This is a genomic window from Ruegeria sp. CG3 (genome assembly GCF_056537205.1).
Window position 1 is genome coordinate 229,191 of sequence record NZ_JBQFRC010000004.1, and the last position, 114,169, is coordinate 343,359.

At 62.3% G+C, this 114,169-nt stretch carries 99 protein-coding genes and 1 pseudogene (2 of these 100 only partly in view); 55 read left to right on the plus strand and 45 right to left on the minus strand.

Annotation, left to right across the window (positions count from 1 at the left end):
* The 3 genes in view from ACR0NB_RS16665 to ACR0NB_RS16675 are tightly spaced (at most 4 nt apart) and all read left to right on the plus strand, a layout consistent with a single transcriptional unit that may run on beyond the window.
* Positions 1-1,279 carry the 3' portion of a nitric oxide reductase activation protein NorD gene (locus ACR0NB_RS16665; protein ID WP_480776294.1) on the plus strand. It extends 644 nt beyond the left edge of the window, so 1,279 of the gene's 1,923 nt are visible here — the last part of the coding sequence; its start codon lies off the left edge, out of view; it ends in the stop codon at positions 1,277-1,279.
* Positions 1,276-1,824, plus strand: coding sequence for a cytochrome c oxidase subunit 3 (locus ACR0NB_RS16670; RefSeq protein WP_480776295.1), 549 nt, complete (start codon positions 1,276-1,278; stop codon positions 1,822-1,824). Before ACR0NB_RS16665 ends, ACR0NB_RS16670 begins: the two co-directional genes overlap by 4 nt.
* Before the next feature lie 4 nt (positions 1,825-1,828).
* Positions 1,829-2,104: a cytochrome C oxidase subunit IV family protein gene (locus ACR0NB_RS16675; protein ID WP_480776296.1), complete on the plus strand. Its 276-nt coding sequence runs from the start codon at positions 1,829-1,831 to the stop codon at positions 2,102-2,104.
* Positions 2,105-2,162: 58 nt separating this feature from the next.
* Here the strand turns inward: ACR0NB_RS16675 and hemA are convergent, their stop codons facing one another.
* On the minus strand, positions 2,163-3,386 hold the full coding sequence (hemA, locus tag ACR0NB_RS16680) for a 5-aminolevulinate synthase (RefSeq protein WP_170582622.1): 1,224 nt from the start codon (positions 3,384-3,386) through the stop codon (positions 2,163-2,165).
* A 179-nt stretch (positions 3,387-3,565) separates the two neighbouring features.
* On the opposite strand from hemA, the gene ACR0NB_RS16685 reads away from it, so the two are divergent.
* Entirely contained in the window at positions 3,566-4,267 is a 702-nt protein-coding gene (locus ACR0NB_RS16685; protein ID WP_093963736.1) for a Crp/Fnr family transcriptional regulator, read from the plus strand.
* A gap of 10 nt (positions 4,268-4,277) precedes the next feature.
* Here the strand turns inward: ACR0NB_RS16685 and ACR0NB_RS16690 are convergent, their stop codons facing one another.
* The 6 genes from ACR0NB_RS16690 to ACR0NB_RS16715 all read right to left on the minus strand — a co-directional run bounded on the left by ACR0NB_RS16690 (position 4,278) and on the right by ACR0NB_RS16715 (position 10,313).
* Positions 4,278-5,273 carry an ABC transporter ATP-binding protein gene (locus ACR0NB_RS16690; RefSeq protein ID WP_170457586.1) on the minus strand — a complete coding sequence of 332 codons (996 nt, stop codon included), beginning with the start codon at positions 5,271-5,273 and terminating at the stop codon, positions 4,278-4,280.
* A gap of 1 nt (position 5,274) precedes the next feature.
* Positions 5,275-6,303: a Gfo/Idh/MocA family protein gene (locus tag ACR0NB_RS16695; RefSeq protein WP_480776297.1), complete on the minus strand. Its 1,029-nt coding sequence runs from the start codon at positions 6,301-6,303 to the stop codon at positions 5,275-5,277.
* Entirely contained in the window at positions 6,300-7,139 is an 840-nt protein-coding gene (locus tag ACR0NB_RS16700) for a carbohydrate ABC transporter permease (RefSeq protein WP_170341791.1), read from the minus strand. The genes ACR0NB_RS16695 and ACR0NB_RS16700 overlap by 4 nt, the downstream gene beginning before the upstream one ends.
* A 14-nt stretch (positions 7,140-7,153) precedes the next feature.
* A complete protein-coding gene (locus ACR0NB_RS16705) occupies positions 7,154-8,068 on the minus strand; it encodes a carbohydrate ABC transporter permease (protein ID WP_093963180.1) in 915 nt (304 codons plus the stop codon).
* Positions 8,069-8,136: 68 nt separating this feature from the next.
* A complete protein-coding gene (locus ACR0NB_RS16710; protein WP_480776298.1) occupies positions 8,137-9,387 on the minus strand; it encodes an ABC transporter substrate-binding protein in 1,251 nt (416 codons plus the stop codon).
* A 32-nt stretch (positions 9,388-9,419) separates the two neighbouring features.
* On the minus strand, positions 9,420-10,313 hold the full coding sequence (locus tag ACR0NB_RS16715; protein WP_480776299.1) for an N-acetylmuramic acid 6-phosphate etherase: 894 nt from the start codon (positions 10,311-10,313) through the stop codon (positions 9,420-9,422).
* A gap of 157 nt (positions 10,314-10,470) precedes the next feature.
* Between ACR0NB_RS16715 and ACR0NB_RS16720 the strand changes: the two genes are divergently transcribed.
* The 7 genes from ACR0NB_RS16720 (at position 10,471) to ACR0NB_RS16750 (ending at position 18,217) form a co-directional block, all read left to right on the plus strand.
* Positions 10,471-11,358, plus strand: a complete 888-nt coding sequence (locus ACR0NB_RS16720) for a glucosamine kinase nucleotide-binding domain-containing protein (RefSeq protein WP_480776300.1) — start codon at positions 10,471-10,473, stop codon at positions 11,356-11,358.
* Complete coding sequence (locus ACR0NB_RS16725) at positions 11,355-12,122, plus strand: GntR family transcriptional regulator (protein WP_170341182.1); 768 nt, start codon at positions 11,355-11,357, stop codon at positions 12,120-12,122. Before ACR0NB_RS16720 ends, ACR0NB_RS16725 begins: the two co-directional genes overlap by 4 nt.
* Positions 12,123-12,130: 8 nt before the next feature.
* Positions 12,131-13,162, plus strand: coding sequence for an SIS domain-containing protein (locus ACR0NB_RS16730; protein WP_480776301.1), 1,032 nt, complete (start codon positions 12,131-12,133; stop codon positions 13,160-13,162).
* Entirely contained in the window at positions 13,159-14,310 is a 1,152-nt protein-coding gene (gene nagA / locus ACR0NB_RS16735; RefSeq protein ID WP_480776302.1) for an N-acetylglucosamine-6-phosphate deacetylase, read from the plus strand. Before ACR0NB_RS16730 ends, nagA begins: the two co-directional genes overlap by 4 nt.
* A gap of 152 nt (positions 14,311-14,462) precedes the next feature.
* Entirely contained in the window at positions 14,463-15,380 is a 918-nt protein-coding gene (locus ACR0NB_RS16740; protein WP_480776303.1) for a dihydrodipicolinate synthase family protein, read from the plus strand.
* Between the two features lie 3 nt (positions 15,381-15,383).
* On the plus strand, positions 15,384-16,880 hold the full coding sequence (locus tag ACR0NB_RS16745; RefSeq protein WP_480776304.1) for an aldehyde dehydrogenase: 1,497 nt from the start codon (positions 15,384-15,386) through the stop codon (positions 16,878-16,880).
* Complete coding sequence (locus ACR0NB_RS16750; protein WP_480776305.1) at positions 16,877-18,217, plus strand: NAD(P)/FAD-dependent oxidoreductase; 1,341 nt, start codon at positions 16,877-16,879, stop codon at positions 18,215-18,217. Before ACR0NB_RS16745 ends, ACR0NB_RS16750 begins: the two co-directional genes overlap by 4 nt.
* Positions 18,218-18,259: 42 nt before the next feature.
* Here the strand turns inward: ACR0NB_RS16750 and ACR0NB_RS16755 are convergent, their stop codons facing one another.
* Positions 18,260-19,810 carry a trimethylamine methyltransferase family protein gene (locus ACR0NB_RS16755; protein WP_480776306.1) on the minus strand — a complete coding sequence of 517 codons (1,551 nt, stop codon included), beginning with the start codon at positions 19,808-19,810 and terminating at the stop codon, positions 18,260-18,262.
* A gap of 161 nt (positions 19,811-19,971) precedes the next feature.
* Between ACR0NB_RS16755 and ACR0NB_RS16760 the strand changes: the two genes are divergently transcribed.
* Both ACR0NB_RS16760 and ACR0NB_RS16765 read left to right on the plus strand, forming a co-directional pair.
* Entirely contained in the window at positions 19,972-21,597 is a 1,626-nt protein-coding gene (locus ACR0NB_RS16760) for a GMC family oxidoreductase (RefSeq protein ID WP_480776307.1), read from the plus strand.
* A gap of 40 nt (positions 21,598-21,637) precedes the next feature.
* A complete protein-coding gene (locus tag ACR0NB_RS16765) occupies positions 21,638-22,603 on the plus strand; it encodes a cation efflux transmembrane domain-containing protein (protein WP_480776308.1) in 966 nt (321 codons plus the stop codon).
* Here ACR0NB_RS16765 and ACR0NB_RS16770 read toward each other — a convergent pair.
* The 5 genes and pseudogenes from ACR0NB_RS16770 to ACR0NB_RS16790 all read right to left on the minus strand — a co-directional run bounded on the left by ACR0NB_RS16770 (position 22,597) and on the right by ACR0NB_RS16790 (position 27,608).
* Positions 22,597-23,262 (minus strand): D-lyxose/D-mannose family sugar isomerase, encoded by a 666-nt coding sequence (locus tag ACR0NB_RS16770; protein ID WP_480776309.1) that lies wholly within the window; start codon positions 23,260-23,262, stop codon positions 22,597-22,599. The genes ACR0NB_RS16765 and ACR0NB_RS16770 overlap by 7 nt on opposite strands.
* 18 nt (positions 23,263-23,280) lie before the next feature.
* Positions 23,281-24,207, minus strand: a complete 927-nt coding sequence (locus ACR0NB_RS16775; RefSeq protein WP_480776310.1) for a carbohydrate kinase family protein — start codon at positions 24,205-24,207, stop codon at positions 23,281-23,283.
* Between the two features lie 39 nt (positions 24,208-24,246).
* The gene (locus ACR0NB_RS16780; protein WP_480776377.1) at positions 24,247-25,290 is read right to left on the minus strand and encodes a glucokinase; all 1,044 of its coding nucleotides are present in this window, start codon (positions 25,288-25,290) and stop codon (positions 24,247-24,249) included.
* Positions 25,276-26,574, minus strand: a pseudogene (locus ACR0NB_RS16785) (GH1 family beta-glucosidase); the annotation flags it as partial. The pseudogene ACR0NB_RS16785 and the gene ACR0NB_RS16780, both read right to left, overlap by 15 nt.
* Before the next feature lie 2 nt (positions 26,575-26,576).
* Positions 26,577-27,608 carry a LacI family DNA-binding transcriptional regulator gene (locus tag ACR0NB_RS16790; protein ID WP_093963166.1) on the minus strand — a complete coding sequence of 344 codons (1,032 nt, stop codon included), beginning with the start codon at positions 27,606-27,608 and terminating at the stop codon, positions 26,577-26,579.
* A gap of 231 nt (positions 27,609-27,839) precedes the next feature.
* Here ACR0NB_RS16790 and ACR0NB_RS16795 point away from each other — a divergent pair, with 231 nt between their 5' ends.
* The 9 genes from ACR0NB_RS16795 (at position 27,840) to ACR0NB_RS16835 (ending at position 38,988) form a co-directional block, all read left to right on the plus strand.
* The gene (locus tag ACR0NB_RS16795) at positions 27,840-29,108 is read left to right on the plus strand and encodes an ABC transporter substrate-binding protein (RefSeq protein ID WP_480776311.1); all 1,269 of its coding nucleotides are present in this window, start codon (positions 27,840-27,842) and stop codon (positions 29,106-29,108) included.
* Positions 29,109-29,171: 63 nt separating this feature from the next.
* Positions 29,172-30,179: a carbohydrate ABC transporter permease gene (locus tag ACR0NB_RS16800; protein WP_170359279.1), complete on the plus strand. Its 1,008-nt coding sequence runs from the start codon at positions 29,172-29,174 to the stop codon at positions 30,177-30,179.
* Positions 30,180-30,189: 10 nt separating this feature from the next.
* Positions 30,190-31,338 (plus strand): carbohydrate ABC transporter permease, encoded by a 1,149-nt coding sequence (locus tag ACR0NB_RS16805; protein ID WP_480776312.1) that lies wholly within the window; start codon positions 30,190-30,192, stop codon positions 31,336-31,338.
* Positions 31,339-31,347: 9 nt separating this feature from the next.
* Positions 31,348-33,003, plus strand: a complete 1,656-nt coding sequence (locus ACR0NB_RS16810) for an alpha-glucosidase (protein WP_480776313.1) — start codon at positions 31,348-31,350, stop codon at positions 33,001-33,003.
* Between the two features lie 3 nt (positions 33,004-33,006).
* Positions 33,007-34,089: an ABC transporter ATP-binding protein gene (locus ACR0NB_RS16815; protein ID WP_480776314.1), complete on the plus strand. Its 1,083-nt coding sequence runs from the start codon at positions 33,007-33,009 to the stop codon at positions 34,087-34,089.
* Between the two features lie 351 nt (positions 34,090-34,440).
* The gene (locus ACR0NB_RS16820) at positions 34,441-35,565 is read left to right on the plus strand and encodes an extracellular solute-binding protein (protein ID WP_170341827.1); all 1,125 of its coding nucleotides are present in this window, start codon (positions 34,441-34,443) and stop codon (positions 35,563-35,565) included.
* Positions 35,566-35,689: 124 nt separating this feature from the next.
* Positions 35,690-36,802, plus strand: coding sequence for an ABC transporter ATP-binding protein (locus ACR0NB_RS16825; RefSeq protein ID WP_170341232.1), 1,113 nt, complete (start codon positions 35,690-35,692; stop codon positions 36,800-36,802).
* Between the two features lie 12 nt (positions 36,803-36,814).
* On the plus strand, positions 36,815-37,735 hold the full coding sequence (locus tag ACR0NB_RS16830) for an ABC transporter permease (RefSeq protein ID WP_170341829.1): 921 nt from the start codon (positions 36,815-36,817) through the stop codon (positions 37,733-37,735).
* Entirely contained in the window at positions 37,732-38,988 is a 1,257-nt protein-coding gene (locus ACR0NB_RS16835; protein WP_480776315.1) for an ABC transporter permease, read from the plus strand. Before ACR0NB_RS16830 ends, ACR0NB_RS16835 begins: the two co-directional genes overlap by 4 nt.
* Before the next feature lie 42 nt (positions 38,989-39,030).
* Here ACR0NB_RS16835 and ACR0NB_RS16840 read toward each other — a convergent pair whose 3' ends face one another.
* From ACR0NB_RS16840 to ACR0NB_RS16885, 10 genes are all read right to left on the minus strand, one after another.
* On the minus strand, positions 39,031-40,950 hold the full coding sequence (locus ACR0NB_RS16840; RefSeq protein ID WP_480776316.1) for a beta-galactosidase: 1,920 nt from the start codon (positions 40,948-40,950) through the stop codon (positions 39,031-39,033).
* Positions 40,947-41,807: an SMP-30/gluconolactonase/LRE family protein gene (locus tag ACR0NB_RS16845; RefSeq protein WP_480776317.1), complete on the minus strand. Its 861-nt coding sequence runs from the start codon at positions 41,805-41,807 to the stop codon at positions 40,947-40,949. Before ACR0NB_RS16845 ends, ACR0NB_RS16840 begins: the two co-directional genes overlap by 4 nt.
* Positions 41,804-42,409, minus strand: coding sequence for a 2-dehydro-3-deoxy-6-phosphogalactonate aldolase (locus tag ACR0NB_RS16850; protein ID WP_170367394.1), 606 nt, complete (start codon positions 42,407-42,409; stop codon positions 41,804-41,806). Before ACR0NB_RS16850 ends, ACR0NB_RS16845 begins: the two co-directional genes overlap by 4 nt.
* Complete coding sequence (locus ACR0NB_RS16855) at positions 42,406-43,299, minus strand: 2-dehydro-3-deoxygalactonokinase (RefSeq protein ID WP_480776318.1); 894 nt, start codon at positions 43,297-43,299, stop codon at positions 42,406-42,408. The genes ACR0NB_RS16850 and ACR0NB_RS16855 overlap by 4 nt, the downstream gene beginning before the upstream one ends.
* Positions 43,300-43,303: 4 nt before the next feature.
* Positions 43,304-44,071, minus strand: coding sequence for an SDR family NAD(P)-dependent oxidoreductase (locus ACR0NB_RS16860; protein ID WP_480776319.1), 768 nt, complete (start codon positions 44,069-44,071; stop codon positions 43,304-43,306).
* Complete coding sequence (locus ACR0NB_RS16865) at positions 44,071-45,777, minus strand: IlvD/Edd family dehydratase (RefSeq protein WP_480776320.1); 1,707 nt, start codon at positions 45,775-45,777, stop codon at positions 44,071-44,073. Before ACR0NB_RS16865 ends, ACR0NB_RS16860 begins: the two co-directional genes overlap by 1 nt.
* A gap of 55 nt (positions 45,778-45,832) precedes the next feature.
* Positions 45,833-47,173: an alpha-glucosidase/alpha-galactosidase gene (gene melA, locus ACR0NB_RS16870; RefSeq protein ID WP_170341846.1), complete on the minus strand. Its 1,341-nt coding sequence runs from the start codon at positions 47,171-47,173 to the stop codon at positions 45,833-45,835.
* Positions 47,174-47,195: 22 nt separating this feature from the next.
* Complete coding sequence (locus ACR0NB_RS16875; RefSeq protein ID WP_093963150.1) at positions 47,196-48,044, minus strand: carbohydrate ABC transporter permease; 849 nt, start codon at positions 48,042-48,044, stop codon at positions 47,196-47,198.
* A gap of 1 nt (position 48,045) precedes the next feature.
* Positions 48,046-48,969: a carbohydrate ABC transporter permease gene (locus ACR0NB_RS16880; protein ID WP_093963149.1), complete on the minus strand. Its 924-nt coding sequence runs from the start codon at positions 48,967-48,969 to the stop codon at positions 48,046-48,048.
* Positions 48,970-49,060: 91 nt separating this feature from the next.
* Positions 49,061-50,320 (minus strand): ABC transporter substrate-binding protein, encoded by a 1,260-nt coding sequence (locus ACR0NB_RS16885; RefSeq protein ID WP_093963148.1) that lies wholly within the window; start codon positions 50,318-50,320, stop codon positions 49,061-49,063.
* 142 nt (positions 50,321-50,462) lie between these two features.
* On the opposite strand from ACR0NB_RS16885, the gene ACR0NB_RS16890 reads away from it, so the two are divergent.
* The 6 genes from ACR0NB_RS16890 to ACR0NB_RS16915 all read left to right on the plus strand — a co-directional run bounded on the left by ACR0NB_RS16890 (position 50,463) and on the right by ACR0NB_RS16915 (position 56,635).
* Positions 50,463-51,257, plus strand: a complete 795-nt coding sequence (locus ACR0NB_RS16890) for an IclR family transcriptional regulator (protein ID WP_480776321.1) — start codon at positions 50,463-50,465, stop codon at positions 51,255-51,257.
* On the plus strand, positions 51,254-52,312 hold the full coding sequence (locus ACR0NB_RS16895; protein ID WP_480776322.1) for an ABC transporter ATP-binding protein: 1,059 nt from the start codon (positions 51,254-51,256) through the stop codon (positions 52,310-52,312). Before ACR0NB_RS16890 ends, ACR0NB_RS16895 begins: the two co-directional genes overlap by 4 nt.
* 170 nt (positions 52,313-52,482) lie before the next feature.
* The gene (locus ACR0NB_RS16900; RefSeq protein ID WP_480776323.1) at positions 52,483-53,442 is read left to right on the plus strand and encodes a dihydrodipicolinate synthase family protein; all 960 of its coding nucleotides are present in this window, start codon (positions 52,483-52,485) and stop codon (positions 53,440-53,442) included.
* On the plus strand, positions 53,433-54,368 hold the full coding sequence (locus ACR0NB_RS16905; RefSeq protein WP_480776324.1) for a 4-hydroxyproline epimerase: 936 nt from the start codon (positions 53,433-53,435) through the stop codon (positions 54,366-54,368). Before ACR0NB_RS16900 ends, ACR0NB_RS16905 begins: the two co-directional genes overlap by 10 nt.
* The gene (locus ACR0NB_RS16910) at positions 54,365-55,603 is read left to right on the plus strand and encodes an NAD(P)/FAD-dependent oxidoreductase (protein ID WP_480776325.1); all 1,239 of its coding nucleotides are present in this window, start codon (positions 54,365-54,367) and stop codon (positions 55,601-55,603) included. Before ACR0NB_RS16905 ends, ACR0NB_RS16910 begins: the two co-directional genes overlap by 4 nt.
* Positions 55,604-55,609: 6 nt before the next feature.
* Entirely contained in the window at positions 55,610-56,635 is a 1,026-nt protein-coding gene (locus ACR0NB_RS16915) for a trans-3-hydroxy-L-proline dehydratase (protein ID WP_480776326.1), read from the plus strand.
* Here ACR0NB_RS16915 and ACR0NB_RS16920 read toward each other — a convergent pair.
* A complete protein-coding gene (locus ACR0NB_RS16920; RefSeq protein ID WP_480776327.1) occupies positions 56,632-57,648 on the minus strand; it encodes an Ldh family oxidoreductase in 1,017 nt (338 codons plus the stop codon). The genes ACR0NB_RS16915 and ACR0NB_RS16920 overlap by 4 nt on opposite strands.
* A 132-nt stretch (positions 57,649-57,780) precedes the next feature.
* On the opposite strand from ACR0NB_RS16920, the gene ACR0NB_RS16925 reads away from it, so the two are divergent.
* The 4 genes from ACR0NB_RS16925 to ACR0NB_RS16940 all read left to right on the plus strand — a co-directional run bounded on the left by ACR0NB_RS16925 (position 57,781) and on the right by ACR0NB_RS16940 (position 60,970).
* Positions 57,781-58,470: a GntR family transcriptional regulator gene (locus ACR0NB_RS16925; protein ID WP_170367384.1), complete on the plus strand. Its 690-nt coding sequence runs from the start codon at positions 57,781-57,783 to the stop codon at positions 58,468-58,470.
* A gap of 66 nt (positions 58,471-58,536) precedes the next feature.
* Entirely contained in the window at positions 58,537-59,106 is a 570-nt protein-coding gene (locus ACR0NB_RS16930; RefSeq protein ID WP_170582656.1) for an RNA polymerase sigma factor, read from the plus strand.
* The gene (locus ACR0NB_RS16935) at positions 59,103-59,834 is read left to right on the plus strand and encodes a hypothetical protein (protein WP_480776328.1); all 732 of its coding nucleotides are present in this window, start codon (positions 59,103-59,105) and stop codon (positions 59,832-59,834) included. Before ACR0NB_RS16930 ends, ACR0NB_RS16935 begins: the two co-directional genes overlap by 4 nt.
* 56 nt (positions 59,835-59,890) lie before the next feature.
* Positions 59,891-60,970: a helix-turn-helix domain-containing protein gene (locus ACR0NB_RS16940; RefSeq protein WP_170441069.1), complete on the plus strand. Its 1,080-nt coding sequence runs from the start codon at positions 59,891-59,893 to the stop codon at positions 60,968-60,970.
* Here ACR0NB_RS16940 and ACR0NB_RS16945 read toward each other — a convergent pair.
* A complete protein-coding gene (locus tag ACR0NB_RS16945) occupies positions 60,943-61,833 on the minus strand; it encodes a LysR substrate-binding domain-containing protein (protein WP_480776329.1) in 891 nt (296 codons plus the stop codon). The genes ACR0NB_RS16940 and ACR0NB_RS16945 overlap by 28 nt on opposite strands.
* Before the next feature lie 106 nt (positions 61,834-61,939).
* Here ACR0NB_RS16945 and ACR0NB_RS16950 point away from each other — a divergent pair, with 106 nt between their 5' ends.
* Positions 61,940-62,818, plus strand: coding sequence for a phytanoyl-CoA dioxygenase family protein (locus ACR0NB_RS16950; RefSeq protein WP_170391647.1), 879 nt, complete (start codon positions 61,940-61,942; stop codon positions 62,816-62,818).
* A gap of 37 nt (positions 62,819-62,855) precedes the next feature.
* On the opposite strand, the gene ACR0NB_RS16955 is transcribed toward ACR0NB_RS16950, so the two are convergent.
* Complete coding sequence (locus ACR0NB_RS16955; protein WP_170367380.1) at positions 62,856-64,160, minus strand: UDP-glucose dehydrogenase family protein; 1,305 nt, start codon at positions 64,158-64,160, stop codon at positions 62,856-62,858.
* Between the two features lie 161 nt (positions 64,161-64,321).
* Between ACR0NB_RS16955 and gmd the strand changes: the two genes are divergently transcribed.
* Together gmd and fcl are read left to right on the plus strand one after the other, a co-directional pair.
* Positions 64,322-65,446 (plus strand): GDP-mannose 4,6-dehydratase, encoded by a 1,125-nt coding sequence (gene gmd / locus ACR0NB_RS16960; RefSeq protein WP_170365953.1) that lies wholly within the window; start codon positions 64,322-64,324, stop codon positions 65,444-65,446.
* 10 nt (positions 65,447-65,456) lie between these two features.
* On the plus strand, positions 65,457-66,434 hold the full coding sequence (gene fcl, locus ACR0NB_RS16965; RefSeq protein WP_480776330.1) for a GDP-L-fucose synthase: 978 nt from the start codon (positions 65,457-65,459) through the stop codon (positions 66,432-66,434).
* 33 nt (positions 66,435-66,467) lie between these two features.
* Here the strand turns inward: fcl and ACR0NB_RS16970 are convergent, their stop codons facing one another.
* From ACR0NB_RS16970 to ACR0NB_RS17005, 8 genes are all read right to left on the minus strand, one after another.
* Positions 66,468-67,544, minus strand: coding sequence for a DUF2793 domain-containing protein (locus tag ACR0NB_RS16970; protein ID WP_480776331.1), 1,077 nt, complete (start codon positions 67,542-67,544; stop codon positions 66,468-66,470).
* Positions 67,545-67,799: 255 nt separating this feature from the next.
* Entirely contained in the window at positions 67,800-69,236 is a 1,437-nt protein-coding gene (locus ACR0NB_RS16975) for a mannose-1-phosphate guanylyltransferase/mannose-6-phosphate isomerase (RefSeq protein ID WP_170461520.1), read from the minus strand.
* A gap of 72 nt (positions 69,237-69,308) precedes the next feature.
* Complete coding sequence (galU, locus tag ACR0NB_RS16980; protein ID WP_093963131.1) at positions 69,309-70,202, minus strand: UTP--glucose-1-phosphate uridylyltransferase GalU; 894 nt, start codon at positions 70,200-70,202, stop codon at positions 69,309-69,311.
* Positions 70,203-70,420: 218 nt separating this feature from the next.
* Positions 70,421-72,226: an ABC transporter ATP-binding protein gene (locus ACR0NB_RS16985; RefSeq protein WP_480776332.1), complete on the minus strand. Its 1,806-nt coding sequence runs from the start codon at positions 72,224-72,226 to the stop codon at positions 70,421-70,423.
* Between the two features lies 1 nt (position 72,227).
* Entirely contained in the window at positions 72,228-73,157 is a 930-nt protein-coding gene (locus ACR0NB_RS16990) for an ABC transporter permease subunit (protein WP_170341315.1), read from the minus strand.
* 12 nt (positions 73,158-73,169) lie between these two features.
* Positions 73,170-74,093 carry an oligopeptide ABC transporter permease OppB gene (gene oppB, locus ACR0NB_RS16995; RefSeq protein ID WP_093963128.1) on the minus strand — a complete coding sequence of 308 codons (924 nt, stop codon included), beginning with the start codon at positions 74,091-74,093 and terminating at the stop codon, positions 73,170-73,172.
* 68 nt (positions 74,094-74,161) lie between these two features.
* On the minus strand, positions 74,162-75,790 hold the full coding sequence (locus ACR0NB_RS17000) for a peptide ABC transporter substrate-binding protein (RefSeq protein ID WP_093963729.1): 1,629 nt from the start codon (positions 75,788-75,790) through the stop codon (positions 74,162-74,164).
* Positions 75,791-76,208: 418 nt separating this feature from the next.
* A complete protein-coding gene (locus ACR0NB_RS17005) occupies positions 76,209-77,444 on the minus strand; it encodes a lytic murein transglycosylase (protein ID WP_480776333.1) in 1,236 nt (411 codons plus the stop codon).
* A gap of 139 nt (positions 77,445-77,583) precedes the next feature.
* On the opposite strand from ACR0NB_RS17005, the gene ACR0NB_RS17010 reads away from it, so the two are divergent.
* Genes ACR0NB_RS17010 through ACR0NB_RS17025 form a run of 4 tightly spaced genes read left to right on the plus strand, consistent with a single transcriptional unit; the run spans position 77,584 to position 81,581 of the window.
* A complete protein-coding gene (locus tag ACR0NB_RS17010) occupies positions 77,584-78,546 on the plus strand; it encodes a cytochrome ubiquinol oxidase subunit II (protein WP_480776334.1) in 963 nt (320 codons plus the stop codon).
* A complete protein-coding gene (locus tag ACR0NB_RS17015) occupies positions 78,543-80,633 on the plus strand; it encodes a cbb3-type cytochrome c oxidase subunit I (protein ID WP_480776335.1) in 2,091 nt (696 codons plus the stop codon). Before ACR0NB_RS17010 ends, ACR0NB_RS17015 begins: the two co-directional genes overlap by 4 nt.
* Positions 80,630-81,262: a cytochrome c oxidase subunit 3 gene (locus ACR0NB_RS17020; protein WP_093963125.1), complete on the plus strand. Its 633-nt coding sequence runs from the start codon at positions 80,630-80,632 to the stop codon at positions 81,260-81,262. Before ACR0NB_RS17015 ends, ACR0NB_RS17020 begins: the two co-directional genes overlap by 4 nt.
* Positions 81,255-81,581 carry a cytochrome o ubiquinol oxidase subunit IV gene (locus ACR0NB_RS17025; protein WP_244952445.1) on the plus strand — a complete coding sequence of 109 codons (327 nt, stop codon included), beginning with the start codon at positions 81,255-81,257 and terminating at the stop codon, positions 81,579-81,581. Before ACR0NB_RS17020 ends, ACR0NB_RS17025 begins: the two co-directional genes overlap by 8 nt.
* Positions 81,582-81,588: 7 nt before the next feature.
* On the opposite strand, the gene ACR0NB_RS17030 is transcribed toward ACR0NB_RS17025, so the two are convergent.
* Complete coding sequence (locus tag ACR0NB_RS17030) at positions 81,589-81,951, minus strand: fluoride efflux transporter FluC (protein ID WP_170341325.1); 363 nt, start codon at positions 81,949-81,951, stop codon at positions 81,589-81,591.
* A complete protein-coding gene (locus tag ACR0NB_RS17035) occupies positions 81,948-82,319 on the minus strand; it encodes a fluoride efflux transporter FluC (protein ID WP_244952444.1) in 372 nt (123 codons plus the stop codon). The genes ACR0NB_RS17030 and ACR0NB_RS17035 overlap by 4 nt, the downstream gene beginning before the upstream one ends.
* A 224-nt stretch (positions 82,320-82,543) precedes the next feature.
* On the opposite strand from ACR0NB_RS17035, the gene ACR0NB_RS17040 reads away from it, so the two are divergent.
* Genes ACR0NB_RS17040 through ACR0NB_RS17055 form a run of 4 tightly spaced genes read left to right on the plus strand, consistent with a single transcriptional unit; the run spans position 82,544 to position 88,422 of the window.
* Positions 82,544-84,289, plus strand: coding sequence for a thiamine pyrophosphate-dependent enzyme (locus ACR0NB_RS17040; RefSeq protein WP_480776336.1), 1,746 nt, complete (start codon positions 82,544-82,546; stop codon positions 84,287-84,289).
* 24 nt (positions 84,290-84,313) lie between these two features.
* Entirely contained in the window at positions 84,314-85,894 is a 1,581-nt protein-coding gene (locus ACR0NB_RS17045; RefSeq protein ID WP_480776337.1) for an FMN-binding glutamate synthase family protein, read from the plus strand.
* Between the two features lie 54 nt (positions 85,895-85,948).
* Positions 85,949-86,494 (plus strand): RNA polymerase sigma factor, encoded by a 546-nt coding sequence (locus ACR0NB_RS17050; RefSeq protein WP_170365935.1) that lies wholly within the window; start codon positions 85,949-85,951, stop codon positions 86,492-86,494.
* Entirely contained in the window at positions 86,491-88,422 is a 1,932-nt protein-coding gene (locus tag ACR0NB_RS17055) for a vWA domain-containing protein (protein ID WP_480776338.1), read from the plus strand. Before ACR0NB_RS17050 ends, ACR0NB_RS17055 begins: the two co-directional genes overlap by 4 nt.
* Positions 88,423-88,439: 17 nt before the next feature.
* Here the strand turns inward: ACR0NB_RS17055 and ACR0NB_RS17060 are convergent, their stop codons facing one another.
* The 4 genes from ACR0NB_RS17060 to ACR0NB_RS17075 are packed head-to-tail and all read right to left on the minus strand — an operon-like array spanning position 88,440 to position 92,356.
* The gene (locus tag ACR0NB_RS17060) at positions 88,440-89,096 is read right to left on the minus strand and encodes an ABC-type transport auxiliary lipoprotein family protein (RefSeq protein ID WP_170365932.1); all 657 of its coding nucleotides are present in this window, start codon (positions 89,094-89,096) and stop codon (positions 88,440-88,442) included.
* Positions 89,093-90,409 carry an MlaD family protein gene (locus ACR0NB_RS17065; RefSeq protein WP_170407496.1) on the minus strand — a complete coding sequence of 439 codons (1,317 nt, stop codon included), beginning with the start codon at positions 90,407-90,409 and terminating at the stop codon, positions 89,093-89,095. The genes ACR0NB_RS17060 and ACR0NB_RS17065 overlap by 4 nt, the downstream gene beginning before the upstream one ends.
* Before the next feature lie 5 nt (positions 90,410-90,414).
* Complete coding sequence (locus ACR0NB_RS17070; RefSeq protein ID WP_170341340.1) at positions 90,415-91,230, minus strand: ABC transporter ATP-binding protein; 816 nt, start codon at positions 91,228-91,230, stop codon at positions 90,415-90,417.
* Between the two features lies 1 nt (position 91,231).
* Positions 91,232-92,356 (minus strand): ABC transporter permease, encoded by a 1,125-nt coding sequence (locus ACR0NB_RS17075; RefSeq protein WP_170588778.1) that lies wholly within the window; start codon positions 92,354-92,356, stop codon positions 91,232-91,234.
* Positions 92,357-92,553: 197 nt separating this feature from the next.
* Between ACR0NB_RS17075 and ACR0NB_RS17080 the strand changes: the two genes are divergently transcribed.
* The 12 genes from ACR0NB_RS17080 to ACR0NB_RS17135 all read left to right on the plus strand — a co-directional run bounded on the left by ACR0NB_RS17080 (position 92,554) and on the right by ACR0NB_RS17135 (position 107,778).
* Positions 92,554-94,089 (plus strand): sulfatase-like hydrolase/transferase, encoded by a 1,536-nt coding sequence (locus ACR0NB_RS17080; RefSeq protein WP_480776339.1) that lies wholly within the window; start codon positions 92,554-92,556, stop codon positions 94,087-94,089.
* 220 nt (positions 94,090-94,309) lie between these two features.
* Complete coding sequence (gene aspT, locus ACR0NB_RS17085; RefSeq protein ID WP_480776340.1) at positions 94,310-95,995, plus strand: aspartate-alanine antiporter; 1,686 nt, start codon at positions 94,310-94,312, stop codon at positions 95,993-95,995.
* A gap of 19 nt (positions 95,996-96,014) precedes the next feature.
* Positions 96,015-97,631, plus strand: a complete 1,617-nt coding sequence (locus tag ACR0NB_RS17090; protein WP_480776341.1) for a bifunctional aspartate transaminase/aspartate 4-decarboxylase — start codon at positions 96,015-96,017, stop codon at positions 97,629-97,631.
* Positions 97,632-97,747: 116 nt separating this feature from the next.
* The gene (gene bioB / locus ACR0NB_RS17095) at positions 97,748-98,728 is read left to right on the plus strand and encodes a biotin synthase BioB (protein WP_480776342.1); all 981 of its coding nucleotides are present in this window, start codon (positions 97,748-97,750) and stop codon (positions 98,726-98,728) included.
* The gene (locus tag ACR0NB_RS17100) at positions 98,725-99,855 is read left to right on the plus strand and encodes an 8-amino-7-oxononanoate synthase (RefSeq protein WP_480776343.1); all 1,131 of its coding nucleotides are present in this window, start codon (positions 98,725-98,727) and stop codon (positions 99,853-99,855) included. Before bioB ends, ACR0NB_RS17100 begins: the two co-directional genes overlap by 4 nt.
* Positions 99,852-100,472 (plus strand): dethiobiotin synthase, encoded by a 621-nt coding sequence (gene bioD, locus ACR0NB_RS17105; protein ID WP_480776344.1) that lies wholly within the window; start codon positions 99,852-99,854, stop codon positions 100,470-100,472. Before ACR0NB_RS17100 ends, bioD begins: the two co-directional genes overlap by 4 nt.
* Complete coding sequence (gene bioA / locus ACR0NB_RS17110) at positions 100,469-101,755, plus strand: adenosylmethionine--8-amino-7-oxononanoate transaminase (protein WP_480776345.1); 1,287 nt, start codon at positions 100,469-100,471, stop codon at positions 101,753-101,755. The genes bioD and bioA overlap by 4 nt, the downstream gene beginning before the upstream one ends.
* Positions 101,752-102,369 (plus strand): pimeloyl-ACP methyl esterase BioG family protein, encoded by a 618-nt coding sequence (locus tag ACR0NB_RS17115; RefSeq protein ID WP_480776346.1) that lies wholly within the window; start codon positions 101,752-101,754, stop codon positions 102,367-102,369. Before bioA ends, ACR0NB_RS17115 begins: the two co-directional genes overlap by 4 nt.
* Complete coding sequence (locus tag ACR0NB_RS17120; protein WP_480776347.1) at positions 102,366-103,124, plus strand: methyltransferase domain-containing protein; 759 nt, start codon at positions 102,366-102,368, stop codon at positions 103,122-103,124. The genes ACR0NB_RS17115 and ACR0NB_RS17120 overlap by 4 nt, the downstream gene beginning before the upstream one ends.
* Positions 103,125-103,231: 107 nt before the next feature.
* Complete coding sequence (locus tag ACR0NB_RS17125; protein ID WP_480776378.1) at positions 103,232-105,097, plus strand: PAS-domain containing protein; 1,866 nt, start codon at positions 103,232-103,234, stop codon at positions 105,095-105,097.
* Positions 105,097-105,798: a response regulator transcription factor gene (locus tag ACR0NB_RS17130; RefSeq protein ID WP_170341365.1), complete on the plus strand. Its 702-nt coding sequence runs from the start codon at positions 105,097-105,099 to the stop codon at positions 105,796-105,798. The genes ACR0NB_RS17125 and ACR0NB_RS17130 overlap by 1 nt, the downstream gene beginning before the upstream one ends.
* A gap of 213 nt (positions 105,799-106,011) precedes the next feature.
* Complete coding sequence (locus ACR0NB_RS17135) at positions 106,012-107,778, plus strand: ABC transporter ATP-binding protein (RefSeq protein ID WP_480776348.1); 1,767 nt, start codon at positions 106,012-106,014, stop codon at positions 107,776-107,778.
* Here the strand turns inward: ACR0NB_RS17135 and ACR0NB_RS17140 are convergent, their stop codons facing one another.
* The 5 genes from ACR0NB_RS17140 to ACR0NB_RS17160 all read right to left on the minus strand — a co-directional run.
* On the minus strand, positions 107,779-109,089 hold the full coding sequence (locus tag ACR0NB_RS17140; protein ID WP_480776349.1) for an HlyD family type I secretion periplasmic adaptor subunit: 1,311 nt from the start codon (positions 109,087-109,089) through the stop codon (positions 107,779-107,781).
* Positions 109,073-111,220 (minus strand): type I secretion system permease/ATPase, encoded by a 2,148-nt coding sequence (locus tag ACR0NB_RS17145; RefSeq protein ID WP_480776350.1) that lies wholly within the window; start codon positions 111,218-111,220, stop codon positions 109,073-109,075. Before ACR0NB_RS17145 ends, ACR0NB_RS17140 begins: the two co-directional genes overlap by 17 nt.
* A 2-nt stretch (positions 111,221-111,222) precedes the next feature.
* Positions 111,223-112,560, minus strand: coding sequence for a TolC family protein (locus ACR0NB_RS17150; protein WP_480776351.1), 1,338 nt, complete (start codon positions 112,558-112,560; stop codon positions 111,223-111,225).
* Positions 112,547-113,371 (minus strand): SapC family protein, encoded by an 825-nt coding sequence (locus ACR0NB_RS17155; protein ID WP_480776352.1) that lies wholly within the window; start codon positions 113,369-113,371, stop codon positions 112,547-112,549. Before ACR0NB_RS17155 ends, ACR0NB_RS17150 begins: the two co-directional genes overlap by 14 nt.
* A 63-nt stretch (positions 113,372-113,434) precedes the next feature.
* Positions 113,435-114,169, minus strand: the final stretch of a protein-coding gene (locus tag ACR0NB_RS17160) for an Ig-like domain-containing protein (RefSeq protein ID WP_480776353.1). The gene runs 3,090 nt beyond the window's last position; the window shows 735 of its 3,825 coding nt (coding positions 3,091-3,825); its start codon lies off the right edge, out of view; its stop codon occupies positions 113,435-113,437.

Here is a 114,169-nt window from a genome sequence, read left to right on the forward strand (position 1 = left end):
CGCCCCGCGCGGGTACCAGCCGTTCCGCCCGGTGCCCCTGTGGCCCGAACTGCGCGCGGTCGCCTTTTCCGAACACACCGAGGTCGAAAGCCGCGACACCGACGGCCCACCCGAGGAATCGGGGGAAAAGACCCACCGCGCCCGCCGCCGCAAATCCGACCAGGCCGAGCGGCAGGACAGTCTGATCCTGCACAAGTTCGAGGCGATCCTCAGCTGGGCCGAATTCCTGAACCTCAACCGCCGGATCGACGATGACGACCCGGACAACGCGAAAAAGGCCGCCGACGATCAGGACGAAATCGGGCTGGGCCAGATATCGAAGGCGCCGCCGACGCGGCTGAAGCTGCATCTCGATCTCGCGCCCGAAGACGTGAACCGCGAGCGCCTTTCGGGGCGTGTGCTGTACCCGGAATGGGATGTGCGCACGGGGCAGTATCTGCCCGATCACGTCAACGTTCTGACTTCGGATGCCGAGATTCGCGAGGATGCCGCCGATTTCGGCAAGGACCCGGCCACCGCCCGCCGCATCCGCGCCGTCAAACGCCAGTTCGAGGCCCTGCGCCCGGGCCGCGTGATGACCCGCGGCCATCTGGACGGCGACCAGCTGGATATCGAGGCCGCCGTGCGCAGCGCCGTGGACCGCCGCGCCAATGGCGAGGGCAACGAGCGCATCTGGATGCAATCCCGTCCCGAGGCGCGCGACCTGGCGGTGTCGATCCTGCTGGATGTCAGCCGATCGACCGAAAGCGCGGTCGCGGGGCGTGCGGTGATCGATATCGAACGCGAGGCACTGGCGGCGCTGGCCTGGGGTCTGAACGCCTGCGGCGACGATTTTGCCATCCACGCCTTCAGTTCGCTGAAACGCCAGCGGGTCTATGTGCAGCGCTGCAAAAAGTTCAATGAGCCCATGACCGCCACCGTGGAGCAGCGCATCGCGTCGCTGCGGCCGGGCCATTACACGCGGCTGGGGGCGGCGATCCGTCATGCCTCGGCCGATCTGGCGGCGCAGGCGCGCAAACGCCGGCTGCTGCTGGTGATCACCGACGGCAAGCCCAACGATCTGGACCACTACGAGGGCCGCCACGGCATCGAAGACACCTGCATGGCCGTGCGCGAGGCGCGCCGGGCGGGGCAGTCGGTCTTTGGCGTCACCATCGACAAGACCGGCAAAAGCTGGTTCCCGCGCATGTTCGGGCAAGGCGGGTTCGCGGTGATCCCCGACCCCAACCGCCTGACCATGGCCCTGCCGCAGATCTATCGCCAACTGGTCGGCGCATGAGTGATGCTTCGCTGATCGACGAGCTGCCCGGCGAATTGCTGATGTGGGTTCTGATCGTCTCGGAACTGCTGGTGTTCGGGGCCGGGCTGATCGCCTTCATGTGTGTCCGCCTGACCGATCCGTCGGGCTTTGCCGAGGCGCAATCACATCTCTACCGCACCGGGGCCGCGCTCAATACGGGGGTTCTGGTCACCTCGGGTTTTCTGGCGGCGCGGGCCCTGCGCTGGCGACAGGCAGCGCGCCGCGGCGCCGCGCGGCTGTCCCTGATCGGCGCGGCCCTGCTGGGCGTGATTTTCCTGATCATCAAGGGCGCGGAATATGCCGGCAAGGCCGCGCAAGGCATCAACTACGAGACCCACCCGTTTTTCCTGTTCTACTACCTTCTCACCGGGTTCCATGCCGCGCATGTGCTGGCCGGGGTCGCCATTCTGCTGCTGGTCGCCTGGCGCGACGATCCCCGCAATATCGAGGCGGGGGGCCAGTTCTGGCACATGGTTGATCTGGTCTGGGTCCTGCTGTTTCCGGTGATCTACCTGCTGGGGTGACGCAATGCCGAGTTTTTCTTTTGCCCGATACACCCATGCGGATCGTCTGACCCACGCCTGGGCCAGCCTGATCGCGCTCAGCCTGGCCTCGGCCCTGCTGACCCTCGTGCCCATTGAGCCCCGGCTGGTCGGGGGCGGCATCCTGCTGCTGGCCCTGTTCAAGGCCCGCATCATCCTGGCGCGGTATCTCGATCTTGAACGCAGCCCGGCCTGGCTGCGGGGCTTCACGCTGGTGCTGAGAACCTTTGCGGTACTGATCTTCGCGCTCTACCTGGTCTGAGGCAAAAAGAACCGCCGCGCACAGGGGCACGGCGGCTTGCCAGTTCAGGGACAGAAATCTATTGCGCGGCCATCGGCATCCGGGCGATCTGGCACCGTTGCCACAGCGCCGAGAGCGCGCCGACCAGATGGTCGATATCGGCATCGGTGTGCACGGGTGAGGGCGTGATGCGCAGCCGCTCGGTTCCTTTGGGCACGGTGGGATAGTTGATCGGCTGGATGTAGATGCCGAACTCTTCCAGCAGCGTGTCCGAGATGAACTTGCACTTGACCGGGTCGCCCACCATCACCGGGATGATGTGGCTGGGGTTGGGCAGATGCGGGATGCCCTCGGTGTCGAGCCGGGCGCGCACCTGGGCCACGCGCGCCTTCTGCAGGTCGCGTTCCGCATTCGATTGTTTCAGATGCCGGATCGAGGCCGCCGCCCCGGCGGCGATCGCCGGGGGCAGGGCGGTGGTGAAGATGAAGCCGCTGGCAAAGCTGCGCACGAAGTCGCACAGCGCGGCCGACGCGGCGATATAGCCGCCCACCACGCCGAAGGCCTTGCCCAGCGTGCCCTCGATCACGGTCAGACGGTGCATCAGACCCTCGCGCTCGGCGATGCCGCCGCCGCGGGGACCATAGAGGCCGACGGCATGGACCTCGTCCAGATAGGTCATGGCGCCGAATTCATCGGCCAGGTCGCAGATTTCCTTGATCGGAGCGATGTCGCCGTCCATCGAATAGACCGATTCAAAGGCGATCATCTTGGGCGCCTCGGGGTCGGCGGCGGCCAGCTTGGCGCGCAAGTCGTCCAGATCGTTGTGCTTCCAGATCACCTTCTGCGCCCGCGAATGGCGGATGCCCTCGATCATCGAGGCATGGTTCAGCGCGTCCGAGAACACGATCAGGCCGGGGATCTTTGCCGCCAGCGTCCCCAGCGCCGCCCAGTTCGAGACGTAGCCGGAGGTGAACAGCAGCGCCGCCTCTTTCCCGTGCAGGTCGGCCAGTTCGTGTTCCAACAGGACGTGGTCATGGGTGGTGCCGGAAATGTTGCGGGTGCCGCCCGCACCGGCGCCGCAGCGGTCCAGCGCATCATGCATTGCCGCCAGAACCGACGGGTGCTGGCCCATGCCCAGATAGTCGTTCGAACACCAGATCCGCACGTCCCGTGCCGCCGCGCCATCGGTCTGGCGGGCATTGGGGAAGGCACCGCATTTGCGCTGCAGGTCGATGAAGACACGATAGTTGCCCTCGGCCTTCAGGTCGCTGAGGCTCTGGCTGAAAAAACGCTCGTAATCCATGTCTCGATCTCCCCGGAAAACTGGCTGTTGGCGGGCAGACTATGGGTGCGCGCACGCCGGGAACATGACAATAGTCAAGCGACGCCGGGAAAAGGGTGGTGCGCGGCGCGCGGGTTTGGCATAGGCTGGCGCAGGGATGGATGGGCCGGGTTTTCGGCCGGACAAAAGGGGATGCCTTCGTGGCGCATGAAGCACAAAAAGCCATTGCGCGGCAGTCGCTGCTGCTCAAAAGCCTGCCGGATCAGCATGTCGAAACCCTGCTGAGCCACGCGATCTGGCGCCAGTATGACCGTGGCGAAACGATCTTTGTGCAGGAAGAAAGCGCCCAGGCCGTGCATGTCGTCCTGGCCGGATGGGTCAAGCTGTTCCGCATGTCGCCCACCGGGGCCGAGGCCGTGGTCAGCGTCTTTACCCGCGGCGAAAGCTTTGGTGAGGCGGTGGCCTTGCGCAATGTGCCCTATCCGGTTTCGGCCGAGGCTGTCTCGGCCTGCGAGATCATGCACATTCCCAGCCCGGTGCTGATTTCCTTGATGAAGACCGACCCCGAGATCGGGATCTCGATCCTGGCTTCGACCTTCACACATTTGCATTCGCTGGTGTCCCAGCTGGAACAGCTCAAGGCCCAGACCGGGGCGCAGCGGGTGGCCGAGTTCCTGTTGAACCTGTGTGACTGCGACGAAGGCGCCTGCGAAGTCGAACTGCCCTATGACAAGATGCTGATCGCGGGGCGTCTGGGCATGAAGCCCGAAAGCCTGAGCCGTGCGTTTTCGCGGCTCAAGGCGGTTGGGGTGAAGATCAACCGCAACCATGCCGAAATCTCGGACATTCCGCAGCTGCGAGACTATGCCGACAGCGACCCGGCCGACAACTGGGGGCGCTGAACGCGCCCGGTCAAAGCCGCAACCCGTCCTCTCCGAACGTCAGTGCATTGGCCGGATCATAGTCGATGCCGACCTGCGTCCCCGGGGACACCTGATGCTGACCAAAGGCCCGAACGGTAAAGGGCTTGTCGGTCCCGATGTCGACCAACACGTTGGTATCTGCGCCAAGGTTTTCCACGTGAACGACTGTGCCCGAAAGCGGACCCGACTGCCCAAGGCGAGCGTATTCAGGGCGAATGCCGATGAGTTGCCGCCCAGATCCACCGATCCGATCGGCGGGCACGAAATTCATCGCCGGAGACCCGATGAACTCGGCCACGAACCGGTTGGCGGGGTTGTTGTACAGCTCCATCGGGCTGCCGATCTGTTCGACCCGGCCGTCCCGCAACACGACGATCTTGTCCGCCAAAGTCATCGCCTCGGTCTGGTCGTGGGTCACGTAGATCATGCTGGCGTCGATCTGGCGGTGCAGGTTTGCGATTTCGACCCGGGTGTTCAGGCGCAGCGCGGCATCCAGGTTCGACAGCGGTTCATCGAACAGGAACAGTTTGGGGTTGCGCACGATCGCGCGGCCGATCGCGACGCGCTGGCGCTGACCGCCGGACAACTCGGCCGGGCGACGTTCTAGATAGGGATCCAGTGACAACATGCGGCTGGCTTCGGTGATGCGGCGCGCGATTTCGTCCTTGGGATGCCCGGCCTGCTTCAAGCCTAGTTCCATGTTCCCCCGAACAGTCAGATGCGGATACAGCGCATAAGACTGGAACACCATCGCGATGCCGCGCTTGGCGGGTGGGACCTCGTTGACGGTCTGGCCATCGATTTCGACCGTTCCCGAGGTCGCCTCTTCAAGCCCCGCTATCACGCGCAGCAGGGTGGACTTGCCGCAACCCGAGGGGCCCACAAAGACCACGAATTCGTTCTCCTCGACGGTCAGGTCGATGTTTTTCAGCACGTTCACCTGTCCGAAGGACTTGCACACATTGGTCAGTTTCAGGGCGGTCACGTCACGTCTCCTTCAGGTCGACCGGCTGGCCGGATCGAATGCTTTGGTCGGCGGCAAGGCAGATCCGCAGGGATTGCACCGCGTCATTCATATGGCGGGTCAGGTCGATGTCCCGCGCGATGGCTTGCAGCATGTAGGCTTGTTCGGCGTCGCAAAGTTCCTGGTGGCCGGGTTCGCCATCCATCTCGATCAGGGTGTCGCCGCTGGCTTTGTGCACCAGAATGCCGCCCACCTTCGTGTGGCCGTCCACATCATCGGATGCGCCCCTGTTGCCTTCGGTAATTGAAACCGCGCCATTGGGTGAAACGATGTCTTTCACGAAGAACGCCGTTTCGGACATCATAGGACCCCAACCAGCCTCATACCAACCAACCGAACCATCTTCGAACACCACTTGGAACTGGCCGTAATTGTACATGTCGGGCGCGATTTCGTCCGACAAACGCAGGCCCATTCCGTTGACCCGAACGGGCCGGGCATCGGTAATCTGGCACATGACGTCGACGTAATGCACACCGCAGTCCACGATGGGTGAGGTGGTTTGCATCAGCGCCTTGTGCGTCTCCCATGTCGGGCCGTCGGACTGCTGATTCAGGTTCAGGCGAAAGACATAGGGGCCGCCCAGGTCGCGCGCCTCGGATATCAGCCGCATCCACGAGGGGTGATGCCGAAGGATGTACCCAACCACCAGCTTGCGGTTGGCTTCAGTGGCCTTCTCGACGACACGGCGTGCGTCCGCGACGGTGGTGGCCAAGGGTTTCTCGACGAACACATGCGCACCGGCGTCCATTGCGGCACAGGCATAATCGGCATGGCTGTCGGAATAGGTGGCAATCACGGCCAGATCAGGGTTGGTGTCCGCAAGCGCCGTATGGAAATCGATGAAGACCGGATACCCCTGCAAATCCGGGTGATCCACTGTCCCGGATCGGTTCACCAGACCCACGATCTGGGCGTCGGGATGGTGATGATGCGCCAGCGCATGACTGAGGCCCATGTTGCCCAAACCTGCGATCAGAACCCGGATCATTTGACCGCCCCCGAAGTGATCCCGCGGATCAGTTGCCGCGAGAATATGACATAAAGAACCATGACCGGCAGGATCGCCATGCTGAGCGCGGAAAGCACCGCGTTCCAGTCGGTGACGAACTGACCGATGAAGACCTGGCTACCGAGGGTCAGGGTCTTGGTCTCTTCGGCCGGGGCCAGGATCAGCGGGAACCACAGGTCGTTCCAGATCGGGATCATGTTGAACACCGCCACGGTCGCCATCGCCGGACGCACCAGCGGCAGAACAAGGCGGAAGAAGATGGTGTATTCGCTCAGCCCGTCGATGCGGCCTGCGTTCTTGAGGTCGTCGCTGACTTGCCGCATGAACTCGGACAGGATGAAAACGGCCAGCGGCAGGCCCTGTGCGGTGTAGACGAGGATCAGCGCCATCAGCGTGTTGACCAGACCGGTCGCCACCATCATGTCCAGGATCGCAACCGTGCCGATGCGGATCGGGATCATGATGCCCAATGCAAGGTACAGGCCCATCAGCGTGTTGCCCTTGAACCGGTATTCGCTGAGCGCGAAAGCCGCCATTGCGCCGAACAGCAGGATCAGGAACAGCGACACGACAGTGACAATCATCGAATTCTGGAAATACAGGAAGAAGTCGCCCTGTTTCATCACCGTCTGGTATCCGATCATCGAGAACGAGTCGGCATCCGGCAGCGCCAGCGGTTCACGGAAGATCGCCTTGCGCGATTTGAAGCTGTTGATCACGATCACGAAGACCGGAAACAGGGCGATCAGCGTATAGAGGATCAGCGCGCCATGCATGGCGGCGATGTTGAAGGGGTTTCTGCGGGCTTTGTTCATTCTCCTCGGGCCCCTCAGAACTGATACCGGCGGATGCGGGTCTGGATCAGGAACAGATAGATGCAGACCCCCGTCAGGATGATGGCGAACATGCCCGTTGCGATGGCCGATCCCATATGCGGGTCACCGAGCTGCAATTGGAACCCGAAGAAGGTCCGGTACATGAACGTGCCAAGGATGTCGGTCGAGAAGTCCGGCCCCGCCAGAGCACCTTGGGATGCGTAGATCAGGTCGAACGCATTGAAATTACCGACAAACGTCAGGATCGAGATGATGCCGATCGAAGGCAGGATCAGCGGCAGCTTGATCTTCCAGAATGCGGACATGCCGGTGATGCCTTCGACTTCGGCAGCCTCGAGGATCTCTTCGGGGATCGACAGCAGGGCGGCATAGATCAACATCATCGGAATGCCCACGAACTGCCAGACCGAAATCAGGGCCAGCGTGGTCAGCGCGTATTCCTCTTTGCCCAGCCAAGGCGCGAACAGAGATTTGAGTCCGACCGCGGCCAGCATATCGGGGGCGATGCCCCAGATCGGCGACAGGATCAGCTTCCAGGCGAAGCCAACGATCACGAAGGACAGGATCGTCGGGATGAAGATGGCCGAACGGTAAAACGCCGCAAAGCGCAGGCGAGGGTGGCTGAGGATCGCCGCCAGTGCGATCCCGATCGGATTCTGCACCAGCATGTGAATGAAGAAGAACCAGAAATTGTTGCCAAGTGCGTTCCAGAACGCATCCGACCAAATCGGGTCGCCGAACAGGGTGCGGAAGTTGTCCAGGCCTACGAAAACACGGGCCTGATCGACCTCGGTGTAAAGCGCCAGCCGCAGCGTATTGAACAGCGGAAAGACCATGACGGCCGAGTAGACCAGCACTGCGGGTGCCAGAAACACCACGATGTGCCATTTGATCCGGCGATTGCCCATGTTGTTCCTCGAAAGCTCAGGGTGGCTCTGGCCGCCTGGCCAGAGCCGTTTGCGTCACGAAAGACGGGTTACTGGTGCGGGGCGTACCAGCTGGCCAACCCGTCCTGCAGGCGCTTGCCGGCGTCCTCGGGCGATTCCTCGCCCTTGATCACCTGAGCCGATGCGTTCCATGTCTCGTTCTCAAGGTTGGGCGTTCCACGCGACAGGATCTGATAGGTGGACCGGATGGTCGAGTTGCACTCGTTCCGCCAGCTGACGAATTCCTGTGCCAATGGGTCCTCCATCGCCACATCGAAGCTGGAGAGAGAAAAGAAGCCGGGCAGCGCGTTTGCATAGATCTGCGCGAATTCCTCGGAACCGACCCAGTTCAGGAAGGTGCGTGCCGCATCGGCGTTGGGCGACGCCGCGTTCAGACCAATGGCGATGTCGGTGTGATCCGAGATATAGCACTCGTCCCCGGCATTCTGGACCGGCGGCTTGAAGGCGCCCATCTCGAAATCGGCCAGGTTGTTGAAGCCGCTGATCTCCCAGCTGCCGGCCGGATAGATGGCGGCGCGGCCCAGCGTGAACAGGTTCTGGCTGTCGGGATAGGTCTGCGCTTCGAACCCGTCGCCCAGATAGGCGCCCCATTTGGCCAGCTGGCGGTAGGGGGCGACCCACGGCTCGTCCGTCAGTTTCTGAGAACCTTCGATCAAGGCGAGGCGACCTTCTTCGCCCTTCCAGTAGTTCGGCCCGATGTTGTTGTAACCCATGGTGGCCGCTTCCCATTGGTCATTGGTGCCCATGGCCATGGGGATATAGGTGCCGTCTTCCTTGATCTTGTCCAGAACGGCAAAGAACTCGGCTTCGGTTTCCGGAACCGACAGGCCCAGCTCGTCGAACGCGTCCTTGTTGTAGATGAACCCATGGATCACCGAGGCCATCGGCACGCAGAAGGTGGCCGAGCCGTCATCGGTCTGCCACGCTGATTTGGCGACGTCCGAGAAATTCGCCATGCCTTCCAGATCAGAAAGATCGGCCAGCTTGCCCGCCTCGTACAGGCCAAGTGAGGTGTCGAAGGGACGGCAGGTGATCAGGTCTCCCGCCGAGCCGGCATCCAGTTTGGCGTTCAGGGCGGCGTTGTATTCCGCGGGGGCCGATGGGGTGAACTTGATCTTGATGTCGGGATGCTTGGCCTCAAAGGCCGGGATGATCTTTTCCTGCCACAGGGCCAGGTCGTCGTTGCGCCAGCTTTCGATGGTCAGCGTGGTTTCGGCCGTTGCCGCACCGGCCAGGGCCGATGACGCCAGCAGCATGGCAGTCAGTGTAGTTGTTCTCATGATGTATTCTCCCTTTTGGTCTTCTTCTTGGTTCAAACCTGGTCCAACGCAGGGCGCAGATGGCCGCCCGATGCCGTCAGCAGTTCACTGGCCTGCGCTCGTGTTGCGGCGCCGGCGGCCAAAAGTACGGCAAGCTTCAGGTTGCCTTCGGCGCGATCCAGGGCATCAGCGGCGTGCTGAGGTGTGGCGCCGGTTATGTTCCGGATGATTCCTTCTGCGCGCTGACGCAGCTTGGCATTGTCGGCGACCACGTTGACCATCATGCCGTCATGCACATGCCCCAACCTGACACCCATGAGAGTCGAGAGCATGTTGAGCGCCGCCTTTTGCGCGGTTGCGGCGCCCAGTCGGGTCGATCCGGCAATGACTTCGGGCGGGGTGTTCAGGCAAATTGCGCAATCGGCGTGCTCGAACAGCGGTGCGTCGTCGTTGTTAGCGATGCAGATGGTTTTGGCGCCGCGGGACTTTGCAATTCCGGCGAAGGTCAGCGGGTAGGGCGTGGTGCCGCTGGCGGATATCGCGATCACAGTGTCCGTGGGGCGGAGGTCGGCAGCGGCGATTTCGGCCGTCCGAGTGTCATCTTCGGTGTGGCCCGGCATCTCCGCCCCGGTTGGTATGCCGCCGGCCATGCAGATGGCGATTGAATCTGGCGACAGGCCGAATGTCCCCGGTATTTCCGCCCCATCGGCCAAGCCCATCAGCCCGGACGAGCCGGCGGCGGCATAATACAGCCGCCCCCCGGCGCGGATGGTTTCTGCCATCAATGCCGCACCTTTCGAGATATCCGGAAGGCAAGCATCCAGCCCGTTCAGCGCGGCTTTCTGCGCATCCAGCAGCAGGCGCAGAACTTCGGCGTCCGGGCGCAGGTCCAGCCCCTCGGATTCGTCGCGCAGCATTTCGGTTTGCGGCAGCATGTGCGGCGTCATGTGATTCCCCTTTGGCACCAAAGATAATACCTATATAATACCTTTTGTCTACCATTCGTTTCAATTCACCAAGTGCCCACCAAAAAGCGCAAAAAATAGCGAGTCTTGGCCACAAGAGGTCTTTTTTTCAGCCGAAAGGTATTGTAAAGGTATCTATATGGATGAGTCCCTCCCATATCTCATTGCAATTGACGGTGGCGGTACGCGCTGCCGGTTTGCCATGGCCGGACCCACCGGGCGGCATGATCTGGTTCTGGGAAGTGCCAATGTCTATTCCGATCGTGCGGCGGCTATCTCAACGCTGAATGCCGGGCTGCGGGCTCTGGCCGAGCGTGCTGCGATGCCCGAAGCGGCTTTGACCGGGATTCCGGTCTACGCTGGGTTGGCAGGCGTGACCGACGCGGACACAGGCGCTGAAATCGCACGGCACCTGCCATCGCGCATTGTGCAGATCGAGGATGACCGCCGCTCGGCCGTGGTCGGGGCGTTGGGGGCGGTCGATGGATGTTTGATCGGGATCGGCACTGGATCGTTCCTGGCGCGGCAAAGCGAGGGCGAAATCCGGTTGATTGGCGGATATGGGGCGCTCATCGGTGATGATGCGTCCGGGTATTGGCTAGGACAGCAGCTGCTGCGGCGGGTGTTGCTTGCAGCGGACGGAATAGCCCCCGACAGCGCGCTGACACGATCCGTACGCAGACGTTTTGACGAAGACCCCATGCAGATCGTGCGATTTGCGGGGCAGGCGCGGCCAGCCGAAATCGCAGACTTCGCACCCGAAATCATTGCGGCGGCTCAAAAAGGCGATGTGGTGGCCGTGGCCCTGATGCGCGAGGGCGCCGACTATGTCGCTGCAGGGCTTCAGGCCCTTGGTCGCGATGATCCCGAGCCGGTCTGTGCGTTGGGCGGGGTGGCATCGCATTACATCGCCTATCTTTCCGCCGAGGTGCAGAGCGCGATGATCGAACCGGCGGGCACCGCCCTTGACGGGGCGCTGCAGCTCGCCGCACAGCTGGCCGAGCGCGCCAGATTGGGGGCAGCATGACCGCCGAAACGATCGAAACCTTCCTCAGGACCGGTGACTGGATGCAGCGGGCCGTGGGGCCGCGGTACGTTCGATTGCGCAAGCGGATCGAAGAGGGCATCGAGAATGGTCTGCTGGCGGAAAGTGCACCGCTCCCGGCCGAACGCGAGATCGCAAACCTCACGGGCCTTTCCCGCGTCACCGTGCGTCGGGCGATGCAGGATCTGGTAGATCGGGGAATCGTCATTCAGCGCCAAGGCTCGGGCAGTTTCGTGGCCGACGGCACGCCTCGGGTCGAGCAATCCCTGTCACGGCTGACCTCGTTCACCGAGGACATGAATCGACGCGGTCTTGAATCCTCGAGCGAGTGGCTTGAGCGCGGTGTGCACACTCCGTCGCCCGAGGAGGTGATGGCGCTGGCCCTGTCCTCGGGTGAAGCGGTTGCGCGCATCTCGCGCCTGCGTATGGCCAATGATCGGCCCATGGCTATCGAACGGGCCTCGCTGCCGATCGACATTCTGCCGCGCCCGCAGGAGGTCGAAGCCTCATTGTACGAAGTCCTGGAGCGGGATGGAAACCGGCCAGTACGGGCGCTGCAGCGCATATCGGCGATCAATCTGGACAGCGCCGACGCGGGTTTGCTTGGGGTCGAACCCGGCGCGGCCGGGCTGCGCATTGTTCGAACATCATACCTGTCCAATCGGCGGGTCGTTGAATTCACTCGGTCGATCTATCGCGGCGACGCCTATGATTTTGTCGCCGAATTGCGGTTGGCCAACAGCTAGGACACATCATGCAACAGCAGATCACCCGGATGCGCCGGGAAATTGATGAAATCCCTGTGGCCGTAGAGCGGCTTCTTAGCCGGGGTCAGACAGATATTGAGGTGGTCGCTTCGGTTGCCCGCGAACTGGACCCGACATTTGTCGTGACGGTCGCACGCGGGTCTTCCGATCACGTCTGCACCTATCTCAAATACGCGTCGGAAATCCTGTTGGGTGTGCCGGTGGCCTCGGTCGGGCCGTCGATCGGATCGATCTACGACTCGGTTCTGCGCATGCGCCAGGCGATGTGCCTGTCGGTGTCGCAATCCGGCAAAAGCCCCGACATCGTGGCCATGGCTCGCAATGCCCGACGCGACGGCGCATTGACAGTAGCGTTGACCAACGACGCGGCTTCACCGTTGGCCGAGGTCAGCGATCACGCCATAGATATACAGGCGGGCCCCGAACTGAGTGTTGCGGCCACCAAGACATTCGTCACCTCGGCGGTGGCCGGCTTGTGGCTGTTGGCAGAATGGGGGCAGGATGCGGCGTTGCTGGCGGCGTTGCGCGACCTGCCCGAGCAGCTGGATCAGGCGGCCCGGATCGATTGGCCCGAAGTGCGTGACGCTATCGGTGCTCACCCGTCATTGTTCACGCTTGGCCGAGGTCAGGCACTGGCCGTATCGAACGAAGCTGCGCTGAAGTTCAAGGAGACCTGCCAGTTGCACGCTGAAAGCTATTCCTCGGCCGAGGTTCTGCACGGGCCGGTGTCCATCGTCGAGGACGGTTTTCCGGTACTCAGCTTTGCAGCGGCAGATGCGGCGGAGCCTGCGTTGGCGGAGGTGGCCGACGCAATCAGCGCCAAGGGTGCCCGTGTCTTTGCGACCACGGACAGGGTTACTGCCGCGACCCGCATTCCTCATGTCCGCACGGGGCATTCCCTGACTGATCCTCTGAGCCTGATCGTCTCCTTCTACGCGATGGTCGAGGCCTTTGCCGCCTCGCGCGGGATCGATCCGGACGCACCGCGGCATCTGAACAAGGTGACGGAAACCGTATGACCAGCGAACTGCAGGCTCTGGCGGGCGCGGACATTCTGACCCCTGCAGGTATCCTGCAGGATCATGTCCTTCTGTTCGCGGAAGGGCGTATCGAGGGCGTGACGCCTGTCTCGAACACTCCTGGCACAGCGAGGGTGTCGCAGCTTGACGGTGGCCTGCTGGTTCCGGGCTTCGTCGATCTGCAGGTCAATGGCGGCGGCGGGGCAATGCTGAACAACGCCCCGGATCTGGAAACGCTCCGCACCATGTCGGTGGCACATGCGTGTATCGGAGCAACGTCGATCTTGCCGACGCTGATCACGGATACGCCTGAGGTCACGCGCCGGGCCATCGCGGCCACGATTGCAGCCGTGAACGAGGGTGTTCCCGGCATTGTCGGGCTTCATCTGGAAGGTCCGCACCTGTCCCAAGCCCGAAAGGGTGCACATGATGCTGCCCTGATCCGACCAATGGCGCAGGCTGATCTGGATTTGTTGCTGGACACAGCCGCACGGTTGCCGGTTCTCAAGGTTACGGTGGCGCCGGAAAGCGTGACCGATGATCAGATACATGCCATGACCCAAGCGGGGATCGTCGTCTCGCTGGGCCATACGGATGCGAGTTTTGAAACCTGTCAGAAAGCGGCTCAGGCCGGCGCGCGTTGCGTCACACATTTGTTCAATGCTCAGAGCCAGATGGGTAACCGAGAGCCCGGCGTCGTAGGCGCGGCGCTGGCGCTTGGCGAGCTGTCTGCGGGCCTGATCGCTGATGGAATTCACGTCCACCTGGTTTCAGTGCGCAATGCCATCCGGGCAAAAAATGGGCCGGGTAGTGTCTTCCTTGTCAGCGACGCGATGGCGACCGCCGGGTCGGATATCGACAGCTTCCTGCTGAACGGCCGTCAGATCTTGCGCGACGGCAACCGGTTGACCCTCGCCGATGGAACGCTCGCCGGTGCGCATCTCGAGCTGTTGGACGCGGTTCGCAACGTGGTTGCATTTGCGCAACTGCCTTTGCAAGCTGCTTTCGACATGGCGACCCGGTTGCCTGCGGACTTGATCGGTAGATCGGATCTTGGCCGTTTGGCGGCCGGTGCCCGCGCCAATGTGCTGCATGTCTCCGACCACGGGCTGCTCCAGGTCTGGCAGGAAGGTCACACACTCAGCTGAAGGTTTTCAGGCCGACTTATGGTCGTCTGATTTTCCTCGACATGTCGGACCTTGGGCCGTTCATGTCGGGAATCTACATTGTGCACATCTTGTATTTTTCTTAGCCTTGGTGTCGGGCGCAAGCTTCACGCGTGCCCGGCAAGAGGATTGAGATGACGCCCGTGTTCAGATTTCAGGGGATCTATACCCCGGTGGTGACGCCCTATGCGGATGATTTCAGCGTTGATTGGGATGCCTTGGCCGAGGTGATCGAATACCTGGTCGGCAACGGCGTGCACGGTCTGATCTCGGGCGGATCCACCGGCGAAAACTATGCCCAGACCGTCGATGAAAGGCTGGAGCTGGCGCGTTTCACTCACCAGCGCTTGAAGGGTCGGCTGCCTTTGGTGTTTGGGACCGGCGCGATGTTGACGCCGGATTCGATCGCTTTGGCCCAAGGCGCGCGCCAGATCGGGGCCGATGCCATCCTGCTGGCAAGCCCGCCCTATTCGGTGCCGACGGACCGGGAAAACGCCCTGAATGCGCTGGCCATCGACAAGGCGGCCGATTTGCCGGTGATGCTGTACAATTATCCGCACCGCACCGGCACGATGATGGGGGCTGAGTTCCTCGACCGTGTGGGACGCAGCCGCAATTTCTGCGGCATCAAGGAAAGCTCGGGCGACATCAACCGTGTACACATGCTGGCGCGGGACTATCCGCATATCCAGCTGGGCTGCGGCATGGACGATCAGGCGCTGGAATTCTTCGCCTGGGGCGCGCCGTTCTGGGTCTGTGGCGGGTCGAATTTTCTGCCGCGCGAGCATGTGGCGCTGTATGAGGCCTGCGTGCTGAAGGGCGATTTCGCCAAGGGCCGCCGGATCATGTCGGCGCTGATGCCGTTGATGCGGGTGCTCGAACAGGGCGGCAAGTTCATCCAGACCATCAAGCATGGGGTCACGATGAACGGCATCCCGGCGGGCGCGGTGCGGCCGCCTCTGAAGGGGCTGAACAAGGATGACACGCGCGCGCTGGAACAGGTGACCCGCGTGTTGAAACGCAAGATCGCAGACATCATGGCGGAGGGCTGAGGCATGGGCTTGCTGACACGGGACGAATACGCATCCATCGCCGCCGGGCTGGACCTGCCCACCGGCGCTTTCATCGACGGCGGCTATCGCCCGGCGATCTCGGGCGCGGTGTTTCCCACGGTGAACCCGGCCACAGGCGCGGTGCTGACCGAGGTCGCGGCCTGCGCCGCCGCCGATGTGGACCTGGCCGTAGAAAAGGCGCGCGAGTCCTTCGACGACGGCCGCTGGTCGCGCCTGCACCCGTCGGCGCGCAAAGATGTGTTGATTCGCCTGGCCAAGCTCATGACCCGCAATGCCCGCGAACTGGCGGTGATGGAAAGCATCGACAGCGGCAAGACCATCTTTGACTGCGAAACCGTGGATGTGCCCGAGGCGATCCACTGCCTGAAATGGCACGCCGAGGCAATCGACAAGATTTACGATCAAGTCGCGCCCGCCAGCGACGACCACATCGCGATGATCCTGCGCGAACCGATCGGGGTGGTTGGGCTGGTGCTGCCGTGGAACTTCCCCTTGCTGATGCTGGCCTGGAAGATCGGCCCGGCGCTGGCGGCAGGGTGCTCGGTGGTGGTAAAGCCGGCGATGGAAACCCCGCTGACCGCGCTGCGTCTGGCCGAACTGGCGGCCGAGGCCGGGCTGCCGCGCGGGGTTCTGAACGTGGTTCCGGGTGGCGGCGCCGAGGTGGGCGAACCCATCGGGCGGCATATGGATGTCGACATGGTGTCCTTCACCGGCTCGACCGGAACGGGCAAGAAATTCCTGTCCTATGCCGCCGAAAGCAACGCCAAGGAGGTGGTGCTGGAAATGGGCGGCAAGAACCCGGCCATCGTGCTGGAGGATGCCGAGAACCTCGACCGGGTTGCCGCCCATGTGGTGAACGGGGCGTTCTGGAACATGGGCGAGAACTGCTCGGCCACGTCGCGCCTGATTGTGCACCGTGCGGTCAAACCCGAGTTGCTGGAGCGCGTCGCCCATCATGCCCGCCAGTGGAACGTGGGCGACCCGCTGGACCCTGCAACCCGGCTGGGCGCGCTGGTCAGCAAAGACCATTTCAACAAGGTCTGCGGCTATCTGGACAAGGCGCCGTCAGTCCTTCTGGGCGGCAAGGCCGAGAACGGGTTCGTCGAGGCAACCGTGGTCGAGCTGCCGGACAATGACGCGCCGCTGGCGCGCGAGGAAATCTTTGGGCCGGTCCTGTCGGTGATCGAGGTCGCGGGGTTCGATGAGGCCATCGCGATGGCCAATGACACGCCATATGGGCTGTGCGCGTCGCTATTCACCGCCAATGCCAAGCGTGCCCTGCGCGGTGCCCGCGCGATCCGGGCCGGAACCGTGACGGTGAACAGCTTTGGCGAGGGCGACATCTCGACCCCGTTCGGCGGCTACAAGCAGTCGGGCTTTGGCGGGCGGGACAACGGGCTGCATGCGCATGACCAGTACACGCAGCTGAAGACGCTGTGGATCGACCTGTCGGATGATGCCGACGAGGCGGTGGATTGACGCGTTTCACCGCTTGCCGCCTGCCGGTTCAGCGCGGCCCGGCGGCGTGGAATGCCCTGCTGGGCCCGCAACCTCCCGCGCGGCAGCTTTCAGGCAATATCACCGCCGATTTCACCATCGTGGGCGCCGGTTTTGCCGGGCTGTCTGCTGCGCGGCGTTTGCGGCAACTGGCGCCCGATGCGCGGATCGTGGTGCTTGAAGCCGGGTGTGTGGCGGAAGGCGCGGCGGGGCGCAACTCGGGCTTCATGATCGATCTGCCGCATGATCTGGCCTCGGACGACTATGCCGGGGCGGGCGATGACCGGGCGATGATCAGGCTGAACCGGCAGGCTATCGCCTTTGCCCGTGCGGCGGTCGAGCAATACGGCATTGACCCCAACTATTTCGATCCGGCGGGCAAAGTGAACGGCGCGGCCAGTCCGGCGGGACATGCGCACAACCAAAGCTATGCCCGCCATCTGGACAGCCTCGGCGAGCGGTCCGAGATGCTGGACCGGCAGCAGATGCAGGAACTCACTGGTTCCGGGCACTATGTCTCGGGGCTGTACACGCCGGGCACGGTCATGCTGCAGCCGGCGGGCTATGTGCGCGGTTTGGCGGCGGGGTTGGCCGCCGATGGGGTGCAGATTTTTGAATGCGGCGCGGTCACTGGGTTCCAGCGCGACGGGGCGGGCTGGCGCGTGCAGACCGCGCGTGGGCAGGTCTCGACCGGCCGGCTGATCCTGTCGGTGAACGGCCATCTGGAAAGTTTCGGGGTGGAACGTGGCCGGCTGATGCAGCTGTTTCTGTTCGCGGCGATGACGCGAGAACTGGAGGCCGATGCGCTGGCCCGGCTGGGTGGCCAGCCGCGCTGGGGCGTGACCCCGTCCGATCCGATGGGCACCACCATGCGCCGGATCGACACCGGGCAGGGCGGCAACCGGATCATCACCCGCACCTGCGCCGTGCTGCGCCCGGGCATGGAGGCGCGGGCAGCGGACCTGCGGCGCGCAGCTGCGGTGATGCGGCGCAAGTTCGACCGGCGCTTTCCGCAGTTGCGCGGCATCGCGATGGAGTACGAATGGGCCGGCCATCTATGCCTGAGCCTGAACGGCGTCTCGGTCACCCGCGAGATCGAGACCGGCGTTTATTCCGCCTGCGTCCAGAACGGGTTGGGTACCGCGCGCGGCACCCTGACCGGGATCGCCGCGGCCGAAATGGCCTGTGGCGTGCGGTCCGGGATCAGCGAGCATTTCGAAGCCGAGGACCGTCCCAAACGCCTGCCGCCCCGACCGTTGTCTGAGGTCGGCGCCAACATGGTGCTGCGCTGGAAGGAATGGCGCGCGCGCAACGAATGAAAAAGGCCCGCCTGACAGGCAGGCGGGCAAGTGGAGTGTTTCCTAACAGTGCTGGTTCAACTCGTCGGCGGCGGGGATCTCCCGCTCGCGCCGGGCGATGTAGTCGCGCAATGCCTCGTCGGTGGCCGGGTCCAGGCGGGGCTCTTGATACTCGGCCAGCAGCTTGCGGGCGTGGTTCAGGGCGCGCTCGGTGATCTCGACTTCGCCCTCGGCCACCCATTGTTCGATCGAGTTGTTGTCGAACAGTTCGGGCATGAAGAACGCCTCCTGGAAATTGTCCTGCGTGTGCGGATGGCCCAGGTAATGCCCGCCGGGGCCGATATCGGATACGGCCGCAACGGCCTCGTCGAAATCGTGCCACTTCGGGCCCTCGGCCATGCGGTAGGCCATGGCGCATTGCTCGGCATCGACAACGAACTTGGCGGTCGAACAATGCATCCCGGCCTCGTTCCAGCCCGCCGAATGCCAGATATAGTTGGCCCCCGCATGGATCACCGCCGACAGCGTGGTGGCGGATTCATATCCCGCCTGCGCATCGAATGTCTTGGCCCCGCCCAGCGTGTTCGAACTGCGCCAGGGCACGCCGTAGTGCCGGGCCATCTGGCCGATCATGAAGTTCATCAAGCTGATCTCGGGCGTGCCGGCCATCGGCGCGCCGGATTTCATGCTGACGGTCGACAGGTAGTGCCCGTAGATCGCCGGACAGCCGCGCCGGATCACCTGCGTATAGGCCAGCGCGCTCAGCGCCTCGGCGTTCAGCTGCGCGACCGTCGCCGGCACGCTCGCAGGTGTGTTGGCCCCGCCCAGCACGAAGGGCGAGCACAGCACCGGCTGGTTGCGGCGGCAGAAGGCGCGCATCGCCCCCAGCATGGTCTCGTCCCAGACCAGCGGCGAGTTGCCGTTGCAGTTGCCGGTGGTGACGGGGTGATCCTCCATGAACTCTTCGCCGAACAGGATCGCGCACATCTCCATCACGTCCTCGGCGTTTCTGGGCGAGGTGGTCATGCCCATGAAGGTCTTGTCGGAATATTTCATCGACGAATAGGTGATGCGCAGGTGGCGCTGGCTGATCGGGTGATCATAGGGCTCGACGATGTGGTGGGCGCTGGAATGCAGCGCCGGCAGCATGTGGCTGAGCTTGTGGAATATCGCCAGGTCGTCCAGTGTCGGATTGCGGCGCACGTCGTCCAGATCGCGCAGAAACGGCGCGCCGGTCATCGGCACGAAAATCGCGTGCGGCCCGCCCAGGCGCACATTCTTGCGCGGGTCACGGGCGTGATAGATGAAGTCCGAGGGGATCGTCGCGATCAAGTCGCGGACCAGCCCGCGATCAAGATATACCCGCTCGCCGTCAACCTTGGCTCCAGCCGCCTTCCAGTCGGCCAGCGCAATCGGGTCGCGGAACTGCACGCCAACGTTTTCGAGGATGTCCATCGAGGCTGCGTCGATCCGCTCGACCTGTGACCCGTCCATCACTTCGCACAGCGGGATGTTGCGGGTCAGGACCGGCAACATGTCAAAGCTGGGCGCGGTGCGCAGGGCGCGGCGGGCGGCGCGGCCTCCGGAGCGGACGCGGGTGGCGGTCTGGGTCATTCTGGGCCTCCTTTGACACCAGTCTGACCAGCAACTGGGGGCGCGACCTGCAGGATTGCGAAATACTGTTGCGGAATGCGACATCGAGCCCGTGCATTGCCCGCAACAGCTGCTAAGCTGCGCTCCGCAGGATCAGGAACAATGCACAGAGCAGACCGAGAATGAATTCCGCCACATCTGAAACCGCCCGGCTTGAGGGCGAGTACGATTATATCATCATAGGCGCGGGTACCGCGGGCTGCGTGCTGGCCAACCGGCTGACCGAGGACCCCAAGACACGGGTTCTGCTGCTCGAGGCGGGCAAGTCGGACAACTACCACTGGGTCCACATCCCGGTGGGGTATCTGTACTGCATCGGCAATCCGCGCACCGACTGGATGATGAAAACCGCGCCCGAGCCGGGGCTGAACGGGCGGTCGCTGGTCTATCCGCGGGGCAAGGTGCTGGGCGGGTGCAGCTCGGTCAACGGGATGATCTACATGCGCGGGCAGGCGGCCGACTATGACCATTGGCGGCAGCTGGGCAATGCGGGCTGGGGCTGGGACGATGTGCTGCCCTATTTCCTGAAATCCGAAGATCACCACGCCGGCGACAGCGAAATGCACCGGGCTGGTGGCGAGTGGAAGGTTCAGAAACAGCGACTGAGCTGGGAGATCCTGAAGGCCGTGCAGGACGGCGCGCGCGAGATCGGCATCCAGCCGCGCGCCGATTTCAATGACGGCAACAACGAAGGCTCGGGGTTTTTCGAGGTCAACCAGAAGAACGGCGTGCGTTGGAACACGGCCAAGGGATTTCTGCGCCCGGCGAGGAAACGGCCCAACCTGCGGGTCCTGACCGAGGCCGAGACGCTGGGCCTGATCCTCGAAGGCAAGACCGTGCGTGGCGTGCGCTTTGCCCGTGGCGGCATCGAATACCGGGCCCTTGCCCGGGCCGAGGTTCTGCTGGCGGCGGGGTCGATCAACTCGCCCAAGCTGCTGGAGCTGTCGGGGATCGGCGACCCTCAGGTGCTGGCGGCGCAGGGGATCGCGGTTCAGCATGAAAGCGCGGGCGTGGGGGCGAACCTGCAGGACCACCTGCAGATCCGAACCGTGTTCAAGGTGCGGAACGCGAAAACCCTGAACACCATGGCCAACAGCCTGTGGGGCAAGGCGCGCATCGCGGCGCAATACGCCCTGACCCGGTCGGGTCCGATGGCGATGGCGCCCAGCCAGTTCGGCATGTTCACCAAATCCGACCCGATGCTGGCCACGCCGGATCTGGAATATCACGTGCAGCCGCTGTCGACCGACCGGCTGGGCGACCCGCTGCATCCGTTCCCCGCCATCACCGTCTCGGTCTGCAATCTGCGGCCCGAAAGCCGGGGGCACTGCCACATCACCACGCCCGATCCGAAGGCTCAGCCCGAGATCAGGTTGAACTACCTCTCGGCCGAGCGCGACCGGCAGGTGGCGGTCAAATCCGTGCAGCAGGCCCGGCAGGTGATGGCCGCGCGGGCGCTGGCACCCTATTACCCGCAAGAGGTTCTGCCTGGCCCCGAGATCAACGACCAACAGGGCCTGCTGGATGCGGTGGGCGACATCGCCACCACGATCTTTCACCCGGTCGGCACCTGCCGCATGGGCAGTGACGCCGCCGCGGTGGTCGATCCACAACTGCGCGTTCGGGGTCTGGAGGGGCTGCGGGTGGTCGATGCCTCGGTCATGCCGAAGATCGTCTCGGGTAATACCGCCTCGCCCGTGATCATGATCGCGGAAAAGGCCGCCGACATGATACGTGGACGGGCATGAGCACGGCACAGGGGCTTGCGCCTTGGCCTGCCGGACATAAATGACCGCCAGCTTCATCAACCGAAAAGCTGAACCGATGCAGGACACATTGATTTTCGAACGCCGGTCGCTGAACGCGGCAAAATGGGCCAGCCTGTTCATGGCAGGCGCCGGGGTTGTGGTCGGGTTGCTGGCAAACTCCGACGCGCTGTTGCTGGACGGGCTGTTCTCGGGGCTCAATTTCGCAACGGCAGTGGTGGCGGGATGGGTCGCCGCCTCGATCCGTCGCGCTCCGGACCAGAACCGCCCCTTCGGATACGAGATCGACGAATCCGTCTTCGTGATGTTCCGCAGCCTGCTGTTGTTCGGGATCATCCTGATGGCAGCCGGTTCGGCGGTGAACCGTCTGCTGGCCTATGCCAAGACGGGCGAAGCCGCGCCGGTGGTTCTGGAATGGATCCTGATCTATGCCGGGTCGATGGCGGCGATCTGTCTGGCGCTGTTCGCCTATCATCGCTGGAACTGGCGCCGCACCGGCAAGACCAGCGATCTGCTGCGGGTCGAGTCCCGGGCCGCGATGGTCGACGGGGTGCTGAGCCTTGGGGCCGGGGCGGCGTTTTTCGCGATCAACCTGCTTGAGGGCGGGCCGCTTGCCGGTCTGGTTCCGGTGTCTGATGCATTGGTGGTGTTGCTGCTGTGCCTGGCGCTGCTGCCGCAACCGATCAAAGTGTTTCTGGGCGCGCTGCGCGATATCGTGGGTGTGGCGCTGCCGGCCGATGCCCGGGCCGAGATCATTGGGCAGGCCCGCCGGATCTGTGCAGACAGCCCGTTTCAGGTGCTGGATGTGGCGACGGTGCGCAGCGGGCGAGCGCTGTTCCACCTTGTCTATCTGAAACCCGCCGAACCCGTGACGATCGAAGCCTTCGAGGCCGTCCGCGACCGGCTGGCCCAGGCCGCAAGTCCGGGCCGGGTCGCGTTGACACTGGCCTCGGACCCGCCCTTCGGCGCGGCCTCGCGCGCTCAGTAATCGGCGACCAGCAGGAACTCGGGCGCGGTGTCTTCCTCGATCGTGGCAAAGCGCGGGATCGGCTGCTCGAACACGTTGTCGGTGCGGTCGTCATTGACGGTCGAGACTTCGCCGATCAGACAATCGCCTTTTTCCGCCCAGAAGGCGTGCCAGATACCGGGCATCAGCGTGACGCTTTCGCCCGGTTTCAGGCGCAGATGCTCGCCGGGCTGGATTGTCACTGGGCAGGCGTCGCTGGGTACGGTGACGGGGGTGTCGCGGTCGATGCTGCCATCGGGTGCCGAGGCGTAGATCTCCATCACCAGATCGCCGCCGCCGCGGTTGATGATGTCCTCGGCCTTGACGATGTGGCGATGCATCGGCGACAGCTGTTTGTCACGCGAAATCAACAACTTCTCGGCATAGAGCATGCCCCGTCCTGCGCTCAGGTCCTTTTCGTCGCCATTGCGCAGGGTGAACAGGAACAGACCCAGCTCGTCGAACTTGCCCTGGCCGTAATCGGTGATGTCCCAGCCAAGGCCGCGGGCGCGGATGCCGGCGGCGTGCGGGCTGCGCATCTGCTCGGGCGTCCAGTCGGCAAAGGGCGGCAGGGCAAAGCCGAACGAATTGATGAAGGCCTGCGCCTCGGCTTTGATGCGGTTGATCTCGGATCGTTTCATATCGGTGCTTTCGATGACTTATAGCTCGTGTGCCCAGGGCGGGTTGGCCCCGGCGCGGGATACGGTGACGGCGGCGACCTTGCCGCCCAGTTCCAGCGCGGCGCGCAGGTCGTCGGGCGAGATCGCGCGGAGCGCCTGTTTGGTCAGCAGCCCGGCGCGGTGCAGTTGCGCCAGAACCCCGGCGTTGAACGTATCGCCCGCGCCCACCGTGTCGACCACCTGAACCGGCGTGACCGGCACTGAAACCGTGCGGCCATCGGCCAGATACCCGGTCGCGCCCTGGCTGCCGCGCGTGACGATCACCACGGCGGGGCCCGCCTGCAGCAGCAGCGGCACTTTTTCCTCCAGCGTTTCGGGGCCGGGGACGATCCAGTCCAGATCTTCGTCCGAGACCTTGACGATATCGGCCTGCGCGATCATCCGGTTCAGGCGGGTGCGGTAGCGGGTCTGGTCCTGGATGAAGTCTGGGCGGATGTTGGGGTCGATCATCACCGCGCGCTCGGCCCCGTGGCGGTCCAGCAGGGCGGCATAGGCATCGGCGCAGGGCTCGCAGGCTAGGCTGATGCCGCCGAAATACAGCGCCGAGGTCGCGCTCAACTGGTCCGGCATGTCCTCGGGGCGCAGCATCCGCCCGGCCGAGTTTTCATCGACGAAGGTATAGGTTGCGTGCCCGTCCTGCAGTTGTACGAAGGCCAGCGTGGTCGGACGGTCCGAAAGAACAACCTGCGAGCCGTCCACATGACTGTCTTTCAGGGCCTGCGCCAATTGCTGGCCGAACATGTCGCTCGACAACCCTGTCAGCATTCCGGCAGGCGCACCAAGCCGGCCCAGGGCGATGGCGGTGTTGAACACCGCGCCACCCGAATGCGGCACGAAACCTTGCGCGTCCGAAACCGTCGGTTCCGCGATCATGTCGATCAGGGCCTCGCCACAGCACAGGATCATGTCCCGGCTCCTTCCTTCTGCAAAGATCAGGCGGTGAGTTTACCGCGCGAGCGCATTTTTGCAGAAGTTGTTAGCGCCAACAATGCCAAATTCAGCCTGTTCCGACACATAAACGCCAAAGCCTTGCCGCAGCGCGTCGAACCGGCCGCCGGCGTTGAAGGCGGCCAGGAAGTCGTCGCCGAACAGCCAGCGGTTCTTCTCGGCCACGCCGCCCACAAGGAAGACGCCGCCGGTGGGCATCACGGTGACGGCCATGTCGCCCATCACGGCACCCAGATGGGTGGTGAAGATCTGCGCGGCGCGCATGGCGAGCGGATCGGACCCGTCGCGCGCGGCCTGCAGGATGTCCCTGGCGGGCAGGACGGGCGTCTCGGGCTGGCCTGCGGCCATGCCCACGGCACGATACAGGATCGGCAGGCCCGTACCGCTGAGGAACATCTCGGCCTCGAGCGTCAGGCTGTCGCCAAAGAAACACTCGGGCGCGATCCGGCGGGCGGCTTCGAACACGTCCACTTCGTCGCGGGTGCGGGGTGACAGGCCGACATGGCCGCCCTCGCCCGAGACGGTGTGATAGTGGCCTTCGGAATACAAAAGCGCGCCGACACCCAGCCCGGTGCCGGGGCCGACCACCAGTCGGGTGCCCTTTGGCGGGGTTGGATCGCCCTGCAGGGCCTGCACGTCATCGCCGGTGATCTCGGCCACCGACCACGCGGCGGCGGTGAAGTCGTTGATGACAAAGGTGTGGTCCGCGCCGGTGGCCGTGGCGATGTCGGCCTCGGACAGATCCAGATTGGCATTGGTCAGGCGGATCGTGCCATTGCGCACCGGGCCTGCGCCCGCGGCGACCACGGCGCGCGGCGGCGTTCCGATCTCGGTGCACAGGTCGTGCAGGGCGGCCAGAAACTCGGGCAGGGTGCCGGTGGGCGATTTGCGCAGATCGGTGAGCGTGCCATTGGTGACGACCCCCAGCCGCGTGTTGGTGCCGCCGATATCGGCCACCAGGTTCCAGTGGTCGTGCATCGCGCCCCTGGGCTGCGCCATCGGCACCGAGACCGGATCGCCCTGAGCCAAAGCGGCCTGCATCGCCCGGAACGAGGCCTTGGGGCGCCGTTCCAGCGTGTCGAAATCGACATCGACCAGGCCGAACCGCTTCTCGTATCCCAGCGCCCATTCGTAATTGTCCAGCAGCGACCAGATGAAATAGCCCGTGACCGGGACGCCCTGATCCAGCGCGTCCTGCACCGCGGCCAGATGCTGATTCAGATAGTCGATGCGGTCGTCATCCTGCTGCCGCTCGGGGCTGGCCATGCCGTTTTCGGTGACATAGATCGGCAGATCGCCCGTGTAGTCCCGGGCCGTACGGGTCAGGAACCGGGTCAGCGCGCCTGGTTCGATCTCCCAGCCCATCTGCGTCTTGGGCAGGGGGCCGGGGACCTCTTGCAGGCTGGGCCAGGGAGTGTCGGCGGGCGCGATCAGCTTGCGGGTATAGTAGTTCAGCCCGCACCAGTCGACCGGCGTGCCGATCGTGTCGAAATCGTCCTGCCACCCGTCGGGCAGGTGGGCCTGCAACCCCTGCAGGACGTTCTCGGGGTAGGCCTTGTTGAAAACGCCGCCCAGGAAGAACCGGTTGTAGATACCGTCGTACAGATCGGCGGCTTCGCGGGCCTCGGGGGTGTCATCGGCAGGTTCGGCCCATTCCAGGTTGAACACCGCGCCCAGGTTCGACATGCCAAGGCCCCGCATCGCCTGAATCGCGCGGCCGTGGGCCAGAAGGACGTGATGCATGGCGCGGGCCGTGGCGCGGATGTCGCGCAGGCCGGGGGCGTGGTGGCCTTCGAAATGGCTCAGCCAGCTGACGCACCAGGGCTCGTTGATCGGGGCGACGCTGTACATGCGGTCGCCGATGCGGCCCATGATGATCTCGGTGAAATCGGCGAACCAGTCGGCGATGTCGCGGTTGCGCCAGCCGCCCAGATCAGCCAGCGGCGAGGGCAGTTCCCAGTGATAAAGTGTGGCGCAGGGGCGGATGCCGCGTTCCAGTAGGGCGTCGGCCAGTCGGTCATAATAGTCCAGCCCGGCCTGGTTCACCGGCCCGCGCCCTTCGGGCAGCACGCGCGCCCAACTGGTGGAAAAGCGATAGCAGTCGAACCCGGCCTCGCGGATCAGGTCGAAATCCTGTTCGTATCGGTGCAGGTGGTCGCAGGCCAGATCGCCGTTTTCGGCGCGCACCACGTTGCCGGGCGTGGCCGCGAAACTGTCCCAATGGGTCGGGCCGGCGCCACCCTGTGCGTGGCCTTCGATCTGATAGGCCGAGGTTGCGACACCAAAGAGGAAGTCTTTGGGGAAATCAGCGCGGGTGTATTTCATGTTCAGAACCTGTTGGGGGCGGGACCAGTCGAGCCGCCGACTACCAGTTCGGCCTCGAGCAATCTAGTCTTGGCCGGGTCGTGGGGCGCGCGGATGCGCTCGATCAGCATCTCGGCGGCCAGTTCGCCGGCGTGGCGCACCGAAGACCGGGTGGCGGTAAAGATCGGAACGTCCTGCCCGTTCTTCAGATAGGACAGGTCGTCGTCATGGGCGATCACCGACACGTCGCGGCCCATCTTCAGCCCGGCCTCGTCCAGCGCGCGCCGCACCCCGATCGCCGAGATCATCGACGAGGTCAGGATCGCGGTCGGCGGATCGTCCAGCCGCAGCATGTCGCGGGTTTCGTGATGGCCATAGACTTCGGTCATTTCGGCGCTGCGCATCAGGGCCGGGTCGGGCGACAGGCCGGCCTGTTTCAGCGCCTCGAGATACCCGTCGCGGCGCCTTTGGGCAAAATCCATGTCTTCCAGACCGTTGATCAACGCGATCCGCCGGTGGCCCAGGTCGATCAGAAAGCGGGTCGCACGCAGGAACGAGCTTTTGTTGTTCACGTCGATCCAGTCATAGGGCACGCTGACGCCGGTCGACCGGCCATGCACGATGAACGGCACCTGCATCCGAGTCAGAACCTCGATCCGCGGCTCGTTCACCTTGGGGCCCTGCAGCACCACGCCGTCGACCGCACCGCGTTGGAACAGGCTGCGATAGGCGTCTTCGATCGAGGTGTCGTCGGCATTGGTGAACATCATGTCGTAGCCGTGCTCGGCATATTTCTTGACCGCGCCGGCGACGAAATCGCCGAAGATCGGGTTCACCATCTCGTGGCGCGACGAGCTGGGGATCACGTGGCCGATCACCATCGAACGACCCGTCGCCAGCCCCTTGGCGCGGGCGTTCGGTCGATAGCCATGTTTGGCCGCCGCCGCCTGAACCCGCATGCGAGTCTCTTCATTCACTTCTGGGTAACCGTTCAGCGCGCGGCTGACCGTCGTCTGCGACAAACCCAGGATCTGAGAGAGCTGTTTGAGGTTCATAGCGGTTTCAAAACGCTTTCAATGCTTGTGTGCGCCCTGTTGTGTGGGGATTTGCCGCTTGCGTCAAGTTGTTTTGCCATTATCCGCGATACGCTAGGAAAACATGGACGCAGTCTGCCTGCGCCGAAATCTAGTCATTGACAGGGGCAGCATGTTAGCGGATAACGGCCGCATTCAAAGCGCTTTGAAAAATGAGTCTCACACGCGCGGACACAGTTGGGAGGAAAATCAATGAAACACTCGCTTTTGGCAGGTGCGGCCACGTTCGCCCTGGTGGCGGGCGCGGCACAGGCCGAAAAGGTCACCGTGTTCGGCCCATGGCTTGGTCCGGACCAGGAAAATGTCGAAAAGGTTCTGGACGGATTTGCCGCTGCCACCGGCCATGAATATGCCTATGTCGGGTCGGACAGCTTCGAGCAGCAGATCCGCATCGACGCCGAGGCCGGGTCGGCCCCGAACATCGCCGTGTTCCCCCAGCCGGGTCTGGCGGCCGACATGGCGAAAGCCGGGTTTCTGACACCGCTTGCTGACGGGACCGCCGACTGGATCCGGGACAACTATGCCGCGGGCCAGTCCTGGGTCGACCTGGGCGCCTATGCCGGACCGGACGGCCAAGATCATCTCTACGGCTTCTTCTACAAGGTCGATGTGAAATCGTTGGTCTGGTACGTGCCCGAGAACTTTGAGGACGCTGGCTATGAAGTTCCGACCACGATGGAAGAACTCAAAGCCCTGACCGACCAGATCGTCGCCGATGGCGGCACCCCCTGGTGCATCGGCCTGGGGTCGGGCGGCGCGACCGGTTGGCCTGCGACCGACTGGGTCGAGGACATGATGCTGCGCACCCAGTCCCCCGAGGATTATGACGCGTGGGTTGCCAACGAGCTGAAGTTCAACGACCACAAGGTCGTGGCCGCGATCGAGGAATTCGGCGCATTCGCCCGCAATGACGACTATGTCGCCGGCGGGGCCGGTGCGGTTGCAACCACGGATTTCCGCGACAGCCCCAAAGGCATGTTCAGCTCGCCGCCGCAGTGCTACATGCACCGTCAGGCCTCGTTCATCCCGGCTTTCTTCCCCGAAGGCACGGTCGTGGGTGAAGATGCCGATTTCTTCTACTTCCCGGCCTATGAAAGCAAGGATCTGGGCAGCCCGGTTCTGGGCGCGGGCACCCTGTGGGCGATCACCAATGACAGCCCCGCAGCGCATGACCTGATCGCCTATCTGCAGACGCCCGAGGCGCACGAGACCTGGATGGCGCTCAGCGGCTTTTTGACCCCGCACAAGGGTGTCGATACCTCGGCCTTCTCGGATCCGACACTGAAGAAGATGAACGACATTCTTCTGGGGGCGACCACTTTCCGCTTTGACGGGTCCGACCTGATGCCGGGTGCGGTTGGGGCAGGCACGTTCTGGACGGGAATGGTCGACTATGCCGGTGGCAAACCCGCGCAAGACGTGGCGGACGAGATCCAGGCGTCTTGGGACGCGATCCAGTAAAGCCGTGAAACCGGGCAACCCGGCCTTCGGGTTGCCCGACCCATTGTCGCCAGGGAGGGTGACATGCATCCCGCATTGCAAGGTCTGCTGACGATCGCCATCGGCGTATCCGGCTGCGTTGGTTACTTCTACTTGTCCAACCAGTTTCTGGACAAGATTCTGTTCCCGCCGCGCGGCCCGAACGCCGGACGCAACATCAATCGGGCAAACATGGTCCGGCCATGGTTGTTTCTTTTGCCCGCTCTGGTCGCGCTGGGGCTGTACCTGGCCTACCCTGTGGTGGAAACGCTACGCCTGTCCCTGACCGACCGGGTGCCCGGCGGCGGATACGAGTGGGTGGGTCTGGACAACTACGCCCAGATGATGGGAGAGCCCAAATTCTGGGAAGCGATGCGTAACAACATGCTGTGGCTGATCGTGGTCCCGGCGCTGTCGACAGCATTTGGCCTGTTGGTCGCCCAGCTGACCGACCGCATCCGCTGGGGCAATGTTGCCAAATCTCTGATCTTCATGCCGATGGCGATCTCGTTCGTGGGCGCATCGGTGATCTGGAAGCTTGTCTATGACACCCGTCCGGTCGAGCAGGACCAGATCGGCATGCTGAATGCCCTGTACATCTTCTTTGGCGGAACCGACCCGCAGACCTGGCTGACGATCCCGTTCTGGAACAATTTCTTCCTGATGATCGTGCTGGTCTGGATTCAGACGGGCTTTGCCATGGTGATCCTGTCGGCGGCCCTGCGCGGTATTCCCGAAGAAACGGTCGAGGCCGCCATTCTGGATGGCGCAAGCCCGTTCCAGATCTTCTTCAAGATCAAAGTGCCGCAGATCAAGACCACGATTCTGGTTGTGTGGACCACGATCACCATCGTCGTGCTGAAGGTGTTCGACATTGTTTTCGCCATGACCAACGGCCAGTGGGAGACACAGGTCTTGGCCAACTACATGTTCGACAAGCTGTTCCGCGCCAATGACTGGGGCGTGGGCTCGGCCTCGGCCATGGTGATCATGCTGCTGGTGACGCCGATTCTTGTCTGGAACGTGCGCAACGCGCGCAAGGAAATGGAATAGGGGGTGCGTCATGAGTGAGATCGCAGGAACCCGCCCGGCGCTCAGATGGGCCGTACATGCCTCGGTCCTGTTTCTGGTGGTGCTGTGGGTGGTGCCAACGCTGGGCCTGTTCATCTCGTCCTTCCGCACGGCGGACCAGATCGCGACCAGCGGCTGGTGGCGGGCGGTTTTCCCGTCCGAGCAGAACCTGACGCTGCGCAGCGCCGCGCCCGACACCCAGGTGCAGGAAAACGGCCTGTATGTGATCGAGGGCAACCTGTTCGACGCCGGAACCAAGGCGCGCATCTCGAAATGGGGCATCAGCTCGCGCGAGATCGATGCGTTTGAGCCGGGCCAGACCGCCGAACTGCGCAAGGGCGGTACGATCACCGTTCAGGCCAATGGCGACTACCGGATGGAGAACAGCCAGGAATTCACCGGCAGCCGTGGGTCGCGCGTCTTCGTGACCGCCGAACTGCCGCCCGAATTCACGCTGGACAACTATCACAAGGTCCTGCTGGCCGAGGACAGTACCGACAGCATGGCCAAGGCGTTCTTCAACACGTTGACGGTCACGATTCCGGCCACGATCATCCCGATCCTGGTGGCGGCTTTCGCGGCCTATGCGCTGGCCTGGATGGATTTCCCGGGCCGTGCGCTGTTGATCGCCGCGGTGGTCGGTCTGCTGGTGGTGCCCTTGCAGTTGGCGCTGATCCCGCTGCTGAAATTCCACCTGAACATCGGCATCGGCAAAGGGTATCTGGGCGTCTGGCTGGCCCATACCGGCTTTGGCATGCCGCTGGCGATCTATCTTCTGCGCAACTACATGGCCGGGCTGCCCCGCGACCTGATCGAGAATGCGCGGGTCGATGGCGCCACCGAATTTCAAATCTTCACCAAGCTGATCCTGCCGCTGAGCTTTCCGGCGCTGGCCTCGTTCGCCATCTTCCAGTTCCTGTGGACATGGAACGACCTGCTGGTGGCCAAGGTGTTCCTGATCGACGCATCCGGCGAGACTACCGTGATGACCAACAGTATCGTCGAGCTTTTGGGCACCCGTGGCGGCAACTGGGAAATCCTGGCCACGGCCGCATTCGTGTCGATCGCGGTGCCGCTGGTCGTCTTCTTTGCAATGCAGAAATACCTGGTCCGCGGATTGCTGGCCGGTTCAGTCAAATAAGGGCGTGTGATGAACGTGCAGAACAACGTGGACCTCAAGCACTCAACCAAGACGGCGTCCGACTGGTGGCGCGGCGGCGTGATCTATCAGATCTACCCGCGCAGCTTTCAGGACAGCAATGGCGACGGCATCGGAGACCTGCGGGGCATTACCCAGCGGCTGGATTACATCGCTGGTCTGGGGGTCGATGCGATCTGGATCTCGCCCTTCTTCAAGTCGCCGATGAAGGATTTCGGGTACGATGTCAGCGACTATCGCGCCATCGATCCGATGTTCGGCACGATGGAGGATTTCCAGACGTTGCTGGACCGCGCCCATGGTCTGGGTCTGCGGGTGATGATCGACCTGGTTCTGTCGCATACCTCGGACCAGCATCCGTGGTTCGTCGAAAGCCGCAGCAACCGCGAAAACCCCAAGGCCGACTGGTATGTCTGGGCCGACCCCAAGCCTGACGGGACCCCGCCCAACAACTGGCTGTCGATCTTCGGCGGCTCGGCCTGGCAGTGGGATACGCGCCGGCAGCAGTATTACCTGCACAACTTCCTGACCTCGCAGCCGGACCTGAATTTCCACAACCCCGATGTACAGGACGCGCTGCTGGACGTGGCGCGGTTCTGGCTGGACATAGGCGTTGACGGGTTCCGACTGGACACGATCAACTTCTACTTCCACGACGCGCAACTGCGCGACAACCCGGCGCTGCCGCTGGATCAGCGCAACGCAACCATCGCGCCGATGGTCAACCCCTACAACCATCAGGACCACCTGTATTCCAAGAGCCAGCCCGAAAACATCGCCTTCCTAGAACGGCTGCGCGCTTTGACCGATCAATATGACGGCCGCGCCTGTCTGGGCGAGGTGGGCGACGCACAGCGCGGGCTTGAGATCATGGGCGAATACACCCGGGGCGACAAGCGTATGCACATGTGCTATGCCTTTGAATTTCTGGAAAAACGCCGCCTGACGGCAGAATACACCAAGCATGTGTTCGACCAGCTTCTGTCCAAGGCCGGCGACGCCTGGCCGTGCTGGGCGTTCTCCAACCACGACGTGCAGCGCCACGCCTCGCGTTGGGATCTGGACGAGGCCGGCATCCGCCAGCACGCGGTTCTGATGATGTGCCTGCGCGGCTCGGCCTGCCTGTATCAGGGCGAAGAGCTGGGCTTGCCCGAGGCCGACGTGCCCTTTGAGCACCTGCAGGACCCCTATGGCATCGAGTTCTGGCCTGAATACAAGGGCCGCGACGGCTGCCGCACGCCCATGGTCTGGGCCGCGCAGGACGAACAGTCGGGCTTTACCACCGGTGCGCCCTGGCTGCCCGTCAGCATCGCGCAGGCCGAGCGCGCCGTGGACCGGATGGACGCCGACCCGCAGTCGGTGCTGAACCATTATCGCCGCGCCATCGCTCTGCGCCATGAATATCCGGCGCTGATGTCGGGCACCCAGTCCGACATGCGCGAAACCGGCCCGATCCTCAGCTTCCTGCGCGAGGATGATACCCAGCAGGTGTTCTGCGCCTTCAACCTGGGAGATGGCGCCGCGGAAATCGACCTGCCCGAAGGCAACTGGCGCTGCATCGGTCAGGATCTGGGCGCTGTCGAGGCGCAGGGCAGCGCCACGCTGGCGCCGTCGCAATTCTGCCTGATGGTCCGAGAGAAAGGGTAACCCATGTCCGAGCTCAAGCTGACCGATGTCGCCAAGACCTATGGCAATGTCGATGTCCTCAAGGGCATCAACCTCGAAATCGAGCGCGGCGAGTTGATCGTGTTCGTCGGCCCCTCGGGCTGCGGCAAGTCCACCCTGCTGCGGATGATCGCGGGGCTGGAACGCATTTCGGGCGGGACGCTGGAGATCGAGGGGCAGGTGATGAACGACGTGCCCCCGGCACAGCGCGGCATCGCCATGGTGTTCCAAAGCTACGCGCTGTATCCGCACATGACCGTGCGCGAGAACATGGCCTTTGCCCTGAAAATCGCCAAGATGCCCACCGATCAGATCGACGCGGCGGTGAACCGCGCGGCGCAGATCCTGCAGTTGGAACCGTTCCTGGACCGGTTGCCCAAGGCCCTGTCGGGCGGTCAGCGTCAGCGGGTCGCCATCGGCCGGGCCATCGTGCGCGACCCCAAGGTCTATCTGTTCGACGAGCCGCTGTCGAACCTGGATGCCGCCCTGCGGGTGGCCACGCGGATCGAGATCGCGCGCCTGAAAGAGGCGATGCCTGACAGCACGATGATCTATGTCACCCACGACCAGGTCGAGGCAATGACCCTGGCCAGCCGGATCGTGGTTCTGGCCAACAAGGGTATCGCGCAGGTCGGCACGCCGCTGGAACTGTACGAGACGCCTGACAATGAATTCGTGGCCCAGTTCATCGGCTCGCCCGCCATGAACCTGCTGCCGGGCACGATCACCGGCACCGGTGCCACCACGACCGTCGCGCTGGACTGTGGCGGCACGGCAGTTTCGGCCATCCCGACCCAGGACGCCGACGCCGGCAAGAAGGTCAACGTGGGTGTGCGGCCCGAGGATCTGGTGGTCGCCGACGGTGACCCCATCGTGACCGGGACCGTGGACTTTACCGAAGCGTTGGGCGAGGTGACGCTGCTCTATTTCGCGAAAGCCCCCGGCGCTGAGTCGGTGATCGGCAAACTGCCGGGCATCCATCGTGGCTTGCGTGGTCAGACGGTTTCGGTGACTGCCGCGCCGGAGAAGATCCACCTGTTTCATGACGGCCGGTCAATGCGCAAATAGCTCCGACCGCGTCGTGATTCTGGTCTGAATTCGTCGCAAATCGATTTTTGCGGCTGAAATGGTGCGCATCGATTAGGCGGCTGCGTAAAAAATTCGCGTGATCTCCCTTCGCGACATGAGGCCAGTTCCGATGCGCCGTTAGGTATCGTCGGCCCTTTTGATATATGATCCTTGCGCGAATTCCCGCAGAGTCGCGTGCTGTTTGGGCAGGCTCCGGGCTTGGGCTTCCGAGGGAACTGGACCTAAGAATTTCGCAAACTGTCACTTTTTGGACTGACGGGGCGACCGCAAAACTCTAACGTGACGCACGGATAAAAAACAAAACTCAGTCCAAACACGGGAGAAACACGAATGACCAAATCGTCAAACTTCAGCCGTCGTACGGTGTTGAAAGGGGCCGGCGCAGCTGCGCTGGCGGCACCTCTGTACAGCAAAAGCGCCCTTGCATCTTCGGGCGAAGTCAACATCCTGATGTGGTCGGATTACCTGCCGCCCAGCTTCATCGAAGAGTTCGAAACCCTGACCGGGATCAAGGTGAACTACACCGGAATTGGCTCGAACGAAGAGATCATCAACAAGATGAAGGCCACCAAGGGCCAGGGCTTTGATATCGTTTCGCCGACCAACAACCGCTCGCTGCAGTGGGAGCCGCTGGAGCTTCTGCAGCCGTTCGACATGAACAGGGTCCCGATCGACAAGGTCAACCCGGCGATGGCCAAGATCGGCACCGATGCCTGGAACTTTGGTGACAGCGGCGCGCATTGGCTGCCGCATATCTGGGGTACCGAAGGCATTGCCTATCGCACCGACCTGTGGCTGCCCGAGGGCGACGCTCCGTCCTATGGTGACGTCTGGTCGGAAGAAAACGCCGGCAAGACCATGGGTCGCGCGCATTCGATGATGTTGGGCGCGGGTCTGTACATGGAGCGCATCGGCGAGATGGAGCCCGGCTCGGTCTGGGCCGCATATGGCGACGAAGACACCATGCGCAAGGTCTGGGGTCAGATCACCGACTGGTGCATCGCCCGCAAGGACCGGATCAAACTGATCTGGAACGATGCCGACACCCAGAAGAACGGCCTGCTGAACGAAGGGGTTGTCGTCGGACAGACTTGGGATGGTCCGCCGCTGGCACTGAAATCCGCTGGCGAACCGGTGCACTACCAGGCTCCGGTCGAGGGTGCGATGGCTTGGGTCGACGGTATTTCGATGCCGACCGGCGCAACCAATATCGACCAGGTCTACGCCTTCATTGACTTCGCCTATCAGGCCAAGCCGGCCGGTGTCGCAATCGACAGCCACGGCTACAACTCGCCGGTTCTGGGTGCCGACCAGTATTCGGGCGACACCTACAAGAAGAACTTTGCCGAGGCCTATCCGGGCGACTCGCTGGCCAACCTGAACCCGTGGCCTGCCGAAGCACCGTGGTATGCCGAGACCCGGACCGAGTTCGTCAACAAGTTCAAGAGCGCCTGATCGCCTTGAGATCGCGCCCCTCGCGTTGTCGCGCGGGGGGCCTTTGGACCCCGCACGCGTTTGCCCCGCGTGACGGACAACGATGCGGTGCGGCCTGAGGCTGCATCACAGGGAGATACCAAAAATGAGTGCAGGGATCGGAGTTGATCTGGAAAACCTGTGGATCCGCTTCGGCGATTTTGTCGCTGTGCGAGATGCGAACGTGAACATCAACGGGGGCGATTTCTTTTCGTTCCTTGGGCCTTCGGGCTGTGGCAAGACCACGATCCTTCGGGCGGTCTCGGGGTTCCTCGAGCCCAGCGAAGGCAATGTCCTGATCGGCGGCAAGAACATGAAGGGCATCGGGCCGAACAAGCGTCCTACTGCGCTGATCTTTCAGAACCTCGCGCTGTTTCCGCTCATGAAGGTGTGGGAGAACATAACTTTTTCGATGGAGATCAAAGGGGCCAGTGCCGCCGAACGGCGCAAACGCGCGGACGAGCTGCTGGACATGATCGCGCTGCCGGGCCAGGGCGACAAGCTGCCCAGCGAATTGTCGGGCGGCCAGCGCCAGCGTGTCGCCATCGCGCGCGCCCTCTGCGCCGAACCGGACGTGCTGCTGCTGGACGAACCGCTATCGGCGCTGGACCTCAAGTTGCGTCAGCACATGCGCACCGAACTGCGTGAGATCCAGCAGCGTGTGGGCATCACCTTCATCTACATCACCCATGACCAGGGCGAGGCCCTGACCATGTCTGACAACATCGCCGTGATGCGCGCTGGCGTGATCGACCAGATCGCCGACGGCAAGACCATCTACAACGACCCGACAACCGCTTTTGCCGCCTCGTTCGTGGGCGAGAACAATGTCTTCCGCGGCAAGGTCAAAAGAGTGATGGGCGAAGAGGCCCTGATCTCGACCAACCGGTCCGGCGATCTGGTGGCGCGGATATCGACCGCCAATCAGGGCAAGTTGGCCGAAGGTGACGACGCCATGATGTTCATCCGACCCGAGGCGTTCTCGATTGCACCCGAGGGGACGAGCGGCGATCACTTCGTCACGGCGCGGGTAACCCACGAGGAATTCGAAGGCAACGTCTTCAACATCTTCACCGAAGGAGAGGGCGGCAAGGAGATCAAGGTCTCGATCCCGAACCACGGGCAGTCGTTCAAAGATCACACCGGGCAGAACATCACGCTGGAATACGAAACCCGCAACGCGGTTGTCGTTCCGGCGGGTGAGCTGGCTGCGGAATAAGGAGGCCCGACGATGCCTGGCTTCCTCAGGGACTTCTTCAACCGCAACGGTTTCGGCATGGGGCTCGCGATTTTGGGGCTTGTCCTGTTCTGGACGATCGGCCTGATCATCCTGCCGCAGCTGTCGATGCTGGACTTTTCCTTCCGTCCCAACCTGCCGCCCCCGGAAATCGGTGGCCCCAAGGACGTGTACACGCTGGAGAACTACAAATATCTGATCTACGGGCCGGAAGGCGGTAGCCAGTCCTACAACGCCGTTGATCTGCGCGTGTTCTTCCGGACGTTGATCGCCGCGGTCTGCGTGACGATCTTCAACCTGATCATTTGCTATCCGATTGCCTATTACCTGGGTCAGTCCAAGGGCAATCACATTCGTATCTTCGCGATCATGCTGATCATCCCCTATTGGATCAACGAGATCCTGCGTGCCTTTGCGCTGCGCATCATCTTCGGAGAAACCGGCGTTCTGAACACGCTGTTCGTCGGATTGGGGATCTGGGACACGCCGTTCGATTTCATCCGCAACGACATCGCGCTCTATGCGGGCCTCGGCTACGCGTACATCCTCCTGATGATCTTCCCGATGTACAACGTCATCGAAAGCCTGGATGGAAACCAGATCGAAGCGGCGCGCGACTTGGGCGCTCCGTGGTGGCGGATCCACTGGAGGGTGGTCATTCCCTATGCCAAGCCTGGCATCAGTTCCGGCTGTACGATGGTGTTCATGCTGTCGGCCGGTGCGCTGGCCGCACCGCAAATCCTGGGTGGGCCGTCCAGTCTGTGGTTCACGCAGCTGATCTATCAGCAGTTCAATGACAACAACGACTGGCCACAAGGCGCAGCCTACGCCATCGTTCTGCTGGTCACCTGTATCCTGTTCGTGTTGGCAATGATGCGCCTGTTCAAGGTGAACATGGGGGATATCGGGAAATGAACATCTCCTTCCTCCGTATCAGCATCTGGGTCTATCTGGCGATCTTCTTCGCCTACCTGCTGGGTCCGCTGGTGATCATGTCGATCACCGCCTTCAACTCGTCCGGTTTCCCGCGCATGAGCCCGTGGGAATGCCTGACCTTCCAGTGGTTCGGCGAGTTGTTTCAGGACCAACGCATCCTGAACGGCATCAAGAACTCGTTGATCATTGGCGCGGGAACCGTGGTTCTGTCGGTGGCGATGGGCTTGGCTGGAGCGCTGATGCTGACCCAGATCTGGCCCAAGCTGCGCGCCACCTACTACACGATCATCATCGCACCGATCCTGATCCCGGGCGTTGTTCTGGGTATCTCGACGCTGGTCTTCTGGGACCGGATCAACCGGATGCTGGGGCTGGGCGCCGACAGCTTTTTGTCGAACGGCATTTTCCTGACCGTGATTGGCCAATCCACCTTCATAGCCAGCTATTGCATGTTGGTTCTGGTGGCCCGGTTGCAGCGATATGACCTGGCGCTGACCGAGGCGGCACTGGACCTTGGTGCAACGCATGCACAGGCGTTTCGCAAGATCCTGCTCCCGTTCATGCGCCCGGCGATTGCTTCGGCGGCGGTGCTGGCGTTTCTTGCCTCGTTCGAGAACTACAACACCACCACCTTCACGTTCGGCGAATATCCGACACTGACAATCGAACTGGCTCAAAAGGTGCGCTACGGCATTACACCCGCGATTTCGGCGCTGGCCTTTATCATCGTGGCGCTGACCGTGTTCTTCGCCCTGTTGAACGAAGCCAAGTTGAAGCGTCAGGAACTGGTCGCCGCCGCGCGCAAGGAAGCCACGGTCGAGGAGCTTGCGGGCAAGATCAAGTTGCCCAGCTTTTTCTCGGGGAACATGGCGGCCGTGCTGCTGGTCATGTTTGCCGTGGCAACGATCACTGTCGTCGGGACGGCCATGGCTTACAACCCGGCCCAGTGCATCGCGGACGTCAAGGAAGAAAAGCGTTTGGAAGCCGAGCAGCGCATTCAGGAATTGCGCAAGCAACGCGAGGAGCAGCGCAAGCAGCGCGAGGCCGAGCAAGGCGACGCGCAGCAATCCACGCCCAAACCGTCGAACAACAGCGGTTTTGGCAATGTGTTCGCTCCGAACACATTGGGTGGTCAGGACGACGAAAGCTCAGCCGAGTCTGACGATCAGCCTTCGGGCAACAGTGGGTTCGGCAATGTCTTCGATCCAAACAGTCTGAAGACCGACGAGTAGGAAGAAGCGCCTACCAGAGCACCACATCCGCCCGGTTCAGGTTCATTCCTGGCCGGGCGGATTGCGTTTCAGGATAGCGACTCCGCAGGCAGCGATGCTGTGGCCGTTCCAATCCACCGGTGTGGCGTTGTAGTTGATCAGGAAGTCATGGGTCGCGGTCTCGCGCCGCCGCAGGCCGGGCGCCATCTGGTGCAAGGGCAGCCCGACTTTCTGCGCCGCCATCTCAACGATCCGGTCCCAAAGGTCTTCGTCCGGGAACCCGGCCAGGTACCAAAGCTGGTCACTGCCCTTGAGCGCCGGAGTCCCGTCTTCGAAGGTCAACAGATCGGGCGCGTGGCCGGTCAACCGCTCGACCCAGTGTTGCGCCGCTCCGCCGCCCTGAACCGGGCGGGTGATCTCGGGCGGTAGGGATTCCACCAGCGCCACGTCGCAGTCCAACGCCTGCAGGCCGGGGCGGCCTTGGGCCGGGATCTGGAAATCAGCCGTGATTGCTCCGGCGCGCGGGCCCAGAACCGTCAGTTTCGCAGCCGCCCGCAGGCGGTCGGCCAGCGCGTCGTCCAGCGTGGCCAGACCGGAGGCGAGGATCAGATCATAGTCGGCGTCGTCCAAGCCCGTGGTCGGAACGACATCGACCGACAGCCCGGCGCGGCGCAGTGCGCGATAAGCGGAAAACACCAGCCGAAAATAGTTGAACCCAGCGCCCTGCGGCTGTGTCGCCCAGGCCCAGTCCGACGGATAGTCGAACAGGATGGCCACCCGCGCCTGCACCGGTTCGACCGGTCCCAGAGCGGCCAGATCTTCGGCCGTCTGCTGCGCCTCGGCCAGACCTGGGGCAGGGTGGTTGTTCGGCGTCAGCAAGCCCGCGTGCATCTGTTCCTGTGCATAAGGCGCCTGCCGCCAGCGGAAATAGCTGACCACCTCGGCCCCGTGGGCCACGGCCTCGAGCGACCAGAGCCGCACCATGCCTGGCAGGGGGGCCGGATTGTAGGGCGCCCAGTTCACCGGTCCGGGCTGCTGTTCCATCACCCACCAGCGGCCGCGCCCGACGGCGCGGTACAGATCGTGGTGAAAGGCCTGCATGTCCGGGTCGCCCTGCTGCAGATAGGCCGCCTTGTGCGCCGCGTCGGCCTCGAGCCGATCGGACAGAAACCCGATCGGGTAGCTGTCCCAGGTAGCGATATCTAGATCGGCGCCCACCTCGAAATGGTCGAAATCTAGAACCCGGCCCATGTAGTTGTGCAGCAGCGGCGCGTCGGTCAGGGGCCGCAGCGCCTGAACCTGGGCCCGGTTGAAGGCCACCACCTGATCCGAGCTGAACCGGCCGAAGGCCAGCACATGCGCGGGGTTGGGTTCGGTCACGGTCAGGTTGGGCAGGTCGATCTGATCGAAATCGCCGTATTCCATAGACCAGAACACATTGCCCCAGGCCGCGTTCAGCGCCTCGACCGAGCCATAGCGTTTGGCCAGCCAGCGGCGGAAGGCCTGCCGCGCAGGCTCGCTGTAGCTGACGGTGGTGTCGTGGCAACCATATTCATTGTCGATTTGCCAGGCGGCCACATGCGGGTTGTGGCCATAGCGTTCGCCCATGATCCGGGCGATGCGGACGCATTCCTCGATATACCCGGGATGGCTGAAACAATAGTGACGGCGCGAGCCGAACTTGCGCGGCTGCCCGTTTTCGTCCACCGCCAGCATGTCCGGGTGCCGGTCCAGCATCCAGCGCGGCGGCGTGGCGGTTGGGGTTCCAAGCACCACTTTCAGCCCGGCTGCACCAAGGGTTTCGATGGCCTGGTCCAGCCAGTCGAATGTCAGCCGGCCCGGTTCCGGCTCCATCCGGCTCCATCCGAATTCGCCGATCCGGACCCAGCGCAGACCGGCCTCGGCCATGCGCGCGGCATCTTCGGCCCACATCGACTGGGGCCAATGTTCGGGGTAATAGCAAACGCCAAGTTCGGGGTTCATAGGATGACTCTGTGTTCTGCCTGACCTTGGCCCGCGTTTTCGGCGGCAAAGGTCATTCCGTTGGTGGGGTGCGATGCGATGGTGTCCGCATCCAGCCCTTCACGGGCCGAGGTGCAGAACAGCGTCGTCAGATCCGGCCCGCCGAAAGCGGGGCACGAGGTATGGGCCGCCGCGAAACGCACCGCGCGCAGGAAGGTTCCGCCGGCGTCATAGGCCGCGACCCGCGCCGCGCCCCATTGCGCGAGCCATAGGTTGCCCGCGGCATCGACGACCGCGCCATCGGGGTTCAGCCCCTCGGTGCGCAGGTCCAAAAACACCGCGCTGTCGCCCTCGGGCCAGCCGGTTTCCGGGTTCAGTGCCCAGCGGCGCACCTGCCCGGTGGCCGTGTCGCAGAAATAGGCGCAGGACCGGTCGGGCGCGAAACTGATCGCGTTCGAGATGGTCACGTCCGGAACCAGCTGCCGCAGCTCACCCCGCCAAAAACGATAGATCGCCCCCGCGCCCGGTTCCGCGCGCTTGCCCATGGTGCCGATCCAGAAACCGCCCCACGGATCAGCCCGCCCGTCATTCGAGCGGGTCACCGGGTTGTCGGCCTCGAGCGCGACGATGCGGTCCTTGTGGCCGGTCTCAAGCCCGAGCGTCCACAGGCCGGTTTCCGACGCGATCAGCAGCGTGTCGCGGTCGATCCAGCCCGCGGCCGAGACGTGCTCGGCAAAATCCCAGCTTTGCGGGCCACCCGCGTCGCGGGTCATCAGGCGCTTGTTGACGATGTCGAACCAGAACAGCTGTTGCCGTTCGGGGTGCCACAGCGGGCCTTCGCCCAACTCGCACGGGCGGTCGTCAAAGACCTGGCTCATCGCGCGGCCTCGTCAAAGGCGGCGACGATCTGGCGGGCGTTTTCGGCGATCTGGTCCACGGACATGCCGGGTTTGAACAGGGCCGAGCCGATGCCGAAACCGTCGGCCCCGGCCTTGAGCCAGTCGCCGAAATTCTCGGGCCCCGCGCCGCCCACGGCATAGACCTGCGTGCCCTTGGGCAGGATCGGGCGCATGGCCGCCAGCCCCACCGGTCCGGCCATCACCCCGGGAAACAGTTTCAACCCGGTGGCTCCGGCGCGCAGGGCGACGAAGGCTTCGGTCGGGGTATAGACCCCGGGCCAGCTTTGAAGGCTCAGATCCACCGTGCGCGCGATAACCTCGGCATCGCAATTTGGCGACACGATCAGCTTGCCGCCAACGGCGGCCACCTGTTCGACTTCGTCCACGGTCAGGACGGTTCCGGCCCCGACCAGCGCGCGGTCGCCGATCGAACGGGCCAGACGGCCGATGCTGTCCAGCGGGTCGGGCGAGTTCAGCGGAACCTCGATCCGGTCGATTCCGGCGTCCAAAATGGCTTGGCCGACGGCCTCGGCCTGTGCCGGTTCAAGCCCTCGCAGAATGGCGATGATGGGGCGGCTCATGCGGTTTGCCTCGTGAGGGTGCGGGCCTGCAGCAGACCGGCCAGCGTGGCTTGGGTCGCGTCGGCGGTTTCGACGAATGCGCCCTGCTGCTGCAGCGCGGTGGCATAGATGTTCGACAGGGCCTCGGCCCCGATGATGGCCAGTTGCTGACCCAGCCAATAGGGGCGGGTGGCGGCCAGTTCGGCACCGATCAGAGCGCCCGACAGGCGGGCGCGGGCGGTGGCCGGATCTTGGCCGTGCAGCAGGTCGGCCGCGCGCAGCCCGAACAGCCGCCCGGCCAGTTGCTCGGGCTTGGACAGCGTGTCCGCCACGGCCGTGGCAAAGGCGTCGTCGTCCCAGCCTTCGCCCACCGAGTGTTTCAGCACCGAGTGCTGGCCCAGCAGATCGAACAGTTCACCCGTCATGAAGGTGCGGAAACTGACGACCTCGCCGGCGCTGACCTGCACCCATTTGGTGTGGGTGCCGGGCAGGCAGATCACGCCATCCCAATGCGGGCGCGTGGACAGGTAGCCGGCGATCTGGGTTTCCTCGCCGCGCATCACGTCGGCGGGATCGCCCTGTTTCAGGCCGGGTACCACGAAGGCGCGGATGCGTGGATCGGTGCCGGGCACGCGCACCGGAACGGTCGAGATCGGCTTGGCCGGCACCGCCACATAGGGCGCCTCGACCCAGCCTTGCCGGGCACCGACCATGCCGCAGGCGATCACGTCGACGGGCGCCACGCCAAGCCAGCCCTGGACCAGCGTGAGCAGCGCGTCCTGGAACTGATCCCGGCCCAGCGTTGCCATGCCCCGGTCGCATTGGGCGTGGTCCAGCACCGTGTCGCCCTGCATCGCCCAGGCGCGCAGATGCGAGGTGCCCCAGTCTACTGCGATCCACTCGGTGTTCATGTCCTCACCCCGTTGTGACCACGCCGCCATCGACGACCATGCATTGCCCGGTCATGGCGCGGCTGGCAGTCGATGCCAGGAACAGCGTCGGCGCGATCATGTCGTCCGGGCTCAGATGTTCCTTCAGGCACTGTCGATCCATATGCGCGGCCAGATCCTCGGGCGTGGCCCACATGTCCAGTTGTTTCTGCGTCAGCACCCAACCGGGCGCCAGCGCGTTGACGCGGATGTTCTTCAGCCCCAGCTCGCGCGCGAGCGAGCGGGTCATGCCGGTGATTCCGGCGTTGGCCGTCGTATAGATCGGATAGCCCGCATTGCCCATCATGTAGCTGATCGAACTGAAGTTGATGATCGACCCGCCGGTTTCGGCCATCTGGCGCGCGGCCTGCTGGCAGGCAAAGTAATAGGCCTTGAGGTTGACCGCGATCATCCAGTCCCAAAACTCGGTCGTGGTTTCCTCGAGGCTGTGGCGCTTGTCGTTTGCGGCATTGTTGACCAGCACGTTCAGCGGACCGTGGGCCTCGGCGGCCTTGGTCATGGTTTCGTGCAGCAGCGCGGTGTCGGTCATGTCGCCCTGCAGGAACAAGGGCGCGCGGCCGTGCTTGGCGCGCATCTCTTCGACGAATGCGCTGGCGTCGGACCGGCCGATGAAGGCGACCTTTGCGCCCTGGGCCAGGAACCCGTCGGTCAGGGCCGCGCCCACGCCCGACCCGCCGCCGGTGATGAAGACGGACGTGCCGTCGAGGTCATGGAAGGTTGCTGGCTGGGTCATCAATGGCTCTCTCTGGTCACAAGGCGGGTGTCCTTGCCCACCAGGAAATCAAGGTCGGCGCCCTGATCGGCCTGAAGGACATGGTCGATATACAGCTTGGCATAGCCGCGGGTGTAATGCGGGTCGTCGGGCCGCCAGGCCGCACGGCGGGCCGCCAGTTCCTGTTCGTCGACCAGCAGTTCCAACTCGCCCTTGCTGGCCGAGACGCGGATGTGGTCGCCGGTTTTCACCAGCGCCAGAGGACCGCCCGCCTGCGCCTCGGGGCTGACATGCAGGATCACGGTGCCGAAGGCGGTGCCCGACATGCGTGCGTCGGAAATGCGGATCATGTCGCGCACGCCCTGTTTCACCAGCTTGGCGGGGATCGGCATGTTGCCGACCTCGGGCATGCCCGGATAGCCCTTTGGCCCGCAGCCCTTGAGCACCAGGATGGTCTCGGGCGTTACAGGCAGGTCGTCGCGGTCGATATTGGCCTTCAGGTCCTCGATGCTGTCGAAGACATAGGCCTCACCTTCCGTTTCCAGCAGGCTGTCGGTGGCGGCCGAGGGTTTCACGATCGCCCCGTTCGGCGCCAGGTTGCCGCGCAGAACGCGCAGCCCGGCGGCCGGTTTCACCGGATCGTCAAAGGCGTGGATCACGTCACGGGCGAAGCATTCCGCGCCCCCATAGTGGGCCGAGATGTCCTTGTTCAGAACGGTGCGGGCCGGGCGCAGATGCGATTTCAGCTCGGACAGGACCACCGGCATCCCGCCGGCATAGCAGAAATCTTCCATCAGGTATTTGCCCGAGGGCATGCAGTTGACCAGCAGCGGAATGTCCGAGCCGATCTCGAAATCCTGCAGGGTCAGGTCCACGCCCACCCGGCCGGCCAGCGCCAGCAGGTGCACCACGGCGTTGGTGGACCCACCCACCGCGGCATTGGCCAGGATGGCGTTCTCAAACGCCGCCTTGGTCAGAATGTCCGACGGCTTGAGATCCTCGTCCACCATCTCGACGATGCGTTTGCCGGTCATGTGCGCCAGCGCCATCCGGCGGGCATCGACGGCGGGCAGAGCGGCGTTGGTGGGCAGGCTCATGCCCATCGCCTCGACCAGCGACGCCATGGTCGAGGCCGTGCCCATGGTCATGCACACGCCCTTGGACCGGCTCATGCCGGATTCGGCGTTCATGAAATCCTGCAAGGTCATCTCGCCGGCGCGCACGGCTTCCGAGAATTTCCAAACATCGGTGCCCGAGCCGATATCCTGACCGCGATACTTGCCGTTCAGCATCGGCCCCGAGCTGACCACGATGGTGGGCAGATCGACCGAGGCCGCGCCCATCAGCTGGCCGGGCGTGGTCTTGTCGCAGCCGCCCAGCAGCACCACGCCGTCGATGCCATAGGCGCGGATCGATTCCTCGACATCCATGGCCAGCAGGTTGCGGAACAGCATGGCGGTGGGCTTCATCTGGGTTTCGCCCAGCGACATCACCGGGAATTCGACCGGAAAGCCTCCGGCCTCCCACACGCCGCGCTTGACGCCTTCGGCGAGGTCGCGCAGGCCCGAGTTGCACGGCGTCAGTTCCGACCATGTGTTGCAGATGCCGATGATCGGGCGTCCGTCGAACGCATGATCGGGAAAGCCCTGGTTCTTCATCCACGACCGATGGATGAACCCGTCCTTGTCGAGCTTGCCGTACCAGTGCTGTGAGCGGCGTTTCTTCATGTCTTTGTTTCTTTTTCGTATTGGGTCGTGGTTTTCTTGTGTGTTTGCCGGATGATCAGGCCGCGCGGGCCGGACGGCACCAATCCGGCAGCCAGTCGGCATGGGCGGTCAGCAGGTCACTTACCAGGCTGCGGATCTGGCGCAGGTCCAGTTCGGCGGCGGTGTGCGGGTCCATCATGGCGGCGTGGTAGATGTGTTCGGGGTTTTCCTCGACCAGGGCGCGCACGGTCAGTTCCTGCACGTTGATCTGGCTGCGCATCAGGGCGACCAGCTGCGGCGGGATGCCGGTCACGACCGAGGGCTGCACGCCGTTGCTGTCGACCAGGCAGGGCGTTTCGACCGCCGCGCCCAGCGGCAGCTGCGGGATCTGCCCGGTATTGGGCAGGTTGCCATAGGCGACATAGGGCGTGTCGGTGACGATTGCGTTCATAAGGTCGGCGGCGAATTCGTGGCTGCGGATCACTTCGATGTCGCGCCCGTCGGTCAAGGTCTTGGCCTGTTCCTTCCAGTTCGCGACCTGTTCCTCGCAGCGGGTGGGGTATTCGTCCAGCGGGATCTGGAACTGGTCGATCAAGTCCTGACGCCCGTCCTTGATGAACCACGGGACATACTCGGCCAGGTGTTCCGAGCTTTCGGTGCAGAAATAGCCCAGGTGATCCATCACCTCGTACCGCACCTTGTTCGGACAGCGCGGCATCAGCAGCGGCGCCTTGGGCAACTGGCCCGCGTGATAGCCAAGGCGCAGCGCCGGATACAGGTCGCGGCCCTGATGTTCCAGCCGCAGGAAAAACGCCACATGGTTCACGCCCGCAACGCGATAGCGGATTTCATCCTTGGGCAGGTCCAGGTCATGGGCCAGTTCCTCGACCGTGTTCTGGACCGAGTGGCACAGACCCACATGTTTCAGTGCCGGGAACCGTTCGGCCAGCGCCCAGGTGTTGATGGCCATCGGGTTGACGTATTGCAGCAGCGTGGCATCCGGGCACAGCTGCGCCATGTCGCGGGCCACATCCCACAGGACGGGCACGGTGCGCAGGCCGCGCATGATGCCGCCCACGCCCAGCGTGTCGGCGATGGTCTGGCGCAGGCCATATTGCTTGGGGATCTCGAAATCGGTGACGGTGCAGGGTTTGTAGCCGCCGATCTGGAAGGCGGTGATGACGAAATCGGCCCCGTCCAGCGCCGCGCGGCGGTCGGTATGGGTGGACACGGTCGCGCCGGTCCCGACCGAGCGGATCATGGCGCGCGCGACGGTTTCGCTCTCGGCCAGACGCTCGGGGTCGATGTCCATCAGGGCAAAATGGCTGTCGGCCAGCGACGGGGTCAGCAGGGCATCGCCCACGATATTTTGCATGAAAATCGTGGAACCTGCACCGATGAAGGTGATCTTGGTCATGACTGTAAACCTTGACTAGGCGTTATTTTACGGCACCGAGGGTCAGACCCGCGATGAAGTGTTTCTGCATCAGAAAGAACATGGCCACCGGCGGCAGGGCCGCGACGATCGAGCCGGCACTCATCAAGTGATACGCTGCGCGGAACTGCGCGTTGAAGCTGGTGATGCCCGCGGTGACGGGTTGGCTCTCGGCCCCCTGGGTCAGCACGACGGCCCAGAAATAGTCATTCCAGATGAAGGTGAAGATCAGAACGCTGAGCGCGGCGATTGCGGGTTTCATCAGCGGCAGGACCACGTACCAGAAGATGCGCCATTCGCTGATGCCCTCGACCCGGGCGGCCTCGATCAACTCAAAGGGCAGGGCGCGGATGAAGTTGCGCATGAACAGGGTGCAGAACCCCGTCTGGAACGCAATGTGGAACAGTACCAGCCCGGTTTTCGTATTGTAGAGCCCCAAGTCCAGCGTCAGGTCGCGCACCGGCACCATCAGGATCTGGAAGGGTACGAAGTTGCCCGCCACGAACATGAAAAAGATCCACAGGTTCGACTTGAACTTGTAAATCCCCAGTGCGAACCCGGTCATGCAGCTGAGCGCCACCGCGCCGATCACCGTGGGAACCGTGATCAGGAACGAGTTCAGCAGATAGCGCGGCATGTCCGAGTTGAAGAACACCTGACCGTAGTTCCGTGCGCCTTCAAAGCTGGAGGGCAGGCCCCAGTAGTTGGCGTTGGTGAAATCCGCCTCGGGCTTGATGGAAAACAGGGCCACCGCCAGCAGCGGGCCGAGCCACAGCAGAAGAGCGACCGGCAGCATTGCCTGATAGGAAATCTGCGCCGCGCGGGGTTGTTTTTCGATCGGTTTGGGAAACATCTCAGTGCCCCTTTTCTTCGCGGTACATCGACCACAGGAAGTAGGCGATGAAGCACAGCATGATCAGGAACAGGATCACGGCGATGGCCGCGCCATAGCCCATACGGAACCCGTACTCCGACAGGGCGACTTCGAACATGTAATAGGCCAGCACGCGCGAGGATCCGAACGGCCCGCCCTGCGTCATGATCGAGATCAGGTCGAACGAGCGCAGCGCGCCGATAATGGTCACCACGAAGGCGATGAAGGTCGCCGGGCGCAGCTGCGGCAGGATGATATGCCACAGCATCCGCCCGCCCTTGGCGCCGTCCAGCCGGCCGGCCTCGATCTGTTCGGGGTCCACGGCGTTCAGGCCGGTCAGATAGAGGATCATGCAATAGGCGGTCTGCGGCCAGAGGCCCGCGAATATGATGCCGTAGGTTACGAACCGTTCGTCACCCAGGACGTTCAGCGGACCCAACCCGACCAAGCCCAAAAGCTCGTTCAGCAGCCCGAAAGTGGGGTCGTAGAACCAGGTGAAGACCAGCCCGACAACGACCTGGCTGATGACGAAGGGAAAGAAGAACAGGGATTTGTACAACCGGATTCCCCAGACCGTCTGGTTGAGGAACAGCGCGATGAACAGGCCTGCCGGGATGGCCAGCAGGTACATGATCAGCCAGATCAGGTTGTTCTTCAGCGAGACATAGAAGGCGTCACGATCGACCCATTCCCAATACAGGTCCTCATAGTTGCGCATACCGACATATTCGGCCGCGCCCAGCCCGTCCCATTCGTAAAGCGACAGGTTGAAGGACTGGAATACGGGGATGATCACGTAGACCATGAAGAACAGCACGCCCGGAGCCAGAAACAGCCAGGGTGCGATACGTTGCTGATTTCTGTGGAACCAGCTTTCGTGTTCGGTGACGTCGACAGCGGTCATGGTCAATCCCGGTTTGGAATGGGCAGGACGGGATCGTGCCCGTCCTGCGTTTGGCTACGGCGTGGCCGGGGTTGCCCCGGCCAGCACCCGATCAGTTGTCGTAGATGCGCTGACGTGCGCGTTCCAGCTTGGCCAGGATGCTGTCCAGGTTGTCCGGCTTGACCATGAATTCCTGGAAGCCTTCCATCGACACTTTGGCCATTTCCGCCGGTGCGTCGCGATCCCAGAACTGGGCGACGCCGCCGGGGCTGTTGGTCGACAGCATCTTGAAGCCTTCCTGCAGGAACTTGTCGTCATCCACCGAGGATTTGGCGTTGACGGGCAGTTGTCCGAGGTTTTTGCCGTTGTTGATTTCGGTCTGCTCGTCAGCCGAAACGACAAAACGCAGGAACTCGCGCGCGGCTTCTTTGTTCGACGCGTTCGCCGGGATGTGGAACGTGTCGGTCGGCGCATCTTCGGCCAGCTCGACATCTGGGTTGATCGCGACGAACTGGTAGAAGTCCAACTGGTCGTCGGTCAGACCGGCCTCGCGCAGCGGAGCCACGGCGAAGTTGCCCATCAGATAGGCCGCTGCATCACCCTGAACCATGAAGGGCAGGGCCTCTTGCCAGCTGTAGGTCTGGTGGTTGTCGATGAACGCGCCCATGTCGATCAGCTGCTTCCAGTTGGCGAAGGTCTGCTTGACCCGGTCGTCTTCCCAGCTGACTTCGCCATTGGCCAGTTGCTGGTGGAAGTCGAAGCCGTTGGTGCGCATGTTCAGGTAGTCGAACCAGCCGCCAGCCGTCCACAGGAACTTGGTGCCGATGGTATAGCAGGCGCGACCCGAGTCGACGATCTTCTGGCAGTTGGCCAGCTCTTCTTCCCAGGTGGTCGGTTCGGACAGGCCCAGCTCGTCAAAGATGTCTTTGCGGTAGTAGACGCCCCACTGATAGTAGGTGTAGGGCACGCCCCACTGCTTGCCGTCGATGGTCATCGCGCCCTTGGTCGAGGCCAGGTTTTCGGCGATTTCCGGCTCGGCCCACAGGTCCGATACATCTTCGAACAGTCCGGCCTCGACATAAGGCTTCATGCGGTTGGCCGCGTACCAGGTCGCGACGTCGGGCGTGTCCGCCGTCAGGAAGTTGCGGATCTGGGTCTTGTACGCCTCACGGTCGATGACCGTGGTCTCGATCTCCAGACCCGGGTGCTGTGCCGCGAAACGCTCGATCATCGCTTCCATCGTCGCGCGCGGCGCCGGATTCGATGTGTCGAGGAAGATTCGCAGCTCGCCGGTCAGTTCTGCCGAAACGGGCGCTGCAAGTGCCACACTGGCCGCCAGAGCCGCCGCAGTGCGCTTGAACATGGAATGCATGGTTTCCTCCCTTAGCTTCCATTTTGCGGTTCCAAATAGTGAAACCAAGTTTTATATATTGAAAACTACACATCGAATCGGCTAGGCTTGTCAATACCCTCGCGGCCCGTCCGCAAGGGGAAGTGGAGGAGAAATCAGACCCGTGGCAGGTGACGGAACCATCGGCAAGGCATGTGACGTGCTGGAACAGGTCGCGGCGTTCGGCCGGCCTGTGCGGTTTGCCGAATTGCTGGAAAGCAGCAGCTTTCCCAAGGCGTCCCTGTACCGGTTTCTGCAGTCGCTTACCAATCAGGGCATGTTGTCTTACGACCCAGACCGGCAGACCTATTCGCCGGGGCTGCGGCTGGTGCGGCTGGCGCATTCGGCCTGGACGCAAAGCTCGCTCGCGCCGATCGCGCGGCCGATCCTGGATGCGCTCAGCCTGGAAACCGGCGAGACGGTGCACCTTGCGCAGCTTGATTCCAGCCAGGTTCTGTATGTGGACAAGCGCAATGCCAAGAACCCGGTCGAGATGTATTCCGAGGCCGGAAAGGTTGGCCCGGCCTATTGCACCGGTGTGGGCAAGGCGATGCTCGCCTTTCTGGATGACGACCGGTTGGACAAGGCGATCTCGCAGCAAAGCTTTCACCGTTTCACCGACAAGACGCTGACCTCCGAGGCCGAATTGAGGGCGGATCTGGCCCGCATCCGCGAACGGGAGTTCGCCATGGATGATGAAGAGCATGAGCCCGGCATCATCTGCGTCGCCTGCCCGATCCTGACATCGGGAGGGCGGATGCTGGGGGCGATCTCGATCACCGGATCGACCCAACGCATGGATTTTGACCAGTTGAAGAAATGGGTCCCTCGGGTGCGGCGTTCGGCCGACCAGATCGGGGCCGAAGCCGAAGCATGGCGGTTCCCCGAGGGCCGCAAGGACAGGATGCAAGCATCATGACAGGCGTTACCCTGAAGGGCGCAATCAAGCGTTATGGCCAGACCCAGGTCATTCACGGCATTGATCTGGAAATCGAGGACGGCGAATTCTGCGTTTTCGTCGGGCCGTCGGGCTGTGGCAAATCCACCCTGTTGCGGATGATCGCCGGGCTGGAAGAAACCACCGAGGGCGAAATCCGCATCGGTCAGCGTGACGTGACCCACATAGACCCGGCCAAGCGCGGTGTCGCGATGGTGTTTCAGACCTACGCCCTGTATCCGCACATGACCGTGGCCGAGAACATGGGCTTTGGACTGCGCATGAACGGCGTGCCCAAGGCCGAGATCGACAAGAAGGTCGCCGAAGCGTCGGAAATCCTGAAACTGGACCAGTATCTCAAGCGCAAGCCCAAGGCGCTGTCGGGGGGGCAGCGTCAGCGGGTCGCCATCGGTCGGGCCATCGTCCGCGGCCCCGAGGTTTTCCTGTTCGACGAGCCGCTGTCGAACCTCGATGCTGAGTTGCGCGTGGAAATGCGGGTCGAGATCGCCCGACTGCACCAGGAGATCGGCGCGACGATGATCTACGTTACCCACGACCAGGTCGAAGCGATGACCATGGCCGACAAGATCGTGGTGCTGCGCGATGGCCGGATCGAGCAAGTGGGCGCTCCGATGGATCTGTATCGGGACCCCGACAACCGGTTCGTGGCGGGGTTCATCGGCTCGCCCGCAATGAACTTCTTGGAGTGCGATGTCATCGAAGGAACGGTGCGCCATCCTGCCCTGACGGACTCGATCCCCGTCACCAACGGCGTGCCGACCGATGCCAAGAAGGTGATCCTGGGAATCCGCCCGGAACATATTGCCGTGGATCGGTCCGGCGACAGCTGTACCGTCGATCTGACCGAAGCGCTTGGCGGCGTCTCCTACAGTTACTTGCTGACGCCCAACGGCGACAAGCTGATCGTCGAAGAGCGGGACGACCAGCGCAGCAAAACGGGCGAACGGATCGGAATCTCGGTTCGGCCCGAACGCGCCATGCTGTTTGACCCGGAAAGCGGGGTGCGGTTGCGCTGAACCGTTGTTCAATTGGAAAATGTAAACGCGCCGGGCCCTCTGCCTGGCGCGTTTTCCTTTTGCCAGACGAATCCTATGGATTTTGGATACAAAATCCGATACTGCGGGGTTGAGACAGGAAATCTGACCGCCCGGCGATGGACGCGGGCAACTTGGAAAGGATCGGCCACATGTCACCCGACGTCTTTACCGGTACCATGCCGGCGCTCATGACCCCTTGTACGCCCGACCGTCAGCCCGACTTTGACGCCTTGGTACGAAAGGGTCAGCAGATGATCGAGGCGGGCATGTCCGCGGTCGTCTACTGCGGGTCGATGGGCGACTGGCCACTGCTGACCGACGAACAGCGGATGGAAGGGGTCGAACGGTTGATCGGCGCGGGCGTGCCCGTGGTGGTGGGCACCGGGGCGGTCAACACGCAATCCGCCGTGGCGCACGCAGCGCATGCGCAAAAGGTAGGTGCAGCGGGGCTGATGGTTATTCCGCGGGTCCTGTCGCGCGGCAGTTCGGTCACGGCGCAGCGCAACCATTTCAAGGCCATCCTGTCGGCGGCACCGGATATTCCGGCGGTCATCTACAACAGTCCGTATTATGGATTCGCCACCCGCGCCGACCTCTTTTTTGCGCTGCGGGCCGAGCACTCCAATCTGGTGGGCTTCAAGGAATTCGGTGGCAAGGCCGATCTGCGCTATGCGGCTGAGAACATCACCAGCCGAGATGATCAGGTGACGCTGATGGTGGGGGTCGATACGGCGGTCTACCATGGCATCGTCAATTGCGGCGCAACTGGCGCGATCACTGGCATCGGCAACGTACTGCCCAAAGAGGTTCTGCTGCTTACTGCTTTGTCGAAAAAAGCGGCTTCTGGCAGCGCCGAGGCCCGCCAGCGCGCACAGGAGTTGACAGAGGCCATCCACGTGCTGTCCAGTTTCGATGAAGGCCCTGATCTGGTTCTGTACTACAAGCACCTTCTGGTGCTGAACGGCGAGGATGAATACCGCTTGCACTTCAACGAAACTGACGCGCTGACCGATGCGCAGCGCCACTATTGCGAACAGCAGTACAGCTTGTTCCGCGCCTGGTTTGCAGACTGGTCAAGGCAAGGCGGGGTGATTGCCGCGTGCATGTGATCGACAGCCATACCGGCGGAGAGCCGACGCGCGTGATTCTGGACGGCGCGCCCGATCTGGGCAGCGGTCCTCTGTCCGAACGCGCAGGGCTTTTGGCGACCCAGCATCGCCCGTTCTGGCGCTCGGTCATGCTGGAGCCGCGCGGTCAACCAGCGATGGTGGGGGCGCTGCTGGTGCCTCCGGTCGATCCGTCCTGCGTGACCGGGGTGATCTATTTCGACGTGGATGCGGTGCTTGGCATGTGCGGGCATGGCACGATCGGGTTGACCGTGACGCTGGCCCTTCTGGGGCGGATCGGTGTTGGCATCCACCGGATCGAAACGCCTGCAGGGGTGGTCACGGTGGAGCTGCACGATCCCAACACAGTGACAGTAACCAACATCGAAAGCCGGCGCGTGCATCAGGCCGTGACGATCGAGGTTCCGGATTTCGGACCGGTGACAGGTGATGTGGCCTATGGCGGCAATTGGTTCTTTATCGTCGATCCCAGCCCGGTGCCGGTCGAGCCCGCGAACATCCGGCAACTGACCGATCTGGGCGTCGCCATTCGGCAGGCCTCGGTCGGGCAGGGTGTGGGCGGCGAAGCGGGCGAGCCGATCGATCATGTGATCTTTCAGGAGGCCGCACCGGACCCTGACGTGCACAGCCGAAACTTCGTTCTGTGCCCCGATGACGCCTATGACCGCTCGCCCTGCGGCACGGGAAGTTCGGCGCGGTTGGCCTGTCTGGCGGCCGACGGGCGCTTGGCGCCGGGTGAAGAAATCGTACAGGCCAGCGTCATCGGCAGCCCCTATCGGCTGTCCTATCAGCCGGGTCCGAACGGCGGGGTGATCCCCTCGATCACCGGTCAGGCTTTCGTGATGGCCGAAAGCCGCTTGATTTTTGATCCCGCCGATCCGTTCCGTTCGGGTATAGAGATCACATGAAGAAAGATGTCATCGTCATAGGTGCCGGCGTCGTCGGTATCAGCGCGGCACTGGAATTGCAGCGTCGCGGTTACACGGTTCAGGTACTGGACCGCGAAGGCGTGGCCGCGGGCAGTTCGGCGGGGAATGCCGGGGCGTTCGCCTTCCCCGAGGTCGAACCTCTGGCCACCCCAGGGATCATGAAGAAGGCCCCGAAATGGCTGCTCGATCCGTTGGGGCCGCTGTCGATCCCGCCCGCTTATGCCCTGCAGATCGCGCCGTGGATGTGGCGGTTCTGGCGGGCCAGCCGCCCCAGCCGGTATCAGGCTCTGGTCGCCGCGCAGGCCAGCCTGATGCGCCTGTGCCAGGCCGCGACCGAACGGCAGATCGCCGATACGGGTGGCGAGGCGATGATGCAGCGCGACGGGCAGTTGCAATTGTACGAAAGCGCGGCCGAGTTCCGCGCCGCTTTGCCCACGTGGGAGCTGCGTCGCCAGCATGGCATCGCCTTCGACCTGCTGGAAAGCCCTGAAGCGATCGCCGAGATTCAGCCCGGGCTCAGCCCGCGTTTTACCCATGCCGGGTTCACGCCGCACTGGTGGAACACCGTTGACCCCAAACGCTGGGTCGAGCATCTGGCGCAGGTGTTTCGCGACCGCGGCGGGGTGATCGAAACGCGCCCCGTACGCGCGCTGGAGCTGTCGGACACGGGCGTCTGGGTGCGCTTCGACCAGGGTGCGGCGGATGCCAGCAAGGTCGTGGTGGCCGCCGGGGCGTGGTCGCACCACCTGACCCGCACGGTGGGCGATCTGATCCCGCTCGAGACCGAGCGGGGCTACAACACGACCCTGCCGCCGGGTGCGTTCGACCTGCGGCTGCACCTGGCGTTCTCGCGGCATGCTTTCGTGGCCAGCAAGATCAACGGTGGTGTCCGCATCGGTGGTGCGGTCGAACTGGGCGGGCTTGACCTGCCGCCCAATTTCAAACGCGCCGATACCTTGCTGAACAAGGCGCGCCAGTTCCTGCCGGGGTTGAAGACCGAAGGCGGGACGCAGTGGATGGGTTTCCGCCCCTCGCTGCCCGACAGCATTCCGGTGATCGGACGGTCTTCGAAATCGCCGAACTTGGTCTATGCTTTCGGGCACGGCCATCTGGGCCTGACCCAGTCGGCCGGGACCGCCGAGCTGGTGGGGGCGCTGATCGACGGCACCGATCCGGCCATCCCGGTCGATCCCTTCGCCGCCACCCGGTTCTGAGCGGGGATGCGCAGCAGCAAGACCATTCACGTGATCTCGGCCCATGCCGAGGGTGAGGTGGGCGACGTGATCGTCGGCGGTGTCGCCCCGCCGCCGGGCGACACGATCTGGGCGCAACGCAGCTTCATCGCCCGCGACCAGACCCTGCGCAACTTCATGCTGAACGAGCCGCGCGGCGGGGTGTTCCGCCATGTCAACCTGCTGGTGCCGCCCAAACACCCCGATGCCGACGCCGCCTTCATCATCATGGAGCCCGAGGACACACCGCCCATGTCCGGCTCGAACGCGATCTGCGTGGCGACGGTGCTGCTGGACGGGGGCATCCTGCCGATGACCGAGCCGGAGATCCACCTGACGCTCGAAGCGCCGGGCGGGCTGGTGCGGGTGCGGGCCGAGTGCCGCAACGGCAAGGCCGAACGGATCTTCGTGCAGAACCTGCCCAGCTTTGCCGACCGCCTCGCCGCGCCGCTCGAGGTCGAGGGGCTGGGGACCCTGACTGTGGACACCGCCTATGGCGGGGACAGTTTCGTGGTGGTCGACGCCGCGGCGCTGGGGCTGCGCATCACCGAGGACGAGGCCGCCGACATCGCCCGCCTGGGGGTGGCGATCACCGACGCCGCCAATGCGCAGCTGGGCTTCGCGCATCCCGAAAACCCGGATTGGAACCACATCTCGTTCTGCGCCTTCTGCGGACCGTTGACTGAAACCGAAACCGGCCTGACCGGCCGATCCGCGGTGGCGATCCAGCCCGGCAAGGTCGATCGCTCGCCCACCGGCACGGCCGTTTCGGCCCGCATGGCGCTGATGGCCGCGCGGGGGCAGTTGCAGCCGGGCCAGAGCTTTGAGACGGTGTCGATCATCGGCTCGCGCTTCACGGGCCGAATACTGGGCGCGACCCAGGTGGGAGACCATCCTGCCATCCTGCCCGAGATCTCGGGCCGGGGATGGATCACCGGCATCCATCAGCACATGCTGGACCCCGACGACCCCTGGCCACAAGGTTACCGCCTGCGCGACACCTGGGGTGCCTAGTCCAGAAGGGCCAGCAGGTCGCGGTGCAGTTGCGCGGAAACCTCGGCATATCCCCGGGCGGTGTTGCGCGCGCGGGCGGCAAAGCGGCGCTGTGACGGCAGGCGCGCGCCCTGATCGAGGATATCGGCAAACAGGCGCTCGGCCCGCGCGTCGCTGGCCTGTCGTCGCCCGCCGCTGAACTGGTCGGGGTCGAAGGCGATGATGATGTCGCCGTGGTAAGGCGCGCCGCCCGTGCCTTGGGCGAACTCCATGCTCTCCAGGCTGGTCAGGTCGTCGATCAGCGGGCCGGCCAGAAGTTCGATCATGATCGACAGGGCCGAGCCTTTGTAGCCGCCGAAGGTCAGCATCGCGCCGTCCAGCGCCGCTTGCGGGTCGGTCGTGGGGTTGCCGTCCCTGTCGATCGCCACGCCTTCGGGCAGGGGTTTGCCCGCGCGCTTGTACAGCTCGATCTCGCCGCGGGCGAAGGCGCTGGTCGCAAAATCGAAGGTGAACGGGTCTTTGCCCATGCGGGGCCAGCTGAAGGCCAGCGGGTTGGTGCCCAGGCTGCCGCGCGTGCCCCCCGCAGGGGCCACCCAAGAATGGCTGGGCACCATCGCTATGGCTGCAAGCCCTTGGGCCGACAGGGCTTCGACCTCGGGCCACAGGGCCGAGAAATGAAAACAGCGGTTGATCGCCATGGCCGCGATCCCGTGGGTGCGGGTCTTGTCGATCAGATGCGGCAGGCCAGTTTCGAAGGCCAGCAACGACATGCCGCCCTGCGCGTCGACGCGAACGATGGCATTGTCCGAGGGGGCGACCCGGGGCTGCGCATGGCCGTCGATCTTGCCGGCCTGCATGGTCTGGGCGCACATGAACAGGCGAAACAGCCCGTGCGACTGGCAATCGTCCATCTGGCAGGTGGTCAATAGTTCCGCGATCGCCTGCGCGTGGTCGGGGCCATAACCCACATGGGACAGAACCTTCAGGCTCAGATCGGTCATTTCTTCAGGCGTCAGCCGTACCGTTTCGCTCATGTTCCGTCCCTGGGTTTGATCTCGGTTGCCAAAGGGGTAGCGGGGAACCCTAGCCCTGTTCAACCCGATAGGCGGTTGGAAAAGCGCCTCGGGGCGGATATTTGTATCCAAAATGCAAATGCGGACAGACCCTTGGCAGCAAAACGCGCAATCACCCGTCAAAGCCTTCCCGATGCAATCGCGTCCGACTTGCGTGAACGCATTCTCAGCGGTGATCTGGCGGAAGGCGAGACCATCCGTCAGGAGGCATTGGCCGAAGACTATGACGTGTCGCGCATGCCGGTGCGCGAGGCGCTGAAACAGCTTGATGCCGAAGGACTGGTTCAGCTGACGAACAATCGCGGTGCGCGGGTCACGCGCCATTCCCTGTCCGAGATCGGCGAGATCTTCGACCTGCGGTCGCTGTTGGAGACCGACCTGTTCCGTCGGGCAATTCCGCAGATGACCCAATCTGACTTTGCGCGCTGCGAACAACTGCTGGAGCAGATGGAGGCGTCGTACGACGCCAACGACGTCAGCCGGTGGGGCGCGCTGAACTACCAGTACCATTCGGCCCTCTATGCGGCCGCGAACCGAAGCCTGACCAACGAGCTGCTGCATCGCGTGAGCCTGCAGTCGGACCGGTACATCCGAATGCATCTCAGTGTAATGCAACAACGCGAACCGGCCCGCAAAGAGCATCGCGAATTGCTGCGCCTTGCCCGGGATGGACAGGTCGAGCAGGCTTGTGCGCTTCTGTCCGCGCATATTGGACGAACCAAGGACCAATTGTTGGCACTGGTGGCTGCCAAGCGAGCGTCCGAGGAAGCGATCGGACGCTGACGCCAAGCGACCGGAAAGAAAGCGTTTTCAATTCTTCTCTGTCTGTGCCAGTTCTGGCGTCGCGGGATGCGTGCCGAAACATGGATCGACCAAGTGCCCAGTGATGACCTCAACAGTTCGGAACAGGCCGTGCGTCAGGCGATTGGGGCGTATTCCAGACGCGTCTGGCGGTTTGCGCTGGCTCTGTCGGGGGCGCAGGATGTTGCCGACGACCTGACCCAGGCCACTTGCCTGCGCGCGTTGGAGCGCAGCCATCAGGTTACGCACACTGATCGGTTGGATTCGTGGCTGATGACGATCTGCCGGTCGATCTGGTTGAACGAGCTGCGGGCGCGGACCGTGCGCAAGTCCCAGGGGTTGGCCACAACGCCGGACGCCGAATTGATCGCGCCGGGTACCGACGCCGAAATGAATATTTTTGCGCGGGAAGTGTTTACACAGGTGATGCAACTGCCCGAGGCGCAACGCGAAACGGTCATGCTGGTCTTTGTCGAGGGCTACAGCTATCGCGAGGCCGCCGCGTTGCTGGAGGTTCCGATTGGTACGATCATGAGCCGGCTTTCCAATGCCCGCAAGAAACTGCAAGCTGCGATGCCGCAGGATGCCGCTGCGTCCGACCGACGGAGGGACTCATGACCTTTTCCGACGATACGCTAAAGGCCTATCTGCAAGGCTCATTGGGGTCTGAGGAAAGCGATGCCATCGAGGCCGCTGTTGAGAACGATCCGGAACTGGAGCAGCGCCTGATGGATCTGGATCCGATCGCGCCGGTGGTTCGCGAGGTGTTCCGAGACATTCCCGCCGCAGCGCCACAAGTTGAACTGCCGCCTAGGGTTCCGGCTTTGGCGGGGCCCTGGCGCCTGTTGGGCGTCGCGGCTGCCGCGGCCGTGTTGGCCGTATCTCTGACCTTTTGGCTGACCCGCTCACAGCCGATGGGATGGGTAGAGCAGGCGGCCCTGTACCAGTCGCTTTACACGCCGGATTCGATTGCAACGCTGGAATACCCGCCGGCGCTCGTCGACGCCCAGATCTCATTGGCCGAAGAGAAACTGGGCCGCCCGCTGAACCGGGATTCGCTTGAAGGTTTGCCGGGGCTGGAACTGAAGGCCGCGCAGGTTTTGTCCTTCAAGGGCAAACCATTGGTTCAGATCGTTTTTGCCGACGCTGATGGCAATCCCTTTGCGCTGTGCGTGATCCGCCAGGGCGATGGCGCGCCGAATTCAGAGTTGAAGCAGGAAGTCCTGAGCGGGCTTGCAACGGCCCGGTGGGCGCGCGACGGATACGGATACATGCTGTTGGGGAACCGGCCGGACAACGATTTGACCGTGCAGCTGGATTACCTGGCCCAGACATTCGCCGGCTGAGCCGCCTTGCGCGAAACCTCTTGTGAACCGGTGCGATTGGCCGAACAATGCATGGCATGACGACCAAGGCCACGAACCCGGGCCCGGACGAGGACGATGTCCTGGACGGGCCGCGCAGTATCTATGACGTCGATCCGCCGGACGACGAAGACCTTTGGTTTCTGCCGCCCGAAGATGCAGCGGCGCCCGAGGACATGTTGCCGCCGGGTCCGCGTGCCGATCGGGGCGCTTTGTTCGACCCGCGGGACTGGCGCGCAGCTCAGGCAGAAGTGGCGCAGGGCTTGGCGGATCTGACCTTGACCTTCGGGTCCTTGGACGAGCGGTTGCGCAGTGGTCCAAAGGGATGGACCCACCGGCTGGCCCTGATGGACGTATCCGACCTGGGGTGGTGGACCGGTGACCGGATCAGTGTTGATCGGCTTGCCCTGTGGACCGGATTGCGTATCGGAGCCACCGGGGACGATGTGCAAGCATTGTTTCGGGCGGGTTGGGCGGTTCGGCGACTGACTTCGGGCGCAGGGCCGTCGGACGGCGGCTGGCAATCGGGACTGGCCGCCTTTCTGGACCGGATGGCTCAGGGGATAGACGAAGTCCCAGAGGCGGTCGCAGATTTGGCCGAAGTGATGGATAGCGCACAAGCCCTGCACCCTGTCACGCAGTCGGCCATTGCCTTTCACGCGTGGCGCGCGCTGTCGCAGGGAATGGGACAGGATACCGAAGCAGCGGTGATCGCTGCGCGGCATGCGGCCACGATGGGTCGGGGCGGGGCACTGTTCATGCCGCTGGCACTGTCGGGCCCCGGGGCGCTGCGCGGCATCGGCACACCAGAGGAAAAACTCAACGCTTGGGTTCGTGGGGCAGGGCAGGCGGCCTTGGCCGCGCTGCTGCATCTGGATCGCGTCAGCGCGTGGGAGGCCCGGGCACGCGAGGCCACCAAGGGTCTCAGCGGGCGGACGCCGCCGGTCCTGATCGATGTGCTGACCGCATGGCCCATGGTATCTGCGCCATTGGCCGAGGAGTTGACGCAGGCATCGCGTGCAGCCGTGCAGCGCAATCTCGACAAGTTCACCGAACGTGGTTTGATCCGCGAAGTGACCGGGCAGGGCCGTTATCGGGTTTGGGCTGCCGCGCTGTAGTCCAACAACCATTCACGGAACGCGCGCGCGGGTGGCCGCAATGTGGCCCGTGAAGGGTAGATCAGGTGGTAGGCATCCCGGCCCGGCACGGCCACCTCGGGCAGACATGGCACCAGGCCAGACATCCGCATGATCCGGTCAGACGCGGGCGCGCGGGCCAGGGCGATCCCGACCCCTTGCGCGGATAGCTCGGCCGCCATCATTGAGTTGTCCGCGAAGAAATACTGAGCCTGTCCGGTCGGCAGCCGCAGGGCTTCGAACACGTGCGGCCAACTGGCCCTGTGGGTCGAAACCTCGATCAGCGGAAACCGGGCCAGATCCAGCGGAGTGGTGATCTGGTCGGCAATGTCCGGTGGTGCCACGGGAAAAAGGGTCTCGGTCAACAGCATGTCACCCTCGGCGCCGAACAGCGTCGGGTTGCCAAACACGATCTGCAGGTCGGTAAAACGATTGGCGAAGTCGGCGATCCGGTTCCCGGTCGTCAGGGACAGGTTGATCTGAGGATGGGATTTTTGGAACTGGGTCAGGCCCGCCGCAAGCACCCCTTGCGCGAACAACAACACGGATTGGACATACAGCCGTTGGTCCCGGGTCTGGCCGAACAGGCCGGTAGTGGCTGATTCCAGCATCACCAGCGATTGCTGCACGACCGGCAGGTACGCCCGCCCGGCCTCGGTCAAAGTGACGGCATGGGCATGGCGATGAAACAGCGGCGTGCCCAGACGAGTTTCCAGCGCCTTGACCTGTTGGCTGACGGCGGCGGCCGACATGTTTAGCTGGGCGGCAGCACGGGCAAAGCTTTCGGTGCGGGCCGCGGCCTCGAAAACGCGCAGCCAGTTGAGAGAGGGGATGCGGGTCGACATGGCAATCAGGCTAAGCTGAACTTGTCCTGACAGGCAAGGCTTTGCGTTCTCGTCGCAAGACCGGTTCGGCTAGGCTGTGCGTGAACCGATCCGAAAAGGTGCACCCATGCCCGACATCCAAGACCTGGCCCGGCACAAACTGACCCCATCGCAAGCAGCGCAATACTGGGAAGACGGCTTCCTGTTTCCGCTGGATATTCTGTCTGCTGACGAGGCCGCGCAGGTGCGCTCGGAACTCGAGCAGATTGAACGCGACTGGATGGCCGCCGATCTGCCTCTGCCGCTGAATACCTACAAGCGCGTGAACTCACACCTCGTCATGCCTCTGGCGGCGCGACTGGCCATGGATCCGCGTATACTGGATGCCGTCGAAGGCGTCTTGGGTCCGGACATCATGATCTGGTCGGCCGAGTTTTTCATCAAAGAACCGCGCACCGTCCAGACAGTTGGCATGCATCAGGACCTGACCTATTGGGGGATGGGCGAGACCCCGGATCAGGTTACGGCCTGGCTGGCACTGTCGCCGGCAACCGTGGAAAGCGGCTGCATGGATTTTGTCCGGGGCAGCCACAAGAACCCAATACTTCCGCACAATGATACCTATTCCGAGACCAACCTGCTGTCGCGCGGGCAGGAGATTGCGGTCGAAGTGGCCGAGGAAGACAAAACCCATATCGAACTGGCGCCCGGGCAGATGTCACTGCACCACGGGCTGACCATTCATGGCTCGGGTCCGAACCGGTCGGACGATCGGCGTATCGGGATGGCCATCCGCTATATCAGCCCGAATGCGAAGCAGTTGGTGGCGGACCGCGACTACGCGATGGTCGCGCGCGGAGAGGACCGGCAGGGAAACTTCATCCATGTCGATCCGCCCGCCACCCTGTTTTCCGACGAGTCGCTTGCCCTGTACGAACAGGTGCGCCGCGATCTGGGCAAGGCGCTGGCAGCTGGGGCCAAGGCCACCGTTCCGCTCTATGATTGAGCCGGGTTCGAAACCCAAAGGCCAGGGGATTGGACGCCTAGCGCCCAACCCCGACATAGGTTTCGAAACCAGATTTCTTGACCTTGTCGCGTGAATAGATGTTCCGCAGGTCGACCATGCGTGGAGATTTCATCTCAGCGGCCATCTGCGTCAGGTTCAGCGCGCGGAACTCGTTCCATTCGGTCAACAGCACCACTGCGTCCGCGTCCTTGGCAGCGGCATACGGGTCTTCGACCCACTCTACACCCGGCAGCAGAGCCTCACCCTCGGATCGGCCCTGAGGGTCGACCACGCGAACTTTGGCGCCGCCACCGATCAGGGCGGGCACGATGGTCAGTGATGGAGCGTCGCGCATGTCGTCGGTGTTGGGTTTGAAAGTCACCCCCAAAACCGCCACGGTCTTGCCGTTGAAACTGTCGTCGCAAGCTTCGCGGATCTTTTCGATCATGCGTTTTTTGACCTCGTCATTCACGCGCATGACGGTTTCGGTGATCTGCATTGGAAAGGCATGTTCCTGTCCGATCCGCGCAAGCGCCGCGGTGTCCTTGGGAAAGCATGATCCGCCGTAACCGGGGCCGGCATGCAGGAACTTGTTTCCGATGCGCCCATCCAAGCCAATGCCGCGTGCCACTTCCTTGACGTCGCCTCCGACCCGCTCGCACAGGCCAGCGATTTCGTTGATGAACGTGATCTTGGTGGCGAGAAAGGCGTTTGCCGCATATTTGATCATTTCGGCGCTTTCCAGATCCGTCGTCAGGATCGGAAAATCGCGCAGGTAAAGTGGGCGGTAGATTTCGGCCATCACCTCGGCGGCGCGGTCGTTCTCGACCCCTACAACGACGCGGTCCGGACGCATGAAATCGTCGATCGCAGCGCCTTCGCGCAGGAATTCCGGGTTCGAGGCGACATCAAAGTCTGCCTTGGGGTTTGCCGCCGCGACAACTTCCTGAACCTTGCGGTTGGTCCCGACCGGGACCGTGGATTTGGTCACCACCACGGTGTAGCCATCCATGGCATGGGCGATTTCCTCGGCCGCTGCCATCACATAGGTCAGATCCGCATGGCCGTCGCCGCGGCGGGTTGGTGTCCCGACAGCGATAAAGACGGCATCCGCGCCTTTCACCGCATTTGCCAAATCGGTGGTAAAGCTCAGCCGGCCGGCGGCCACGTTCTTGGCCATCAGAACATCCAGTCCCGGTTCGTAGATCGGAACCTTTCCGTCCTGCAGCATCTGGATCTTAGCTTCGGCCTTGTCGACGCAAATGACGTCATGACCGAAATCCGAGAAGCACACACCCGACACCAGACCCACATATCCGGTGCCGATCATCGCAATACGCATTATTCAAATTCCCTTGTTACCAATGCCACCTCGGGCGGCCACACATTCGGAGAAACTTCCGCCGGTTTCAATGCCTGACAGTGGCCTCGGGTTGCATTCCATGACATCTTGCTGTTTTTGGGACGACAAATGGGCGTCCATGAAACTGGTGGAACAAACTGATGACCAAAAAAGCGCTGATCACCGGAATTACCGGACAGGACGGGTCTTACCTGGCCGAATTTCTGTTGGCAAAGGGCTATGAGGTTCACGGGATCAAGCGTCGGGCATCCTCGTTCAACACCCAGCGGATCGACCACATCTATCAGGACCCCCACGAGCCTGATCCGAAGCTGCGGCTGCACTACGGCGATCTGAGCGATACCTCGAACCTGACCCGCATCATCCAAGAGGTTCAGCCCGACGAAGTCTACAACCTGGGCGCCCAATCTCACGTGGCCGTCAGCTTCGAGTCGCCGGAATATACCGCGGATGTCGATGCCATCGGCACTCTGCGCCTGCTTGAGGCGATCCGGTTCCTCGGACTTGAGAACAAGACCCGGTTCTATCAGGCGTCCACGTCGGAACTCTACGGGCTGGTCCAGGAAACTCCGCAGCGAGAAACGACCCCGTTCTATCCGCGCTCGCCCTACGCGGTGGCCAAGCTGTATTCGTATTGGATCACGGTCAATTACCGCGAGGCGTACGGGATGTATGCCTGCAACGGAATCCTGTTCAATCACGAAAGCCCGCGCCGCGGCGAAACCTTTGTCACCCGCAAGATCACGCGTGGTCTGGCCAACATCGCCCAGGGCTTGGAGAAGTGCCTTTACATGGGGAACATCGACAGTCTGCGCGATTGGGGCCATGCCAAGGACTACGTGCGGATGCAGTGGATGATGCTGCAGCAGGACAAGCCCGAGGATTTCGTTATTGCCACAGGCAAGCAGTATTCCGTGCGCCAATTCATCGAATGGTCGGCGGCCGAGCTTGGGCTCACCTTGGAGTTTTCAGGCAGCGGTGTGGACGAGGTCGCAACCGTGACGGCGATCGACGGCGACAACGCCCCAGCGCTGAAACCCGGCGACGTGATCATGCGGATCGACCCGCAGTATTTCCGACCAGCCGAGGTGGACACTCTGCTGGGTGACCCGTCGAACGCCAAGGCCAAATTGGGTTGGGAGCCGGAGCTGACCGTGCAGGAAATGTGCGCAGAGATGGTTCTGGAAGACCTCAAAACCGCCAAGCGCCACGCCTTGTTGAAAGAGCACGGGTTCGAATTGCCGGTCAGCCTGGAAAACGGCTGAGGAGGCGGAAATGCGCAAGATCTACATCGCCGGACATCGTGGGATGGTAGGTGGAGCAATCCTGCGCCAGCTCAAGGCGCGCCAGGCCGATGGCGAGCCGCTTGAACTGGTTACCCGAACCCACTCCGAATTGGATCTGACGGATCAGGCGGCCGTCCGCGCCTTCATGCAGGCCGAGCGCCCAGACGTCGTGATCTTGGCCGCCGCCAAGGTAGGTGGGATTCACGCTAACAACACGTATCCTGCAGATTTCATTTACGAAAATCTGATGATCGAGTGCAACGTGATCCATCAGGCTTTTGCGGTCGGCGTACGGCGTCTTTTGCAGCTGGGCAGTTCCTGCATATACCCGCGTGAAGCAGCGCAGCCGATGCGCGAAGACGCGTTGCTGACGGGTGTTTTGGAGCCGACGAACGAACCCTATGCGGTTGCCAAGATCGCCGGGATCAAGCTGTGCGAAAGCTACAACCGCCAGCACGGGGTCGACTATCGATCGGTCATGCCGACCAACCTGTATGGGCCGGGCGACAATTTCCACCCTGAGAACAGCCATGTTCTGCCAGCACTGATCCGCCGCTTCCACGAAGCCAAACGCGACGGGCTGGACGAGGTGGTGATCTGGGGAACTGGCAAGCCGCGGCGTGAGTTCCTGCATGTCGATGACATGGCCGAGGCATCGCTGTTCGTAATGGATTTGCCGCAGGACGTGTATCAGGCGAATACGCAACCCATGCTGAGCCACATAAACGTGGGCTGCGGGCAGGACGTTTCAATTGCCGAGCTGGCCTCACTGATAGCCAAAATCACCGGATATACCGGCCGGATCACGCAGGACACCACCAAGCCAGATGGTACGATGCGCAAGCTGATGGACGTTTCCCGGTTGGCCAAGATGGGCTGGAAGGCACGCATAGGCCTCGAAGATGGTATCCGCGAGACCTATGACTGGTTCCTTGATCAATCGGCCGACGACCTGCGGGCCAAATAAGCACCCGGCCCAAAGACCGGGTGCGTTCGGTGATCAGAACCAGCGGCCGATGGCCGAGGCCGCCGGGGGTATCGCTGCCGGATCGGACACCGCCGACAGAACTTGCCACGCTACCTGTGTTTCGGTCGGCAAATCGAAGCTGATGAACCGTCCCAGAGCATTACCGCTGCCGCTCAGGGTTGGAGTACTGCCCACAGCAAAAGGCGCGGGGAAAGTCCAAGTATTCTGGGCGCTTGCAAATAGTGGCCCCATGCCGGCAGTACAGGCCACCGCACTCGCCGCGAGGGTGCAGATCTGAGTTCCGTCCGCGAAACGAACGAATTCGCCGTTCGCATTTGCGCCGCGTTCGATCACTGCGCCGGTCGGGATCCCGCCAGACTGCGTCACCGGACCCACGAGGTTGCCGGGGCAATATCCGTAGTCGGCTCGCATCAGCCGTCCGGGTGTTACATCTTCAGGGTTGGCTTGAACGGCCGCGCCGCTGATCGTTCCCGATGTGGCATCCACGCGCACCGCCTCGGTCCAAGAGCCTCCATCCGGTGAAACCTTGATGGAAAAATCGGTACTGCCCGCAAGGCCCATCTCGGCGTGGCCGGTCCAGTTGGACTGAAACAGGAGTGAGGCGGTGTCAGTCGCGCTAGCTTTGTTGATCTTCAACTGGTGGCCGCTCCCGTCGTGGCTCAGCAATGTGGCGGGACTCCGAACCGAAAGGCGGTTGGTCGGATCGTATCCGGTTGCGACCCCGACCCCGGCAAGGTTCGCAGTATTGACCGGAGGATCGATCCATCCGCCGTTGTCCCAGACCTTGAGCGCGGCGCCGGCTTGCTCCCAAACACGCCATCCGTTTGCTGGCGTGACAAAGACCCAAGCATTGTCCAGCCAAGCCGCGAGTTGCCCAGGCTTCCCCGCCCAGGCGCCTGTCGGGCTGGCCCCCAAGCCGTAGATGGCACCTTGATCTGGTGCCGCAGGTGGAATGGTTTCATCCAGAGCCACAACACTCAGCTGCACGATCAGGTCCAGCTGCCGCAGCGCTTCGTTGTGGGTGACGTGTTTTTGCGCCTGTGAGGGTTGCAGAAACGGCAGATTCAAACGGGGGGTGATTTGGGACACGGGCGGGATCCTCCTTGGGCCATCGATTCACGGAATTCGCTGCGCGCCACCCTGCCGCGGATGGGATGAATCCCCGCTTTCACGTGCGAACGACACAAAAAGGATTTGGTTACTTGTGGATTTCCAAATACGAAACAAAGCCGCCCTTTTGGGGCGGCTGTGGATATTTTTAGTATGGAGGTCGGTCAGCTGATTCTGACCTGTACGCCCAAAGCGTGAACCGTTGGCGACCGGAGCCGCGGTGTTCAGCCAGGATCAGTTGCGGGCGTAGACATCCTCGTACCGGATAATATCGTCCTCTCCGAGGTAGGCGCCGGTCTGAACCTCGATCAGGACCATAGGCACCTTGCCGGGGTTTTCCATCCGGTGAACCGCGCCAAGGGGGATGTAGACAGACTGGTTTTCGCTGACCAGACGAACCTCGTCATCGATCGTGACCTTGGCGGTACCTTCTACGACGATCCAATGCTCGGACCTGTGGTGGTGGGACTGCAGGCTCAGGGCCGCGCCGGGGTTTACGTGAATCCGTTTGACCTGGAATCGTTCGCCCACGACAAGGCTCTCGAACCAGCCCCAGGGGCGATGGTCGACCGGCAGAGCTTCGGCCTGCGGTGCCCCTTTGGCCTTCAGGGCGGCCACGGCCTGTTTGACATCCTGTGCCTTGTCCATGCTGGCCACCAGAACGGCATCCGGCATGGCCACAGCGATCATGTTCTCGAGCCCCATGGCCACGACTTCTTGGGAGGCTGACTCGGACCGGATCAACACGTTGTTACAGTCGATCGTCGTCACCTCACCGGTGGTCGCAACGCCGTTTTCGTCGGGGCTGCTCAGCTCCTGGACGGCCGACCAGCTGCCGACATCCGACCAGCCGGCGGCATAGGGAACAACGCTCAGGTTTTTGGCCCGTTCCATGACCGCGTAGTCGATCGATATGTCTTCGACTTTCCCCCAGGCCAATGCGTCCAGTCGCAGAAAGCCAAGATCGGCCTTCGCGTCCTCGACGGCAGTCTGCACCGGCGGCAACAGGTTGGGTGCATGATCCTGGAATGCAGCGATGATGTCGCGCACCGCAAACAGGAAAATGCCGGAATTCCACAGGTAACTGCCATCGGAGATCATGGCCTTGGCTCGATCCAGATCGGGCTTTTCAACGAAATGGTCCAATGCGACCGCAGCACCTGTCGCGTCGGGCGCAGCGCTGAGCTTCAGATATCCATATCCGGTTTCCGGCCGGTCCGGAGTGATCCCGAACGTCACCAGATGGCGGTCCCTCTCGATGGCGGTCACACCTTGCGAAACCGCCGCGTGGAACGCGGACTTGTCGGGAACGACGTGATCGGACGGCGCCACCAGCATCAAAGCATCCGGGTCTACCTTGGACAGGTAAAGCGCGGCCGCCAAGACCGCCGGAGCCGTGTTGCGGCCCTCAGGTTCAATGAGGATCGGACCGGGGTCGACACCAATGGCGGTAAGCTGCTCGGTGACGATGAAGCGGAACGATTCATTGGTGAGTATCAGGGGCTTGGCGTACGGTGCGTCCTTGGGCCCTCGCATCCTGTCCGCACAGTCCTGCAGCAGGCTGCTGTTGCCGACCAGAGGCACGAACTGTTTGGGATAGCTTTTTCGGGACAGCGGCCAAAGCCGGGTTCCGGAGCCGCCGCACAGAATGACAGGATAGATGGTGGTCATGACGAATGGGCTTTTCGGCTGGTTTTCTGACGTTTTATCGCAGTCATCACAGGGTGGGTGAAGGACCGCCGCTTATTGGGCAGCCCGACCTGTGGCAACAATATCATTCAGATAGGCGCTCAGGTCGTCGCGCAGGTCATTCCGGGCCAGGGCAAAGGCCACGGTGGCCTGCAGGAAGCCCGCTTTTGATCCGCAGTCGAAGCGTTGACCATCAAAGCGGTATCCGAAAACCGGGACACCGTTGCCGATGTCTTCGGCGATGGCATCGGTCAGCTGGATTTCCCCGCCGCTGCCTTTCTTCATCTGATTGAGGTTGTACAGCACCGACGGCCCCAAAATATATCGACCGATCACCGCCATGTTCGACGGAGCCTCGTCGGCCTTGGGCTTTTCAACCATGCCGCGGGCGCGGATCACCTTGCCGGAACTGTCGGCGGCGTCCAGTATCCCGTACGAGCTGGTTTTTTCGGGTGCGACCTCCATCGCGGCGACCATGTTGCCGCCGGTTTCCTCATAGGCCTCGACCATCTGCTGCAGGCAGGGTTTGTCGGCCGCAATAACGTCGTCCGGCAGCATGACGGCGAAGGGTTCATCGCCGATCAGACGGCGGGCGCACCAGACGGCGTGTCCCAAGCCCAATGCCTTGTGTTGGCGGATATAGGCGATAGCACCGCTTTCCATGTTGGTGTTCTCGAGAACCTCCAACAAATCATCCTTGCCTTTGGCCTTCAGCTCCTGCTCCAGCACGAGATTGTGGTCGAAATAGTCTTCGAGCGCCGATTTCCCGCGTGATGTGACGAAGATGAACTCGGTAATACCCGCAGCGCGGGCTTCGTCGATGGCATATTGAACGAGAGGCCGGTCAACCAGCGTCATGATTTCCTTCGGAACGGATTTCGTTGCCGGAAGAAACCGGGTGCCCAATCCTGCGACAGGGAAAATCGCCTTGGTGACCTTGCGTGACATGTGACCTCTCAAATTCAAAAACTTAGCCGGTGGACGTGGTGCATCCGGGGCTTCCTCTTAGGCTGCGAAACCGGATCAATCAATGATGCCCGAAAAAACAGGCCGAAAACGACCGAAGGGTGCCATCTGGTCATGGCAAAGTCAAAACACCCAGTCCCAATAACTCTGCCCTAACGGGCAAGCACCCCGAAGCCGGCTGCCCGGCTTCGGGGACAGGTTCAAGCGCTCGCCATGATCGCTTCCAGCGGATCGTGTTCGGCCACGAAGTGACCAGGCGCAATCTCGCTGAGCGCGGGAACATAGTCGGTCTGACCCGCCGCCAGACGGCTGGGCAGGAACCGCAGCGCCGCCTTGGGGTCCATGGGCGAGGGCAACTCGCCCGGCAGTTTCAGCCTTTGGCGGCTGCGCTCGACATCCGGGTCCGGGATCGGTACCGCCGAGATCAGCGACTGCGTGTACGGGTGAACCGGGTTCGCGCAGATCACCTCGCCATCGCCCAGCTCGACGATGCGACCCAGATACAGAACCATGATCCGGTTCGACACCGCGCGCACCACCGACAGGTCGTGGCTGATGAAGATCATCGACAGGCCGAATTCCTGCTGCAGTTCCTTCAGCAGCTGCACGATCTGCGCCTGAATCGACACGTCCAGCGCCGAGACCGCCTCGTCGCAGATGATCAGCTTGGGCTTGTTGATCATCGCCCGGGCGATGCCCACCCGCTGGTTCTGGCCGCCCGACAGCTCGTGCGGGTAGCGGTTGATCATGTTGGCGTTCAGGCCGACCCGTTCCATCATCTCGGCGACCATCTGCTTGCGCTCGCGCTCGGTCAGGTCGGGGCGATAGGTTTTCAGCGGTTCCGCGATCGAGGCCGAAATCGTCATCCGCGGGTCCAGGCTGGCCAGCGGGTCTTGGAACACGATCTGCAGATCCTTGCGGTACTTGTTCAGCTCGGCCCGTTTCAGCCCGACGATCGGATGGCCCAGCCAGCTGACATTGCCGGCGCTCGGCTCGATCAGCTGCAGCACGGCACGGGCGAGGGTGGACTTGCCGCAGCCCGACTCACCGACCACGCCCAGGGTTTCACCCTTGCGGATGTCAAAGCTGACGCCGTTCACCGCCTTCAACGGCACTTTGCGGCCAAAGATGCCGCCCGGAACGTGAATCGGGAAATGCACCCTGACGTCATCGACTTTCAGCAGCGGCGCCTCGTCGGTCTCCACCGCCTTGGGCGCGTCGCCCGCGTCGATGCGAGGCATGGCCTCGATCAGGGTGCGGGTATAGTCGTGCTTGGGCGCGTGGAAGATCTCGCGCGTGTCACCGGCCTCGACAAACTCACCCAGGCGCATGACCTGCACCCGGTCGCACATGCGGGCCACGACGCCCATGTCATGCGTGATCAGGGCGATGGCCGTGCCTTCGTCCTTTTGTAGACGCACCATCAGGTCCAGGATGTCGGCCTGAACGGTCACGTCCAGCGCGGTGGTCGGTTCGTCGGCGATCAGCAGTTTGGGATTGCACAGCATCGACATGGCGATCATCACCCGCTGGCGCATCCCGCCCGACAGCTCGTGCGGGAACTGGTCCAGACGGCGCGCGGCCTCGGGGATGCGCACGCGGTCCAGCCATTCTAGGCACCGTTGCCGCGCGGCCGAACCCTGCAGGCCTTCGTGTACCTGCAAGACTTCGCGCATCTGCTGGCCGACCCGCAGATGCGGGGTCAGGGCGGTCAGCGGGTCCTGAAAAATCATGCCCACGTCATCGCCGCGTATCTGGTTCAGCTTGTTCACGGGCAGGTTCAGAATTTCCTGCCCGTTCAGCAGCACCGACCCGGTGGCCCGGCCCGCCGGCGGCAGCAGCCCCATCGCGGCCATGAAGGTCTGGCTTTTGCCGGACCCGCTTTCGCCGACGATGCCCAGGCATTCGCCCGGCGCGATGTTAAAGCTGATGTTCTTGACGGCCTCGACCACCCCGTCGGGCGTGTCGAACTGAACGCTCAGGTTCTTTACGGAAAGCAGGCTCATGTCAGCGGTCCTTCGGATCCAGTGCGTCACGCAGGCCATCGCCGATGAAGAACATCGTGATGATGATGGTGACGTAAAATGCCAGGGGGTACATCAGTTGCCACAACGTGCCGTAACCCATGGTTCCGGCGCCCTCGGCGATCAGACGACCCAACGAGGTATAGGGCTCGGAAATCCCCAGCCCCAGGAACGAGATGAAGCTCTCCGTCAGGATCATCTCGGGCACCAGCAGCGAAGCATAGACGATCACAACGCCCAGCAGGTTGGGCAGGATGTGGCGGTACATGATGGTGAACTCGCTAACACCGGCGGCGCGGGCGGCCTCGATGAACTCGCGGTTCTTCAGGGTCAGGGTCTGGCCGCGCACGATCCGCGCCATGGTCAGCCAGCCCACCGCACCTAGCGCGATGAACAGCATGAAGAACGACCGCCCCGCCACGACCAGCAGCAGGATGATGACCAGCGTGGCCGGAATGGCCAGCAGGATGTCGACGAAGCGCATCATCACGCCGTCGACCCGCCCGCCGATATATCCGGCGGCGATGCCATAGCACGTGCCCACGATCAGCGCGGTGGCCGCCCCGATCAGACCCACCAGCAACGAGGTTGTGGTGGCCTGGATGACCCGGCTGTACAGGTCGCGCCCCAGATCGTCGACGCCGAAATAGTGCCCTGTCTCGATGGACGGCATACCCATGCCGGCCACGTCGCCCATGACGTTCCAGTCGATTTCTTCGTTGCTCCAGACGGCAAAGTAGGGCCCGATGATCGTGAACAAAACGATCAGGCCCAGGATGAACACGCTGGCCATGGCGGCTTTGTTGCGGACAAAACGCATCCGCGCGTCCTGCCAAAGCGAACGTCCCTGAATGACCGTGTAATCGGTGATGTCTTCGGCCAGATGGGCGGCTTTCTGAGATTTTCCAAGCATTTGCCAGCCCCCTCAGTAACGGATTTTCGGATCGAACCAGGCATAAGCCAGGTCGGTCAGCAGGTTCACCAGAACGGTCAGAACGCCATAGAGGATCGTGACCCCCAGCAGCACAGCATAGTCGCGTGACAAGGCCGAACCCACATAGGCCTGCCCCAGCCCACCGGTCGAGAAGTAGATGTCAACAAACACCGACCCGGTCAGCACATAGACGAAAACCGGCCCCAGATAGGACACCACCGGCAGCAGCGTGGGTTTCAGCGCATGGCGCCAAATCACGGTGCGGGTGGGCAGGCCCTTGGCCCGCGCGGTGCGGATGAAGTTCGAATTCAGAACTTCGAGCATCGACGAACGCGTGATCCGCGCGATCGAGCCCATGTACGAGGTCGCAAGCGCGATGACGGGCATGATCAGGTATTGCCACTGGCCCCCGTTCCAGCCGCCGCCCGGCAGCCAGCCCAACCACAGGGTGAAGGTCAGGATCAGGATCGGGCCCATGATGAAGTTCGGCAGCGCCTGGGCGGCGATGCCCAGACCCACGGCGAAATAATCGATCCAGCTGTTGTGGCGGATCGCGGCGGCGATGCCCAAACTGACGCCCACCAGCGTGGCCACGAGGAAGGACAGCATCCCGTAGGTCAGCGAAATCGGAAAGCCCTGCGCGATGATGTCGTTCACGTCGCGGTCCTTGAACTTGAAGGACGGGCCGAAATCGAAATGCACCACGATGTTGTACAGGTAATCCCACAGCTGTTTCCACAGCGGCTGGTCCAGCCCGTAGCGCGCCTCGATATTGGCCAGAACCTGCGGCGGCAACGGCCGCTCCGAGGTGAAGGGCCCGCCGGGCGCGAAGTGCATCAGAAAGAAACTGGCGACGATCAGCAACAGGATCGTCGGAACGGCGATCAGCAGTCGCCGGATGACATAGGCAAGCATTTCATGCCCCCAATTATTGGCCCTGCCCCAGAGCATGTCCGGGGCAGGGCGCGATCAAAGGATGATGATTACTCGGCGATCTTGTAGAGGTTCTTCGAGTACCAGTTCTGCTCGACGTTGTTCACCGGCCAGTTCCCCACGTCGCTGTCCATCATGTAGACACCGGCGTAGTGGTAGATCGGGATCACAGGGGTTTCCTGTGCGATGATCCGCTCAACCTCGGTGTACAGCGGGGCCGGATCGTCCGAGGTTTTGGCCTGAGCCAGCAGCTCGTCGACCTTGGCATTGTTGTACTTGCCGTCATTGTAGCCGGAATCCGACTGCAGCAGGTCCAGGAAGGTCGAGGCTTCGTTGTAGTCGCCGCACCATGCGCCGCGGGCCAGTTCAAAGTTCTGGTTGCCGCGCTCTTCCAGGAAGATCTTCCATTCCATGTTGGCCAGCTCGACCTGCGCGCCCAGCTTCTGCTTCCACATCTGGCTGAGGGCCACGGCGACTTTCTTGTGCGCCTCGGAGGTGTTGTAGACCATCGCGAAACTCAGCGGGTTGTCGGGACCGTATCCGGCCTCGGCCAGCAGTTCCTTGGCCAGCTCGTCGCGCTCGGCTTGCGTCATCGACGCCATTTCCACGACCGGCGGGGTGAACCCTGCGGTGGCTTCGGGCACGAAGGTATAGGCTTCGGGCTGACCGCCGGCCAGGATGTTCTCAGTGATGATCTTACGGTCAACCGCCAGCGACAGGGCCTGACGCACGTTCGGGTCCTTGAAGGCCTCGGGGCCGCCGTCGGACAGGTTGAACGTGTAGTAGTAGTTGCACAGGCGCGGGAAGCTGATCGCCTCGTTCGGGTATTCTTTCTTCAGGCGCGGAAACTGGCCTGCGGGCACCTCGGTGCGGTCCAGCTCACCGGCCAGATAGCGGGTCAGGGCCACGTTTTCATCGTTGATGACCAGCGCCACGACCTTGTCGATGATGGTGTTGTCGTTGTCCCAGTACATCGGGTTGCGCTCGCGCACCGAGCGTTCGTTGGGCAGGTGCTCGGTCAGGACATAGGCGCCGTTCGAGACGATGTTGCCGGGCTTGGTCCATTCATCGCCGAACTGCTCGATGACCTTCTGCGGGGCTGGGAAGGTGGTCGAGTGCGTGGTCATCTGCGGGAAATAGGGCAGCGGCGCGCTCAGTTTCACTTCCAGCGTGTGGTCGTCGATCGCCTTGACGCCCAGGTCGTCGACCGGCTTGTCGCCCGCGATGATCTCGGCGGCGTTCTCGATCGACATCAGTTCCATGAACCAGGCATAGGGCGAGGACAGGGCCGGATCGACGGCGCGTTTCCACGCAAAAACGAAATCATGTGCGGTGACCGGATCGCCGTTCGACCACTTGGCGTTGTCGCGCAGGGTGAAGGTGTAAACGTCCTTGGTTTCGTTGGTGGTATAGCCGGTGGCCACGCCCGGAACCAGGTTGCCGTCTTCGTCCTGGTTCATCAGACCTTCGAACAGGTCGCGGACAATCTCGGCGCCCGACACGTCCTCGACCACCTGCGGGTCGACCGAGCTGTGCTCGTCCAGCACGCGGTAGACGAAGGTCTGGTCATCGGCCAGCGGCTCGCCGGTGACCGGATGGGTGCCCGCGGCCAGCGCGGCTCCGGTGATGAAGGTCGAGCACAGCAGGCCCGCCACCGAGTTTCGAAGGATGGTGTTCATGATCTTCTCCCAATTATTGTGGCGGCGGTCTGCGCATCCATATGGGATGGCGTCCGGCGGCCCTGGTTGCCCGACATCCGCTGGGACCCGGTTCTTTTGAATTTTGGGTTGTGCCAATTCGCAAGGAACACTGCGTCGCAGCTTTCTGGATTGCAGTCGGTGAAGTGGATGCAAGAGCTTCCTCTCGCTGGCCGAGACCGTGCCACTATTTTGGGCAGGGTTAAAGCCTTCCCATGAGTCCGGATCGCCTAAAGGTAGAAAGAAACTTCGTGACGCGTGGTCGCCGAAATTTTGTAACGATGGCGTGTATCGTTGCGATATTTTCGTGCCCAGGCCGCCCGGATTACAGCCCGAGGCGCGATCTGTTTCGGCAGAATTTCGCCGCTCGCTTTCGCCCGATCAGGCGAATCGCCAGCGGTCAGGGACGCAGCCGCGACTTCATGCCGGCTTCGGGGAAACAGGTGGGGGGCTGGTCGGTTTCTTCCTGCCAGCGGCCGATCGACCGGCGGGTTTTGTATCCCGGGAGCCCGTCGGCACCGCCCACGTCGTGCCCCATCGCGATCAACGCCTGCTGCATGGTCGCGATATCCGACCGGTAGAGACCGCCCACCTTGCCCCAGCGGCCTTTGAAATCGCCCACGCCATACTGAATGCGATCGCCCACATGGCCCACGAACAAGGCGTAGAGGTCGCTCATGTTGTAGTCTTTGAGAACGTAGAAATTGGGCGTTACGACAAAGGCCGGACCGTTCCGGCCAGCCGGCATCATCAGGTAGCCCTCGCCGCGCAGCTCGTGTTCGGGGAAGGGGCGGCCCGAGACGCGTGTGATGCCCATAGCAACCCAGTCGCGGATCGCTCGGCCCTGGTCGGGACCCTCAAGAGCGCAGGACACAGACGCCGGTACGGTCACCTCGAACCCCCAATCGCGGCCGCTGACCCAACCGTGCCACGCGAGGTAGTTTCCGATCGATGCAATCGTGTCGTCGGCCGACCCCCATATGTCGGCCCGGCCGTCCGCATTGCCGTCGGCCGCGTGGTTCAAAAAGCTGGTCGGCATGAATTGCGGCTGGCCCAACGCGCCGGCCCAGCTGCTTTTCATCGCGCGGCCGTTCACGTGACCGGCCTCGACGATCTGCAGCGCGGCGATCAGTTCGCCGGTGAAATAATCCGCGCGCGTGCTCATGAATCCCTTGGTGGCCAGCACCTGGATTGCGTCATGCCGGATCGGAACCTGCCCATAGCCGCTTTCTCGGCCCCAGACCGCAAGGATGATCCGGGCGGGAACGCCGGTCTGTTCCTCGACCCGGCGCAGCGTTTCCGCATGACGCTTGGCCATACGCCGACCGCCGGCGGCGGCACCCTGAACCGAATTTGCGTTGAAATACCGGCCGGGGGACCCGAACTCGGCTTGCCTTTGCTTTTTGGGCGTCCGCGCCGGAGAGCCCGGCGGAACAAGATCGGGCAGTTCCCAATTCAGGCGAACCCCGTCGGTTGCGCTGTCAAACGTGCGGCGCGATACACCCTGCGCCCGAGCCAACGGCCAGACCTGTTGCTGCAACCAGTCCTGAAACTGCCGCTCGACCGCGGCTCGGTCCTGCGCGATCGCTGCGCCGGAAAACGCGATCAGTCCAATCAGAATAAGCAGTAAACGCATGACCCAATGACTGACGCGAGCCACTGGCCAAGTCAACTCGATGGTGACGTGGGTTACGGCCGCCCGGGAAAAACCTTGTGAAATCTGCTGACTCTGCCGATAGTTGCACCAACCTAAGGTTTGATGAGGGCGATCCGGCGTGAGCGGAAACAGGACTATACCTGCGGTACTGACAGCGCTGATCGTGGTCGTAGTGTGGTTGGGCGCGTCGCAATCGGCTCTGGCCAGCGACAGTTTCATGGATCCTCTAGGCCCTATTGCGGCGGTCCAAAAAACACACCTGGTGCGCGCGACCGCGTTGATCCTGATTGCGGTCATTCCGGTTCTGGTTCTGGTTCCCTTGATCGCTCTACGCTATCGCCGTCGCGCGCAAAGCCCGGCTGCCTATCGGCCCAAATGGGATTTCTCGCCCCTGCTGGAAACCGCGATGTGGGGTGTGCCGGTGGTGATCGTGGCGCTGCTGTCCTTCTATCTTTGGAAAGCAACCCACCGGCTGGACCCTTACGCGGCCCCGTTCGGCGATGAACCGGCCCTGCGCGTGCAGGTGGTGGGGCTGGATTGGAAATGGCTGTTCATCTACCCCGACCTGGGCATCGCGACGGTGGGTGAGTTCGGGGTACCGACAAAACAACAGGTCGCGCTGACACTGACGACGGACACGGTGATGCAGTCATTCATGGTTCCCGCCCTGGCGGGGCAGATCTATGCCATGCCCGGCATGACGACCCAATTGCATCTCGTGGCTGATACCCCCGGACAAATGCAGGGCGAAAACACCCAGTACAACGGGCGCGGCTTCACCAAGCAGAAGTTCCAGACGGTCGCGATGCCGCCCCCGGACTTCGACGCATGGGTCGACCGGGTTCGGCAGAACGGAATCGTTCTGGACCCGGCAACCTACCGGACGCTGGCCATGCGGACAGACCGGGACGAGGTTCAGGCCGCGCTCGGCACCGCGCAGATGCCGGACAATGCGCTGTATTTCCGTCTGGATGATGGCGATCTGTTCCACAGCATCCTGGGCCGGTATCACAACGGGCAACCTTTGCCGCAGGATCAGCAACCGGGAACCGCCCAATTCGGCCAGGAGGACAACCAATGACATCTGCCGAGTCCGGTTTCTTCGGCCGTCTGAACTGGGATGCCTTCCCCATCGCCGGGCTGATCCAAGACCCCAATACGAATGAAATCGTGGCCAATGCCGCGGCGGGCGTGGTGATCGTCGGGGTGGTCGCAGTTCTGGGACTGCTCACCTGGTTTCGCCTGTGGGGGCCGCTGTGGCGCGACTGGCTGACCAGCGCGGATCACAAGAAGATCGGCATCATTTATATCGTCTTCGCCATCGTCATGCTGGCGCGCGGCGTTCTGGAAGGCGTCGTGATGCGCGCCCAACAGGCGGCCGGGCCGGGCGAGGGGTTCCTCGAGGCCGAACACTTTGCCGAGTTGTTCAGCACCCACGGCACGATCATGATCTTCTTCGTGGCGGTGCCCTTCGTGTTCGGACTGGCGAATTTCCTGGTCCCGCTGATGATCGGCGCGCGCGACGTGGCCTTTCCGGTAATGAACCAGATCAGCCTCGGCCTGACGGTTTCGGCGGGGATGATGCTGATGGTCTCACTGGTGGTGGGCGAGTTTTCCACCGGCGGCTGGACGGCCTATCCGCCCTATACCGGCGCGGCCTTTAATCCGGGTGTGGGGCCGGATTACTGGATCTGGGCAATCGTGGTGTCGGGCATCGGCACCACCCTGACGGGGATCAACTTTGCCGTCACGATCTACAAACTGCGCGCGCCCGGGATGAAATTCATGCGGCTGCCGATGTATTGCTGGACGATCATCTGCAGTTCGATCCTGATTGTGTTCGCCATGCCGCCTTTAGGGGTGGCGGCGCTGTTGCTGGCCGCCGACCGGTATCTTGATTTCCATTTCTTCACCAATGACCTGGGCGGCAACATGATGAACTATGCCAACCTGTTCTGGCTGTTCGGCCACCCCGAGGTCTATCTGCTGGTTCTGCCGGCCTATGGCATCTATTCCGAAGTCTTCGCGACCTTCTCGGCCAAGCGGCTCTATGGCTACACCTCGCTGGTGATCGCGACCATGTCGATTGCGGTGCTGTCGTTTACCGTCTGGCTGCACCATTTCTTCACCATGGGCCAAAGCGCCCTGATCAATGCGGTGTTCGGCATCGCCACGATGCTGATCGCCATTCCCACCGGCGTTAAGGTCTATGACTGGATGGCCACCCTGTATCGCGGCCGCATCCGGTTCTCGGTGCCAATGCTGTACGGGCTGGCCTTTCTGATGCTGTTCGTGATCGGGGGGCTCAGCGGGGTGATCCTCGCCAATCCGACCGTCGATTATCAGGTGCACAATACGCTGTTCCTGGTCGCGCATTTCCACAACGTGTTGCTGCCGGGTGTCCTGTTCGGCCTGCTGGCGGGCTACAACTACTGGTTTCCTAAGGCCTTCGGCTTCCGCCTGGATGAGACTTGGGGTCGGATTTCGGTCGTGCTGTGGACGTTAGGCTTCATGCTGACCTTCCTGCCGCTGTATTTCGTAGGTTTGATGGGTATGCCGCGCCGCTCCTACAGCTGGGAGGACCCGAGCTTCCATCCCTACATGATCACGGCCGTCATCGGCGCGCTGGTCATTCTGGCGGCCTTGCTTTCGGTCGTCGTGCAGCTGTGGGTCAGCATCCGCAACCGCGAACAGAGCCGCGTTCCGGTTGGCGACCCCTGGGACGCCCGCACGCTGGAATGGTCGATTCCGGCCCCGCCGCCGCCCTACAATTTCGCGATCATCCCGCATGTCACGGACCGCGACGATTTTGCCGCCGCGAAAGAGCGTGGCGAGGCCTACCCGCACCCCGATCAGTACGAGGACATCACCATGCCGCGCAACACCGGCATCGGTTTCGTGCTCTGCGTGCTCAGCGGTGTGTGGATGTTTGCGCTGGTCTGGTGGATCTGGTGGCTGGCGGCGCTGGTGACCGTGATGATGATCCTGTCGTTCATCCTGTGGACCTTTCAGACCGATACCGAAGAAGTGGTATCTGCTGAAGATGTGCGCAGGCAGCACGAGGCCTGGCTGGACCTGGTCCGCAACGCGACCCCTGTGAACCGGGATCACGAAGGCGCGCCAGAAAACACCGGGCTTGCCCGACCGGATCTGGAGGCAGCGACATGAAGCCTGCACCAACCCACAGTTACCCCGGTCTGAACCTTGGGCGGCGTCATGCCAGCGCGCACAAGGCGACCGAAGTGGTGACCTTCGGTTTCTGGGTCTTTCTGATGAGCGACTTGGTCTATTTCGGGCTGATGTTCGGCGTTTACATCACCATGATCGACGCGCAGGCCGGTGGTCCGGGTCCGCACGAGTTGTTCGATCTCTACAGCATCTTTGCCCAGACGCTGATCCTGCTGACCAGCAGCCTGACTGTTGGACTTGCCATGCTGGCGCTGAAATACAACCTGCCGCGCGGTCGGATCGTCCTGTGGTTCGGGGTTACGCTGCTGCTTGGGCTGAGTTTTCTGGTCCTCGAAATCCGCGATTTCATGTCGATGGCGGAAAAGGGTGGCATCCCGCAGCGCAGCGGTTTCCTGTCCGCCTTCTACGGGTTGGTGCCTCTGCACGGGCTGCATGTGGCGGCGGGCTGTGTGTGGCTGGTCGTTCTGGGCATTCAACTGCGGGTCATGGGGATGACCGACCTCGTGATTTCGCGCGTGGTGCGGCTGGCACTGTTCTGGCACTTCCTTGATCTGATCTGGATCGGCATCATCACCATCGTGTATTTCGGAGGGCTGACCTATGGATAAACGGTCCGAGATGCACAGGCGCGAGCGGCGCCGGTATGTGATCGGCTATGGCGGCTCGCTGTTGCTGACACTCACCGTGTTTGCGATCGCCTACTGGTTCGGCATCGAGACCAAGGGTGTCTACCTTGCAATTGGGCTGTTGGGTTTGGCGCAGCTAATCGTTCAACTGGTCTATTTCCTGCATATCGACCGTCGCCGCAGCAGCCGCGAAGATCTGGATTTGGTCCTGTTCTCGACGCTGGTTCTTCTGATCATCATTCTTGGAACGGTCTGGATCCTGGGCAATCTGGCTATGCGGATGCACATGCCGGGCATGTAGCGTCCGGCTAGCCCATCACCCACAGTCCCAGCCACAAGGCCAGCCAGCACAGTCCGAGGCTGAGCAGGATGTTTCCACCCGCAAGGACAATCGTCCGCTCGCGCTGCAGTTCAAGAGACTGGTAGGCAAAGCTGGAGAATGTCGTGAACCCTCCGCAAAAGCCGAAAACCAGGCGCTTTTCTTCTTCGGCCATCTCCACGGGCCCGCCCAGGTACCCGATCCAAAGCCCCAACAACAGGCTGCCCAGTACGTTCACGACCAGCGTCGAGACCGGGAGGTCGTGAGTGATGGCCCGTGCGACCCAGTGACGAAGGACTGCTCCCAGTCCGCCGCCCAGCCCGAACACCGCATGCAGATACAGATCGGTCATTCGGCCCGCCCTCCTGAGTGGCGGCGGCGTCCGATCGCCTCGCCCAGAATGGCCGCGCCCAAACCACAGATGACTTCGGCCGCCAACGGGAAGATGACCGACCAGCCGTCGGTTTCAGCGATCCGTTCCAGTTCGGCGGCAAAGGACGAAAACGTCGACAATCCGCCGCAGAAACCAACGGCCCCGAGGTGCAGAACATGGGCATGCACCCGGCCGCGTATGGCGTAGAGCCATCCCAGAATGAAACAGGCCACGACATTGATGCCGAAGGTCGATGTCAGCAACGGCATCCCCGGAATTTCCAGCGCAAACAGTTCGCGCAGGATCGACCCAGCCGCCCCGCCGACAAAGACGGCGGCGTACATCATGGGCTTCCCCGAAACTGCCGCCTGAGTTTTGGCCAAGGACGCTTCTCCGCCTGTGGGGTTTGGATTTGGATAGCGGCTGTGCCGCCCGGGTTCAACCGCCGCAACCAAGCCACCGCAAATCCGCCCGATGCTTGGGGTGGCCGTACAAAGGCTTGCAATCAAAGGGCAACCTGCCCACGATCTATCGGGACAGGCCCGATGGGGTCGGAACCAGAGGGCAGGTCATGACGTCGAATTCCGTATGCAAGGTATTGCTGGATATTCTCGCGGATGCCGGAGGGCGCCAGATCTTCGGCGTGACGGGCGATGCGCTCAACCCCCTGCTCGAAGCCATGCGCGGGGATGGCCGGTTCGAATGGATCGGGGTCAGGCACGAGGAAAACGCAGCCTATGCAGCCTATGCCCAGGCGCATCTGACCGGCGGGATCGGGATTTGTGCCGGAACCGTCGGTCCCGGAGCGCTGCACCTGATCAATGGACTGTACAACGCCCGGCGCGAGGGTGCAGGGGTCGTGGCGATCACAGGTCAGGTCGCCCATCGGGAACGCGGGACCGGGTACCACCAGGAAGTCAATCTTGAGAAAGTGTTCGAGGATGTCTGCGGCTATCAGGCCGTAATCAATTCGCCGGACCAGATGCCGCGACTGGCTCAGATCGCCGTGCAACGCGCCTTGATCAACCGCGAGGTCACGCGGATCGAACTGCCTATCGACGTATCCGAACAGCAGGTGCCCAGCTTGCACCAATTGCACCCGATCCTGAAAACGCCATCAACGCTGATCCCGCCCGAATCCGAAATCGACCGGGCGGCCGAGATCATCAACGCGGGCAGGAAAGTCGCCCTTTTCGCCGGTGTGGGATGCCGAGAAGCGAGGGACAAGGTTCTGGCTCTGTCCCAGCGGCTAAATGCGCCGATCACGCATTCCCTCAAGGGCAAGGACATTTTTGACTATGATGATCCCAACGTGGTCGGGATGACTGGGTTGATCGGCAATCCCGGCGGGTATCATGCAGTGCGCGACTGCGATGTTCTGGTGATGCTGGGAACAGACTTCCCATACGAGTGGTTCCTGCCGGAAAAAGCGAAAATCATCCAGATCGATCGTAACGTCGAACATCTGGGACGCCGCGCGCCCATCGCATCGGGATTGCTGGGAGATGTTGGCGCGACGCTGGATCTGCTCTTGCCAAAGCTGGCCGCAAAGGACGACAAGGCGTTTGCCGATCGTCAGGTCAAGCTGTGTACGAAATGGCTGGCGCAGCAAGACCGTGACTCCAGTCTCGAGCGCGACACCGAGCCACTCCACCCGCAGCTATTCGCGCGGCAGGTCTCCGACCAGGCTGCCGATGACGCGATATTTGCAATGGATATCGGCGAATGCACGGTCTGGGTGGCCCGTCAGACGCGAATGAAAGGCGGACGGCGCATGGTGGGGTCGTTCAACCATTCGTCACTGGGGTCCGGGTTGCCTTCGGCGTTGGGAGCCGCCGCACTGGATCCGAAGCGCGAGGTTTGGGCGTTCTGCGGGGATGGCGGTTTTGGCATGTCCATGCAGGATTTCGTGACTGCCGTGCGCTACGAGTGGCCCATCAAGGTGCTGGTCTTCAACAACCAGACGCTCGGCTTCGTGAAGATGGAGATGGAGGTGGCGGGTTATCCGCTGAACCCCGCTGCTACCGATCTGGTGAACCCGGACTTTGCGGAATACGCGAGGGTTTGCGGTGGGGATGGGGTCCGTGTGGAACATGCGGCTGACATCCCCGAGGCCGTCGCGCGGGCCAAAGCCAGCCGAAAGCCATTCATCATCGACGCCATGGTCACGCCCGGCGAGTTGGTCATGCCTCCGCATATCGATACCAAGATGGCCTGGGGTTTCGGCATGTCGAAACTGAAAGAAGGCATCCTGCTGGCCAAGGGTGAACATGCGCAGTGGGACAACTGGGTCAAGGAACTCAAGGCCAACCTCTGACCGATTGGCCCAAGGGAGAGCAAGATGATCGTACGTCGAATATATTATGTCGTGACCTATGTGGTTCTGCCTTTGACCGTGGTCTGGGGTTTGTACTGGCCTCCGGCATTCTGGCTGCTGATTTTGCTGGTCCCTTACGCGTTGGTCGGGCTGTACGACATGCTGACCACCAAACACAACGTACTGAACAACTATCCGGTTCTGGGCCATTTCCGGTATATGCTGGAGTTCGTCAGCCCGGAAATCCGCCAGTATTTCGTGGAAACCAACGAAAGCGGGCGGCCCTTCAACAGGATCATTCGGGCGCTGGTGTATTCACGAGCAAAGGGACAGGTCGACACTCAGGCCTTCGGCACCCAGTACGATATCACCGAAGTCGGGTATCACCGGGCCAACCATTCGCTTGCGCCCAAGGACGTTCCAGAAAGCGAAGAGTGTGTGATGCTGGGCGGTCCTCAGTGTGAAAAGCCCTATCTCGCATCGCGGCTGAACGTTTCAGCGATGAGCTTCGGGGCACTCAGCGCCAACGCAATCCGCGCCCTGAACGGCGGGGCCAAGGATGGTGGTTTCGCACACAACACGGGCGAGGGCGGGCTGTCGCCGCACCATCTTGCCGAAGGCGGCGATATCATCTGGCAGATTGGCACCGGATACTTCGGTTGTCGGACGGCAGAGGGCGGCTTTGACAAGGACAAGTTCGCCCAGAATGCCCAGAAGGATGTCGTGAAGGCGATTGAGATCAAACTGTCCCAAGGCGCGAAACCGTCCCATGGCGGTGTTCTGCCGGCGGCCAAGGTCGATGAAGAGATCGCTCTTATTCGTGGCGTACCCGTGCATCAGGATGTGATTTCGCCACCCATTCACTCGGCCTTTGACGGGCCAACGGGCCTTATGCATTTTGTGCAGCACCTGCGCGAAATGTCCGGGGGCAAACCGGTCGGGTTCAAGCTGTGCATCGGCAACCGGTCCGAGTTCATGGGGATCTGCAAGGCCATGCTGGAAACGGGCATTCTGCCCGATTTCATCACCGTGGACGGGGCCGAGGGCGGGACCGGCGCGGCGCCTGTGGAATTCACCAACCGTCTGGGCGTACCGTTGAACGAAGGGCTGATCTTCGTGAACAACTGCCTGCGCGGAGTAGGCTTGCGGGACAAGATCCGGGTGATCTGTTCAGGCAAAGTGGCAACCGGCTATGACATGATCGAGAAATTCGCGCTGGGGGCTGACATGTGCAATGCGGCGCGGGCGATGATGTTCGCCGTGGGCTGCATTCAGGCCCTGCATTGCAATACGAACCGCTGCCCGTCAGGCGTCGCAACACAGGATCCCATTCGCGGGCGCGCGGTCAACGTGCCGCAGAAACGCAAGCGGGTTCACCGCTTTCATGACGCCACCCTGGAAAGCTTTCGCGAAATATTGGGTGCCATGGGGAAAGAGCGCGTATCTGACCTCGGCCCATCCGATATCTACCGCCGAATTGCCAACGAGCGCGAGTGCTCATACGCGGAACTTTACACCTTTATCGAGCCAGGTGCCTTGTTGAAAGATTCAGTGCCGCAGGAATTTGCAGCGGATTGGCAGAAGGCGTCGGCGAGCCATTTCTGATTTTTTCTCGAATGTTCCAAGGATCCGTTCCTGTCTTGCGTCTGAATAGTCAGAATGAGCAAACTGACCTCGGATGAAGAATTGGCCCATGCGGCCACCAACGGGGACGCGGAAGCGTTCGCTACGCTGCTTGGGCGGCACTATGACCGCGTGTTCCGGCTGGCCTTTCGGCTGACCGGCAGCGCCGAGGTCGCCGAAGATCTGACGCAGGACATATGTGCCGCCTTGCCCGCCAAAATTGTCGGCTTTCGAGCGAGTTCAAAGTTCACGACCTGGCTGTATCGGGTCGTCTGCAACGCGGCACACGATGCGCGGCGTCGAACGGCCAGCCGAAACCGTGCAGCAATCGGCTGGGGCGATGTGGAAAAGATGCGGCGCGCCGAAGCCGTCGAGACGGCCGAGGCCCTGTCATGGCTGCAACGGGCCATGCAGAGCTTGCCCGAAGATCTGCGTCAGACACTGGCGCTGACGCTGGATGATGAAATGACCCATGCACAGGCCGCCGACGTGCTGGGCGTGTCCGAGGGCACGGTCTCATGGCGCCTGTCCGAAGCCCGAAAGCGCCTGCGTGCGATCAAACAAGAGGAGCTTGCCCAATGAGTGATGAGCTCGATGATCTGAAAACACTGATGGATGCCGCAACGCCTGAAGCAGATGAAAAGCGGCGGGCCGTCAATCTGGAGCTGGCCAGAAAAAACTTTGCTGATCTCCAAGGATCCCGACCCGGTACGCGTCCCAATGTCAGGCGAGGCCCGTTGGCCCGCGTGACAGAAGGAACCAAAGCCATGTTGAATGCAATTTCGACCCGCGGCGCGCTGGCCGCTACAACAGCCATCGCTGCCGTGGCACTGATCATGATCGTGCCGCAGACACGGGACGGTGTGCTGTCCCCCAGGTTCGGTACCGAGACCCGGGTGATCGGCCAGCCGCAGGCGGTTCGGCCAACCGGTCGATCAGACGCTGAAACGACCGAGATGGTTCTTGAGGAACCCGTTGTTGAAGCGCCGATGGTTGTGGAAGAAGCGCTGGAACCTCTGGCAAAACGCAGCCTTCTCTCGCAAGGCCACCTCGCTGACAGCACAGTGGCCCCTTCGGTTTCGAGCGACGCTTTTCACCCGCTAGCGCGACCCGAACAGTCGTCCGAAGAATTTGCAAACGCCGAAACCAACTCACTCAAGGTCACCGCGGAAGAACCAGTTTCGACGTTTTCGATTGATGTCGATACCGCATCTTACGCCATCGTCAGGTCCTCGCTTCTGGCTGGTCACTTGCCGCCGCGTGACGCGGTGCGGATTGAAGAAATGGTAAACTACTTTCCCTATTCCTATCCGGCGCCGGACGGCGCGGTGCCGTTTCAGCCAAACATCACGGTCATGCCCAGCCCGTGGAATACCGGTACTCGACTGGTCCATATTGGCATTCAGGGAACGCTTCCGGTGATCGAGGAGCGTCCGGCGCTCAATCTTGTCTTTCTCATCGACACCTCGGGCTCGATGCAGGACGCCAACAAGTTGCCCTTGTTGAAACAGTCCCTGCGCCTGATGTTGCCCGAGTTGCGACCCGAAGATCAGGTGTCGATCGTGACCTATGCCGGCAGTGCGGGCCAGGTTCTGGAGCCGACATCCGCAGCCGATCAGGCCAAGATCCTGCGGGCGCTCGAACAATTGGATGCGGGCGGATCCACAGCGGGACAAGCCGGGCTTCAGCAAGCCTATCAGGTTGCTGAAGAAATGGCCGCCGAGGGCGAGGTGACGCGGGTCATTCTGGCCACGGACGGGGATTTCAACGTTGGCCTGTCCGATCCCCAAGCTTTGAAGGAGTTTATCTCTGACAAGCGCGACAGCGTAACATATCTGAGCGTTCTGGGTTTCGGGCGCGGTAACCTTGATGACGCGACGATGCAGGCCCTGGCCCAGAACGGAAACGGACAGGCGGCTTACATCGACACGCTGGGTGAGGCCCGCAAAGTGCTGGTTGACCAACTGACCGGTGCGCTGTTTCCGATTGCCAACGACGTCAAGATTCAGGTCGAATTCAACCCTGCCCAAATCGCCGAATACCGCCTGATCGGATACGAAACCCGCGCTTTGCGCCGCGAGGACTTTTTGAATGACACTGTTGATGCGGGCGACATAGGTGCTGGCCACAGCGTGACCGCGATTTACGAAGTCACGCCGGTCGGCTCCAACGCAATTCGCAATGCACCGCTACGGTATGGAAACACCGCCCCCGCTTCGGGCAGTGATGAAATCGGCTATTTCAAGCTGCGGTACAAAACACCCGGCGACACGCGCGGCCAGTTGATCGAGCAACCGATCTTGGACGGGCAGGGCCGCCAGACGGACGACGTGAGGTTTTCCGTCGCGATTGCAGGTTTCGGCCAGTTGTTGCGCGGCGGCACTTACCTGTCCGACTGGAGCTATGATGATGCAATCGCGATGGGCAACACAGCCCGTGGGGCCGATCCTTTCGGGTACCGGACCGAAGCCGTGACCCTGATGCGTCTGGCGCAATCCCTGTCAAAATAAAGGGTGGGCAATCCGTGTCAGTTCAACGACGGGCGCGGATTGTTGGCAGCGTGCGAATGAATCTTCCGCACGCTCCACTCAACTGCGTCTCGCATGGTTTTGCCCAAGGCGGTGTCAAAAGCGGTAACAAGATCCGGCGTCTCGTCGCTGGTCGAGACAACGGCTTCCTGGAACGAGCTTGAAGCGATGATCTTGTCTTCGAACTCGTCGATGATCTTGATGTTCATTCGCACTTCGATTTTTACGGTTTTCGAGTTTTCGGTTTCTCCGACGACAATCCCTTGAAACTCGCGCAGGTCCGGAACGATGACGTAGTCGGCGCGCAGGCCGACCGTCGAACGGCCCACGGCGGCGACGCGACCGCTGTTTTCAAAGCTTTCGACCATCAACGCCTGAACGATCAAAGGTGCTCGGTCTACCCACCGGGCACGCGGCAGATACTGGACCTGCAGGGGCGTCGGCTGCACGGCGATCTGGTCGGTGTTCACCGCAGCGGTGGCAGTGGGTTCCTGGATGACGATCTGTTTCTGTACCCGGGGCAAAGACTGCGAGAACGTGCTCTTGGGGGTCAGCAGATACAGGTCGTTCGGTTTCGAGGCCTGTTTCAACGTGCCAAGACCGGCACATCCGCCCAGCGTCGTGATTGCAAGGGTCAGAAGAAGGGGCCTGATCATTGACGGAACTCCGATGCTTGGGTGCCCAGAAGGAAACGCGCGGGGTCGCGCTCGACCTTGTCGACAAGACGGTCCAGGCTGATGACAAGGCGTTGGGATTCTTCCACGAAACGAACGAATTGTGGCAGTCCGACCCGCAGGAAGTCTGAAACCTGCCGGCGGTTTTGTTGAACGATGCTGTCAATCGTTCCCAAGAGGTCCGATGCCGATTGCGACGCGCTCAGAACGTCCGCTGAAATCTGGTCGATCTTGTCGGTCACGTTCGTTACCGTTTCGGCCACTTTGGTGGCGGCGTTTCGGATGTCGTCAACAACCTGTGCGACATCTTCGTCCATCACGCGATTGGCCGAGTCGAACGCGCGTTCTGCGGATGCCAGAGTTCCTTTCGCCGTATCCATGGCCGAAGTCACCGAGTCGAGCGTTTGGTTGGCGTTGGCAAATGTATTGTTGACGGTTGCCATGGTGACCGCGGCTTCATCCGACAACCCGATCAGGCGGTCCGCGAGTTGCGACCCGCGCTCGATGAAGGGGCGGACGTCGTCTTCGATGACCTTGTTTGCCGTGGCCAGCGTCTGGTTCGCGCTGTCCAGTGCGGTTTTTGCCGATTCCGAGGCCGTTTTGATGCTGTTCAGCGTTTCAGTTCCGGTGGTCAGCGTGGTTTCTGCGGTATCAGCCAACTGATCCAGGCGTTTGGTGAAGGCCCCGATGTCTTTTGCCGCGCCGCCCAGATCGCTGGACAGGGATTCAAAATCGTTCAGGGTCTTGTCTAGCCGGCCCGAGGCCGAAGCCAGGTTGTCGAGGATATCCGACACGGCCTTGCGATTGTTGTCATCCACCACTGCGTTCAGGTTCTCAAGCAAGGTCACCGCCTCATCCAGGACCTTGGGTGCGCCTTCGAACAGGGATTGGATGGCGCTGCGCTTGCTTTTGATGACGCTGTTCTGCGGCAGCCTCTCGGCATCGGGCGACCCGCCTGACAGCTCGACATAGCTGACGCCGGTCACCCCCAGCGACTGCAACTGCGCGATCGTGTCCGTGGTCACCGGAATGTCTGCATCAACCTCAAGCCGGACCCTTACTTTGGATGGGTCATCGTCATCCAGATTCAGCGAAATGACCTGTCCCACGGGCAGGCCGTTATAGCTAACGCCACCAGCGGCTGACAGGCCCGACACGTTGTCGAACAGCACGTCATAATACGCGTATTGGCGCGTGACTTCGAACTTGGCCAGCCACAGGAAGAAGCCGAACGCGCTGAGGATGCCCGCAAGTGTAAACGCGCCGATCAGGATATAGTTCGCCCGGGTTTCCATCGCCTCTACCTGTCCTGCCCCTTCTGTTGCGCCGCGCGGGCCCGGGGGCCTGTGAAGTACTCCTGCACCCAAGGGTGGTCGACCTTGGTCATGTCTTCAATCGGACCTTCCACCAGCACGCGCTTTTCTGCAAGAACCGCAACGCGGTCGCAGATCGCGTACAGGCTGTCCAGGTCATGTGTTACCATGAAAACGGTCAATCCCAAGGCCTGTTGCAATTCTCCGATCAATTCGTCGTAGGCCGCGGCGCCGATGGGATCCAGCCCGGCGGTGGGCTCGTCCAGAAACACGATCTCGGGGTCCAATGCCAATGCTCGGGCCAGCGCGGCCCGCTTGCGCATCCCGCCTGACAGTTCTGACGGGAACTTGCCACAACTCAGCTGTGGCAGCCCCACGAGGCTGATCTTGAGGCTGCCGAGCGCCCGCATCAAGCTCTCGCTCAGACCGGTGTGTTCCCGCAACGGGGCCATGACGTTCTGAAGCACGGTCAGCGAGGAAAACAGTGCCCCGTCCTGAAAGGCGACGCCCCAGCGTTTCTCGATGCGGCGCCGGTCGGCCTCCGGGCCGTTCAGCACGTCGACACCCAAAACTTCGATACTGCCTGCCGCGGGTTTGTTCAGCCCGACGATGGTGCGCAGAAGGACGGACTTGCCGGTTCCGGACCCGCCGACAATGCCCAGCACTTCGCCGCGCCAGACATCAAGGTTCAGGTCGTCATGCACCACTTGCGGACCGAACTGGTTGCGCAGATTGCGCACACGGATCACCGCTTCGCGCTGCGCGTCCAGCTTGGCGGTCGATGTCTGAGCGGATCCATCCATGTCAGACACCGATCTCGGAGAAGAAAATGGAAAACAGCGCGTCGATGGCAATGACCATGAAGATCGACTGAACAACTGACGCAGTGGTGCGCTGGCCGACGCTTTGGGCTGACCCCTTGACCTGCATTGCCTGCCAACAGGCGATCACCCCGATGACCATGGCAAAGAACGGCGCCTTGATCAGCCCAACCGCCAGATGCCAGACGCTGGTGTTTTCCTTCAGGCGCGTAATGAACATTCCGGGGCTGACGCCCAGATCGATCCAGCTCATCAGGGCACCGCCAAAAAGGCCGGCGATATCGGCCACGAAGCCCAGGATCGGCAGCATGATCAGCAGCGCAAGAACCCGTGGAATGACGAGCACCTCGATCGGGTCCAAGCCCAATGTGCGCATGGCGTCGATTTCTTCCTGCACTTTCATAGAACCGATCGAGGCCGTGAAGGCTGAACCGGACCGACCGGCCACGATGATCGCGGTCAGCAGGATGCCCAACTCGCGCAATACCGAGATCGAGATCAGCTCAACCACGAAAATTTCCGCGCCGAATTGTTTCAACTGGGTGGCACCCTGAAAAGCCAGAACCACGCCGATCAGAAACCCCATCAACGCCACGATGGGCAGGGCCTTGAACCCGGTTTCCTCCATCTGCGACACGACCGCGGCGCGGCGCAGGCGCCACGGCATGATCATCGTGCGGCCCAGCCGGTGCAGGGTCAGGCCCAGAAAGCCGAGGATCGACATGGTGTCGCGCCCGGCGCCCACCGTTGATTGGCCCAGGCTCTCAAGCCATGGCATGAAGCCTTTTGGCGGGGCCTCGGCGGGAATGTCCTTGGGAATGTTCTCCGAGACGGTTTCCAGCAGCGCGGAATGTGCCGGTTTCAACCCGTCGAAAGCCACGGTCGCTCCCATGGCCGAGCACCGGTTTTTCAGGTCCGCGATCAGCCACGCGCCGCCGGTGTCCAGCGCATCGATTTCGGACATGTCGACCGTCACATGCGGCGCATCCGGGCGGGCGGCGCGAAAGGCGTCTTCGACGCCACTCAACGACTGTGTCAGCATTTCGCCAGACACAATCACGCGCGCTGTGCCGCCTTCCTGTTCGACTGCGATCGAGGGCTTCGTCATGCCGGTATCAGACGGGAAACTGTTCCGACCCGCAATGGCTTTGTTCAACCGGGCGGCGATTTGGGTGCGGGGGTTACCGGTTTGCACGGCCCGAGTCGCCCAAGAGGCGAGAATTGGCGCAAAACCGGTTGCCTGCCCGAGGGAACCCCGACACAGTCCGCACCGTCGAACACCAGTTTTCCAATGGGAATCACGGCATGAGCCAAGCAGGAAACGTTCTTTTCATCATCATCGACCAATTGCGGGCCGATTGTCTGCGCGGTGCTCTGGCTGATCATGTCAACCTGCCCAATCTGCGCGCCTTCATGGACGAGGCCGTTTCGTTCGGCCGGCATTTTTCCGTTACCAATCCCTGCGGGCCGTCCCGCGCCTCGATCCTGACCGGGCAATATGCGATGAACCATCGTTCGGTCCGCAATGGAACGCCGCTGCGCCATGACACGCCAAACATCGCCACCGAGATGCGAAAAGCCGGCTATCTGCCGATGCTGTTCGGCTATACAGACACCTCGGCTGATCCACGGGTTCATCATCCGAATGATCCCTCGGTGAAGACCTACGAAAACCCGATGCACGGGTTTCACGAAGTACTCGAAATGCGACTTGAGGAGTCCTTTCCTTGGCGTTCCTACTTGATGCGCCAGGGATACGAGTTCGAAGACTACTGGGATCTCTACAAGCCGGTTTCGCCGGATGGGTCGGCCCCAAAACTGAACGACCCGGCCGTCTACAAGGCCGAGGACAGCGACACCGCATTTCTGACCAACAGTTTTCTGGACGGAATTGCCGCCTATCGGAACTCGGGATGGTTCGCGCATTTGACGTATATCCGTCCGCATCCGCCACTGGTGGCCCCCGCGCCCTACAACCGGATGTACGATCCCGACGCGTTGCCTTTGCCAAACCGTCTACCCAGCCCCGAGGACGAAAAGGCCGTGCACCCGTTCTTTGGACCCGCTCTGGACTCGAATACGCCAAAAGACTGCGTGCGAGGTTTTTCCGAAGTTGGGCAGACGGATGAGAACACGCAGACCCTGCGGGCCGTCTATCTTGGATTGGCAACTGAGGTTGACCATCATATCGGCCGGGTCATCCGCTTTCTCAAGGACAGCGGCCAGTATGACGACACGCTGGTGGTGATCACCGCGGATCATGGCGAGATGCTGGGCGATCATTATTCCTGGGGCAAAATGTCGGTGTATGACGCGGCTTACCACACGCCGCTGATCATTCGCATGCCTGGCAACGCTCAGATGGCCGGCCAGCGTGTCGAAGTGCCGACCGAGTCTATTGATGTCGCCCCCACGATCCTGGACTGGGTTGGGCAAGAGATCCCGAACTCGATGGATGGTCGATCCTTGTTGCCGCTGCTGCGTGGTGCCGTGCCTCAGGACTGGCGCCGGTATTCCTTTAGTGAGCTGGACTTTGCCGATCCGCTGACGCCTACTCAGTTTCAGCGTGATCTTGGAACGGGTCACAGCAACTCGTGTCTGGGCATCCTGCGTGACGAGCGCTTTACTCTGGTCGAGTTTGCAGCCGACCTGTCGCCGTTGTTGTTCGACCACCACGGTCGGGGCGAGGCCGAGAATGTCGCCGCAAACCCTGACTACGCAGCTGATTTGGCGCGGCTTGGTCGTGAAATGTTGCGACACCGTATGCGGAACATGGATCATTCCCTGTCCCTGCATTCCGTGACATCGCAGGGGCCGAAATCAGTGCGCAGGTTCGATTGATCCAGGCGGTTGCCGACGATTTTCCAGATCTGTGCCGCCGCTGGCGGACACAGTTCCGCGCGGCTCGGACGCCAAACAAATTCAGATAATTCAATGGACAAACGATTTCCGTGGGGTATCGTGACCCTGGAAATTCCTGTGCTGATTGCGATCGTCCGGGCCTCCGGACAGCTGACGTTCAGGGTGGACTGAGCGACGCAACAAACCCGAAAGGCGCAGTATGGTCGATTGGCTGGTGAATATCCTGCAAACCTATCCGGAACTGGCTGTCTTCCTCGCCATCGGCATCGGGTTTTTGGTCGGACCAATCAAGGTCATGGGGTTCAGTCTGGGTTCGGTCACGGGCACCCTGTTGGCGGCCGTCGTGATCGGGCAGGCACAGATCAGTATCGATTCAGCGGTGAAGTCCACCTTCTTCATCCTGTTCATCTTCGCAGTTGGTTACGGCGTTGGGCCACAGTTCATTCGCGGCCTCAAGGTTGACGGCGCGCGCGAGGTGCTTTTTGCGCTGAGCGTTCTCGCCCTGTGTCTGATCGTACCGGTCGTGTCGGCCAAGATCGCCGGGCTCGAGCTTGGCTACGCCGCGGGTCTGTATGCCGGGTCGCAAACGATTTCTGCGGCGATCGGAGTGGCGACGGACCAGATCAACCAGTTGGGTTTGTCGGCCGAGCAGGCCAAAACCTATTCCAACCAGATCCCGGTCGCCTATGCGGTGACTTATATCTACGGCACGATCGGGTCTGCGATCATTCTGGCCAAGATCGGCCCGCGTCTGATCGGTGTCGATCTGGTGGCCGCCTGCAAGGAATACGAGGCCAAGCTGAGTGGCGGCGAGGATGTCGAGACCGGAGGCGGCATCGTTTCGGCCTATCGCGCGATCGAGGCGCGCGCCTTTGAAATTCCCGAGGGCAGCGAATTGCTCGGCCAGCCGGTCAAGGACCTGTTGCCCGGCGTCCGCGTCTATGCCGAACGCCTCAGCCGCGGTGGCAAGATCGTCGAGGTTGACGAGGACACGGTGCTGCAAGCGGGTGATGTCGTGATGTTCTCAGGCCGGCGCGGTGATCTTGTCGGAGCGCTCGAGCCCAGCCTCAAGGAAGCGGATGCGCCCGAGCTGCTGAGTATCCCATCGGAAAAACTGGACGTTTTGATCACAAGCAAGGACGTGCACGGCAAGACATTGGATGAGCTCAGCAAGATGCCTCAGGCCCGTGGCGTGTATGTGTCGAAGCTGACGCGCAACATGATTGATCTTCCGCTGCTGCCGGGCACGGTTCTGCATCGCGGTGACATTCTGACCATTCTGGGTAGCAAGCGCCATGTCGAGGCTGCCATTGCCGAAATCGGGTATGCCGACCGGCCCGTTGACACGACCGATCTGGCCTTTGTGGGCTGGGGCATTTTCATCGGGGGTGTCATCGGCACGCTTGCAATTACAATGGGTGGTTTTCCGATCAGCCTGTCGACCACTGGTGGCGCGTTGCTGGCCGGGCTGTTGCTGGGGTGGCTGCGCACCGTTCACCCGACCTTCGGTCGCATTCCCGCACCGTCGCTGTGGTTGATGAATACGCTGGGCCTGAATGTCTTCATCGCGGTCATCGGGATATCGGCCGGGCCCGGTTTCGTGGCCGGTTTGCAGCAGGCGGGTATCGCGCTGTTGTTATGGGGTATTGTGGCCACGTCTTTGCCGATGATTTTCTCGGTTTATGTCGGGCATTACATATTCAAGTTTCACCCCGCCATCCTGTTTGGCGCCTGCGCGGGCGCCCGCACCACGACGGCTGCGCTCGGCATGATCCAGGAGGCCGCGCAAAGCCGGATTCCGGCCCTTGGCTACGGCATGCCCTACGCGATCGGAAACACCCTGCTGACGATATTCGGGATGGTCGTCGTTTTGATCCTCAGTTGATTTGGAAAGGTCTTGAGTCATGGACAGATTGAAGCTGCACGATTACGAAGCCCTCAGCCCCTTTCAGATCAAGGACGAGTTGATCAAGCTGGCCTCGGTCGAGGCGCGTAAATCCAACAGCGCCTTTTTGAATGCCGGCCGGGGCAATCCCAATTGGGTCGCCACCCGCCCGCGTGAAGCGTTCTTTGCGCTTGGCCAGTTTGCTGTGACCGAGTCGCGCCGCGTCATGAATCATCCGGCAGGTCTTGGGGGGATGCCGGCACTGGCAGGTTGCCATGACCGTCTGTTGGAGTGGGGCAGGGCCAATTCCGAGATGCCGGGCGCCGACACGCTTTTGGATGTGGTCGACCACGCCATCCGGGCCTTTGGTTTCGACGCTGACGAATTCGTGCACGAACTGACGGACTCGATCATCGGCGACAACTACCCTGTTCCCGACCGTATTCTTAAGCACAACGCCGCCATCGCCCACGAATACCTGATGTGGGCCATGTGTGCCGGGCACCGTCCCAATGCGCAGTTCGACCTGTTTGCGGTGGAAGGCGGCACGGCGGCCATGTGCTATATCTTCAAATCGCTCAAGGCCAACCGGCTGTTGAACCCGGGCGACACGATTGCCCTGTGCACGCCGATCTTCACGCCCTATCTCGAAATGCCTGAACTTGAGGATTACAGCCTCGAGTCGGTTCACGTGGAAACGGACGAGGAAGATGGGTTCCAACTGACCGATGCTGCGGTCGAGAAGCTGAAGGACCCCAAGGTCAAGGCTTTCTTTCTGGTCAATCCGGGCAACCCGTCGTCGGTGGCCCTTAGCAATGCTTCTCTGCGCAAACTCGCGGATTTGGTCGAGAACCACAGGCCGGACCTGATTGTCCTGACCGATGATGTGTACGGCACATTCGTACATGATTTCACCTCGGTCATGGGCTACATGCCCCGAAACACGATCGGAGTTTATTCCTATTCGAAATATTTCGGCTGCACCGGTTGGCGGCTCGGCGTGATCGCCGTCGCGCAGGATAATATCTTTGACGAAAAGCTCGCCGCGCACCCGTCCGAGATCAAGCAGAAGCTCGACAAGCGTTACGGCACGCTCAGCCTGCACCCCAGCGAGATCAAATTCGTCGACAGGCTCGTGGCCGACAGCCGGGATGTGGCCCTGAACCACACCGCCGGATTGTCCCTGCCGCAGCAGGTCATGATGACACTGTTCTCGCTTTGCGAGTTGGCCGACACAAAGAAAGCCTATCAGACCGCCTGTATCGAACTGGTGCATCGACGGTTCCACCTGCTGACCGAAGCCTTGGGGATCGAGGTCCAGCCGGGCGATCACTACGATGCCTACTACGGCATCATCGACTTCGAATTCTGGCTGCGCAAATACGTCGGCGAAGAGGTTGTGGACTGGATCAAGAAGAACGTCCACCCGTTGGACATCGCGTTCAAACTGGCCGAGGACTACGGGATCGTGCTGCTGAACGGCAGCGGTTTCGATGCGCCGAACTGGTCCGCGCGGGTGTCTTTCGCCAATTTGCCGGACGAGGCATACACCCAGATCGGCCGCGCCGTCCGTTCGGTCGCGCGCGGTTATGTTCAGGCCTATCGGGCGGCGAACAACAAGCCACTTCACGGTTGAATCACCGTTAGCGGTCACGGTCATTTTCTGCGCCTGTGACATCGCGGATGTTGCGTTTTTCGGCTTTATTGATAAACCCGGGTAAATCTGAATCATCGGGAAAAATTATCTATAAAATGTCGGCTACATCGAACACCTGGACCCGCGAAACCGCTCAGGCCATCTATGACCTGCCGCTGATGGATCTTCTGTATCGGGCGCAGACCGTACATCGCGAGAATTTTGACCCCAACAAGGTGCAGATGTCGCGGCTTCTTTCGATCAAGACCGGCGGCTGCGCCGAGGATTGCGCCTATTGCTCGCAATCCGCGCGCAACGGCTCCAAGCTGAGCGCCTCGAAACTGATTGAGGTCGAGCGCGTTCTGGCCGAGGCCCGCAAGGCGCGCGACTCTGGCTCGACCCGGTTCTGCATGGGTGCTGCCTGGCGCGAGCCCAAGGCGCGCGACATGGATGCGCTGGTGGCGATGATTCAGGGCGTCAAGGCGATGGGCATGGAGACCTGTATGACGCTGGGCATGCTGGACGACACCCAGGTGGTGCAGCTGCGCGATGCTGGGCTGGATTACTACAACCACAACATCGACACGTCCGAGCGTTACTACCCCGAGGTCATCACCACCCGCACCTTTGCCGACCGAATCGACACGCTGAACCGCGTGCGCGAGGCGGGGATGAAGGTCTGCTCGGGCGGCATTCTGGGCATGGGCGAAAATGGCGAGGACCGGATCGACATGCTGGTGACGCTGGCCAACCTGCCCGAGGCGCCGGACTCGGTTCCGATCAACATGCTGATGCCGCAGGCCGGTACTCCGCTGGCGGACGCCAAGCCGATCGACCCGATCGATTTCGTGCGCATCATCGCGCTGGCGCGGATCATGATGCCGAAATCCCATGTCCGCCTGTCCGCTGGCCGCAGCGACATGAGCGACGAGATGCAGGCCATGTGCTTCTTTGCCGGTGCCAACTCGATCTTTGCGGGCGACACGCTGCTGACCGCCGAGAACCCCGAAGAAAGCAAGGACGCGATCCTGTTCGCCAAGCTGGGCATCCAGCCGATGGAGGCGGAGTCCGAGGCCCGCGTGGACGCGGCCGAATGACAGCGACCGCAAGGCTGGGCAATGCGCTGAAGGTGCTGGAAACGCGCCATCGGCTGCGCAGGCTTGCGCCCCGTACGGGGTTGGATTTCGCGTCCAACGACTATCTGGGTCTGGCCGGGTCCGACGTTCTGAAACGTGCGGCGCAGGACGCGCTGGACCGGGGCGTTCCGCTGGGCTCGGGCGGGTCGCGCCTGCTGCGCGGCAACCACCCCGAGCACGAGGCGCTGGAAGCCGAGGCCGCCGCCTTTTTCGGCACCGAGGCGGCGCTGTACATGGGCGGCGGGTTTCAGGCCAATCAAGCCATTTTCTCGGCTCTTCCCGCGGCCGGGGATCTGATCCTGCATGACGAGTTGGTCCATGCCAGCGCACATGAAGGGATGCGCCTGGGTCGGGCCGAGACCCGTGGTTTTGCGCATAACGACATTTCGACGGCGCGCGCGGTGCTGGCCGACTGGCGCGCGCAAGGCGGCACGGGCCAGGTCTGGATCGCGGTCGAAAGCGTCTATTCGATGGAGGGCGATCTGGCCCCGTTGACCGCCCTGGCCGAACTGGCCCGAGCCGAGCAGGCAGTACTGGTGGTGGACGAGGCCCACGCCACGGGCGTCTTCGGCCCGAACGGGCAGGGACTGGCCCATGGGTTGGACGCCGAGACGTTGACCCTGCACACCTGCGGCAAGGGGCTGGGCGCCAGCGGCGGGCTGATCTGCGGACCGCGTGAAATGATCGACACCCTGATCAACCGGGCGCGACCGTTCATCTTTGCGACTGCCCCGTCGCCATTGGACGCCGCCATCGTGCGGGGCGCGTTGCGGGCCGTCGGACAGGACCCGGGCCTGACATTGGCCGCGCGCGACCGGATGGCCCATGCCCATGCCGAGGCCGCGCGTCTGTGTGGGTTGATCGGATTTCACAGCCAGATCATGCCCGTCATCGTGGGCGAGGACGCGGCCACGATGGATCGCGCGGCGAAACTCCAGCAGCTGGGGTTTGACGTGCGCGGCATCCGCCCGCCCACCGTGCCGCGCGGCAGCTCGCGGTTGCGGGTTTCGGTCACCGGAAACGTTGGCGCGCAGGACATCACGGCGATGTTTCAGGCCATCGCCGAACAACAGGCAGGACCCGTATGACTACAGTGATCGTGACCGGAACCGACACCGGCGTCGGCAAGACCGTGTTTTCCGCCGGGCTGACCGCGGCCCTAGGTGCGCAATACTGGAAGCCCGTGCAGTCGGGGCTTGAGGAGGAGACCGACAGCCAGATCGTGGCGCGCCTGTCCGGCCAACCGGTCCTGCCCGAGACCTATCTGCTGAACCTGCCCGCCTCGCCGCACCTGTCGGCCGCGGCCGAGGGGGTCGAGATCGACCTTGACCGGCTGAGCCTGCCGCAGACCGATGGCCCGCTGGTGGTCGAAGGGGCAGGGGGCGTCATGGTGCCGCTGACCCGGCAGGCCTATTACCTTGACCTGTTCGCCCGCTGGCAGGCGCCGGTGATCTTGGTGGCCCGGACGGCCCTGGGCACGATCAACCACACGACCCTGTCGCTGATGGCGCTGCGTGGCGCCGGTTGCCCGGTGGTCGGCGTTGCCTTCATTGGCGACCCCGAGCCCGCGGTCGAACAGACCATCATCCAGATGTCGCAGGTGCCCCATTTGGGACGCCTCGCCCGGATCGAGAATCTGACACCCGACACCCTGCGCCACGCCTTCGCGGCGATCGACATGGACACGATCCGAGGTGCCCTGTGACCCCTCTGGAATTTGACGCCCGCCACCTGTGGCACCCCTATACGAACGTGGCCGACCCGGGCCCGATGCATCTGATCGACCGGGCCGAGGGCGTGTATCTGTACCGCGAGGATGGGGCAAAGATGATCGACGCCATGTCCTCGTGGTGGTGCGCCATCCATGGGCACCGCCACCCGGCGATCACCGCCGCCATGCAGCAGCAGCTGGACCGGATGCCCCATGTCATGTTCGGCGGTCTGACCCACCGGCCCGCCATTGATCTTGGCCGCAAGATGGTGGCCCTGCTGCCCGACGGGCTGGACCGGATCTTCTATTGCGACAGCGGCTCGGTCTCGATCGAGGTGGCGATGAAGATGGCGGTGCAGTTCCAGATGGCCCATGGCCGCACCGACAAGGTCGAGTTCGCCACGATCCGCGGTGGCTATCACGGCGACACCTGGAAGGCGATGAGCGTCTGCGACCCCGTCAACGGCATGCACGGGCTGTTCCGCGGCGCGCTGTCGATCCAGCACTTTCTGCCGCGCCCGTCCGTTCGCCTGAGCGACGATTGGCCCGAAAACCCGGCGCAGAACGGGCTCGACGCTCTGGAACAGTTGCTGCGGGACAAGGCGCACCGGCTGGCTGCGCTGGTGCTTGAACCGGTCGTGCAGGGCGCGGGCGGCATGTATTTCTATCACCCCGAGTGGCTGCGCCGGGCCAAAGCTCTGTGTCAGGCCCATGACGTTCTGGTGATCTTCGATGAAATCGCCACCGGATTCGGCCGCACCGGAGAGCTGTTTGCCACCACCCATGCGGGGGTGACGCCGGACATCATCTGCTTGGGCAAGGCGCTGACGGGGGGGCATATCTCGTTCGCCGCAACGGTAACCACCGAACAGGTGGCTTATGGCATCGGCAACAGCGAGGCTGGCGTATTCATGCACGGCCCCACTTACATGGCCAATCCGCTGGCCTGCGCTGCCGGCATCGCCAGCCTCGGCCTGCTCGAAGACGGCGGCTGGCAGGCCCGAGTGCGGACCATCGAGACGCAGATGAAAACCGAATTGGAGCCGGCGCGCGGCCTGCACGGCGTCGCCGATGTGCGGGTGCTGGGCGCCATCGGCGTGATCGAGATGGAGGACACCGTCGATCCGCGTGTCGCGCATCGGCGGGCGCCGGAAACCGGTGTCTGGCTGCGTCCCTTCGCGCGCAACATCTACTGTATGCCGCCCTATGTGATCTCGGGCGAAGAGCTGAGCCGGGTGACGGCGGCCATGGTCGAACTCGCGCGGGGCGACGCATGAGGCGGCACTGGCTGACCCGTGACGGCGGAGCGCAGTTGACGCTGGTCTTCGGCGGGTGGGCGCTGGGGCCTGCGCCGTTTGCGCGCCTGATCGGGGCGGCGGATGTTCTTGTGGTTGACGACTATCGCAGCCTTGACGATGCGCTGCCCGAAACCTGCGGCTATGATGCGGTCCGATTGCTGGCCTATTCCTTCGGGGTCGCGTCGGCGGCGCATTGGCTGGCGGGTCACGGGCTGACCTGCGCGCGCAAGGTTGCGGTCAACGGCACGCTGTTTCCGGTGGATGCGGACCGGGGCATCGCGCCCGAGACGGTGGCGGCCACGGCCGATGGCCTGAGCGCGGCCAGCTTTGCCCGGTTCTGCCGCCGGGCCGGGCTGGATGGCCCCGCGCCCGGGATCGATTTTGCCGCCGCAGCCGAGGAACTGCAGGTCATCGCAGCGCGCGGACCTGCGCCCGATCCCGGGTTCGACCGGGTCTGGATTTCCGCCTCGGACCGCATCGTGCCGACGGCCGCGCAGGAAATGGCCTGGGGCCAATCGGACACCGTGCGCCGCATCCCCGGCCCGCACCAGCCTTTCGCGGCGGGGCAGACCTGGGCGGAGTGGTTCGCATGAACGCCATGCCCACGGACCGCATCCGGCGCAGTTTCAGCCGCAGCTTCGGCAGCTATCACTGCGCCGCTGGCCCGCAGGCCCGGATCGCCCGCGCATTGACGCAGCGGCTGGTCGATCTCGGGGCGCCCAGCCATTTTGGCACCCTGTTCGAAATCGGCTGCGGCACCGGCCATCTGACCGAGGCGCTGCACCAGCAGTTTTCGTTCGATCAGTCCACGCTCAACGACCTGATGGTCGAGGCCCGGGACACTGCGCGGCGATGGGGCGCGGATTTCCTGCCCGGCGATATCCGCAATGTGACATGGCCCGCGCGGCCCGACCTGATCGCCTCGGGCTCGACGGTCCAATGGCTGGACGATCCGGCGGCCGCGGTCCGCCGCGCCATGCATCAGGTCGCACCCGGTGGCTGGGTTGCCATTTCGGGATTTGGCCCCGACCAGTACGCCGAGCTGTCCGCGCTGGGGTCGGCCGCCCGCGCGCCCGGCTTGCGCGCCCCTGATGATCTGGCCGCAGGCATCGGCCCCGAGGTTGAAATCCTTGACCTGTGGCAGGATCGGCAACCGCTGTGGTTCGACACGCCGTTGGACGTGCTGCGCCACCTGCGTGAGACCGGGGTGAACGGCCGCGCGGCGCAGGTCTGGACCCGCGCCGACCTGACCGATTTCAGCACACGTTACCGCGCCGCGTTTTCCGGCCCCGAAGGCGTGCGCCTGACCTATCACCCCGTCTGGATCATCGCCCGCAAACCCGGCTAGGGGCCAACCGGTCGCATCCGGCCCCCCTACACCTGCCCGAAATCTGGTGATAGGCCTGTGCTGAGGGGAGGATCGGCTTGGACATTTCCGAACAGCGCATCAAAGAGATGACCACCGCAGGGCTGAACCTGATCGGTCAGGCCCTGTCGATCTATGACGACAAGCTGCGCCTTGTGGTCAGCAACAAGCGCTTTCAGGAAATGTTCGACCTGCCCGAAGCCCTGGTGCAGCCCGGTGCGCTGTTCAGCGACACGATCCATTTTCTGGCCAGCCGGGGCGAATACGGCCACGATCAATCGGTCGAGGATCTGGTCAGTGTCCGGGTCGAACAGGCCTTGGCGTTCGCGCCGCACTACATGGAGCGCGTGCGCCCCAACGGGCAGGTGATCTCGATCGAGGGTGCACCCCTGCCCACCGGTGGCTGGGTTGCCGTCTATACCGACATAACCAGCACCAAACGGGTCGAAGAGCTTCTGCGCAGCCGGTCCGAAGAACTTTCGGACCAGTTGCTGAGCCATGCCGAAGAGCTTTCGGCTACCAACCGGCAATTGGCCGCCACGATCAGCGCGCTGGAAGAGGCCAAGCGCCAGCTGACCGAGATCGAAGCGCGCACCCGCATGACCACCGAGATGATGCCGGCCCATATCGCGCATCTGGATGCCGAGGGGCGGTACGACTACTCCAACCGGCGGCTCAGTTCGGTCCTGCCGGGGCGGCCGTCTGACATCCTGGGGCTGCACATTTCGCAGGCCCTCGGCTCGCATGCCTACGAGAGGGTCCGGCCGCATCTGCAACAGGCCTATGACGGTCAGGCCTCGGTGTTCGAATTCACCGAGGATCAGGATTCGCGCCGCATCCGTGTCTCGTTCACGCCCGATGGCACGGGCGGCGTCTATATCATGTCGGTGGACATCACCGAGGAAACACAGGCCCGCGTGGCCCTGCAGCAGACCCGACGCCGGGCGATGGCCGCGCAGATGACCAGCGGGCTGGCGCATGATTTCTCGAACCTGTTGACCATCATCCTGGGCATGCAGGCCAAACTGGAAAAGATGGACCTACCCGAAGACGCCGCCGAGCTTGTCGCGGCAACCCAGCAGACCGCGCGGCGCGGCGGGCAACTTCTGAACCGCATCGCGGACATGACCGGCAACCGCACCCCGCAACCACAGGCCACCGACATGCGCGGCCTGCTCGAGGATCTGCGGGTGCTGGCCTCGCCTTCGCTCCCGCGTGGGGTGGGGCTGTCGGTGGTCAACACCCTGCCGGACGAGGCGCTGATGCTGGACCCGGGCATGGTTCAGGACGCGTTGTTGAACCTCGTGCTGAACGCCCGCGACGCCTGCGGCAGCAGCGGTCAGATCACCATCAGTGCTCATGCGATCGGCCGGATCTGGGTGGAAATCACCGTATCCGATACCGGTCCGGGGTTTTCGCCGGATGCGCTGGACAAGGCGCTGAATCCGTTTTTTACCACCAAGGGCAGTAAGGGGTCGGGTCTGGGCCTGCCGATGGTCTACGACACGGTCAAGCTGGCAGGCGGAGACCTGCAACTGCGCAACACGCCCTCGGGCGCATCCGTAATGCTGCGGCTGCCTTACCGGCCCGCGCCGCCCGTTCAGTCGGGCCTGGCGCTGCTGGTCGAGGACAGCGACGACTTGCGCCACCAGTTCCGCGACATGCTGGTCGATCTGGGGCTCTCGGTGATCGAGGCGACCTCGGCGGATGAGGCGCTGGTCCTGGCCACCAGCCTGGACGGCATCTCGCTGATCCTGTCGGACATCCGGCTGGAGGGCGCTGCCACCGGCATTGATCTGGTCGAACGGCTTGCTCTGCCAATTCCCGTGATCCTGATGACCTCGTTGCCCTATGATGATCCGCTGCACCGTCAGGCTCTTGCCAAGGCACCGGTCCTGCGCAAACCCTTCACCCGCGCGCAATTGTCCGCGCTGATCCGAACCGAGGCCGCCTGATGACCCAACCCCTGGTGACCATTCTGGACGACGAACCCGAAATCCGCCGGATTCTGACTGAGGCGCTTGAGGATGCCGGGTTTAGAACGCAGAGCTTTGCCCGCGCCCGTGAATTCGAAGCGTCTCTGAAACGGGTCACGCCCGATGTCTGCCTGGTGGACCTGTCGCTGCCGGATACAGACGGGTTGGCGCTGGTGCATCGGCTGGCGCTGGAACAGGGGGCGGCGGTCATCATCATTTCGGGTCGGGCACAGGTGCAGGACCGGGTAACGGGACTGGAGTTGGGGGCCGATGACTACATCACCAAACCCTTTGACCCGGCCGAGGTGGTGGCCCGCATCCGCGCCCGTCTGCGTGCGCCCAAGGCACAGCAACACCATTCGGATGTGGCCCGGTTCAACGGCTGGACCGCCTATTTCGATCGCTATGTGTTGGAGTCCGATACCGGCGCTGAAACGCCGTTCAGCCATGCTGAAGGCGAAGTGTTGCGGTTGTTTCTGGAAAGCCCCAAACGCCTGATCAGCCGCGCGCAGATGCAGGAAACACTGGGTGGCGCAGCCGGTGAAAGCTTTGACAGGGCGATGGACGTGCGTATTTCCCGCCTGCGCACGAAGCTTGGTGAAGACCCGAAAAACCCGCGCCTTATCAAGACGATATACGGCGCGGGGTATATCTTTCTGGGGGATGTCGCATGGGATTGACCAATTCTGCGGGTTGAATTTGACCTGCACGACGCCGAACCAAACCACTGGTGAAGCGGTCTTGTTTCTTGGGCTGCCTCTGGAAATCCGGCTGAAGTGACCTTAACTTCTGCCGGCTACACTTTGCGGTGCGGTGTTGAAGCGCGTACTTATGGCAGCTTGCAAACTCTGCACTGACGCGCAAGAAAGCATCAGCTTGATTTGGAGACCCTTATGATCAGGAAAACCTGGGCCAAGTGGCGATCCGGCCATATCGGTCGGCTGGTGGGCGACAGTCTGCGTTCGCAGGGCAAAAAATACACTGTTGCGATGTCCGCGATGATGATCGTAGCTATGACCACGGCCGGAACGGCCTATATGATGGAGAACATCGTTGACGCCATGACTTCGCCTGACATGCGGTCTCAGGTTCATATCATCGCGTCAGCCGTTATCGTGCTGTTTCTGGTCAAGGCGTTGGCTTCTTACGTCCAGTCCGTGTTTCTGGCGCGCGCCGGCAACCGCATCATCGCCGAGCAACAGGAGAAGTTGTACAAAAAACTGCTTCGGCGTGGGGTGGATTTCTTTTCAAAAAGCGAGTCTTCGGACCTTCTGATGCGTGTGACCCGGGGCGCGGGTGCAGCGCGGACGCTGGTCGACGTGATCGTGACCACGTTCGTTCGGGATGCGCTGACGCTCGTGGGTCTCATCTTTGTGATGGTCTACCAGCAGCCAGTGCTGTCAGGGCTATTTTTTATTGTTGGACCCATAGCATTGCTCGGTGTGCGCTATCTTTTGAAAAGCGTCCGCTCGATCATGCAATCCGAGCTCAAGTCACTGGCTGAAATCATCCGGGTTCTGCAGGAAACATCGGCCGGGATCAAAATCATCAAGGTCTTCGCACTCGAAGATCGAATGACCGAGCGGATGAACTCGGCCATAAGAAGCGTTGAAAAACGCTCGAACGAAATTGCCAAGCTGCAGTCCATCGCCAGCCCAATGATGGAATTTCTGGCCGGTGTAGCCGTTGCCGGCGTGTTGGTCGTCAGCACAATGGGAATTGCCGGAACTGAACCGCCGACCGCGGGTCAGCTGATGTCCTTCATCACGGCGCTTCTGATGGCCTATGAACCGGCCAAGCGGCTGTCCCGGATGCGGGTGACCATCGAATCCACGTTGGTTCCGATCGAGATGATGTTCGAACTGCTGGATCAGGAAGACCCAATGCGCGAAAGCCCGCAACCGCAAGAGCTGCGGTCCGGTCCGGGCGAGGTGCGCCTGCGGAACGTCACCTTTGGCTACAGCGGTGGTATGCCGGTGATCAATGGAATGAACCTGACCTTTGAGGCCGGAAAGACAACCGCGCTTGTGGGGCAGTCGGGTGGAGGCAAGTCCACGATCTTTGGCCTCATCATGCGGTTCTACGATCCTGACCAAGGCTCTGTCGAGATCGACGGACAGAATTTGCAGGATGTCAGCTTTGCCTCGTTGCGGCGCAAGATTTCTTATGTTGGCCAGGATACGTTTTTGTTCTCCGCGACGGTCATGGAAAACCTGCGATATGCCCGTCCCGATGCGACCGAAGACGAGATTCGCGATGCGGCCAAAGCCGCGCATGCGCATGACTTCATCATGTCGCTGCCCAAGGGATACAACACCGAAGTCGGAGAGAACGGTGCGTTTCTGTCGGGAGGGCAGAAACAGCGGTTGGCCATTGCCCGCGCCATTCTTCGGAAGGCTGAAATTCTGCTACTCGACGAAGCGACCAGCGCGCTGGATGCCGAGTCCGAGGCTCTGGTGAAGCAGGCGTTAGATAAGCTGACGGAGAACGTGACCACGATCGTCATCGCTCACCGGCTGTCGACCGTGCTTGAGGCAGACAAGATCATGGTTGTCCAGGACGGTCAGGTGATCGAACAGGGCAAGTTGGATGAGTTGATGGAACAGAATGGCAGCTTCCGCCGCCTGTTCGATCAGCAATTCAAGACACCGGCTGCATAATCAATCCCGCAAAGCCTGGTTCTTTACCTTGAGAACAGGCTGGATGAGGTAGTCGAGAACGGTCTTCCTGCCGGCCAGAATGTCAACTTGTGCGATCATCCCCGGAATGATCTCTACCGCCAAGCCATCGGCGTCCAACAAGGTGCCGCTGGTTCGGATTTCGACGACGAAGACTTCCTCGTCCTGCCGCTCTGACCTTGTAATCGTATCTGCACCGATGCGAACAATTTCACCGTCCAGCGCGCCGTATCTGGCAAAATCATAGGCGGTGATCTTGACCTTGACCTGCTGACCTGCGCGCAGGAATGCGATGTCGTCAGGGCGGACATAGGCTTCGACCAGCAAGTTGTCGTCCAGTGGAACGATTTCGACAAGATCCTCGCCGCTGCGCGCTAAACCACCCAAAGTCGTGCGGTGGATTCGGTTTACGATGCCCCGGACTGGCGTACGAACCTGCGCGCGCGCCGCGCGGTTCTCCAACGCGGGCAGGGCGGGCTCAAGCGCCGCAAGCTGCGCAGTGGCAATGGCAAGATCGGTCAGTGCCGCGCTGCGAAACCGGCTTTTGGTAGCCGTGATGCGGTCATCGATTTCACTCAGCCCGGTTTCCAGGCGGTTTGCAGCGGCCTCGGCCCTTACCTTCCGCCCCTTCCATTCCGCCTCGCTGCGTCGCAGGGCCAGCAGAGTTGTCGCAGGTTCCATCTTGCGGCGGACCAGAGGCTCCATCAAAGTGCGCTCTTCGGACAGGACCTTGAGTGTTTCTTCTGCAGTGACCCGGTCCACCAACCCCTCTTCCAATTCGCGCTGCCTCTGCTCACGTTGGCGTTCCAGAATGGCGATCTCGTCGGCCAACTCCGATTTTCGGCCGAGATAAAGAGCCGTTTCCGAGCGAACGACGTCCGGTGCTTGTTGCACAAGCTCGGGCTCGAACCGCAAATCGGATCCGTCAATTTCGGCCTGCAATCGCTTAATACGCGCCCTTAGTCCCAATGCCCGTTGCCGCTCGGTGTCCAACTCGCTGCCGACTTGTGTCGCGTCCAATTCCATCAGCAAAGCGTTCTTGTCGACGATTTGACCCTCTTGAACATGAACAGCCTGAAGAACCGCGGGTTCGGTTGCTTCGATCACCTGAACGTCGCTAGACGGCACAACGCGACCGTCCGCGCGGACCACGTCGTCCAGTTCGGTGACGAAAGCCCAGACGCCGGCGGTCAACATGCAGCCCATTAGGGCCAGCAGCAAAACCGAACCGCGAAACCCCGAGCCGCCGTTCATCTCGCGGGCCAATCTTGCAAGGTCAGGATGCCGCGACATTCATGTGCCTCCGCGCGTCTTTGGCTCGGTTGGTGAGAACTGACTTGACAGCGTCAACGCCCACTTTACCGTTTTCGATCACGATGACCCGGTCGACCAGTTCCAACAGACTGGCCCGATGCGTAACGATGACCATAGTCGTATCCGCAGCCGCTGCCTTCAGCCGCTGAATGATGTTTGCCTCGTTCTTGAGATCCATCGCGCTGGTGGGTTCGTCCAGCAACAGGACGGGCGGCTGCCCGATCAATGCCCGGGCTAGGGCTATCGTCTGACGTTGCCCGCCCGAGAGCCCTTCGCCACGTTCGGCCAGCATAAGATCGTACCCGCTGGGATGCCGCGATACAAAGTCTTCGACGCCCGAAATGCGCCCGGCCCGGATTAGATCTTCGTCGCGCGGGCGGACTGCACCGGCCATAATGTTTTCGCGGACCGAGCCCGAAAACAGCCAAATATCCTGCAGGACCGACCCAATGTTGCGCCGAAGGTCCCCCGGATCAATCTGGCGGATGTCAATCCCATCCAAAAGAACCGAACCGATACGGGGCTGGTACAATCCCAGAAGCAGTCTTGCGATGGTGCTTTTTCCTGATCCGATCCGGCCGAGAATCGCAACTTTTTCCCCCGGTTTGATGTCGAAGGACACGCCTTTCAGTGTGTCCTCATCCTGGTCTGGGTAGGCGAAATACACGTTGTTGAACGTGATACGCCCTTTGAAGTTGGAGCGGCTGATCCAGGTGCGCCCCGGCGGCCGCTCACTGTCGGCTTGCATCATTGCGTCTAGGTTCCGGTATGCACTGTGCGCCTGGTTGAACCGAGTCAGTGTTTGAGACAGCTGACCAAGAGGTGCCAAAGCCCGTCCGGTCAGCATCACTGAGGCGACCAAAGCGCCCATGCTGGTCAGGCCGTCCGCGATCAGAAAAACACCATAAAATACGATCAGGACCTGGGCCGCCTGCTGAGTGAAACCGGTCAGGTTCAATGCGAATTGAGTGATGGCACGCGACCGAACACTGTTGCCGGATTGTCGTTCGATCGCCTCTTCCCAGCGTCGCCGCATCGTGCCGGCCGCAGTGGTCGTCTTGATCGTTTCCAGACCGGCCAGAGTTTCGATCAGCACGGATTGCTTTGACTGGCCATCCAAAAAACTGCGTTCCGCCAAGCGGGACAAAAGCGGCTGAATGGCGAGCCCGGCGATCAGCACGACTGGTACGGCGAGAGCTGGGATCAGAACCAGCGGTCCGCCGACCATGTAGATCGTAAGCAAGAACAGACCGATGAACGGCAAATCAACCACCATGACCAGCGTAGCCGACGTGAAGAACTCGCGGAGTGTTTCGAACTCACGCACCGTGTTCGCCATGGCGCCGGTTGATCCGGTTCGGGACTTCATCTGGATATTCAGAAGTTGATCGAAAACACGCCGACCCATCAACATGTCCGCATTCTGTCCTGCCCTGTCGATGAAACTGGCGCGCAGGATCTTCAGCACAAAATCAAAAAACAGCGCGATGCCGACACCGATGGTCAATGCGACCAGAGATTCCACGGCTTCATTTGGCAGAACCCGGTCATAAACGGTCATGATGAAAACCGAGGTTGAAAGCCCCAGAATATTCGTCAGAGCCGCGGCCAGAGCAACCTGCAAGTACGACCACCGATTGGCCACAAGCGCTGATCGGAACCAGTGACGGCTTGGTTGGCTTGGGTTGTTGTTGATTTCCTCGGAGTATGCTCGACGAAACAACATCGCATAGCCGGAATAGACGGCGTCGAGCTGGCATTCATCCATCTCACCAATGCTGTCTCCAAGCTCTGGGTCGTGGATCAACAGACGGCCAGACTTCGAACGGCCATGGTAGACCACGGCCCGCTGGTCCTCGAGCAACAGTATCGCCGGTGCGAGGCTGGGATCAAACTCCGACAGCCGGCGCGGCCCAAAGCCCGCCTGCAATCCATGGTCATGGGCCAGTGCGATCGCGTCCTGCACCTTCAACCCACCAGAGACCGAGGATTGGGCCGCCAAAAGGCTGGCTTTGGTCAATGGCCGGCCAAGCTCTGCCGCCACATGCAGCAGACATTCCTCAAAGTTGGTGAGGGGCAGGGATGTAGGAGGCTGGCTGCGTTGGGTCATGGTCAGTTGCCCCATGTTCTGAGCTGGATGCCGAGCAGATCAATGATGTCGCCCGTAAGGCTGAGCGCGGCGTAGTTCGTTAGGAAGAAATTCTGCTCCGCCAGGATCAGTCGCTCTTGGGCGTTCACAAAATCGCGCTGCGCGTCCAGTATTTCGATTAGGCTGCTGCGCCCGATCTGGAATTGCTCTTGAGTGGCGGCAACGCTGTCGGCATTTGCGGCAACTGCGATGCGGGCCTCGCGCAGACGCTGGGCGCCGGCCTTTTGGTCGGATCGAATGAAACCTAGCTCGCGCTGGATTTCCCGAACAAGAACCTCACGGGCATATTCCGCTTGTTTGACCCGCGCTTCGGCGGCGGCAATTGCAGCCCGCCGTTGACCGGTGCTGTCCAGCTCGTAGTTGACTGAGAGGTCTACGCCGAAATTAGCGTCCCTGCTGTCGTCCTGGTTGGCAAATGCCGAAACCCGCACGTCCGGCTGACGTCGTGCGATTGCGGCAGAGCGGTCTGCCTGTGCCGCCAGAACCGCAGCGTCTGCGCGTCGAACCTGCGGGCTGTCCATCACGATGACGGCGTCGCTTCTCGACAGGTTGGGCGCTGGGACAGGGGGATCCAGTTTGCCTGGTGGGGTCCCGAACACCTCTTGGAATCGCGCATTGGCACGATCAGACTGAGCCCGGGCATCCGCCAACTTGGTCCTGGCATCCGCGACCCGAGAACGCGCCGTCAGAACGTCGGCAGCGGAACCGGCCCCTTGCGCGGCGCGGTCGGAGATCTGCTTCTCGATCTCCTCATGGCGGCGGACGTTTTCCCAAGCGATTTCAACGATTTTCCGCCGGTCGATGACCAACACATAGGATTCAATTGCGGCAAGGGCCGTCGCGGCTGCCGTTTGAAGCTGATCGCCACGGCTTACGAGCACACGGGCCCGCGCGGCTGCCAAGTCTCCGGCGGCAGCTCCCCCGTCGTATACTAGCTGTGAAATCCGCAGATACGGTGATACATCCGCAATATCCGAATCCACCCGTTCCGATCGGGCATTCACGCCAAGTGACACCTGCGGAAGAAAGGCTCCTTCTGCCGCGTCCATATCGGCAAAGGCGGCGTCAACGCCGGTCTCGCTCTGTGCCAGGTTCGGGCTGGTTTCTACCGCGCGCCGTATTTTCTGGCCGAATGAACTGCGAGTCAGATGGCCCGACGGCTTTGTCGCGCCAGCGCCCGTTGATCCCTCTGAAAAAGCCATCTCAACCGGGGCAAGATCCGGAACCGGCTCACAAGCCGCAGTGAGCACGGCCACCAAACCGATCAGCAGAGGCAAGATGAGGCGATCAGATGTAGGCATATTTGGCCTCCGCATCCGACAAGTCTCGTTCCTGGGCAATGGCATCCAAGAATCTCACAAGGTCGGAGTCCCTGCCGTTTGCGGGAGTGCTGATCACCTTGGGAGAATGCGTCTGGCAGTGGTGCATCCACAGAAGATGGTTGAGCGAGACTTGATGAGCGTAAATCAACTGCATCGCTCCGCTAGATTGCAGAACCGCTGTCTGCGCAGGCCCAAGTTGGTTGAAGCGTCGAAAGTCCACGCTCATCCAACCGTCGGGCAACTCCGCATCCTTAAAACGGGTCAATTCGACGAATAGGCCCAATTCCTTAATCAGCGCGCAGGCACGTCGGGTTGCGTTGCGATCGGCCAGAAAGCTCTTCAAGAAGCCCTTCAGGGTTTCCAGTTCAGAGGAGATCGAGCCGTCCTTTGCGAAGAACGGGCTGCCGCATTGGTCACAGGACACGAGTCCGGTGGATTCGTCTACGACTAGCTTGCCTGAAGCGGCACACGGTTCCGCTTCACCACCGACCAGTTCGATTGAAAACGGATGGCATCTCAGCAAGGAAGGAACATAGGTGGCCCGCCAGCGTCCTTGGTCCGAAACGAATGGTGTTTCCGAAGAAGCTGTTGTCGCCAGAATAGCATGAGGTGATACTCCGCCCCCCGAGGATCGAAAAGCAATTGGAAAAGAGGCGGCGGCTTCTGAGACTTCCGCACTTACGATCTCGCACTCAAATCTGCAGCGCGCGAAATCGTAGGATGTAAATCTGTGCCACGAGCAATCGGAATGCCTGTCGAAAGTGACGGGTACTGGGCCGTTCTGTGCCATTTATGTCTCCGCTGGTCCGTTAGGAAGGGCCGGGGCGGCCCCACCTTTTCATGCCTGTCAGGATCAACTTGACGCGCCGGTCGGATCGGTATGCAGAATGTTGTCGCTGCTCAGACCACGCAGATCACCCAGGCCGTCAAACTGCGCGACCGCGCTGACCGTGGCGGAGGTTGGGGCGGAATAGTCCACCTTGACCAGCACACTGTCAGTTCCATCGCTGGCCAGTAGATAGATCTCATCTCCGGCGTGAGCCCCGGTAAGCGTTTCGGCGGCGGCTTCCAGAGTACCGGTTGTCAGATCGGTGAGTGTGGTTGTCAGCCCAACAAAACCTGTGTCGGCCGCGATCATGTCGCCAAGCGCCAGTGTTTCGACACCTGTTCCATCACCGCGAAGCGATGAGACATCCAACCCGCTGAACATAATGGCGTCGGCCATGTCGGCTGCAGACCCCAGGGTGAAACCCGTAACGATGTCGGTGCCGTTCGCCGTCGGGTCCGCTTCGAAAACGACGAGATCTCGGCCAGCGCCGGACAGATCGATCACATCGTCACCGTCCCCACCGCGGATGGCATCGTCGATATCCGTGGCCGCCAATGTGTCTATGCCGTCTGTTCCCAATACCCAATGGGTAGGGCCACCATCGGGCGTGTTGATCGTCAACTCGATCGGCTTCGTGGGGTCCAGCACCGTCATCGTGAACGTGACGACAGGCTGGGTCAGATCGCTGACGCTTGTTGCGGCCCCGGCAAAACCGATTTCCGCCGCCCCGTTCGGGTTTGCCAGAAACAGATCAAAGTC

What these genes read in the sequence shown, in the direction of transcription:
- ACR0NB_RS16670 (WP_480776295.1), top strand. Translation starts at nt 1,276, where the DNA reads ATGAGTGATGCTTCGCTGATCGACGAGCTGCCCGGCGAATTGCTGATG.
- ACR0NB_RS16675 (WP_480776296.1), top strand. Translation starts at nt 1,829, where the DNA reads ATGCCGAGTTTTTCTTTTGCCCGATACACCCATGCGGATCGTCTGACC.
- hemA (WP_170582622.1), bottom strand. Translation starts at nt 3,386, where the DNA reads ATGGATTACGAGCGTTTTTTCAGCCAGAGCCTCAGCGACCTGAAGGCC.
- ACR0NB_RS16695 (WP_480776297.1), bottom strand. Translation starts at nt 6,303, where the DNA reads ATGATCCGGGTTCTGATCGCAGGTTTGGGCAACATGGGCCTCAGTCAT.
- ACR0NB_RS16700 (WP_170341791.1), bottom strand. Translation starts at nt 7,139, where the DNA reads ATGAACAAAGCCCGCAGAAACCCCTTCAACATCGCCGCCATGCATGGC.
- ACR0NB_RS16705 (WP_093963180.1), bottom strand. Translation starts at nt 8,068, where the DNA reads ATGGGCAATCGCCGGATCAAATGGCACATCGTGGTGTTTCTGGCACCC.
- ACR0NB_RS16710 (WP_480776298.1), bottom strand. Translation starts at nt 9,387, where the DNA reads ATGAGAACAACTACACTGACTGCCATGCTGCTGGCGTCATCGGCCCTG.
- ACR0NB_RS16715 (WP_480776299.1), bottom strand. Translation starts at nt 10,313, where the DNA reads ATGACGCCGCACATGCTGCCGCAAACCGAAATGCTGCGCGACGAATCC.
- ACR0NB_RS16720 (WP_480776300.1), top strand. Translation starts at nt 10,471, where the DNA reads ATGGATGAGTCCCTCCCATATCTCATTGCAATTGACGGTGGCGGTACG.
- ACR0NB_RS16725 (WP_170341182.1), top strand. Translation starts at nt 11,355, where the DNA reads ATGACCGCCGAAACGATCGAAACCTTCCTCAGGACCGGTGACTGGATG.
- ACR0NB_RS16730 (WP_480776301.1), top strand. Translation starts at nt 12,131, where the DNA reads ATGCAACAGCAGATCACCCGGATGCGCCGGGAAATTGATGAAATCCCT.
- nagA (WP_480776302.1), top strand. Translation starts at nt 13,159, where the DNA reads ATGACCAGCGAACTGCAGGCTCTGGCGGGCGCGGACATTCTGACCCCT.
- ACR0NB_RS16740 (WP_480776303.1), top strand. Translation starts at nt 14,463, where the DNA reads ATGACGCCCGTGTTCAGATTTCAGGGGATCTATACCCCGGTGGTGACG.
- ACR0NB_RS16745 (WP_480776304.1), top strand. Translation starts at nt 15,384, where the DNA reads ATGGGCTTGCTGACACGGGACGAATACGCATCCATCGCCGCCGGGCTG.
- ACR0NB_RS16755 (WP_480776306.1), bottom strand. Translation starts at nt 19,810, where the DNA reads ATGACCCAGACCGCCACCCGCGTCCGCTCCGGAGGCCGCGCCGCCCGC.
- ACR0NB_RS16760 (WP_480776307.1), top strand. Translation starts at nt 19,972, where the DNA reads ATGAATTCCGCCACATCTGAAACCGCCCGGCTTGAGGGCGAGTACGAT.
- ACR0NB_RS16765 (WP_480776308.1), top strand. Translation starts at nt 21,638, where the DNA reads ATGACCGCCAGCTTCATCAACCGAAAAGCTGAACCGATGCAGGACACA.
- ACR0NB_RS16770 (WP_480776309.1), bottom strand. Translation starts at nt 23,262, where the DNA reads ATGAAACGATCCGAGATCAACCGCATCAAAGCCGAGGCGCAGGCCTTC.
- ACR0NB_RS16775 (WP_480776310.1), bottom strand. Translation starts at nt 24,207, where the DNA reads ATGATCCTGTGCTGTGGCGAGGCCCTGATCGACATGATCGCGGAACCG.
- ACR0NB_RS16780 (WP_480776377.1), bottom strand. Translation starts at nt 25,290, where the DNA reads ATGCAGGCCGCTTTGGCTCAGGGCGATCCGGTCTCGGTGCCGATGGCG.
- ACR0NB_RS16790 (WP_093963166.1), bottom strand. Translation starts at nt 27,608, where the DNA reads ATGAACCTCAAACAGCTCTCTCAGATCCTGGGTTTGTCGCAGACGACG.
- ACR0NB_RS16795 (WP_480776311.1), top strand. Translation starts at nt 27,840, where the DNA reads ATGAAACACTCGCTTTTGGCAGGTGCGGCCACGTTCGCCCTGGTGGCG.
- ACR0NB_RS16800 (WP_170359279.1), top strand. Translation starts at nt 29,172, where the DNA reads ATGCATCCCGCATTGCAAGGTCTGCTGACGATCGCCATCGGCGTATCC.
- ACR0NB_RS16805 (WP_480776312.1), top strand. Translation starts at nt 30,190, where the DNA reads ATGAGTGAGATCGCAGGAACCCGCCCGGCGCTCAGATGGGCCGTACAT.
- ACR0NB_RS16810 (WP_480776313.1), top strand. Translation starts at nt 31,348, where the DNA reads ATGAACGTGCAGAACAACGTGGACCTCAAGCACTCAACCAAGACGGCG.
- ACR0NB_RS16815 (WP_480776314.1), top strand. Translation starts at nt 33,007, where the DNA reads ATGTCCGAGCTCAAGCTGACCGATGTCGCCAAGACCTATGGCAATGTC.
- ACR0NB_RS16820 (WP_170341827.1), top strand. Translation starts at nt 34,441, where the DNA reads ATGACCAAATCGTCAAACTTCAGCCGTCGTACGGTGTTGAAAGGGGCC.
- ACR0NB_RS16825 (WP_170341232.1), top strand. Translation starts at nt 35,690, where the DNA reads ATGAGTGCAGGGATCGGAGTTGATCTGGAAAACCTGTGGATCCGCTTC.
- ACR0NB_RS16830 (WP_170341829.1), top strand. Translation starts at nt 36,815, where the DNA reads ATGCCTGGCTTCCTCAGGGACTTCTTCAACCGCAACGGTTTCGGCATG.
- ACR0NB_RS16835 (WP_480776315.1), top strand. Translation starts at nt 37,732, where the DNA reads ATGAACATCTCCTTCCTCCGTATCAGCATCTGGGTCTATCTGGCGATC.
- ACR0NB_RS16840 (WP_480776316.1), bottom strand. Translation starts at nt 40,950, where the DNA reads ATGAACCCCGAACTTGGCGTTTGCTATTACCCCGAACATTGGCCCCAG.
- ACR0NB_RS16845 (WP_480776317.1), bottom strand. Translation starts at nt 41,807, where the DNA reads ATGAGCCAGGTCTTTGACGACCGCCCGTGCGAGTTGGGCGAAGGCCCG.
- ACR0NB_RS16850 (WP_170367394.1), bottom strand. Translation starts at nt 42,409, where the DNA reads ATGAGCCGCCCCATCATCGCCATTCTGCGAGGGCTTGAACCGGCACAG.
- ACR0NB_RS16855 (WP_480776318.1), bottom strand. Translation starts at nt 43,299, where the DNA reads ATGAACACCGAGTGGATCGCAGTAGACTGGGGCACCTCGCATCTGCGC.
- ACR0NB_RS16860 (WP_480776319.1), bottom strand. Translation starts at nt 44,071, where the DNA reads ATGACCCAGCCAGCAACCTTCCATGACCTCGACGGCACGTCCGTCTTC.
- ACR0NB_RS16865 (WP_480776320.1), bottom strand. Translation starts at nt 45,777, where the DNA reads ATGAAGAAACGCCGCTCACAGCACTGGTACGGCAAGCTCGACAAGGAC.
- melA (WP_170341846.1), bottom strand. Translation starts at nt 47,173, where the DNA reads ATGACCAAGATCACCTTCATCGGTGCAGGTTCCACGATTTTCATGCAA.
- ACR0NB_RS16875 (WP_093963150.1), bottom strand. Translation starts at nt 48,044, where the DNA reads ATGTTTCCCAAACCGATCGAAAAACAACCCCGCGCGGCGCAGATTTCC.
- ACR0NB_RS16880 (WP_093963149.1), bottom strand. Translation starts at nt 48,969, where the DNA reads ATGACCGCTGTCGACGTCACCGAACACGAAAGCTGGTTCCACAGAAAT.
- ACR0NB_RS16885 (WP_093963148.1), bottom strand. Translation starts at nt 50,320, where the DNA reads ATGCATTCCATGTTCAAGCGCACTGCGGCGGCTCTGGCGGCCAGTGTG.
- ACR0NB_RS16895 (WP_480776322.1), top strand. Translation starts at nt 51,254, where the DNA reads ATGACAGGCGTTACCCTGAAGGGCGCAATCAAGCGTTATGGCCAGACC.
- ACR0NB_RS16900 (WP_480776323.1), top strand. Translation starts at nt 52,483, where the DNA reads ATGTCACCCGACGTCTTTACCGGTACCATGCCGGCGCTCATGACCCCT.
- ACR0NB_RS16910 (WP_480776325.1), top strand. Translation starts at nt 54,365, where the DNA reads ATGAAGAAAGATGTCATCGTCATAGGTGCCGGCGTCGTCGGTATCAGC.
- ACR0NB_RS16915 (WP_480776326.1), top strand. Translation starts at nt 55,610, where the DNA reads ATGCGCAGCAGCAAGACCATTCACGTGATCTCGGCCCATGCCGAGGGT.
- ACR0NB_RS16920 (WP_480776327.1), bottom strand. Translation starts at nt 57,648, where the DNA reads ATGAGCGAAACGGTACGGCTGACGCCTGAAGAAATGACCGATCTGAGC.
- ACR0NB_RS16930 (WP_170582656.1), top strand. Translation starts at nt 58,537, where the DNA reads ATGCGTGCCGAAACATGGATCGACCAAGTGCCCAGTGATGACCTCAAC.
- ACR0NB_RS16935 (WP_480776328.1), top strand. Translation starts at nt 59,103, where the DNA reads ATGACCTTTTCCGACGATACGCTAAAGGCCTATCTGCAAGGCTCATTG.
- ACR0NB_RS16940 (WP_170441069.1), top strand. Translation starts at nt 59,891, where the DNA reads ATGACGACCAAGGCCACGAACCCGGGCCCGGACGAGGACGATGTCCTG.
- ACR0NB_RS16945 (WP_480776329.1), bottom strand. Translation starts at nt 61,833, where the DNA reads ATGTCGACCCGCATCCCCTCTCTCAACTGGCTGCGCGTTTTCGAGGCC.
- ACR0NB_RS16950 (WP_170391647.1), top strand. Translation starts at nt 61,940, where the DNA reads ATGCCCGACATCCAAGACCTGGCCCGGCACAAACTGACCCCATCGCAA.
- ACR0NB_RS16955 (WP_170367380.1), bottom strand. Translation starts at nt 64,160, where the DNA reads ATGCGTATTGCGATGATCGGCACCGGATATGTGGGTCTGGTGTCGGGT.
- gmd (WP_170365953.1), top strand. Translation starts at nt 64,322, where the DNA reads ATGACCAAAAAAGCGCTGATCACCGGAATTACCGGACAGGACGGGTCT.
- fcl (WP_480776330.1), top strand. Translation starts at nt 65,457, where the DNA reads ATGCGCAAGATCTACATCGCCGGACATCGTGGGATGGTAGGTGGAGCA.
- ACR0NB_RS16975 (WP_170461520.1), bottom strand. Translation starts at nt 69,236, where the DNA reads ATGACCACCATCTATCCTGTCATTCTGTGCGGCGGCTCCGGAACCCGG.
- galU (WP_093963131.1), bottom strand. Translation starts at nt 70,202, where the DNA reads ATGTCACGCAAGGTCACCAAGGCGATTTTCCCTGTCGCAGGATTGGGC.
- ACR0NB_RS16985 (WP_480776332.1), bottom strand. Translation starts at nt 72,226, where the DNA reads ATGAGCCTGCTTTCCGTAAAGAACCTGAGCGTTCAGTTCGACACGCCC.
- ACR0NB_RS16990 (WP_170341315.1), bottom strand. Translation starts at nt 73,157, where the DNA reads ATGCTTGGAAAATCTCAGAAAGCCGCCCATCTGGCCGAAGACATCACC.
- oppB (WP_093963128.1), bottom strand. Translation starts at nt 74,093, where the DNA reads ATGCTTGCCTATGTCATCCGGCGACTGCTGATCGCCGTTCCGACGATC.
- ACR0NB_RS17000 (WP_093963729.1), bottom strand. Translation starts at nt 75,790, where the DNA reads ATGAACACCATCCTTCGAAACTCGGTGGCGGGCCTGCTGTGCTCGACC.
- ACR0NB_RS17005 (WP_480776333.1), bottom strand. Translation starts at nt 77,444, where the DNA reads ATGCGTTTACTGCTTATTCTGATTGGACTGATCGCGTTTTCCGGCGCA.
- ACR0NB_RS17015 (WP_480776335.1), top strand. Translation starts at nt 78,543, where the DNA reads ATGACATCTGCCGAGTCCGGTTTCTTCGGCCGTCTGAACTGGGATGCC.
- ACR0NB_RS17020 (WP_093963125.1), top strand. Translation starts at nt 80,630, where the DNA reads ATGAAGCCTGCACCAACCCACAGTTACCCCGGTCTGAACCTTGGGCGG.
- ACR0NB_RS17025 (WP_244952445.1), top strand. Translation starts at nt 81,255, where the DNA reads ATGGATAAACGGTCCGAGATGCACAGGCGCGAGCGGCGCCGGTATGTG.
- ACR0NB_RS17030 (WP_170341325.1), bottom strand. Translation starts at nt 81,951, where the DNA reads ATGACCGATCTGTATCTGCATGCGGTGTTCGGGCTGGGCGGCGGACTG.
- ACR0NB_RS17035 (WP_244952444.1), bottom strand. Translation starts at nt 82,319, where the DNA reads ATGATGTACGCCGCCGTCTTTGTCGGCGGGGCGGCTGGGTCGATCCTG.
- ACR0NB_RS17040 (WP_480776336.1), top strand. Translation starts at nt 82,544, where the DNA reads ATGACGTCGAATTCCGTATGCAAGGTATTGCTGGATATTCTCGCGGAT.
- ACR0NB_RS17045 (WP_480776337.1), top strand. Translation starts at nt 84,314, where the DNA reads ATGATCGTACGTCGAATATATTATGTCGTGACCTATGTGGTTCTGCCT.
- ACR0NB_RS17050 (WP_170365935.1), top strand. Translation starts at nt 85,949, where the DNA reads ATGAGCAAACTGACCTCGGATGAAGAATTGGCCCATGCGGCCACCAAC.
- ACR0NB_RS17055 (WP_480776338.1), top strand. Translation starts at nt 86,491, where the DNA reads ATGAGTGATGAGCTCGATGATCTGAAAACACTGATGGATGCCGCAACG.
- ACR0NB_RS17060 (WP_170365932.1), bottom strand. Translation starts at nt 89,096, where the DNA reads ATGATCAGGCCCCTTCTTCTGACCCTTGCAATCACGACGCTGGGCGGA.
- ACR0NB_RS17065 (WP_170407496.1), bottom strand. Translation starts at nt 90,409, where the DNA reads ATGGAAACCCGGGCGAACTATATCCTGATCGGCGCGTTTACACTTGCG.
- ACR0NB_RS17070 (WP_170341340.1), bottom strand. Translation starts at nt 91,230, where the DNA reads ATGGATGGATCCGCTCAGACATCGACCGCCAAGCTGGACGCGCAGCGC.
- ACR0NB_RS17075 (WP_170588778.1), bottom strand. Translation starts at nt 92,356, where the DNA reads ATGACGAAGCCCTCGATCGCAGTCGAACAGGAAGGCGGCACAGCGCGC.
- ACR0NB_RS17080 (WP_480776339.1), top strand. Translation starts at nt 92,554, where the DNA reads ATGAGCCAAGCAGGAAACGTTCTTTTCATCATCATCGACCAATTGCGG.
- aspT (WP_480776340.1), top strand. Translation starts at nt 94,310, where the DNA reads ATGGTCGATTGGCTGGTGAATATCCTGCAAACCTATCCGGAACTGGCT.
- ACR0NB_RS17090 (WP_480776341.1), top strand. Translation starts at nt 96,015, where the DNA reads ATGGACAGATTGAAGCTGCACGATTACGAAGCCCTCAGCCCCTTTCAG.
- bioB (WP_480776342.1), top strand. Translation starts at nt 97,748, where the DNA reads ATGTCGGCTACATCGAACACCTGGACCCGCGAAACCGCTCAGGCCATC.
- ACR0NB_RS17100 (WP_480776343.1), top strand. Translation starts at nt 98,725, where the DNA reads ATGACAGCGACCGCAAGGCTGGGCAATGCGCTGAAGGTGCTGGAAACG.
- bioD (WP_480776344.1), top strand. Translation starts at nt 99,852, where the DNA reads ATGACTACAGTGATCGTGACCGGAACCGACACCGGCGTCGGCAAGACC.
- ACR0NB_RS17115 (WP_480776346.1), top strand. Translation starts at nt 101,752, where the DNA reads ATGAGGCGGCACTGGCTGACCCGTGACGGCGGAGCGCAGTTGACGCTG.
- ACR0NB_RS17120 (WP_480776347.1), top strand. Translation starts at nt 102,366, where the DNA reads ATGAACGCCATGCCCACGGACCGCATCCGGCGCAGTTTCAGCCGCAGC.
- ACR0NB_RS17125 (WP_480776378.1), top strand. Translation starts at nt 103,232, where the DNA reads ATGACCACCGCAGGGCTGAACCTGATCGGTCAGGCCCTGTCGATCTAT.
- ACR0NB_RS17130 (WP_170341365.1), top strand. Translation starts at nt 105,097, where the DNA reads ATGACCCAACCCCTGGTGACCATTCTGGACGACGAACCCGAAATCCGC.
- ACR0NB_RS17135 (WP_480776348.1), top strand. Translation starts at nt 106,012, where the DNA reads ATGATCAGGAAAACCTGGGCCAAGTGGCGATCCGGCCATATCGGTCGG.
- ACR0NB_RS17140 (WP_480776349.1), bottom strand. Translation starts at nt 109,089, where the DNA reads ATGTCGCGGCATCCTGACCTTGCAAGATTGGCCCGCGAGATGAACGGC.
- ACR0NB_RS17145 (WP_480776350.1), bottom strand. Translation starts at nt 111,220, where the DNA reads ATGACCCAACGCAGCCAGCCTCCTACATCCCTGCCCCTCACCAACTTT.
- ACR0NB_RS17150 (WP_480776351.1), bottom strand. Translation starts at nt 112,560, where the DNA reads ATGCCTACATCTGATCGCCTCATCTTGCCTCTGCTGATCGGTTTGGTG.
- ACR0NB_RS17155 (WP_480776352.1), bottom strand. Translation starts at nt 113,371, where the DNA reads ATGGCACAGAACGGCCCAGTACCCGTCACTTTCGACAGGCATTCCGAT.